General features: G+C 71.7%; 109 protein-coding genes, 1 tRNA gene, 1 other RNA gene and 1 pseudogene (2 of these 112 only partly in view). 44 read left to right on the top strand and 68 right to left on the bottom strand.

The window, feature by feature from the left end; translation table 11 throughout:
- From BJ959_RS11650 to BJ959_RS11615, 8 genes are all read left to right on the top strand, one after another.
- Window positions 1-422, top strand: partial view of a TPM domain-containing protein gene (locus BJ959_RS11650; protein WP_153981987.1) — the 3' portion only. Its footprint begins 1690 nt before the window's first position; 422 of the gene's 2112 nt are visible here — the last part of the coding sequence; its start codon lies beyond the left edge, outside the window; the stop codon is at window positions 420-422.
- Window positions 423-486: 64 nt separating this feature from the next.
- A complete protein-coding gene (locus BJ959_RS11645) occupies window positions 487-1221 on the top strand; it encodes a PspA/IM30 family protein (protein WP_153981986.1) in 735 nt (244 codons plus the stop codon).
- A 41-nt stretch (window positions 1222-1262) separates the two neighbouring features.
- Complete coding sequence (locus BJ959_RS11640; RefSeq protein WP_153981985.1) at window positions 1263-2324, top strand: acyltransferase family protein; 1062 nt, start codon at window positions 1263-1265, stop codon at window positions 2322-2324.
- The gene (locus BJ959_RS11635; protein ID WP_183321991.1) at window positions 2321-3139 is read left to right on the top strand and encodes an arginase family protein; all 819 of its coding nucleotides are present in this window, start codon (window positions 2321-2323) and stop codon (window positions 3137-3139) included. The genes BJ959_RS11640 and BJ959_RS11635 overlap by 4 nt, the downstream gene beginning before the upstream one ends.
- 62 nt (window positions 3140-3201) lie before the next feature.
- Window positions 3202-4026 carry a crotonase/enoyl-CoA hydratase family protein gene (locus BJ959_RS11630; RefSeq protein ID WP_153981983.1) on the top strand — a complete coding sequence of 275 codons (825 nt, stop codon included), beginning with the start codon at window positions 3202-3204 and terminating at the stop codon, window positions 4024-4026.
- A 3-nt stretch (window positions 4027-4029) separates the two neighbouring features.
- Entirely contained in the window at window positions 4030-5487 is a 1458-nt protein-coding gene (locus BJ959_RS11625; RefSeq protein ID WP_341799883.1) for a dihydrolipoyl dehydrogenase family protein, read from the top strand.
- Window positions 5484-5918 carry a hypothetical protein gene (locus BJ959_RS11620; protein WP_341799882.1) on the top strand — a complete coding sequence of 145 codons (435 nt, stop codon included), beginning with the start codon at window positions 5484-5486 and terminating at the stop codon, window positions 5916-5918. The genes BJ959_RS11625 and BJ959_RS11620 overlap by 4 nt, the downstream gene beginning before the upstream one ends.
- A gap of 43 nt (window positions 5919-5961) precedes the next feature.
- The gene (locus tag BJ959_RS11615) at window positions 5962-6573 is read left to right on the top strand and encodes a hypothetical protein (protein WP_153981982.1); all 612 of its coding nucleotides are present in this window, start codon (window positions 5962-5964) and stop codon (window positions 6571-6573) included.
- 15 nt (window positions 6574-6588) lie between these two features.
- On the opposite strand, the gene BJ959_RS11610 is transcribed toward BJ959_RS11615, so the two are convergent.
- Window positions 6589-8052, bottom strand: coding sequence for an amidase family protein (locus tag BJ959_RS11610; protein ID WP_153981981.1), 1464 nt, complete (start codon window positions 8050-8052; stop codon window positions 6589-6591).
- A gap of 175 nt (window positions 8053-8227) precedes the next feature.
- Between BJ959_RS11610 and BJ959_RS11605 the strand changes: the two genes are divergently transcribed.
- Entirely contained in the window at window positions 8228-8842 is a 615-nt protein-coding gene (locus BJ959_RS11605; protein WP_153981980.1) for a hypothetical protein, read from the top strand.
- On the opposite strand, the gene BJ959_RS11600 is transcribed toward BJ959_RS11605, so the two are convergent.
- Together BJ959_RS11600 and BJ959_RS11595 are read right to left on the bottom strand one after the other, a co-directional pair.
- Window positions 8833-9441 (bottom strand): GNAT family N-acetyltransferase, encoded by a 609-nt coding sequence (locus BJ959_RS11600; protein WP_153981979.1) that lies wholly within the window; start codon window positions 9439-9441, stop codon window positions 8833-8835. The genes BJ959_RS11605 and BJ959_RS11600 overlap by 10 nt on opposite strands.
- Window positions 9442-9468: 27 nt before the next feature.
- Entirely contained in the window at window positions 9469-10173 is a 705-nt protein-coding gene (locus tag BJ959_RS11595) for a uracil-DNA glycosylase (protein WP_153981978.1), read from the bottom strand.
- Between the two features lie 78 nt (window positions 10174-10251).
- Between BJ959_RS11595 and BJ959_RS11590 the strand changes: the two genes are divergently transcribed.
- A complete protein-coding gene (locus BJ959_RS11590) occupies window positions 10252-11769 on the top strand; it encodes an MFS transporter (RefSeq protein ID WP_153981977.1) in 1518 nt (505 codons plus the stop codon).
- 25 nt (window positions 11770-11794) lie between these two features.
- Here BJ959_RS11590 and BJ959_RS11585 read toward each other — a convergent pair whose 3' ends face one another.
- Window positions 11795-12583: an SDR family oxidoreductase gene (locus BJ959_RS11585; RefSeq protein WP_183321989.1), complete on the bottom strand. Its 789-nt coding sequence runs from the start codon at window positions 12581-12583 to the stop codon at window positions 11795-11797.
- Between the two features lie 44 nt (window positions 12584-12627).
- On the opposite strand from BJ959_RS11585, the gene BJ959_RS11580 reads away from it, so the two are divergent.
- The 7 genes from BJ959_RS11580 to BJ959_RS11550 all read left to right on the top strand — a co-directional run bounded on the left by BJ959_RS11580 (window position 12628) and on the right by BJ959_RS11550 (window position 20709).
- Window positions 12628-13749: an acyltransferase family protein gene (locus tag BJ959_RS11580; protein ID WP_153981976.1), complete on the top strand. Its 1122-nt coding sequence runs from the start codon at window positions 12628-12630 to the stop codon at window positions 13747-13749.
- A 125-nt stretch (window positions 13750-13874) separates the two neighbouring features.
- Complete coding sequence (locus BJ959_RS11575; RefSeq protein WP_153981975.1) at window positions 13875-15194, top strand: bifunctional o-acetylhomoserine/o-acetylserine sulfhydrylase; 1320 nt, start codon at window positions 13875-13877, stop codon at window positions 15192-15194.
- A gap of 104 nt (window positions 15195-15298) precedes the next feature.
- A complete protein-coding gene (metX, locus tag BJ959_RS11570; RefSeq protein ID WP_153981974.1) occupies window positions 15299-16498 on the top strand; it encodes a homoserine O-acetyltransferase MetX in 1200 nt (399 codons plus the stop codon).
- A 6-nt stretch (window positions 16499-16504) separates the two neighbouring features.
- A complete protein-coding gene (locus tag BJ959_RS11565; RefSeq protein ID WP_153981973.1) occupies window positions 16505-17482 on the top strand; it encodes a hypothetical protein in 978 nt (325 codons plus the stop codon).
- A gap of 53 nt (window positions 17483-17535) precedes the next feature.
- Complete coding sequence (locus BJ959_RS11560) at window positions 17536-18699, top strand: sensor histidine kinase (protein WP_153981972.1); 1164 nt, start codon at window positions 17536-17538, stop codon at window positions 18697-18699.
- A gap of 34 nt (window positions 18700-18733) precedes the next feature.
- Window positions 18734-19990, top strand: a complete 1257-nt coding sequence (locus BJ959_RS11555) for a hypothetical protein (RefSeq protein WP_153981971.1) — start codon at window positions 18734-18736, stop codon at window positions 19988-19990.
- A 50-nt stretch (window positions 19991-20040) separates the two neighbouring features.
- Window positions 20041-20709, top strand: a complete 669-nt coding sequence (locus BJ959_RS11550; RefSeq protein WP_153981970.1) for a response regulator — start codon at window positions 20041-20043, stop codon at window positions 20707-20709.
- Between the two features lie 39 nt (window positions 20710-20748).
- On the opposite strand, the gene BJ959_RS11545 is transcribed toward BJ959_RS11550, so the two are convergent.
- The 4 genes from BJ959_RS11545 to BJ959_RS11530 form a co-directional block, all read right to left on the bottom strand.
- Window positions 20749-21966 (bottom strand): MFS transporter, encoded by a 1218-nt coding sequence (locus BJ959_RS11545; RefSeq protein WP_207949111.1) that lies wholly within the window; start codon window positions 21964-21966, stop codon window positions 20749-20751.
- A 119-nt stretch (window positions 21967-22085) separates the two neighbouring features.
- The gene (locus tag BJ959_RS11540; protein ID WP_153981969.1) at window positions 22086-22406 is read right to left on the bottom strand and encodes a thiamine-binding protein; all 321 of its coding nucleotides are present in this window, start codon (window positions 22404-22406) and stop codon (window positions 22086-22088) included.
- On the bottom strand, window positions 22403-23701 hold the full coding sequence (locus tag BJ959_RS11535) for a glycosyltransferase 87 family protein (RefSeq protein ID WP_153981968.1): 1299 nt from the start codon (window positions 23699-23701) through the stop codon (window positions 22403-22405). The genes BJ959_RS11540 and BJ959_RS11535 overlap by 4 nt, the downstream gene beginning before the upstream one ends.
- Window positions 23702-23721: 20 nt before the next feature.
- Window positions 23722-24600: an ADP-dependent NAD(P)H-hydrate dehydratase gene (locus BJ959_RS11530; RefSeq protein ID WP_341799881.1), complete on the bottom strand. Its 879-nt coding sequence runs from the start codon at window positions 24598-24600 to the stop codon at window positions 23722-23724.
- A 133-nt stretch (window positions 24601-24733) separates the two neighbouring features.
- On the opposite strand from BJ959_RS11530, the gene BJ959_RS11525 reads away from it, so the two are divergent.
- Complete coding sequence (locus BJ959_RS11525; protein ID WP_341799880.1) at window positions 24734-25888, top strand: NADH:flavin oxidoreductase/NADH oxidase; 1155 nt, start codon at window positions 24734-24736, stop codon at window positions 25886-25888.
- 6 nt (window positions 25889-25894) lie between these two features.
- Here the strand turns inward: BJ959_RS11525 and BJ959_RS11520 are convergent, their stop codons facing one another.
- Window positions 25895-26602, bottom strand: a complete 708-nt coding sequence (locus BJ959_RS11520) for a hypothetical protein (RefSeq protein WP_153981966.1) — start codon at window positions 26600-26602, stop codon at window positions 25895-25897.
- 91 nt (window positions 26603-26693) lie between these two features.
- Here BJ959_RS11520 and BJ959_RS11515 point away from each other — a divergent pair, with 91 nt between their 5' ends.
- A complete protein-coding gene (locus BJ959_RS11515) occupies window positions 26694-26945 on the top strand; it encodes a type II toxin-antitoxin system prevent-host-death family antitoxin (RefSeq protein ID WP_153981965.1) in 252 nt (83 codons plus the stop codon).
- A 12-nt stretch (window positions 26946-26957) separates the two neighbouring features.
- On the top strand, window positions 26958-27218 hold the full coding sequence (locus BJ959_RS11510) for a Txe/YoeB family addiction module toxin (protein WP_153981964.1): 261 nt from the start codon (window positions 26958-26960) through the stop codon (window positions 27216-27218).
- A gap of 17 nt (window positions 27219-27235) precedes the next feature.
- On the opposite strand, the gene BJ959_RS11505 is transcribed toward BJ959_RS11510, so the two are convergent.
- On the bottom strand, window positions 27236-28285 hold the full coding sequence (locus BJ959_RS11505; RefSeq protein ID WP_153981963.1) for a hemolysin family protein: 1050 nt from the start codon (window positions 28283-28285) through the stop codon (window positions 27236-27238).
- Window positions 28282-29628, bottom strand: a complete 1347-nt coding sequence (locus BJ959_RS11500) for a hemolysin family protein (RefSeq protein ID WP_153981962.1) — start codon at window positions 29626-29628, stop codon at window positions 28282-28284. Before BJ959_RS11500 ends, BJ959_RS11505 begins: the two co-directional genes overlap by 4 nt.
- Window positions 29629-29892: 264 nt before the next feature.
- Between BJ959_RS11500 and BJ959_RS11495 the strand changes: the two genes are divergently transcribed.
- A complete protein-coding gene (locus BJ959_RS11495; RefSeq protein WP_183321987.1) occupies window positions 29893-33657 on the top strand; it encodes a multifunctional oxoglutarate decarboxylase/oxoglutarate dehydrogenase thiamine pyrophosphate-binding subunit/dihydrolipoyllysine-residue succinyltransferase subunit in 3765 nt (1254 codons plus the stop codon).
- A 73-nt stretch (window positions 33658-33730) separates the two neighbouring features.
- Here the strand turns inward: BJ959_RS11495 and BJ959_RS11490 are convergent, their stop codons facing one another.
- Together BJ959_RS11490 and BJ959_RS11485 are read right to left on the bottom strand one after the other, a co-directional pair.
- The gene (locus BJ959_RS11490; protein WP_153981960.1) at window positions 33731-33970 is read right to left on the bottom strand and encodes a zf-HC2 domain-containing protein; all 240 of its coding nucleotides are present in this window, start codon (window positions 33968-33970) and stop codon (window positions 33731-33733) included.
- Window positions 33967-34644 carry a sigma-70 family RNA polymerase sigma factor gene (locus BJ959_RS11485; RefSeq protein WP_153981959.1) on the bottom strand — a complete coding sequence of 226 codons (678 nt, stop codon included), beginning with the start codon at window positions 34642-34644 and terminating at the stop codon, window positions 33967-33969. Before BJ959_RS11485 ends, BJ959_RS11490 begins: the two co-directional genes overlap by 4 nt.
- Window positions 34645-34725: 81 nt before the next feature.
- Here BJ959_RS11485 and aroA point away from each other — a divergent pair, with 81 nt between their 5' ends.
- The 5 genes from aroA (at window position 34726) to BJ959_RS11460 (ending at window position 39169) form a co-directional block, all read left to right on the top strand.
- A complete protein-coding gene (gene aroA, locus BJ959_RS11480) occupies window positions 34726-36129 on the top strand; it encodes a 3-phosphoshikimate 1-carboxyvinyltransferase (protein ID WP_153981958.1) in 1404 nt (467 codons plus the stop codon).
- The gene (gene rsgA / locus BJ959_RS11475; protein ID WP_153981957.1) at window positions 36126-37199 is read left to right on the top strand and encodes a ribosome small subunit-dependent GTPase A; all 1074 of its coding nucleotides are present in this window, start codon (window positions 36126-36128) and stop codon (window positions 37197-37199) included. Before aroA ends, rsgA begins: the two co-directional genes overlap by 4 nt.
- Window positions 37200-37261: 62 nt before the next feature.
- Window positions 37262-38068 (top strand): inositol monophosphatase family protein, encoded by an 807-nt coding sequence (locus BJ959_RS11470; RefSeq protein WP_153982018.1) that lies wholly within the window; start codon window positions 37262-37264, stop codon window positions 38066-38068.
- A 73-nt stretch (window positions 38069-38141) separates the two neighbouring features.
- The gene (locus BJ959_RS11465) at window positions 38142-38657 is read left to right on the top strand and encodes a septum formation family protein (RefSeq protein ID WP_153981956.1); all 516 of its coding nucleotides are present in this window, start codon (window positions 38142-38144) and stop codon (window positions 38655-38657) included.
- Window positions 38658-38752: 95 nt separating this feature from the next.
- Complete coding sequence (locus tag BJ959_RS11460) at window positions 38753-39169, top strand: septum formation family protein (RefSeq protein ID WP_165878980.1); 417 nt, start codon at window positions 38753-38755, stop codon at window positions 39167-39169.
- Here BJ959_RS11460 and BJ959_RS11455 read toward each other — a convergent pair.
- Genes BJ959_RS11455 through BJ959_RS11435 form a run of 5 tightly spaced genes read right to left on the bottom strand, consistent with a single transcriptional unit; the run spans window position 39159 to window position 42214 of the window.
- Window positions 39159-40178: an NAD(P)-dependent alcohol dehydrogenase gene (locus tag BJ959_RS11455; RefSeq protein ID WP_153981954.1), complete on the bottom strand. Its 1020-nt coding sequence runs from the start codon at window positions 40176-40178 to the stop codon at window positions 39159-39161. The genes BJ959_RS11460 and BJ959_RS11455 overlap by 11 nt on opposite strands.
- On the bottom strand, window positions 40175-40444 hold the full coding sequence (locus BJ959_RS11450) for a helix-turn-helix transcriptional regulator (RefSeq protein ID WP_153981953.1): 270 nt from the start codon (window positions 40442-40444) through the stop codon (window positions 40175-40177). Before BJ959_RS11450 ends, BJ959_RS11455 begins: the two co-directional genes overlap by 4 nt.
- Window positions 40438-40887 (bottom strand): hypothetical protein, encoded by a 450-nt coding sequence (locus BJ959_RS11445; RefSeq protein ID WP_183321985.1) that lies wholly within the window; start codon window positions 40885-40887, stop codon window positions 40438-40440. Before BJ959_RS11445 ends, BJ959_RS11450 begins: the two co-directional genes overlap by 7 nt.
- A 47-nt stretch (window positions 40888-40934) precedes the next feature.
- Window positions 40935-41843 (bottom strand): EamA family transporter, encoded by a 909-nt coding sequence (locus BJ959_RS11440; protein WP_153981951.1) that lies wholly within the window; start codon window positions 41841-41843, stop codon window positions 40935-40937.
- Window positions 41840-42214 carry a YccF domain-containing protein gene (locus BJ959_RS11435; RefSeq protein WP_153981950.1) on the bottom strand — a complete coding sequence of 125 codons (375 nt, stop codon included), beginning with the start codon at window positions 42212-42214 and terminating at the stop codon, window positions 41840-41842. Before BJ959_RS11435 ends, BJ959_RS11440 begins: the two co-directional genes overlap by 4 nt.
- A gap of 136 nt (window positions 42215-42350) precedes the next feature.
- On the opposite strand from BJ959_RS11435, the gene BJ959_RS11430 reads away from it, so the two are divergent.
- Complete coding sequence (locus BJ959_RS11430; protein WP_153981949.1) at window positions 42351-45221, top strand: RCC1 domain-containing protein; 2871 nt, start codon at window positions 42351-42353, stop codon at window positions 45219-45221.
- Window positions 45222-45263: 42 nt separating this feature from the next.
- Here the strand turns inward: BJ959_RS11430 and ssrA are convergent.
- Window positions 45264-45635: a transfer-messenger RNA gene (ssrA, locus tag BJ959_RS11425) on the bottom strand.
- Between the two features lie 160 nt (window positions 45636-45795).
- Here ssrA and BJ959_RS11420 point away from each other — a divergent pair.
- Both BJ959_RS11420 and BJ959_RS11415 read left to right on the top strand, forming a co-directional pair.
- Entirely contained in the window at window positions 45796-46452 is a 657-nt protein-coding gene (locus tag BJ959_RS11420) for an SIMPL domain-containing protein (protein ID WP_153981948.1), read from the top strand.
- Window positions 46453-46559: 107 nt separating this feature from the next.
- Entirely contained in the window at window positions 46560-48107 is a 1548-nt protein-coding gene (locus BJ959_RS11415; protein WP_153981947.1) for a hypothetical protein, read from the top strand.
- 47 nt (window positions 48108-48154) lie between these two features.
- On the opposite strand, the gene smpB is transcribed toward BJ959_RS11415, so the two are convergent.
- From smpB to prfB, 5 genes are all read right to left on the bottom strand, one after another.
- On the bottom strand, window positions 48155-48631 hold the full coding sequence (gene smpB / locus BJ959_RS11410; RefSeq protein ID WP_153981946.1) for an SsrA-binding protein SmpB: 477 nt from the start codon (window positions 48629-48631) through the stop codon (window positions 48155-48157).
- Window positions 48632-48715: 84 nt separating this feature from the next.
- A complete protein-coding gene (gene ftsX / locus BJ959_RS11405; protein ID WP_153981945.1) occupies window positions 48716-49630 on the bottom strand; it encodes a permease-like cell division protein FtsX in 915 nt (304 codons plus the stop codon).
- Window positions 49627-50358, bottom strand: coding sequence for a cell division ATP-binding protein FtsE (ftsE, locus tag BJ959_RS11400; protein WP_153981944.1), 732 nt, complete (start codon window positions 50356-50358; stop codon window positions 49627-49629). The genes ftsX and ftsE overlap by 4 nt, the downstream gene beginning before the upstream one ends.
- A gap of 110 nt (window positions 50359-50468) precedes the next feature.
- Window positions 50469-50828 carry a VOC family protein gene (locus BJ959_RS11395; protein ID WP_153981943.1) on the bottom strand — a complete coding sequence of 120 codons (360 nt, stop codon included), beginning with the start codon at window positions 50826-50828 and terminating at the stop codon, window positions 50469-50471.
- A 70-nt stretch (window positions 50829-50898) separates the two neighbouring features.
- The gene (gene prfB, locus BJ959_RS11390) at window positions 50899-52008 is read right to left on the bottom strand and encodes a peptide chain release factor 2 (protein ID WP_153981942.1); all 1110 of its coding nucleotides are present in this window, start codon (window positions 52006-52008) and stop codon (window positions 50899-50901) included.
- A 79-nt stretch (window positions 52009-52087) separates the two neighbouring features.
- Here prfB and BJ959_RS11385 point away from each other — a divergent pair, with 79 nt between their 5' ends.
- Window positions 52088-53017 carry a hypothetical protein gene (locus BJ959_RS11385; protein WP_153981941.1) on the top strand — a complete coding sequence of 310 codons (930 nt, stop codon included), beginning with the start codon at window positions 52088-52090 and terminating at the stop codon, window positions 53015-53017.
- The gene (locus BJ959_RS11380; RefSeq protein WP_153981940.1) at window positions 53014-54114 is read left to right on the top strand and encodes a glycosyltransferase; all 1101 of its coding nucleotides are present in this window, start codon (window positions 53014-53016) and stop codon (window positions 54112-54114) included. Before BJ959_RS11385 ends, BJ959_RS11380 begins: the two co-directional genes overlap by 4 nt.
- Before the next feature lie 570 nt (window positions 54115-54684).
- Here the strand turns inward: BJ959_RS11380 and BJ959_RS11375 are convergent.
- The 13 genes from BJ959_RS11375 to BJ959_RS11315 all read right to left on the bottom strand — a co-directional run bounded on the left by BJ959_RS11375 (window position 54685) and on the right by BJ959_RS11315 (window position 65359).
- Window positions 54685-55404 carry an SDR family NAD(P)-dependent oxidoreductase gene (locus BJ959_RS11375; protein WP_153981939.1) on the bottom strand — a complete coding sequence of 240 codons (720 nt, stop codon included), beginning with the start codon at window positions 55402-55404 and terminating at the stop codon, window positions 54685-54687.
- Window positions 55405-55470: 66 nt separating this feature from the next.
- Window positions 55471-56250 (bottom strand): type 1 glutamine amidotransferase, encoded by a 780-nt coding sequence (locus tag BJ959_RS11370; protein WP_153981938.1) that lies wholly within the window; start codon window positions 56248-56250, stop codon window positions 55471-55473.
- Entirely contained in the window at window positions 56247-57566 is a 1320-nt protein-coding gene (locus BJ959_RS11365; RefSeq protein ID WP_153981937.1) for a hypothetical protein, read from the bottom strand. Before BJ959_RS11365 ends, BJ959_RS11370 begins: the two co-directional genes overlap by 4 nt.
- 13 nt (window positions 57567-57579) lie before the next feature.
- Entirely contained in the window at window positions 57580-58191 is a 612-nt protein-coding gene (locus BJ959_RS11360; protein ID WP_207949078.1) for an exonuclease domain-containing protein, read from the bottom strand.
- A gap of 49 nt (window positions 58192-58240) precedes the next feature.
- Window positions 58241-58720, bottom strand: coding sequence for a pilus assembly protein TadG-related protein (locus tag BJ959_RS11355; RefSeq protein WP_243738827.1), 480 nt, complete (start codon window positions 58718-58720; stop codon window positions 58241-58243).
- Window positions 58717-59193: a hypothetical protein gene (locus BJ959_RS11350; RefSeq protein ID WP_153981936.1), complete on the bottom strand. Its 477-nt coding sequence runs from the start codon at window positions 59191-59193 to the stop codon at window positions 58717-58719. The genes BJ959_RS11355 and BJ959_RS11350 overlap by 4 nt, the downstream gene beginning before the upstream one ends.
- Window positions 59177-59572: a TadE family protein gene (locus tag BJ959_RS11345; RefSeq protein WP_153981935.1), complete on the bottom strand. Its 396-nt coding sequence runs from the start codon at window positions 59570-59572 to the stop codon at window positions 59177-59179. The genes BJ959_RS11350 and BJ959_RS11345 overlap by 17 nt, the downstream gene beginning before the upstream one ends.
- 2 nt (window positions 59573-59574) lie before the next feature.
- On the bottom strand, window positions 59575-59748 hold the full coding sequence (locus BJ959_RS11340; RefSeq protein ID WP_165878979.1) for a hypothetical protein: 174 nt from the start codon (window positions 59746-59748) through the stop codon (window positions 59575-59577).
- 77 nt (window positions 59749-59825) lie between these two features.
- The gene (locus BJ959_RS11335; protein ID WP_153981934.1) at window positions 59826-60947 is read right to left on the bottom strand and encodes a hypothetical protein; all 1122 of its coding nucleotides are present in this window, start codon (window positions 60945-60947) and stop codon (window positions 59826-59828) included.
- Window positions 60948-61046: 99 nt separating this feature from the next.
- On the bottom strand, window positions 61047-62009 hold the full coding sequence (locus tag BJ959_RS11330) for a type II secretion system F family protein (RefSeq protein WP_341799878.1): 963 nt from the start codon (window positions 62007-62009) through the stop codon (window positions 61047-61049).
- The gene (locus tag BJ959_RS11325) at window positions 61997-62860 is read right to left on the bottom strand and encodes a type II secretion system F family protein (protein WP_153981933.1); all 864 of its coding nucleotides are present in this window, start codon (window positions 62858-62860) and stop codon (window positions 61997-61999) included. The genes BJ959_RS11330 and BJ959_RS11325 overlap by 13 nt, the downstream gene beginning before the upstream one ends.
- Entirely contained in the window at window positions 62857-64107 is a 1251-nt protein-coding gene (locus tag BJ959_RS11320) for a TadA family conjugal transfer-associated ATPase (protein WP_431356661.1), read from the bottom strand. The genes BJ959_RS11325 and BJ959_RS11320 overlap by 4 nt, the downstream gene beginning before the upstream one ends.
- A 256-nt stretch (window positions 64108-64363) precedes the next feature.
- Window positions 64364-65359, bottom strand: a complete 996-nt coding sequence (locus BJ959_RS11315) for a hypothetical protein (RefSeq protein ID WP_153981931.1) — start codon at window positions 65357-65359, stop codon at window positions 64364-64366.
- A gap of 266 nt (window positions 65360-65625) precedes the next feature.
- Here BJ959_RS11315 and BJ959_RS11310 point away from each other — a divergent pair, with 266 nt between their 5' ends.
- Window positions 65626-66405 carry a ZIP family metal transporter gene (locus BJ959_RS11310; protein WP_153981930.1) on the top strand — a complete coding sequence of 260 codons (780 nt, stop codon included), beginning with the start codon at window positions 65626-65628 and terminating at the stop codon, window positions 66403-66405.
- Window positions 66406-66426: 21 nt separating this feature from the next.
- Here the strand turns inward: BJ959_RS11310 and BJ959_RS11305 are convergent, their stop codons facing one another.
- On the bottom strand, window positions 66427-67359 hold the full coding sequence (locus BJ959_RS11305; protein ID WP_153981929.1) for an LLM class flavin-dependent oxidoreductase: 933 nt from the start codon (window positions 67357-67359) through the stop codon (window positions 66427-66429).
- A gap of 129 nt (window positions 67360-67488) precedes the next feature.
- Between BJ959_RS11305 and BJ959_RS11300 the strand changes: the two genes are divergently transcribed.
- Window positions 67489-67818 carry a putative quinol monooxygenase gene (locus tag BJ959_RS11300; RefSeq protein WP_052225668.1) on the top strand — a complete coding sequence of 110 codons (330 nt, stop codon included), beginning with the start codon at window positions 67489-67491 and terminating at the stop codon, window positions 67816-67818.
- Between the two features lie 38 nt (window positions 67819-67856).
- Here the strand turns inward: BJ959_RS11300 and BJ959_RS11295 are convergent, their stop codons facing one another.
- The 4 genes from BJ959_RS11295 to BJ959_RS11280 are packed head-to-tail and all read right to left on the bottom strand — an operon-like array spanning window position 67857 to window position 71650.
- Entirely contained in the window at window positions 67857-68801 is a 945-nt protein-coding gene (locus tag BJ959_RS11295) for a PfkB family carbohydrate kinase (RefSeq protein ID WP_153981928.1), read from the bottom strand.
- Window positions 68798-69571, bottom strand: a complete 774-nt coding sequence (locus BJ959_RS11290; protein WP_153981927.1) for an ATP-binding cassette domain-containing protein — start codon at window positions 69569-69571, stop codon at window positions 68798-68800. Before BJ959_RS11290 ends, BJ959_RS11295 begins: the two co-directional genes overlap by 4 nt.
- Window positions 69571-70617, bottom strand: a complete 1047-nt coding sequence (locus BJ959_RS11285; RefSeq protein WP_153981926.1) for an ABC transporter permease — start codon at window positions 70615-70617, stop codon at window positions 69571-69573. The genes BJ959_RS11290 and BJ959_RS11285 overlap by 1 nt, the downstream gene beginning before the upstream one ends.
- Before the next feature lie 31 nt (window positions 70618-70648).
- Window positions 70649-71650, bottom strand: a complete 1002-nt coding sequence (locus BJ959_RS11280; RefSeq protein WP_153981925.1) for a substrate-binding domain-containing protein — start codon at window positions 71648-71650, stop codon at window positions 70649-70651.
- Between the two features lie 178 nt (window positions 71651-71828).
- Here BJ959_RS11280 and BJ959_RS11275 point away from each other — a divergent pair, with 178 nt between their 5' ends.
- Complete coding sequence (locus BJ959_RS11275; protein ID WP_153981924.1) at window positions 71829-72902, top strand: substrate-binding domain-containing protein; 1074 nt, start codon at window positions 71829-71831, stop codon at window positions 72900-72902.
- Window positions 72903-72971: 69 nt separating this feature from the next.
- Here the strand turns inward: BJ959_RS11275 and BJ959_RS11270 are convergent, their stop codons facing one another.
- Window positions 72972-74432: an NAD-dependent succinate-semialdehyde dehydrogenase gene (locus tag BJ959_RS11270; RefSeq protein WP_153981923.1), complete on the bottom strand. Its 1461-nt coding sequence runs from the start codon at window positions 74430-74432 to the stop codon at window positions 72972-72974.
- A gap of 94 nt (window positions 74433-74526) precedes the next feature.
- Window positions 74527-75873, bottom strand: a complete 1347-nt coding sequence (gene gabT, locus BJ959_RS11265) for a 4-aminobutyrate--2-oxoglutarate transaminase (protein ID WP_424960743.1) — start codon at window positions 75871-75873, stop codon at window positions 74527-74529.
- A gap of 131 nt (window positions 75874-76004) precedes the next feature.
- On the opposite strand from gabT, the gene BJ959_RS11260 reads away from it, so the two are divergent.
- The 3 genes from BJ959_RS11260 (at window position 76005) to BJ959_RS11250 (ending at window position 78186) form a co-directional block, all read left to right on the top strand.
- A complete protein-coding gene (locus BJ959_RS11260; RefSeq protein WP_341799877.1) occupies window positions 76005-77198 on the top strand; it encodes a PucR family transcriptional regulator ligand-binding domain-containing protein in 1194 nt (397 codons plus the stop codon).
- Between the two features lie 42 nt (window positions 77199-77240).
- Window positions 77241-77322 (top strand) — tRNA-Leu (locus BJ959_RS11255).
- Between the two features lie 69 nt (window positions 77323-77391).
- Window positions 77392-78186 carry a DedA family protein gene (locus BJ959_RS11250; RefSeq protein WP_153981922.1) on the top strand — a complete coding sequence of 265 codons (795 nt, stop codon included), beginning with the start codon at window positions 77392-77394 and terminating at the stop codon, window positions 78184-78186.
- Between the two features lie 20 nt (window positions 78187-78206).
- Here BJ959_RS11250 and BJ959_RS11245 read toward each other — a convergent pair whose 3' ends face one another.
- The 6 genes from BJ959_RS11245 to BJ959_RS11220 all read right to left on the bottom strand — a co-directional run bounded on the left by BJ959_RS11245 (window position 78207) and on the right by BJ959_RS11220 (window position 84094).
- Window positions 78207-79409, bottom strand: coding sequence for an Nramp family divalent metal transporter (locus BJ959_RS11245; RefSeq protein ID WP_424960742.1), 1203 nt, complete (start codon window positions 79407-79409; stop codon window positions 78207-78209).
- 141 nt (window positions 79410-79550) lie between these two features.
- Window positions 79551-80234, bottom strand: a complete 684-nt coding sequence (locus BJ959_RS11240; RefSeq protein ID WP_153981921.1) for a metal-dependent transcriptional regulator — start codon at window positions 80232-80234, stop codon at window positions 79551-79553.
- Between the two features lie 38 nt (window positions 80235-80272).
- Window positions 80273-80896 (bottom strand): RdgB/HAM1 family non-canonical purine NTP pyrophosphatase, encoded by a 624-nt coding sequence (rdgB, locus tag BJ959_RS11235; protein ID WP_153981920.1) that lies wholly within the window; start codon window positions 80894-80896, stop codon window positions 80273-80275.
- Window positions 80897-81658, bottom strand: coding sequence for a ribonuclease PH (gene rph, locus BJ959_RS11230; RefSeq protein ID WP_153981919.1), 762 nt, complete (start codon window positions 81656-81658; stop codon window positions 80897-80899).
- Entirely contained in the window at window positions 81655-82509 is an 855-nt protein-coding gene (murI, locus tag BJ959_RS11225; protein ID WP_153981918.1) for a glutamate racemase, read from the bottom strand. Before murI ends, rph begins: the two co-directional genes overlap by 4 nt.
- 103 nt (window positions 82510-82612) lie before the next feature.
- Window positions 82613-84094 carry a cryptochrome/photolyase family protein gene (locus BJ959_RS11220; RefSeq protein ID WP_153981917.1) on the bottom strand — a complete coding sequence of 494 codons (1482 nt, stop codon included), beginning with the start codon at window positions 84092-84094 and terminating at the stop codon, window positions 82613-82615.
- A 42-nt stretch (window positions 84095-84136) separates the two neighbouring features.
- On the opposite strand from BJ959_RS11220, the gene BJ959_RS11215 reads away from it, so the two are divergent.
- On the top strand, window positions 84137-85480 hold the full coding sequence (locus tag BJ959_RS11215; RefSeq protein ID WP_341799876.1) for a nicotinate phosphoribosyltransferase: 1344 nt from the start codon (window positions 84137-84139) through the stop codon (window positions 85478-85480).
- Here BJ959_RS11215 and BJ959_RS11210 read toward each other — a convergent pair.
- Window positions 85477-89226 carry an AAA family ATPase gene (locus BJ959_RS11210; RefSeq protein ID WP_153981916.1) on the bottom strand — a complete coding sequence of 1250 codons (3750 nt, stop codon included), beginning with the start codon at window positions 89224-89226 and terminating at the stop codon, window positions 85477-85479. The genes BJ959_RS11215 and BJ959_RS11210 overlap by 4 nt on opposite strands.
- Before the next feature lie 130 nt (window positions 89227-89356).
- Here BJ959_RS11210 and BJ959_RS11205 point away from each other — a divergent pair, with 130 nt between their 5' ends.
- Window positions 89357-90430, top strand: a complete 1074-nt coding sequence (locus BJ959_RS11205; protein WP_153981915.1) for a GNAT family N-acetyltransferase — start codon at window positions 89357-89359, stop codon at window positions 90428-90430.
- A gap of 12 nt (window positions 90431-90442) precedes the next feature.
- Here the strand turns inward: BJ959_RS11205 and mutM are convergent, their stop codons facing one another.
- From mutM to BJ959_RS11160, 9 genes and pseudogenes are all read right to left on the bottom strand, one after another.
- Window positions 90443-91372, bottom strand: coding sequence for a bifunctional DNA-formamidopyrimidine glycosylase/DNA-(apurinic or apyrimidinic site) lyase (gene mutM / locus BJ959_RS11200; RefSeq protein ID WP_153981914.1), 930 nt, complete (start codon window positions 91370-91372; stop codon window positions 90443-90445).
- Window positions 91373-91391: 19 nt separating this feature from the next.
- On the bottom strand, window positions 91392-92072 hold the full coding sequence (gene rnc, locus BJ959_RS11195; RefSeq protein ID WP_153981913.1) for a ribonuclease III: 681 nt from the start codon (window positions 92070-92072) through the stop codon (window positions 91392-91394).
- 16 nt (window positions 92073-92088) lie between these two features.
- The gene (gene rpmF, locus BJ959_RS11190; protein ID WP_047566040.1) at window positions 92089-92292 is read right to left on the bottom strand and encodes a 50S ribosomal protein L32; all 204 of its coding nucleotides are present in this window, start codon (window positions 92290-92292) and stop codon (window positions 92089-92091) included.
- 61 nt (window positions 92293-92353) lie between these two features.
- A complete protein-coding gene (locus BJ959_RS11185; RefSeq protein ID WP_341799875.1) occupies window positions 92354-92881 on the bottom strand; it encodes a YceD family protein in 528 nt (175 codons plus the stop codon).
- A 152-nt stretch (window positions 92882-93033) separates the two neighbouring features.
- The gene (locus BJ959_RS11180; protein ID WP_153981912.1) at window positions 93034-94401 is read right to left on the bottom strand and encodes an aspartate aminotransferase family protein; all 1368 of its coding nucleotides are present in this window, start codon (window positions 94399-94401) and stop codon (window positions 93034-93036) included.
- Between the two features lie 50 nt (window positions 94402-94451).
- Window positions 94452-95705 carry an FAD-binding domain-containing protein gene (locus tag BJ959_RS11175; protein ID WP_153981911.1) on the bottom strand — a complete coding sequence of 418 codons (1254 nt, stop codon included), beginning with the start codon at window positions 95703-95705 and terminating at the stop codon, window positions 94452-94454.
- A gap of 63 nt (window positions 95706-95768) precedes the next feature.
- Window positions 95769-96784 (bottom strand): annotated as a pseudogene (locus BJ959_RS11170) (TIGR03842 family LLM class F420-dependent oxidoreductase).
- A 40-nt stretch (window positions 96785-96824) separates the two neighbouring features.
- Window positions 96825-98288 (bottom strand): dihydropyrimidinase, encoded by a 1464-nt coding sequence (gene hydA / locus BJ959_RS11165; RefSeq protein ID WP_153981910.1) that lies wholly within the window; start codon window positions 98286-98288, stop codon window positions 96825-96827.
- Window positions 98289-98297: 9 nt separating this feature from the next.
- On the bottom strand, window positions 98298-99146 hold the full coding sequence (locus BJ959_RS11160) for a nitrilase-related carbon-nitrogen hydrolase (RefSeq protein WP_153981909.1): 849 nt from the start codon (window positions 99144-99146) through the stop codon (window positions 98298-98300).
- Window positions 99147-99310: 164 nt separating this feature from the next.
- On the opposite strand from BJ959_RS11160, the gene cofD reads away from it, so the two are divergent.
- Together cofD and BJ959_RS11150 are read left to right on the top strand one after the other, a co-directional pair.
- Complete coding sequence (cofD, locus tag BJ959_RS11155; protein ID WP_153981908.1) at window positions 99311-100336, top strand: 2-phospho-L-lactate transferase; 1026 nt, start codon at window positions 99311-99313, stop codon at window positions 100334-100336.
- Window positions 100333-101004 (top strand): HAD-IA family hydrolase, encoded by a 672-nt coding sequence (locus tag BJ959_RS11150; protein WP_341799871.1) that lies wholly within the window; start codon window positions 100333-100335, stop codon window positions 101002-101004. Before cofD ends, BJ959_RS11150 begins: the two co-directional genes overlap by 4 nt.
- Here BJ959_RS11150 and BJ959_RS11145 read toward each other — a convergent pair.
- The gene (locus BJ959_RS11145; protein ID WP_153981907.1) at window positions 100995-101507 is read right to left on the bottom strand and encodes a hypothetical protein; all 513 of its coding nucleotides are present in this window, start codon (window positions 101505-101507) and stop codon (window positions 100995-100997) included. The two genes, BJ959_RS11150 and BJ959_RS11145, sit on opposite strands and share 10 nt — an antisense overlap.
- Window positions 101508-101908: 401 nt before the next feature.
- On the opposite strand from BJ959_RS11145, the gene BJ959_RS11140 reads away from it, so the two are divergent.
- From BJ959_RS11140 to BJ959_RS11130, 3 genes are read left to right on the top strand one after another with little or no spacing between them, the layout of a single operon-like run.
- Window positions 101909-102052, top strand: a complete 144-nt coding sequence (locus BJ959_RS11140; protein ID WP_153981906.1) for a hypothetical protein — start codon at window positions 101909-101911, stop codon at window positions 102050-102052.
- Window positions 102053-102064: 12 nt separating this feature from the next.
- Window positions 102065-104707 (top strand): bifunctional FO biosynthesis protein CofGH, encoded by a 2643-nt coding sequence (locus BJ959_RS11135; RefSeq protein ID WP_153981905.1) that lies wholly within the window; start codon window positions 102065-102067, stop codon window positions 104705-104707.
- An 8-nt stretch (window positions 104708-104715) separates the two neighbouring features.
- On the top strand, window positions 104716-105135 hold the full coding sequence (locus tag BJ959_RS11130) for a VOC family protein (RefSeq protein WP_153981904.1): 420 nt from the start codon (window positions 104716-104718) through the stop codon (window positions 105133-105135).
- Window positions 105136-105139: 4 nt separating this feature from the next.
- On the opposite strand, the gene cofC is transcribed toward BJ959_RS11130, so the two are convergent.
- From cofC to BJ959_RS11095, 7 genes are all read right to left on the bottom strand, one after another.
- A complete protein-coding gene (cofC, locus tag BJ959_RS11125) occupies window positions 105140-105760 on the bottom strand; it encodes a 2-phospho-L-lactate guanylyltransferase (RefSeq protein ID WP_153981903.1) in 621 nt (206 codons plus the stop codon).
- Between the two features lie 9 nt (window positions 105761-105769).
- Entirely contained in the window at window positions 105770-108076 is a 2307-nt protein-coding gene (locus tag BJ959_RS11120) for a transglutaminaseTgpA domain-containing protein (protein WP_153981902.1), read from the bottom strand.
- Complete coding sequence (locus BJ959_RS11115) at window positions 108069-109340, bottom strand: DUF58 domain-containing protein (protein WP_153981901.1); 1272 nt, start codon at window positions 109338-109340, stop codon at window positions 108069-108071. Before BJ959_RS11115 ends, BJ959_RS11120 begins: the two co-directional genes overlap by 8 nt.
- A 9-nt stretch (window positions 109341-109349) precedes the next feature.
- Window positions 109350-110354: an AAA family ATPase gene (locus BJ959_RS11110; RefSeq protein WP_153981900.1), complete on the bottom strand. Its 1005-nt coding sequence runs from the start codon at window positions 110352-110354 to the stop codon at window positions 109350-109352.
- Between the two features lie 2 nt (window positions 110355-110356).
- The gene (cofE, locus tag BJ959_RS11105) at window positions 110357-111148 is read right to left on the bottom strand and encodes a coenzyme F420-0:L-glutamate ligase (RefSeq protein ID WP_153981899.1); all 792 of its coding nucleotides are present in this window, start codon (window positions 111146-111148) and stop codon (window positions 110357-110359) included.
- A gap of 239 nt (window positions 111149-111387) precedes the next feature.
- On the bottom strand, window positions 111388-112371 hold the full coding sequence (locus BJ959_RS11100; protein WP_153981898.1) for an isopenicillin N synthase family dioxygenase: 984 nt from the start codon (window positions 112369-112371) through the stop codon (window positions 111388-111390).
- Window positions 112372-112430: 59 nt separating this feature from the next.
- Window positions 112431-113234: the 3' portion of an NAD(P)-dependent alcohol dehydrogenase gene (locus tag BJ959_RS11095; protein ID WP_153981897.1), read on the bottom strand. Its footprint extends 204 nt past the window's final position; the window shows 804 of its 1008 coding nt (coding positions 205-1008); its start codon lies off the right edge, out of view; the stop codon is at window positions 112431-112433.

Raw genomic sequence — 113234 nt, 5'->3', positions numbered from 1 at the left:
GTGCCGTCGGCGCCGCCGCCCGCGCGCGGCTCGCCGAGGCGCAGGCTCAGGAGGCGATCGCTGTGCAGCGGCGCACTGCCGACCCGATGGCGGCACTCGAGGCGGCCCAGCGCGCGCTCGATTATGCGGGCCAGGCCCTGCAGTCGGCCGAGGGCGACCTGCGCGCCTCCCTCGCCCCGAGCGGCCCCCTCGGCGGGCTCGGCACCAGCGGCGGCTCAAGCGGGGTCGGCGAGGCGATCATCGGGGGCATCATCGGCGGGCTGCTGAGCGGCGGAGGCGGCGGTCGCTCCGGCGGCGGCTTCAGCGGCGGCTTCCGCGGCGGGCGCCCCCGCTTCGGCAGCAGCGGCGGCTCGTCGAGCGGCGCGCGCCGGTCATCCGCCCCCCGCTCTTCCGGCCGCCGCGGCGGCGGCGGACGGTTCTGATACCGCCCACCCGACCCCTGACAGACCACCGAACCACCGAACCACCGACAGGAAGGCAGCACCCATGACCAAGCAGTCCATCTTCGGCCGCATCGCGCAGCTCGCGAAGGCCAACATCCACGCCCTGCTCGACGCGGCGGAGGACCCGGAGAAGATGCTCGACCAGATGGTGCGCGACTACACCGCGAGCATCCAGGAGGCCGAGGCGGCGATCGCGCAGACCATCGGCAACCTGCGCCTGCTCGAGCAGGACCACGCGGAGGACGTCGCGGCGGCGCAGGACTGGGGCCGCAAGGCCATCGCCGCCAGCACGAAGGCCGACGAGCTGCGCGCCGCCGGAAACACGGCCGACGCCGACAAGTTCGACAACCTCGCGAAGGTCGCCCTCGGCAAGCAGCTGCAGGCCGAGAGCGAGGCGAAGGCCGTCGAGCCGACCATCGCCAGCCAGACCGAGATCGTCGACCGCCTCAAGGGCGGGCTCGAGGCGATGAAGGGCAAGCTCACCGAGCTGCGCTCGCAGCGCGACCAGCTGATCGCCCGCGCCAAGATCGCCGACGCCCAGAGCCAGGTCATCGACGCGGTGAAGAGCATCGACATCATGGACCCGACGAGCGAGCTCGGCCGGTTCGAGGAGAAGATCCGCCGCGAGGAGGCCAAGGTGCTCGGGCAGCAGGAGCTCGCGGCCTCGACCCTCGACGCGCAGTTCGAGTCGCTCGAGGACCTCGGCACGCAGACCGAGATCGAGGCCCGCCTCGCCGCCCTCAAGTCGGGCGGCGCGCAGCAGGCCATCGGCCAGTAGCGGCAGCCCTCATCAGCACCGCATCGAGCCCGGGGCGCGCCGTGACGGCCGCCCCGGGCTCCGCCGCGCGACTGCAGGGGCTCGACGCGGCCCGCGGCCTCGCCGTCATCGGCATGATGGCCGCCCACACCTGGCCGCGCGCGGGCGATGGCGCCGAGCTGCTCGTCGACGGGCGGCCCTCCGTGCTGTTCGCCGTGGTCGCGGGCCTCGCCCTGGGCGTCGTCACCGGCGGCGAGCGTCCCGTTGACTCCGGCGGCCGGCGGGCCCGATCACGACTGGCCCTGCGCGCCGTCCTCCTGCTGCTGGCGGGGCTGCTGCTGTGGATGCTCCCCAGCGGCATCGCGATCATCCTCGACGCGTACGGTGTGATGTTCCTGCTGCTCCTGCCGCTGCTGCTCGCCCCGCGCTGGCTGCTCGCCGCGACCGCGGCCGGATTCCTCGTGCTCGCGCCGCTCGTGCGCGACCAGGTCGTGGCGGTCACCGGCGCGGGCCCGACCGGCCCGACGCGTGCGCCCGACGGCGCGGCGGTGCTGCTCGATTGGCTCCTCACCGGCTACTACCCGGCGCTGCTGTGGCTGCCGCTGCTGCTCGTGGGCCTGCTGTGCGCGCGGTCGGGCCTGCACCGGGCCCGCGTACGGGTGCTGATGCTCGGTCTGGGCGCGGCCGCGTGCCTGGCCGGCTACGGCGCCGCCGCCGTGCTGCCCGGGGTCGAGGCTGCAGCGCACAGCGGCACGACGGCCGAGCTGCTCGGAGCGGGCGGCCTCGCGATCGCGGTGGTCGGGGGCGCCCTGCTGCTGCTCGACTCGCCGCGGGTGCCGAGAGCGGTCACGGCCCTCGGCACTCCCGTCGCCGCACTCGGCCGCGTCGCGCTCAGCGTCTACGTCGGGCACGTCCTCGTGATCGCCCTGCTCGAGCCGCTCGGCCCGGCCGGGTTCTTCGAGCCCGCGGTGGGCATCCCGCTGCTCGTCGTGCTGACCGCCGCCGGCATCGCGCTCGGGGTCGCCTGCGACCGGCTGCGTCGGCGCGGGCCGCTCGAAGCCGCCCTCTCGGGCCTCGTCGACCTCGCGCTGCCGCGCGGCGGCAGTGCCAGACTGGGCGCATGAGCAGCACCTTCCTGGTCGTCCCGCAGTGGCAGGGCTCGGGCTCGGCCCGCGCGATGCGCCTGGTCGACGGCGCCGAGGCGATCCGCCGCGACCTGCCGAGCACGGCGACCCGCGTGATCGACGTTCCGCTGGAGGCCGGGGACAGCGAGGGCACGGGCATCCTGCGCTTCAGCGCGATCCGGCTGGTGCGCGAGCGCCTGCAGCGCGAGCTCGCCGGCCTCGACGAGCCCGCGGTCGTGATCGGCGGCGACTGCGGCGTCGAGTACGCCGGGGTGGAGCATGCCGCACGGGCCGGGCGGGTCGTGCTGCTCTGGGCCGACGCGCACGGCGACCTGAACACCCCCGAGACCTCACCGAGCGGCGCCTTCCACGGGATGGTGCTGCGCAGCATGATCGACGAGGGTCTCGTCGATGCCGCCGATGTGCTGCTGCTGGGCGTTCGCGAGCTCGACGACGCGGAGGCCGACTTCATCGCGAGCGCCGGGCTGCGCCGCGTCACGGCCGCCGAGGTGGGCGCCGCGGTCGCGGAGCGTGCCGAGGCCGCCCGCGCCGCGGGGCGGGAGCCGGTGCTCTACGCCCACGTCGACCTCGACGTGCTGGACCCGGGAGTGTTCGAGGGCGTCGGGTTTCCGACCCCGTTCGGGCTCGCACTCGACGAGCTCACGGCTGCCCTCGGCGCCGCGCGCGCCGCGCTGCCGCTGGCCGGGGCGGGGCTCACCGAGTTCGCCCCCGTCGCGAGCATCGACGGCGATGACGAGGCGCTCGGCGACGACCTCTCGGTCATCCTGCGCATCCTGGCCGCTCTCACGCGCTGACCGGTCGTGGGCCGTCGACAAATCCCGACGACCGCTCGACGCCCCGCACTACGCTGGCGCGCATGACCGAGACGATCCCCTCCCCCGGCCCGTCGACCGGTGGCGACGCCCCGCGGGTCACCGTCGACCGCGCCGGCCACCTGCTGCTGATCGGCCTCAACCGCGCCGACAAGCGCAATGCCGCCGACGTCGCCATGCTCGAGCAGCTCGCCCTCGCGTACGGCGAGCTCGACCGCGATGACAGCCTCCGGGTCGGGGTCGTCTACGCGCACGGGGACCACTTCACCGGCGGCCTCGACCTCGCCGACATCGTGCCGCGCATCGGCCCGCAGGGGCTCGCGATGGTGCCCGAGGGCGGCATCCACCCCTGGGGCATGGACGGCTCGCGCGTGCGCAAGCCGGTCGTGCTCGCCGTGCAGGGCACCTGCCTGACCCTCGGCATCGAGCTGGCGCTGGCGAGCGACATCGTGGTCGCCGCGGACGACACCGTGTTCGCCCAGCTCGAGGTCGCGCGCGCGATCCTGCCGTTCGGCGGCGCGACGACCCGCTTCGCCGCGCGTGCCGGCTGGGGCGATGCCATGCGCTGGATGCTCACGGGCGACCGATTCGATGCCGCTGAGGCGCACCGCATGGGCCTCGTGCAGGAGGTCGTGCCGGCGGGCCGGCAGCTCGAGCGGGCGCGCGAGCTCGCGGAGAGGATCGCCGCGCAAGCCCCGCTCGCGGTGCAGGCGACCCTCGCCAACGCCCGCCTGGCCGTTCGCGAGGGCGAGGCGGTGGCGGAGGCGCGCCTGCCCGGCGAGCTCGTGCGTCTCATGCAGACCGAGGACGCCCGCATCGGCATGCAGGCCTTCTTGACCCGCACCGACCCGGAGTTCGTGGGGCGGTAGGCCGTGCGCCCGCTGACGGCCACCGCCGCGACCGACCTGCCCGCGCAGGATTCCTACGACCTGGTCGTCATCGGCGCGGGTGCCGTTGGCGAGAACGTCGCCGACCGCGCCGTGCAGGGCGGTCTCAGCGTGCTCATCGTCGAGAGCGAACTGGTCGGCGGCGAGTGCTCGTACTGGGCGTGCATGCCCTCCAAGGCCCTCCTGCGCGCGGGCAGCGTGCGGCGGGCAGCCCATGCCGTGCCCGGCGCCCGCGAGGCGGTGACCGGGGCGGTGGATGCTCGCGCGGTGCTCGACCGCCGCGACGCGGTCGCCGCCCACTGGGACGACGCCGGCCAGGTGCGGTGGCTGCAGAAGGCGGGCATCGCGCTCGCCCGGGGCCGCGCGCGGCTCGACGGCGAGCGCCGCGTGGCCATCACGGCCTCCGACGGTTCGACCCGCACCGTGACGGCTCACCACGCGGTCGCGATCTGCACGGGCAGCACGGCCAGCCTGCCGCCGATCGATGGTCTCGCCGCCGCCCGCCCCTGGACCTCCCGCGAGATCACCAGCACGGAGGCGATTCCCGCCCGGCTCGCGATCATCGGCGGCGGCGTGGTCGGCTGCGAGATGGCCACCGCCTTCACGAGCCTCGGCAGTCGCGTGACCCTGCTGGCCCGCAGCGGACTGCTCGCCGACGTCGAGCCGTTCGCAGGCGAGGCGGTCGCGGAGCGCCTGCGGGCAGAGGGAGCCGAGGTGCTTCTGAGCACGAGCCCGACGCGCGTCGATCGGCGCGACAACGGCACCGTCGGCCTCACCCTGCCGGACGGGCGCCTGCTCGAGGTCGACGAGGTGGTCGTCGCCACCGGGCGCGCCCCGGCGACGGATGACCTCGGGCTCGAGACGGTCGGGCTCGAGCCCGGCTCCTGGCTCGAGGTGGACGACACCCTGCGGGTGCTCGGCCACGACTGGCTCTACGCCGTCGGCGACGTGAACCGCCGGGCGCTGCTCACCCATCAGGGCAAGTACCAGGCCCGGGCCGCGGGCGACGTGATCGCGGCGCGCGCGAGCGGCGCATCCGTCGACGACGGTGAATGGGGCCGCCACGTCGCCACCGCTGACCACGTCGTCGTGCCGCAGGTGACCTTCACGAGCCCCGAGGTCGCGAGCGTCGGCCTCACCGCGGCCGAGGCCGTGCGGCGCGGTCTGCGCACCCGCGTCGTCGACTACGAGCTCGGCTGGCTCGCCGGCGCCACCGTGCACGGCGAGGGCTACCGCGGCACGGCGCGCCTGGTCGTCGACGAGGACGAGACCGTGATCGTCGGGTTCACCCTCGTCGGCGACGACGTCGGCGAGCTGCTGCACGCCGCCACGATCGCGATCGTCGGGCGGGTGCCCCTCGCGCGGCTGTGGCACGCGGTGCCCTCGTACCCGACGCTCTCCGAGGTGTGGCTGCGCCTGCTCGAGGGCTACGGGCGGCCGTGAGCGCCGCATCCGCCGACGGACCCCGGAAAGGGCGCGCCGCCCACGCGGTCGACCGCCTGGCGGCCAATCGGGCGGTGCGGGCGGTCGGCCTGCACCCGGTGGTCGCGCGGCCCGGCTACTGGCTGGCGACCGCGGCCGGGGTCACGTGGGGCGCGCTGCTGGGCGGCTTCCGGGTGTCGCGGCGGGGCGGGGTGATCGTCTGCGCGGGGCTCCCCCGCTGGGCCTTCGGGCGCGGGGGCACGACGATCGGGGCGGCCTACCTGACCCGCGACAACACCCGCCCCGAGGTGCTGGAGCACGAGGCCGTGCACCGGGCGCAGTGGCGCCGCTACGGGCTCGCGTTCATCCCGCTGTACTTCGCCGCGGGCCTCGACGGCCGCACGAACCGGTTCGAGATCGAGGCCGGACTCGAGAAGGGCGGCTACCGATAATTGCCTATACCCGCGCGGCAGGGCCCCGCACTACCCTGACGGCATGCTGAGCCGATCGCTGCGCACCTCCGCCCTTATGGCCCCGGCCATCGCCGTGTCTCTCGCCCTCGCCGCCACGGGGTGCACGCCGACCCCCGCGCCGAGCCCGAGCCCGACGACGACGGCCTCACCCTCCGAGACCCCCAGCGCATCGCCGACCGCGGAGACGGCGGCCCTGCCCGACTGCGACACGATCTACTCGGCCGCCCTGGTCGCGACGCTCACTGGCGAGGGCCGCACCTCCTCCGGCGACATCAGCAGCCCCGGGATGGGCGGCTGGGGCACGCAGGACGCCACGCTGGAGGGCATCCTCTCCACGATCCCCGAACGGGTGAGCTGCACCTGGATCCTGCCGCAGAGCGAGAGCGGCTCCACGACCTCGATCGCCCGGCTCGACGCGGCCACCCGGTCGACGGTCATCGCCACGCTGACGGCCGCCGGTTACACCGCGTCGACGGTGCCCGGCGGCGACCTCTACTCGATCGAGGTCACCTTCGAGGTGGGTTCGTACAACGAGTCGCACCTCATCACCGACGACCTCTGGTTCGCGAGCGTGTTCTCGGGTGGGCAGTCGCAGACGCTCACGCTCGACGCGGCTGCGCAGCTGCTGCCCTAGGCGCCGGCCCGGCGATCACCACACGGCGGGGCGGGGCATGCGCCCGCGGCCGGAGCGCTCCCACTGCGCGCCGAGGGCCAGCAGGGTGGCCTCGCCCCCCGGCCGGCCGATGAGCTGCACCGCCATCGGCACGCCCGGGTCCGCCGCGTCGGGCGGCGTCAGCCCGACCGGCAGCACGAGGGCGGGGAGGCCCGCCACGTTCACGAAGCTCGTCCACGGCGTGTACTGCACCTGCTGGGCGAAGTTGCGCTCGGCATCGTGCGGGTCGTACCAGTCGAGGGGGCGCGGGGTCAGCGCCAGGGCGGGCGTGAGCACCGCATCCACCGCGCGCAGCCGGGCGATGACGCGCCGCTCGAAACCCGCGAGCCAGTCGAGCGCGCCCGCCAGCTCGGTCGCGGGCATCGCCCGCCCCTGCTCGACGAGCCAGCGGGTCAGCGGCTCGAGCAGGGCGAGCTCGCCCTCGGTGCGCGCCGGGATCCCGGCGGCGCTCGCCTTCCAGATCGTGCGGAAGTGGGCGCCGTACTCCGGCTCGGGGGCGAGGTCGATGTCGTCGAGCCCGTGGCCGAGCGCCGCGAAGCCCTCGATGGCCCGGTCGAGCGCCCAGCGCGCCTCGGGCGCGATCGTGATCGGCACGTCCTCCTGCCATGGCGAGGCGGTCATGACGCCGAGCTGGTACCGCCCCTCGCCCCGCACGGCCGCGCCGAGCAGCGGCCCGCTGTGCGGGTGCGGGCCGCCCGACGCCAGCGGCGGGTCGACGGGCGCCCGCGTCGCATGGGGCCAGGGTGCCGCCGCCACGAGCGCGTCGAGCATGAGCGCAGCGTCGGCGACGGTGCGCGCGATCGGACCGGCGACGACGAGGCCCGCCAGGCGGTCGAGCCCGCTCGCCGCCGGCACCCGGCCGCGCGAGGGCTTCAGGCCGACCACGCCGCAGGCGGCGGCGGGGATGCGGATGCTGCCGCCCCCGTCGCTGCCGGGCGCGAACGGCACCAGGCCCGCGGCCACGGCCGCCGCCGCGCCGCCGCTCGAGCCACCCGCCCCCCGGTCGAGGGCGTGGGGACTGCGCGCCGGCGGGGCGATGAGCGAGGCGGTGTAGGAGGGAAGACCGAACTCGGGGGCGGCGCTCGTGCCGAGGCTGATCGCGCCGGCCGCGTCGAGGTGCTGCACGAGCTCATCGTCGGCGTCGGGCACGTGGTCAGCGAGCAGGCGCGAGCCGAAGGTCGTGCGCTGGCCCGCGCGGCGCACGAGCTCCTTGTCGAGCAGGGGCAGGCCCCAGAGCGGAGCCGTGCGGGCATCCGCCGCATCGAGGGCGCGGGCCCGGGCGAGCGCGCGCTCCTCCGCCACGCCGGTGACCGCGCCGACGGCCGGGTTGCCGCGCTGGATGCGGTCGAGATAGTGCCGCACGAGCTCCTCGGCACCGAGCTCGCGCCGCCGCAGCAGCTCGCCCTGCTCGAGGGCCGTCAGATCATGCAGGTCGGGCACGCGTCGAGCCTACGGGCGCGCGCGCGGTGGGGAGCGTGTATCGATTCGGCAACGAACGGCACCGAGGGCCCGGAGAGGCCCGTCCGCCACCGATTCGGCGGGCACCCGACTGCTACCGTGACGAGCGGCGCGTACCACCGCGCGCCCTCGACGAAGCCTGTTCCCAAGGAGCACCATGGTCGTCCAGCGACTCCTCGCCGGCACTGCGGCGTTCGTCCTCATCGGCGCTCTCGCCGCCTGCGCTCCCGAGCCCGAGCCGGTCGTGGCCGAGCCGACGATCGAGCCGACGCCCACCGAGACGTCGAGCGCCGAGCCCGAGCCCGTCGCCCGCACCTTCACCCTGCCGGCCGACTGCACGGAGATCCTCCCGGCGAGCCGGGTCGAGGCCTTCACCGCCGACGGTCTCGAGCTGCTCGGCGGCCCGGGCAGCAGGTTCGGCAACGAGTACTTCTTCGAGGCCACTCCCGAGCAGCTCGCCGGAGGCATCACGTGCGTCTTCGCCGATGAGGACGACGACCTGTCGAGCATCGCGATCAGCGTCGCCCCGGTCACGGCCGCCACCCGCGCGGGCATCGTCAACGACCTCACCGACCAGGGTCTCAACGAGACGATCCTCGACACCGCCGTCACCTACAGCCAGCAGGGCGACGAGCAGGGGCTCGCGCCGGCGATCCTCAACGTCGTCACGCAGGAGAGCTGGATCTCGGTGATCAGCGTCGTGGGCGGCCCGGCCAGCTTCGAGCAGGCCGAGGTGCTCGCCGCCGAGGTCGACGGGGCCGTCTACCGCTGAGCCGCTCGGCTGCGGCCGCGGCGCCCCAGCGAGCGCTGCATCATCACGACCCCGAGCCAGCGGCCGAACTTGAAGCCGACGCGGCCCATCGACCCGGTCTGCACGAAGCCGAAGCGTTCGTGGAGGGCGATCGAGCCCTCGGCGCCGCGGTCGGCGATGACCGCGATGACCTCCTTCACCCCGGCCGCCTCGGCACGGTCGAGCAGCTCGCGCATCAGCGCGGTGCCGAGGCCCTTGCCGGTCGACGCGGGGCCCAGGTAGATCGAGTTCTCGACCGTGAAGCGGTACGCCGCCTTCTCCTTCCACGGCAGCACGTAGGCGAAGCCCAGCACGGTGCCGCCGGGGGCCTCGGCGATCAGGAAGGGGTAGCCGAGCTCGCGCACGCGGGCGAGCTTCCCGCGGACATCCGCCAGCGACCACGGCGACTCGTCGAACGTCACCGTCGAATTGGCGACGTAGTGGTTGTAGATCTCGCGCACATGCGGCAGGTCGGCCTCGACGGCCTCGCGCACCGTGAAGCTGAAGGGCGGCTCGGGCTCCGGGCGGGGCCGGAGGTGCGGGGGCGGCGTGCGACGCCGCTCGTACTCCTCCGCGAGCATGGCGCGCCTCCTCCCCTGTCTGCCGCGTCAGTCTAAGCCGGGCGCGCCGATCCGCCAGTCGATCGGCGCGGCGCCCTGCGCGCGCAGCATCGCGTCGACCCGCGAGAACGGACGCGAGCCGAAGAACCCCCGGCCCGCCGAGAGGGGGCTCGGATGCGCGCTCACGACCGTCGGAACCCCCTCCAGCACTGACCCCGCCGCCGCTGCGTCGCGCCCCCAGAGCACAGCGACGAGCGGGCCGCCCCGCTCGGCGAGCACCCGCAGCGCCCGGGCGGTGACGTCCTCCCAGCCTCGGCCGCGGTGCGACCCCGGACTCCCCGGCGCGACGGTGAGAACGCGGTTGAGCAGCAGCACGCCCTGATCGGCCCAGGCGCTGAGGTCGCCGTGGGCGGCGGGCGGTATGCCGAGGTCGTCGTGCAGCTCGCGGTAGATGTTCGCGAGGCTCCGCGGCAGCGGCCGCACGGCGGCGTCGACGGCGAAGGCGAGGCCGATGGGGTGGTGCGGCGTCGGGTACGGGTCCTGCCCCACGATCACGACCCGCACGTCGCGCAGCGGCCGGGCGAAGGCGCGCAGCACGTGCCGCTCGTCGGGCAGGAAGGGCCGCCCGGCGTCCGCGCCGACCCGCAGCTCGGCGAGCAGCGCGTGCACCCGCGGCGCCTCGGGGCCGAGGGCCCCGGCCCAGTCGTCGGCCATCATCCCCCGCAGGGAGGGCGGCGGGATCGGCACGCTCATGCGAGCACGCTACCGGCCCGCACCGTCGGCCCCGGCCGCCCGTCCCCGGTCGCGGCGGCCGCGCGCTAGCATCACGGGATGACCGAGCCCGCGAGCGTCTCGTCCAGCATCCCGTCGACCGCGACCGGCGCACCGTCGCGACTGCGGGGGAAGGCGGGGGCGATCACGTTCGGCCTCGTCGGGTACCTGTTCTTCGTCGAGTTCGTGAGCGGCGTGCTGCAGGGCTACTACGTGCCGCTGATCTCCGATCTGGTCGCGTACCTGGGCATCCGCGATGCCGACTTCAACTGGTTCGAGGCGGCCCAGCTACTGCTGAGCGCGCTCGTCGTTCCGGTGCTGGCGAAGCTCGGCGACATGGTCGGCCACAAGCGCATCCTGCTGATCTCGACCGTGCTGACCGCCGGCGCGAGCTGGTGGCTCGTGTTCGCCGACACCTTCTGGGTGTTCCTGATCGCGTGGGCGCTGCAGGGCTTCTACGTCGTGTGGCTGCCGCTCGAGGTGGCGCTGATCTTCGACCGCGGCCGCCGAACCGACACGGGTGCATCGCAGACGCGGCGCGCGGCCGGCTACCTCGTGGTCGCGCTCGAGGCGGGCGCCATCGCGGGCGCGCTCGGGGGTGCACGCATCTTCGCGGCCTTCAACGAGAACGTGGCCCTCACCCTGTCGATCCCGGCCATCGCCGTGACGGTGGCGTTCTTCGTCATCTGGTTCGGCGTACCCGAATCGACCCCGCAACCGGGCCGCCGGCTCGATACGACGGGCTTCGTGCTGCTGACGATCGCACTGCTGACCGTCACCTCGGGGTTGACCTTCCTGCGCATCAACGGTCCGGCGACCTGGTGGGTCTACGCGCTCATGGCGGCCGGCCTGGTGCTGCTGTACCCGTTCGGCCGCTGGGTGCTGAAGCACCCGGACCCGGCGATCGACCTGCGCGTGCTGCGGCAGCCGAGCATGTGGCCGGTGCAGCTCACCGCGGGCCTGGTCGGCATCAGCATCCTGGGTGCCCAGGCCCCGCTGAGCACGTTCGCCGGCACCGACCCGGCGAACGGTTTCGGGCTGGGCCTCGACGCCTCGGAGCGCTCGTACATCATCGGGGCGTACCTGGTCGCGATGATCATCGGGGCGCTGCTGTTCCCGCTGGTGTCGCGCCGCACCACTCCGCGCGTGGCGATGATCGCCGCGACCATCGCGGTCGCGATCGGGTACCTGGCGTTCCTCGTCAACAACGCGACCGTCGTCGGGGTCACGCTCAACATGGTGGTCGCCGGCATCGGCTCGGGCGCGCTCGTCGCCGCCCTGCCGGCCGCCGCGGCCGCCGCGGCCCCGCTCGGCCAGACCGGCATCGCGACCGGGCTCACGAACACGACGAAGACGATCGGCGGCGCCTTCGCCAGCGCGGTGTTCGCCGTCGTGCTGGCCATGACGGCCGGGCAGGCGGTCACCGAGACCGCGTCGACCCTCGGCAGCTACCTCGTGGTGTTCGCGATCTGCGGCGGTACGGCCGTCGTGGCTGCGGTCGCGCTGCTCGTCGTGCCGAGGCTCGCCTTCAGCGACGCGCCCGCCGAGATCGACGACGCTCCCGTGTCGCGGCCCTGAACGGCCGGCGGCGGATGGCCGGGGCCTAGTCCTCGCGCACGCGCAGCGGCCCGCGCACGAGCTTGTGCTGCGCCGCCTGCGCGACCGGCCGCACGGTCACCTCGTCGAGGTTGACGTGCCCGGGCGCCTCGAGGGCGTGCACGACGACGGCCGCGATGTCGTCCGCCGTGAGCGGCTGCTCGACGCCCTCGTACAGCGCCGCGACCTTGGCCGCATCGCCGCCGAATCGGTTGAGGGCGAACTCGTCGGTCTTGACCATGCCGGGGGCGACCTGCATGACCCGCAGCGGCTCGCCGGCCAGCTCGAGGCGCAGGGCATGCATCATCCCGCGCAGGGCGAACTTGGCCGCGTTGTACCCGCCGCCCGTCTCGTAGGCGATCTGGCCCGCCGTCGAGGTGATGGCGAGGATGTCGCCGACTCCGCGCTCGCGCGCCCCGGCCCGCAGCGCGGGCAGCAAGGCCGCGATGACCCGCTGCGCGCTCAGCACGTTGATGTCGAACATGCGCATCCAGTCGGCGGGGTCGGCCGCCTCGACCGTGGCGGTGCCAATCGCTCCGCCGGCGACGGCGACCACGGCGTGCACGGGCCCTGCGGCCTCGACGCGGACGCGGAGAGCATCCACCGCCGCCTGATCGGTGAGGTCGGCGACCACCGTCTCGCAGCCGCACTCGGCGGCGAGCGCCTCCAGCCGGTCGGCCCGGCGGGCGACCCCGATCACCCGCCAGCCGTGCTGGCGGAGCAGCCGCACCGTGGCCGCTCCGATCCCCGAGCTCGCGCCCGTCACCACCGCGGTCAGAGTCCTGTCGCTCGTCATGGCTCCACGGTACCGCCGAGCACGGGCCGGTACCCTTGCCGGTCATGGGGGGAGCATCGCTGTCGGCGCGCCCGCGCGTGCCGCTCTGGGACACGACCCGGTTCATCGCCATCACGCTCGTCGTGATCGGCCACGCGATCCAGCGGTTGATCGCCGACTCCGACGCGGCGCTGGTGGTGTACCTGTTCATCTACGCATTCCACATGCCGCTGTTCGCGCTGATCAGCGGCTACTTCTCGAAGCCGGGTCCCCCGACCGAGCGCCGGATGCAGCGGGTCATCACCGACATCGTGATCCCGTACCTGATCTTCGAGACCGTCTGGACGGCGGTGCAGGCGATCGTCGAGGGCAATTGGACGCTCAACCCGACGCGACCCTCGTGGACGCTCTGGTTCCTGCTCGCGCTCGGCATCTTCCGCCTCGTGCTTCCCTACCTGGCGCTCGTGCGATGGCCCCTGCTGTGGGCGGTGCTGATCTCGGTCGGAGTGGGGTACTTCGACAATGTCGGAGCCACCTTCTCGCTCGCCCGGGCCCTGGGCATCCTGCCGTTCTTCGTGCTCGGCTGGAAGCTGCACGAGTGGGGGCTCATCGACCGCTGGCGCGTCGCGACCCCGCCGACCGTGCTCGTGCGCACGGCAGCGGTGGTCGCGCTGGCGGCCTGGCTCGCCGTACTGATCGCCTTCATCGACCTCTGGCGGGCGATCGAGCTGCGGTACTGGTTCTTCTACGACGAGTCCTATACCGGGCTCGGGGTCGATGACTGGTGGGCGAGCCTGGTACGGCTGGCGCTGATCGGGCTGGCGGTGCTGCTGTCGGCGGCGGTGCTCGTGCTCGTGCCGCGCCGTCCCGTCGCGATCACTCCGCTCGGCCAGGCGACCATGTACGTCTACCTGTTGCACAGCTTCGTGCTCTACCCGATCCGCGAGAGCGGCGTCATCGGCGGCGAGGACCGCTCGGACTGGCCGTGGCTCGTGGGCATGATCCTGTTCGCGATCGCGGTCACCACGCTGCTGTCGACCCGTCCGGTGCGCCGCGTGTTCCGGCCGATCGTCGAGCCGCGGCCTCGCTGGCTGTTCCGACCCGATCTGGATGCGCGCACAGGCCCGCTCCTGATCCAGCCCTCGCGCACCGACCCGACGGGTTCGCGGCGCGACCGGCTCGACTGAGCGCGACGGAGCTCGTCAGGCCCCGACGGGCCTCCGCAGGTTACGGCGTGTGTCGGCCCGCATTGCCGGGTCCGGAGGCCGGGCGTACCGTTCGAGGCGTTCCACCGACCCACGAGGAGATCCCCATGACCGCCAGCTGGAAGTTCGAGACCCTGCAGATCCACGCGGGCGCTCAGCCCGATCCGGTCACCAACGCGCGCGCCACCCCGGTGTACCGCACGACCGCCTACACCTTCAACGACGCGCAGCACGCGAAGAACCTGTTCGCCCTCGCCGAGTTCGGCAACATCTACACCCGCATCCAGAACCCGACCCAGGACGTCGTCGAGCAGCGCATCGCCGCGCTCGAGGGCGGCACCGCGGCCCTGCTGCTGTCGTCGGGCCAGGCGGCCACCACCTACGCGGTGCTCAACATCGCGCAGGCGGGCGACCACATCGTGTCGTCGTCGACGATCTACGGCGGCACCTACAACCTGTTCACCTACACGCTCGCGAAGCTCGGCATCGAGGTCACCTTCGTCGAGAACCAGGACGACCCGGAGGCGTGGGCCGCCGCGGTGCGCCCCAACACCAAGCTGTTCTTCGGCGAGACCGTCGGCAACCCGAAGGTGAACCTGCTCGACATCCGCGCGGTCGCCGACGTCGCGCACGCGCACGGCCTGCCGCTCATCGTGGACAACACCATCGCCACCCCGTACCTGATCCGCCCGCTCGAGCACGGGGCCGACATCGTCGTGCACTCGGCCACGAAGTTCCTCGGCGGTCACGGCACGGTGCTCGGCGGTGTCATCGTCGACGGCGGGAAGTTCGCCTGGTCGCAGCACGTCGACCGCTTCCCCGGCCTCACCGAGCCCGACCCCTCGTACCACGGCGCCAGCTACACCGGCGTGCTGGGCGACGGCATCGCCTACATCATCAAGGCCCGCGTGCAGCTGCTGCGCGACATCGGCGCCGCCGTCTCGCCCGACAACGCGTGGCAGCTGATCCAGGGCATCGAGACCCTCAGCCTGCGCATCGAGCGGCACGTGCAGAATGCCGTCGCCGTGGCGCAGTGGCTCGAGGCCCACCCCGACGTCGCGAGCGTCAGCTACTCGGGCCTGCCGTCGAGCCCCTGGTATGCGACCGCGCAGACCTACGCGCCGAAGGGCGTGGGTGCGGTGCTCTCGTTCGAGCTGAAGGGCGGGGTGGATGCGGGACGCGCGCTCGTCGACTCCGTCGAGCTGTTCAGCCACGTCGCCAACATCGGCGACGTGCGCAGCCTGATCATCCACCCGGCCTCGACCACCCACTCGCAGCTGACGCCGGAGCAGCAGCTGACGAGCGGCGTGACCCCGGGCCTGGTGCGCCTCTCGGTGGGCCTCGAGAACATCGACGACATCATCGCCGACCTCGAGAACGGCTTCGCCGCCGCCCGCGCGGTCGTCGCGGCAAACGCAGCGCTGTAGGCCGCAGAACCGCAGCGCACCACCCCGCCCGCGCCCCCGCCGAACTGTGACCCTCAGGCCACAAGGCGGGGGCGCTGGTCGTTCTGCGAGAGAATGAGCGCAGCATGGACTGGCAGACGAGCGAAGACACGGTGCCCTCGGCGTTCATCACCGAGGCCAACCGGCGCTCGCTGCTGGGCACCCCGCCGACGACGGGCGCGTGGCGGGAGGGTGACGACCCCGGCCACCGGCAGTTCGCCGCGGTCGGAACCCTGGCCCTCGAGTCGGGAGCGACCCTGCCGCATGCGCGGCTCGCCTACGAGACGTGGGGCACCCTGAGCCCGGCGCGCGACAACGCGGTGCTGATCGTCCACGCCCTGACCGGCGACAGCCACGTCATCGGGCGGCCCGGCCCCGGGCATCCGACGGCTGGCTGGTGGGGCGGCATCGTCGGCCCCGGCCTCGCCGTCGACACCGACCGCTGGTTCGTGATCGCACCGAACATGCTCGGCGGGTGCCAGGGCTCGACCGGCCCGGCCTCGTTCTCCCCCGACGGCGCGGAGTGGGGCTCGCGGTTCCCCTACCTGACGATCCGCGACCAGGTCGCCGCCCAGGTGGCGCTCGCGGATGCCCTCGGCATCGAGCGGTTCGCGGCGGTCATCGGCGGGTCGATGGGCGGCATGCACGCGCTCGAGTGGGCGATCGAGCATCCGCAGCGGGTCGAACGGCTGGCCGTGCTCGCGTCGACGGCCGTCTCGAGCGCCGACCAGATCGCGCTGAACTCGGTGCAGCTGGAGGCGATCCGCATGGATCCCCTGTTCCGCGACGGCGACTACTACGACGAACCGGAGGGCCCGTACCGGGGCCTCGCGCTCGCGCGGCGGATGGCGCTTCTCAACTACCGCTCGCCGACCGAGCTCAACGAGCGGTTCGAGCGCTCCTGGCAGGGCGTGCTCGACCCGCTCGGCAAGGGGGGCCGGTTCGCGGTCGAGAGCTATCTCGACTTCCACGGCAACAAGTTCACCCGCCGCTTCGACGCCGGCAGCTACATCACCCTGGTCGAAGCCATGAACGCGCACGACGTCGGCCGCGGGCGCGGATCGGTCGCCGAGGCCCTCGCCCGCGTCACGGCAACGGCGCTCGTGATCGGCGTCGACAGCGACCGGCTCTTCCCGGTCGAGCAGTCGCGGCAGATCGCGGCCCATCTGCCGCGCACGATCCACGGTGCCGAGGCGCACGTCATCTCGTCACCGTTCGGGCACGACGCCTTCCTCATCGAGAACGAACTGGTCGGCCCGCCGCTCGCCGCGCTGCTCGCGGAGTAGTCGACCGTGCGCCGCTCCCCCGCTCTCCGCCCGCGCTTCGCGGTCGTCCGGCACGGAGCGCCCGCCGCGACTGCCCTCGTCGGCGGCATTCTCGCCGGCCTTCTCTCCAGCCTTCTCACCGGATGCTCCCCCGCCGCCCCGGCCAACCCCGGGTCGCTCGCCCTCCCCGGCCCGGTGACGGCCGCCGACGTGACCGTCACCGCCGACGTCTACCGCTCGCGCATCGACCCGTCTCGCGGCGGGATCCAGCTCTCGGTGCGCAACGACGCTGCCGTGCCCCTCACCGTCGTGGAGGCGCGCCTGGACTCGGATGCCCTGGCCACGACCATCGTGCGGGAGCGCACCACCGTGATCCCCGCCGGGGCGACGCGCGACCTCGCGATGCGGCTGACTGCGGTCGCGTGCCCCGCCGGTGAGTCGGTGCCCCGCGGCACACCGCCGCCCGACGCCGTGCTGGTTGTTCGGCTCATCGACGGCAGCACCGCCGCGGTGACCGTGCCCACCACCGACCGGCTCGGCCAATGGGCCGACTGGGTCGCCGTGGAATGCCTCGCGGTCGCCGTCGACCAGCAGGTCGCGCTCGCGGTGCGGCATGATCCCGCACGCGACGCGGGGCCCCTGATCGGACTGCTGCTCGACATCGAGCCACGACCCGCCTTGCCCGGACTCGCCGAGGAGTCTCGGGTCGCGGTGCAGAGCCTCAGCGACACCGTGCTGTTCGGGCTCGTCGATGCGGCGAGCGGAGAGCGGATCACCAGCGCGCCCCTGCCGGCGGGCGCGGCGGGCGGCGCGGGAGCGGTGAGCATCCCGCTGCTGCTGACACCGGCGCGCTGCGACGCGCACGCGCTCGCCGACGATAAGCAGGGCACCCTGTTCCGCGTGGGCGTCGTGGTCGACGGCACGCCGGGCACGGTGACGATCGTCGCCGACGCCGCGACGAAGGCAGCCCTGTACGACGCGTACACGCGCGCGTGCGGCCTCTGAGCTCGCGGCGCGCGCGGATGACAGACTGAGCGCATGGGTCGCAGGAGCGCGCGATGGAGCTGATCGAGAAGGATCGTCGGCGCCTGCTGCAGCGCGCCGCCCGCGCCTTCGGTCTCAGCGGCGTCGCGCTCACCGCGTTCTGCCTGGCTCTGCCGGGCGTCGTCGACGCCGACCTTCTGCCGACAGTGCTCATGCTGCTCGCCGGGCAGGCGGCTGCGCTCGTCATGGTCGGCCGCAGCGGCCACCTCGGCTGGGTGGCCCTGAGCATCGTGCTCGGCTGCGCGGTCATCGCGCTGGCGCAGCTGCCCTGGGGTCAGCCGTCGTCGCTCGCCCTCGCGACCTCGTTGGCGCCGCTCGGCGCGGCTGGTCTCGGCGGTGTCGGCCTCGTGTTGAGCGAGAGCACCGGTCGCTGGGTGCTCTGGGCGGTCGGCACGCTCGCCTCCAGCATGCTCGTGGCCACGGCGGGCCCGACCAGCGGCCTAATCTCCACCGCAGCCATCGCGACCCTGGCAGGCTGGGTGATCACCCTGATCATCGGGCTGTGGGTCACCGTCGGCGTGCAGCGCGCGGTGCGGCGCAACGAGAACATCGGGCGCGCTCATCAGCTCGAGCGGCAGGCCAGCGAGACCGAGGCGCAGCGACGCCAGGGGGCGCGACTGCTGCACGACACCGTGCTCGCGACCCTCACCCTGCTCGCACACTCGGGCGTGGGCGTCTCGGCCGACGCGCTGCGCCAGCAGGCCGGGGAGGACGCCCGGCTGCTGCGGCAGCTGCGGCTCGGCTCGACACCGATGCCGCGGTTCTCGGGCGTATACAGCCTCGAGCCGGTCGGCGAGACGCCGCTCGGCACGACCCTCGAGTCGGTGAAGCAGCGCTTCCTGCGCATGGGACTGTCGGTGCGCTGGCACGGCACCGGGCAGGTGCTCCTGCCGAGCGACGTGCTCGACGCCTTCCTGCTCGCCCTCGCCGAGTGCCTCGAGAACGTGCGCCGGCACGCGGGCGTCGAGGATGCGGACGTGACGATCACGCAGAACGACGAGGTCATCCGCGCCGTGGTCACCGATGCCGGCGTCGGCTTCGACCCGGCCGCGGTCGGCACCGAGCGGCTGGGCTTCACCGAGTCGGTCGTCGCCCGCCTGCACGACGTCGGCGGCAGCGCCCGCGTCTTCTCGACCCCCGGCGCCGGCACGACCGTGGTCTTGGAGGTGCCGCGATGAGGCACCGACCGACCAGCGCCGCAGAGGTGCCGCGATGAGCGGCCGCTACACCCCGCCCGACGAGACCACCCTCGGCGGCCTCGTCCGCCCCGCCGGTGACCGCTCGGCGACCCGCCGCGGCACCCCCACCTCCACCCACGCCTCCGCGCTCGGCTCCGGGTTCCTCGGCCTCGGCGTCGCCATCATCGCCGCCCTGCAATCGATGATCGGCATCGCCCTGTTCCTATTGCGCATCGACCTCTATCCCTCGATCCTCCCGATCGCCGCGGCCTGGCTGCTGCTCATGGTCACCTTCCTGGGCTTGACCATCACCATCTCGGCGAGCGGCGAGCGGCTGCCCGACTGGTTGTACGCCGTGTTCCTTGCCGCGCTCGCAGCGGTCGTCTGGCTCGACATCGTCGCGATCGCGCCCCTCGCGAACGTGGGGCAGTACGCCACGGCCTCCGTCTCGGCCGGCTTCGTACTGCTCGTGATCGTCACCCTGCGCCCGCGCTGGGAGGTCCTGATCGCCACCGCCCTCCTCGGCATCGCGCTCGTCGGGGCGACCCTCGCCACGACCCCGCTGACCCCCGTGACGATCCCCGCGCAGGCCGTGACGGTCGCGCTCGCGATCGGCCCGGGCATCGCGGGCGTGCTGCTGGTGCAGGGCTTCGAGCGGATGCTGAAGCGCGAGCTCGACCGCGTGCTCGTTCAGTCGACCGTGACGGCGCCGCGGCTCGCGGTCGGCATGCTGGCGAGCGAGGAGCTCGCCCGGCTCGACCTCGACGCGGAGCAGCTGCTGGAGGCCGTGGCCTCGGGCGAGGCGCCGCTGCCGCTGCCGGAGAACTACGCGGCGCGCGCATCCACTCTCGCGACCGAGCTGCGGCTGCACCTCATCGAGGGCCGGCGAGAGACCTGGCTCTTCCACGCGATCACCGAGTCGGAGCACCTGGGTCGGCGGGTGACGGTGAGCGATCCCGGCACCCTCGCGGGGCTGCTCGACGACGTGCAGCGCGACGCCCTGCTGGCTGCGCTGTGGCTGCTCACCCCCGACCCGGTGGGCACGGCCACGGCGCGGGCGGTCACCGTCTCGATCGGACCGATCGACCCGCAGCGCACGAGCGGGCCCGGCGGCCTCCTCGTGCCGATGCGCCTCGAGGTGAGCGGCCTTCGGCGTAATCGTGTCGACCCCGGTGTGTGGGAGGCTCTGGACCGGGTCGGGCGATACAGTGACAGCACGGCGGACGGCGCCCTCGTCATCGAGATCGAGTGCCGGGTCGAGAACCCGGCCGACGCTGCCCGCCCGCACTAGCACTGACGACGACAGCTCCGCACGACACCGCGCGGTGAAAGGAGGGGGCGATGGCGCAGCCGCTGATCCGCCTGGCCCTGGTCGATGACCACCGCATGCTCCTGGGCGCCCTCACCGAGTGGATCCGCCAGGCCGCGGACGACATCGACATGGTCGCCGCCGTCGCGTCGTGGCCCGACCTGCTGTCGCACCCGGCCTTCCCCGTCGATGTCGTTCTGCTCGACCTCGACCTCAAGGACAACATCCCGGTCTCGCTCAAGATCCAGACACTCACGTCGATGAACGTGCGGGTCGTGCTCATGAGCACCTACAGCGAGCCCAACGTGGTGCGCGAGGCCCTCAACGCCGGAGCCCTGGGCTACCTGGTGAAGAGCGAGGACGCGGGCATGATCGTCGAGGCGATCCGCGCCGCGCGGATCGGCGAGTCGTTCATCTCGGCCGAGCTCGATCTGGCTCTGAACGCCGCTGACATCGGCGGCTCGCCGCGCCTGAGCGCGCAGGAGCGCCGCGTGATGGCGCTCTACGGTGCGGGCGAGCCGGTGAAGACGGTCGCCTACCAGCTCGGCATCTCGGAGGAGACGGCGAAGAGCTACCTGAAGCGCATCCGCGAGAAGTACCGCATCGCGGGCATCGACGTGGGCACGAAGGTCGCGCTGCGCAAGCAGGCGATCGCCGACGGCATCCTGGTGGATGCTCCCTCCGGGGGCGGCGGAATCTAAGCGTCACCCGGCGCCGCCTCGCCGGTCACCCCGCGACGGTCACCCCGCACTCGCCCCTCGAGCACCCCGAGAGACCTGGCGCTCGAGCGCGACGCTCACCACCGCGAGCACGGTGCCGCCGAGCGCGAGCAGCAGCCCCACCCACGCGGGCGTCAGGTATCCCCAGCCGGCCGCGACCACGAGCCCGCCGAGGAAGGCGCCGAGCGCGTTGCCGACGTTCAGCGCCGAGTGGTTGAGCGCGGCCGCGAGCGTCTGCGAGTCGCCCGCGACATCCATAAGCCTCGTCTGGATCACCGGCGACAGGATCGCCGCCATGAACCCGACGAGGAAGGTTCCGGCGACGAGGCCCACCGGGTACTGACCGGCGAGACCGACGATCACCATCGCGCCGATCAGGCCGCCGAAGCCGATGAACATGGCGCGCGAGGTGCCTGCGTCGGCGAGGCGGCCACCGATGATGTTGCCGATCGTCAGGCCCGTGCCCATGCCGGCCAGCACCCACGGCACCGTCGCGGAGGGCATCCCGGCCGCATCGGTCACCATGGGCGCGATGTAGCTGTAGACGGCGAAGAATCCGCCGAAGCCGATCGCGCCGACGGCGACCGCCACCCAGACCTGCAGACTGCCGAAGGCCGCGAGCTCGCGACGGACGGTCGAGTTCGCGTCGCCGGGTTGCCAGGGCACGAGGATGCGCACCGCGACGAACGTCGCCGCGAACAGTGCCGCGACCAGGAGGTAGGCGGCGCGCCACCCGGCGGCCTGACCGACCGCGGTGATGACCGGCACGCCGATGACAGTCGCGACCGTGAGGCCGCTCAGCACGAGGGCGACGCCCTGCCCGCGTTTTCCGGGCCCCATCATGCTCGCGGCGACCAGCGCGGCGACGCCGAAGTAGGCCCCGTGCGGCAGGCCGGCAAGGAATCGCGCGGCGATGACGAGCTCGAAGGTCGGCAGGGTGGCCGAGGCGATCGTGCCGACGGTGAACCCGGCGGCGAGCCAGAGCAGCAGCCGGCGGCGCGGCATGCGGCCGCCGAGTGCGGCGATGATCGGTGCGCCGACGACGACGCCGAGGGCGTACGCGGTGATGACCCAGCCCGACTGGCCGATCGCCTCCTCTGCGTTGCTCGCATAGAGACCGGGCAGCAGATCGCGCGCGATGTCGGGCAGCAGTCCCATCGCCACGAACTCGGTCGAGCCGATGCCGAAGCCGCCGAGAGCCAGCGCGAGCAGCGCGGCATACACCCGGGTGCGGCTCAGCGGCGGCCGGTCGGCGCCTCCGTGCGCGCGTCGGTAGGCCTCATCGTGCGCGCGCTGCTGCGCGGCGTAGGCGGCCGCCGCGGCCTCATCGATGATCGGAACACTGGCGGTCGAGACGGTCACGCGGTGCCCTCCGCCTCGGTGGCGGCGAGCGCCTGCTCGAGCCGCTGCACCTTGCCGTCGAGCTCGCCCGTGTGGCCGGGGCGGTAGTCGGCCTTGAGCACGAGCGAGACGCGCGTGCCGTGCTCGGCGACCGCGAGGGTGGCGGCCTTCACGACGGCCATCACCTCGTCCCACTCCCCCTCGATCTCGGTGAACATCGACGAGGTGCGGTTGGGCAGGCCCGAGGCGCGCACGATGCGCACGGCGGCCGCGACCGCGTCGTGTACCGAATCCGACGACGAGCTGACCGAGGGGGCGACCGAGAACGCGACGATCACGCGGATGCTCCTTCCTGAGCACGAACGGGCTCGAGCGCGGCGGCGCGGGCCGGCCGCCAGCACAGCACGACGAGCTGACCGACCGCCCAGCCCAGCAGCACGAGGTAGAGCAGGTTGCGGGCCGTGAGCACGACGAGCATGCCCGTCTCGAGCGCCAGCAGGGTGCCGTACAGCACCGGGTAGACGACCTGGGTGAGGGCGGCGATAACGAGCGCGAGGGCGGCCGGAATCCGGAACGAGACGCCGCCCCAGCGCTGCCAGGCGAGGCCGAGCACGATGGGCACGGCGATCCAGGTGGCGAACTGCGGCGAGCCGACCTTGTTGACGCTGATGAGCGCCATGACCAGCGCGAGCGCCAGCACGGGGAAGAGCACGACATCGTCGACGCCTCGGCGCACGGCGATGAGCCCGAGCGCGGCGATCACGGCGACGACGAGGGCGAGCAGCGGGGTCATGAGCGCGGCCGCCTGCGCGCTGCCGGCGCCGTCGACCTGCCAGGTCAGGATGCCCTGGTCGTAGTACACCCGACCTGCCCACTCCCCCGCGGCGGCGGCCCAGAGCCACACGGTCGAGATCGGCGCCTCGACCTGCAGGCCGCGGCCGGTCTGCTCGGTGATCGGCGTCAGCAGAGCGGAGGCGCCGCCGAGCGCGATGCCCGCCGCGACGACCACGATCGAGGTGCCGACCGCCGCGGCCATGACGGCGCCACGCTCACGGAGGGCGATGAGCGCGGCGAGCAGCACCCCGGCGGGCCACACCTTGATCCAGGCGCCGACGGCGAGCAGGGCGCCGCCCCACTTCGGGTGCCGCGCGATGAGCATGACGGCAACGACAGCGACGGGCACCGTGATGGCGTCGATGCGGCCGAGCGTGATGGGGCCGAGCAGCACGAGGAAGAGCATCCACCACCAGGCGATGGCGGCGTGGCGGGCGCGCTCCTGCACGCCGATGATGGCGACGAGGGCGACCGCGTTGAGCATCATCACGATGGTCAGCCACATCGAGCCGTAGAGCGCGGGGCCGAACAGGTAGGCGGCGAGCATCGGCACGAGGGCCAGCAGCGGGTACACCCACGAGGTGTCGATGCCGACCCACTCGTTGCCGAGCAGGCCGCGCTCGACCCAGAACAGGTAGACGTAGGTGACGTCACCCATCGGCAGGCCGGGGCCGTACAGGTTGAGGTAGCCGAGCCAGAGGTGCACGGCGCCGAATACCAGCCAGAGGGTGATCGCGCTGCCGCCGACGACGGTCGCGAGGCGCCGGGCACGAAGCAACGTGTCAGCGGGCGCGGCCATACCTCGAGGGTACTGGCGGCTCAGCGGTCGGCGGCGTCGAGCAGCGCCGCGACGGTCGCGGGCAGCGCCGCGCACAGGTCGAGCACGGTGAGCGGGCCGCCCGCCGACGCGCGCGCGGCGGCGAGTCCGTGCAGCACGGCGGCCGCCGCGCCCAGGCGGGCGAGCTGCGGCAGATCGACGGGTTGGCCGGCGAGTGTGGCGGCGGCGTGCGTCGCGGTGAGGGCTCCGAGGATGCCCGCGAGAGCATCCCCCGCCCCCGCGGTCGCAAGCCACGTGGGAGCCTGCCGCGCGACGAGCATCGGCCCGCCGGGCGCGACGACGCGCGTGGTGTGGCCCTTGAGCAGCACGGCGACGCCGAAGCGCGCGGCCGCCGCCCGCGCCGCGGCGCCCGGGTCGGCGCGCACGGCGGCGACGTCGACCCCCGAGAGGCGCGCGAGCTCGCCCGCGTGTGGGGTGATGATGACCGGTCCGCGCGCGGCGGCGAGCACGGTCGGCGCGATCGCCCCGGCGTCGATGATCAGCGGATGCCCGCTCGCGAGCGCCCCCCGCACCCGCTCGGCGGTCTCCGGCTCGGGGGCCTCCTCGATCTCCCCGTCGGCGGCCGCACTGAGCAGGCCCATGCCCGACCCGATGACCCACGCCTGCACGCGGCCCGGCGCCGTGACGGCCTCGGGGCGGCGCTGCAGCACGAGGTCGGCAGCCCGCGCGGGCCCGAGGTACCGCACCATGCCCACGCCGGTGCGCAGCGCGGCTTCGACTCCGAGCACCGCGGCGCCCGGATACCGGCTCGAGCCGGTCAGCATGCCGAGCACGCCCCGCGCGTACTTGGCGTGGTCGGGCGTCGGCACGCGCACGAGGGCGGCGGCCTCAGCCGGGGTCAGCTCGCGCTCGTCGCTCACGCGGTCACCCTACCGACCGGCCGCGCGGGCCGGGAGGGTCCCGCGGCCCGCGGAGCGCATCCGCCGCCCGGAACACAGCGCCCGGAAGACGCTGCCCGGAATACACCCCGGCCGCATCGGCTTGACTCTCAGCGTGACCTCCGCACTGTTCTCCCCCCTGACCCTCCGCCCCGCGCTGCCCGGTGAGCTGACCCTGCGCAACCGCCTCTGGGTGTCCCCGCTGTGCCAGTACACGGTCGTCGAGCAGGACGGCGTGCCGACCGACTGGCACCTCGTGCATCTCGGCTCGTTCGCCCGCGGCGGTGCGGGCCTCGTCGTCGCCGAGGCGACCGCGGTCGTCCCAGAGGGGCGCATCAGCCCGCACGACACCGGCATCTGGAACGACGCGCAGGTCGCCGCCTGGCGCCGCGTCACCGACTTCATCCACACGCAGGGCGCGGCCGCGGGCATCCAGCTGGCGCACGCCGGGCGCAAGGCCTCCGTCTACCCCGAGTGGGGCGCGATGAGCACCGGCGCCTCCGGCTCGGGCACGGTGCCCGTCGAGCTCGGCGGCTGGCAGACCGTGTCGGCCTCGGCGATCGCGTTCGAGGGGTACGCCGAGCCGGTCGCGCTCGATGCGCAGGGCATCCACGACCTCGTGACGGCGTTCGCGACTGCCGCGCGCCGTAGCGTCGAGGCGGGCTTCGACCTGGTCGAGATCCACGCCGCCCACGGCTATCTGCTGCACCAGTTCCTCTCGCCGCTGTCGAACCGCCGCGACGACGAGTGGGGCGGCAGCCTCGAGAACCGCGCCCGCCTGCTGCTCGACATCGTGCGCGCGGTGCGCGCCGCCGTCGACGTGCCGATCCTCGTGCGGTTCTCGGCGAGCGACTGGGTCGACGACGACTGGCTCGCCGCGCACGACCTCGCCGACTCGGGCCTGGCGGGGTGGAACGAGCACGACACCGCCATCGTCGCCGCCTGGGCGCAGGATGCGGGGGCCGACCTGTTCGACATCTCCTCGGGTGGTCTCGTGCGCGCGCGCATCGAGGTGGGCCCCGGCTACCAGGTGCCCTTCGCCGAGACGGTGAGCCGCGAGGGCGACGTGCTCGTCAACGCGGTCGGGCTCATCACCGAGCCCGCCCAGGCCGAGGAGATCGTCGCCTCCGGCCGTGCCGACGCCGTCATGATGGGCCGCGAGTTCATGCGCGACCCGCACGCGGCCCTGCGCTTCGCTCGCGCCCTCGGCGTCGAGGTCGACGGAGTGCCCGTCGGCACGCCGCCGCAGTACCGCCGCGCCTACCGCTGAGCCTCGTCAGCGTGCGGGCTCGCTCGCGTCAATCACGGCGTGCTCGAAGAGCACTTGGCCGTGCCATGGTCCGGTGAAGCCGGTGAAGTAGAGAAGTCGGCGGACCTCCGCCTCACCGTCGACTGCGGGATCGTCCTGCCCGACCGTGAACGACACAGCAAGGGCGTCGTCGTGTCCGCGAGCCAAGAAGTAGTAGAGCTCCTGCGAGAAGGTGCGGCCCACGCGCTCAACAAGCAGAGAGTACGCCGCGATTCCCGGAGGCGCGTCATCATGGTGAGCCTCAAGCGCGAAGGGCGCCCAGCATGGCGTGGCCCGCGGGGCGTGGATCAGCGCCTGAATCTCAGCAGGTGAGATTGCTCGTGTGCCATCAACATCGTCGAAGCGAAAGTCAACGGCTCCGTGGAGCATCCGGTGGGCGGGGTTGGTCGATCGGTAAACCACCGGGGCGCGGGTCTCGCTTCGCGCCTCGAACGGGTAGTCATCGACACTCGTGAGATCACCCACGGCTGAAGGACCGTCACGGTCGCAGTCGAGGACGAACTGCACGAGGGTCCGTGTCGGTCGACGTTTCTGCCGCTCGACCCTGAGAGCGTGCGCTGACACGAGCGGGCCTGGAACGAATCCGAGGCCTTCGAGCCGACCCTTTTCCATGAAACGCTCGAACGCCTCGACGTCGACCCGACCCGTCGCCTCATCGAACCATGGCTGTTCCACCCACCCTCCCCTCTCGAATCATTGACGATGACCCTCTCACACATGGCTCATCACTAGTGGTACAGTATCCGGTACCACCCAGGAGGTGCCCGTGACCGCGATCAGCGCCACCGAAGCGCGCAAGACGCTCTTCGGCATCATCCAGCAGGTCAACGACGACCACAGCGCGGTCGAGGTCGTCTCGAAGCACGGCAACGCGGTCATCCTGTCGAAGGCCGACTACGACGCCATGACCGAGACCGCGTACCTTCTGCGCAACCCCGCGAACGCCGAGCGCCTGCTCGCCGCGATTGAGCGCGCGAGGCGTGGAGAGTTCGAGCAGCGCACGCTCACCGACGACTAGAACGGTTCGACCATGAGCCGCACCGTCGCCTTCGACCCGGACGGGTGGGACGACTACGTGTACTGGCAGACCCAGGACCGCAAGACGCTCAAGCGCCTCAACCAGCTCATCGCCGACGTCCAGCGCGACCCGTTCGCTGGCATCGGCAAGCCGGAACCGCTCAAGCACATCCTCTCCGGGGCGTGGTCACGCCGCATCGACGACGTCCACCGGCTCGTGTATCTCGTCACCGACGACCACATCGTGATCCTGCAGGCGCGCCTGCACTACTGACCGCTGTCGCTCGACTGCTACCGGCCGCGGCGCTGCGTCGCGTCCTGCACCTCGCCGACGAGCTCCTCGATGATGTCCTCGAGGAAGAGCACGCCGGTCGTGCGACCCTCGGCGTCAGCCGCACGGGCGACGTGCGCGCCCGTGCGCCGCATGACGGCGAGCGCGTCCTCCAGCTCCGCGGTCGCGAGGATCGACACGAGGCGGCGGATCCGCTTCGGCGGCACGGGGTCGTCGAGCTCGTCGTCGGGCAGGTCGATAACGTCTTTCAGGTGCAGGTAGCCGGTGGGCTCGCCCGCGTCGTCGACGAGCACGTAGCGGCTGAACCCGCGCTGGGCGACCGCGCGCTCGACGTCGAGAGCACTGGCATCGTCGGGCAGCGAGGTGAGGGCATCCATCGGCAGCGCCACATCGGCGACCACCTTGTTCGTGAACTCGAACGCGGCGCTGAGGGCCCCCGTCGTGTCGGTCAGCAGGCCCTCGCGCGTCGACTGGCGCACGATGGTCTCGACCTCGTCGAGGGTGAAGGCGCTCGCCGCCTCATCCTTCGGCTCGACGCGGAACGCGCGCAGCACGCCGTTCGCGATCGCATTGAGCGCGCGGATGACGGGGCCGAAGATGCGCGACACCAGCACCAGCGGCGGCGCGAGGATCAGCACCGCGCGCGTCGGCAGCGAGAACGACAGGTTCTTCGGCACCATCTCGCCGAACACGACGTGCAGGTAGGTCACCAGCAGCAGGGCGATCGTGAAGGCGATGCCGGCGATCCACTCCGCGCTGAGGCCGGTGAGGCCGAGCGGGATCTCGAGCAGGTGCTTGATGGCCGGCTCGGAGACGTTCAGGATTAGCAGCGAGCAGATCGTGATGCCCAGCTGGCAGGTGGCGAGCATGAGGGTCGCGTGCTCCATGGCCCAAAGAGCCGTCTTCGCGGCCCGCGAGCCGGCCTCGGCGCGCGGCTCGACCTGCGAGCGCTTCGCCGCCACGACCGCGAACTCGGCACCGACGAAGAACGCGTTCGCAGCGAGCAGCACGAACAGCCACGCGATGCCCCACCAGTCGGCCTCGGTCATCGGGCACCCCCCTCGTCGGCGGCCGCGGCCGGCAGGGCGATCTCACCCGTAGCGACAGGGGTGAAGCGAACACGGTCGATACGGCGGCCATCCAATCGTTCGATGCGAAAGGTTCCCGACGCGATCTCGACGGTGTCTCCCACCTCGGGAAGGCGCCCGAGCTCGGCCATCAGGTACCCGCCGACGGTCTCCCACGGGCCATCGTCGGGAACCGTGACACCGGCGCGGTCGAGCAGCTCGTCGGGGCGCAGGATGCCGGGGAAGGTCAGCCAGTTGCGCGAGCGCACGACGTCGACCCGTGCGCGGTCATGCTCGTCGCTCACCTCGCCAACAAGCTCCTCGACCAGGTCCTCGAGCGTCGTGACGCCGGCGGTGCCGCCGTACTCGTCGACGACGATCGCCATCTGGTACCCGCGGCCGCGCAGCTCGGCGAGCAAGGTGTCGAGCACCATCGTCTCGGGAACCCGAAGCGCCTCGCTCTGCAGGGCCGATGCCGGAACCTCGGCGCGACGGTCGCGCGGCACCGCCACCGCCTGCTTGACGTGCACGATGCCGACGATGTCGTCGATCGACTCGTCGATCACGGGAAAGCGCGAGTGGCCCGTGCGGCGCGCCAGCTCGATGACGGCCAGCGCGGAGTCGCCGCGCTCGACCGCCTCGACGCGCGGACGGGGCGTCATCACGTCGGCCGCCGTGAGCTGCGAGAACGCGAGCGTGCGCGACAGCAGCGTGGCCGTGTCGTGGTCGAGGCTGCCCTGGCTGGCCGAACGGCGCACGAGTGACGACAGCTCCTCCGCCGTGCGGGCACCGCTCAACTCCTCCTTGGGGTCGACGCCCATCGAGCGGAGAATGGCGTTCGCCGAGCCGTTGAGCAGCAGGATCGCCGGCCGGAAGACGGTCGTGAACGCCCATTGGAACGGCACGACGACCTTCGCCGTCTGCCGCGGCAGGCTCAGCGCGAAGTTCTTCGGAACGAGCTCGCCGACGATCATCGACAGCAGCGTCGCGAGCACGACGGCGGTGATCGAGCCGACGACCGGTACGGCCGCGGCAGGCAGGCCGGTCGCCGTGAGCGGCCCGGCGAGCAAGCTCGAGATGGCCGGCTCCATGAGGAAGCCCGTGAGCAGCGTCGTGAGCGTGATGCCCAGCTGCGCGCTCGACAGGTGCGTGGACGTGATCTTGAGCGCTGCGATCGTTGGGCCGAGGCGCTTCTCACCGCGCGCCTGACGGGCCTCGAGCTCGGAGCGATCGAGATTGATGAGCGAGAACTCGCTCGCCACGAAGAAACCAGTGCCGATGGTCAGGACGATGCCCGCGAGCACTCCGATCCACTCAGAGCCCATGCGCGCCTCCCCTCATCGGCGAGGGTCTATGGCTGGGTTCGTCGGGGGCGGGCGCGTGGCCCGGACTCGGAGGCTCCATAACGTGAGCAGTATATCCACGGCCCCTGCAGAGGGCACCGGGAAAGAAGGCGAGGAATTAAGCCGTCGGATGACCCGCGGAGGCGGGAACAGCGGTCAAGAACGGTTAAGCTTGTCCGGGCGACGCCAGGGACGGCGCCGTCAGATCAAGACCCATCGATGCGAATTGAAAGTGGGCGGTCGGCTGTGTCAAGCCAAGTGACCGGAGTCGGCCCTGACGGCAACGCCGCGGGCGAATTCGGGGCCAACGAGTGGCTCGTGGACGAGCTGTACGAGCAGTACAAGGTCGACAAGAACAGCGTCGACCCGTCGTGGTGGCCCATTCTCGAGAAGTACCACGCCTCCACGACCGGCGGCGCGGCCGCAGTGAACGAGGCCCCGGCAGCGGCATCCGTCGCCCCCGCGCCAGCGGCACCCGCCGAGACAGCACCGGCCCCCGCGGCCGCCAGCGCGCCGGTGGCCGCCAGCGCGCCGGTGGCGAGTTCCCCCGCGACCGGCAGCCACCCGGTGGCCCGCACGACCTCGATCGCCCCGCAGCCGACGCCGATCCCCGCGCAGGCGCCGGCGCCCGCCGGCCCGGCGCACGTCGATGCCGACGGCGATGGCGAGCTCGACGACATCGTCACGCCGCTCAAGGGAATGGCGAAGACGCTCGCCAGCAACATGGATGCGAGCCTGGCGGTGCCCACCGCAACGAGCGTGCGCACCATCCCCGCGAAGCTGATGATCGACAACCGCATCGTCATCAACAACCACCTCAAGCGTGCCCGCGGCGGCAAGGTCAGCTTCACGCACCTCATCGCCTGGGCGATGGTGCGGGCCCTGCGCGAGTTCCCGAGCCAGAACGTCTACTACGACGAGATCGACGGCAAGCCCGTCGTCGTCACCCCCGCCCACATCAACCTGGGCATCGCGATCGACCTGCCCAAACCCGACGGCACGCGGGCCCTCATGGTGCCCGGCATCAAGAAGTGCGAGTCGATGGGCTTCGGCGACTTCCTCGTCGCGTACGAGGACGTCGTCAAGCGCGCGCGCGACAACAAGCTCGTCGCCGGCGACTTCCAGGGCAACACGATCTCGTTGACCAACCCGGGCGGTATTGGCACTGTGCACTCGGTGCCGCGCCTCATGAAGGGGCAGGGCGCGATCATCGGCGCCGGCGCCCTCGAGTATCCGGCCGAGTTCCAGGGCATGTCGCAGGCGACGCTCGCCGACCTCGGCATCGGCAAGACCGTCACGCTGACCAGCACCTACGACCACCGGGTCATCCAGGGTGCCGGGTCGGGCGAGTTCCTGAAGAAGGTGCACGAGCTGCTCATCGGCGAGCGCAACTTCTACGAGGACATCTTCGCCGACCTGCGGATCCCCTACGACCCGATCCACTGGGCCCAGGACATCCACGTCGATCTCGCCGACGAGATCAACAAGACCGCCCGCGTGCACGAGCTGATCAACGCCTACCGCGTGCGCGGCCACCTGATGGCCGACGTCGACCCCCTCGAGTACCGCCAGCGCAGCCACCCCGACCTCGACATCTCGAGCCACGGGCTGACCTTCTGGGATCTCGACCGCGAGTTCGTCACCGGCGGCTTCGGCGGCCGGCGCACGATGCTGCTGCGCGAGATCCTCGGCGTGCTGCGCGACACCTACTGCCGCACGGTCGGCATCGAGTACATGCACATCCAGGAGCCGGAGCAGCGCCGCTGGTTCCAGGAGCGCCTGGAGAAGCCCTACCAGAAGCCCACGCACGACGAGCAGATGCGAATCCTGGGCAAGCTCAATCAGGCTGAGGCGTTCGAGACCTTCCTGCAGACCAAGTACGTCGGTCAGAAGCGCTTCAGCCTCGAGGGCGGCGAGAGCGTCATCCCGTTGCTCGACGAGGTGCTGCAGGGCGCCGCCGAGCAGGGGCTCGACGAGGTCGCCATCGGCATGGCCCACCGCGGTCGCCTCAACGTGCTCGCCAACATCGCGGGCAAGACCTACGGCCAGATCTTCCGCGAGTTCGAGGGCACGCAGGACCCGAAGTCGGTGCAGGGCTCGGGCGACGTGAAGTACCACCTCGGCACCGAGGGCGTCTTCACGGCGATGACCGGCCAGCAGGTGGCGGTGTCGCTCGCGGCCAACCCCTCGCACCTCGAGGCCGTCAACGGCGTGCTCGAGGGCATCGTGCGGGCGAAGCAGGACCGCAAGGGCGACGGCTCGTTCAGCACCATGGCCGTTCTCGTGCACGGCGATGCGGCGATGGCGGGTCAGGGTGTCGTGCTCGAGACCCTGCAGCTCAGCCAGCTGCGGGCCTACCGCACAGGCGGCACCATTCACGTCGTCATCAACAACCAGGTCGGCTTCACGACGCCTCCCGGTGAGGGCCGCTCGTCGACCTACTCGACCGACGTCGCCAAGACCATCCAGGCGCCGATCTTCCACGTCAACGGGGACGACCCCGAGGCCGTCGTGCGCGTGGCGGAGATCGCGTTCGCCTACCGCCAGCACTTCAACCGCGACGTCGTCATCGACCTCGTCTGCTATCGCCGGCGCGGCCACAACGAGGGCGACGACCCCTCGATGACCCAGCCGCTGATGTACAACCTCATCGAGGCCAAGCGCAGCGTGCGCACGCTCTACACCGAGGCGCTGGTCGGGCGCGGCGACATCACCGAGGAGGAGTTCGAGGCCGCGCACCGCGACTTCCAGGACCGCCTCGAGGTCGCCTTCGCCGAGACCCACGCCGCGCAGACCGGCACCCTGCCGGTGGTCGGCGGCACGGCGACCCAGCACCCCGACGACGGGGTCGCCGAGCCCGAGTCGACCGCGGTCGACGTGGCGGTCATCCGGCATATCGGCGACGCGCACGACAACATGCCCGCCGGCTTCACCGTGCACGGCAAGCTGCAGGCGATGCTCAAGAAGCGCGTCGAGATGAGCCGCGACGGTCAGATCGACTGGGGCTTCGGCGAGCTCCTCGCCCTCGGCTCGCTGCTCATGGAGGGCACCCCCGTGCGCATGGCCGGGCAGGACTCGCGCCGCGGCACCTTCGTGCAACGCCACGCCGTGCTGCACGACCGCGTCAACGGCCAGGAGTGGCTGCCGCTGGCGAACCTCAGCGAGAGCCAGGCCAAGTTCTGGATCTACGACTCGCTGCTGAGCGAGTACGCGGCGATGGGCTTCGAGTACGGCTACTCGGTCGAGCGCCCCGACGCGCTCGTGCTGTGGGAGGCCCAGTTCGGCGACTTCGCCAACGGCGCGCAGACGATCATCGACGAGTTCATCTCGTCGGCCGAGCAGAAGTGGAACCAGCGCTCGAGCGTCGTGCTGCTGCTGCCGCACGGCTACGAGGGCCAGGGTCCCGACCACTCCTCGGCGCGCATCGAGCGGTTCCTGCAGCTCGCGGCGGAGGAGAACATGACGATCGCGCGGCCGTCGACGCCCGCGTCGTACTTCCACCTGCTGCGTCGCCAGGCCTACGCACGCCCGCGCCGCCCGCTCGTCGTCTTCACCCCGAAGGCCATGCTGCGCCTGCGCGGCGCGACCAGCGAGATCGCCGACTTCACGAACGGCCGGTTCGAGCCGGTCATCGACGACGTCACGGTGACGGATGCCGGCGCCGTGCGCCGGGTTCTGCTGCACGCGGGCAAGATCCACTACGACCTCAAGAGCGAGATCGAGAAGCGCGGCACGACCGGCACGGCCCTCGTGCGGCTCGAGCAGTACTACCCGCTGCCCGAGGCGCAGCTGCGCGCGGCCCTCGACCGGTACCCGAACGCCGAGGTGGTGTGGGTGCAGGACGAGCCCGAGAACCAGGGTGCGTGGCCGTTCCTCGCGCTTGAGACGCAGAAGCGCGGCATGAAGCCGATGCGCGTGGTCTCGCGGCCCGCCTCGGCGTCGCCGGCGACGGGGTCGACGAAGCGCAGCGCCCAGGAGCACGCCGACATCATGGATGCCGCGCTCGCCTAGCGCGTGACACGGGATGCGGCGCTCGCCTTCGGGCGGGCGCCGCACTCGTTAACGTGCCGAGGCGCGCGACGGTCTAGCGGGCGTCCAGCCGCTCGATCGAGCCGAGGATCATGTCGCGCAGCTCGCTGGGCGCCTTCTCCTGGCACGCCTCCTTGACCTTCGTGGTCAGGGTGACGCCGACGAGGTGCTCGGCCGAGCAGTCGTCGCAGTTCGCCATGTGGTCGCGGATGTCCTGGCACTGCTGAGGGCTCAGCTCGTTGTGCAGGAACTCCTCGAGCTCCGCCTTGGCCTTGTCGCAGCCGCAGTCGGTCATCGAGTGCTCCTTCGGGTCGGGGCGGTGCTCGCGGTCATCCCGCGCTCGCGCGCGTAGTCGGCGAGCAGCTCGCGCAGCAGCCGGCGGCCACGGTGCAGCCGGCTCATGACGGTGCCGACGGGGGTCTTCATGATGTCGGCGATCTCCTGGTAGGCGAATCCCTCGACGTCGGCGAGGTAGACGGCCAGGCGGAAGTCCTCGGGGATCGCCTGCAGGGCGTCCTTGACCGCGCTCGCGGGCATGCGGTCGATCGCCTCGGCCTCGGCCGAGCGCGAGGCGCTGGAGGTGGCTGACTCGGCCCCGCCGAGCTGCCAGTCCTCCAGGTCGTCGATCGTGCCCTGATAGGGGTCGCGCTGCTTCTTCCGGTACACGTTGATGAACGTGTTGGTGAGAATCCGGTAGAGCCACGCCTTGAGGTTCGTGCCCTGCTCGAACTGCCCGAACGCGGCGAAGGCCTTCACGAAGGTCTCCTGCACGAGGTCCGCGGCGTCGGCGGGATTCTTGGTCATCCGCATGGCCGCACCGTAGAGCTGGTCCATGAAGGGCAGCGCCTGCTCCTCGAAGAGGCGGCGGCGCTCGGCGAGCTCAGCGGTCGTGTCAGCCATCGCCCGCGAGTCTAGCGAGGGGTTCTCGGCAGCGGCCGCGCGCGGAGCATCCAGCAGCAGCGTCGTCATGCGTCTCCTCACGGATGCGGGGCCTTCGCCGCCCTCGGGCGACGCTCGGGCACCGGTGCGGTGCCGTTACCCTGATAACCGATGCAGGTCTTCACGTATTCCGGCGCCCGGTTCTCGCCCTACGGCGACGAGCAGCGCCCCGGCGACTCCGCGGCCCTCCCCGACGACGGCGATTGGCTCGCCCCGCGCGCGACGGGCCCGCTCGCCGCCCGCGTCAGCCTGCCGGGCTCGAAGAGCCTGACCAACCGCGAGCTCGTGCTGTCGGCCCTCGCCGACGGCCCCTCGCTGCTGCGCCGACCGCTGCACTCGCGCGACTCGATGCTCATGATCGAGGCACTGCGCTCGCTGGGTGTGCAGATCGAGCAGGTCGCCGGCGACGGTGCGTACGGTCCCGACCTGCGCATCACCCCGCCGGCCGAGCTGTCGGGCAGCACCTCGATCGACTGCGGACTCGCTGGCACGGTGATGCGGTTCCTGCCCCCCGTGGCCGCGCTCGCGCTCGGGCCCGTCGCGTTCGACGGCGACGAGGCCGCGCGCCGACGGCCGATGCGCACGACGATCGACTCGCTGCGCGCGCTGGGCGTCGACGTGAACGACGACGGCCGTGGAACCCTGCCGTTCAGCCTCTGGGGCGCCGGAGCCGTGCGCGGCGGTGAGATCGCGATCGACGCATCGGCCTCGAGCCAGTTCGTGTCGGGGCTGCTGCTGGCCGCGCCGCGCTTCACGGAGGGGCTCGTGCTGCGGCACACCGGCGAGCGTCTGCCGTCGATGCCGCACATCGAGATGACGGTCGCCGCTCTCGCCGATCGCGGGGTCACTGTCGAGAGCCCTGAGCCGGGCGTCTGGGTCGTGCCGTCCGCCCCGATCCGCGCCCGCGAGGTCGCGATCGAGCCGGACCTCTCGAACGCCGCGCCTTTCCTCGTTGCGGCCGTCGTCGCCGGCGGCACCGTCGCCGTCGAGGGCTGGCCTACGAGCACGACGCAGGTGGGGGCCGACCTCGAGACTCTTCTCCCCCGGTTCGGGGCGACCGTGCGGCGCGAGGGCGATGCGCTCATCGTCGACGGCGGGGCGGGGCTGCTGGGCGGAGCCCGCGTGCCCGGCGTCGACCTCGACCTGTCGACCGGCGGCGAGCTCGCTCCCGCCCTGGTCGCCCTCGCCGCGCTCGCCAGCAGCCCGAGCACGATCACGGGCATCGGTCACCTGCGCGGCCACGAGACCGACCGGCTGGCCGCGCTCGCGGCCGAGATCACCGGGCTCGGCGGTGCGTGCACCGAGCTCGACGAGGGGCTCGCCCTCGAGCCGCGTCCGCTGCACGGCGGGCCGTGGCGCGCCCACGAGGACCACCGCATGGCGACTGCCGGCGCGATCATCGGCCTGGCCGTCGACGGGGTGCGGGTCGACGACATCGGCTCGACCGCGAAGACCCTCCCCCAGTTCCCCGAGTTGTGGCACGGGATGCTCGACCAGGGCGCCGACCCCGCATGAGCTGGCTGCCGCCCGACGACGACCCGGACGACCCGTACGGGCAGTTCGACGAGTCGCAGGTGAGATCGCGCCCCAACCCGAAGGCGAACCGGCCCCGCTCGAAGCAGCGGCCCGCCCATGACGACGCCGTGGTCGGCCGCGTCGTCACCGTCGACCGCGGGCGCTACCTCTGCCTCGTCGACGAGGATGCCCCCGCCGAGCGCTCCGTCATCACCACCCGCGCCCGCGAGCTGCGCTCGACCGCGATCGTCACCGGCGATCGGGTCGACCTGGTCGGTGACACCAGCGGGGCCGAGGGCTCGCTGGCCCGCATCGTGCGCGTGCACGAGCGCCGCACCCTGCTGCGCCGCAGCGCCGACGACACCGACGCCGTCGAGCGGATCATCGTCGCGAACGCCGATCAGCTGATGATCGTCGTCGCCGCCGCCAACCCCGAGCCGCGGCCCCGCCTGCTCGACCGGTACCTGGTGGCCGCCTTCGACGCGGGCATCGAGCCGCTGCTGGTGATGACGAAGACCGACCTCGCCGACCCCGCCCCGTTCCTCGCGCAGTTCCGCGGGCTCGACCTCCGAGTGGTCGAGAGCCGCTCCGATGACCCGCCCATCGCCGCGCTCATGGCGCTGCTGGCCGATCGCACCACCGTCGCCGTCGGGCATTCCGGTGTCGGCAAGTCGACCCTCGTCAACGCGCTCGTGCCCGACGCGCACCGGGCGACCGGCGTCGTCAACGCGGTCACCGGGCGCGGCCGCCACACCTCGTCCTCGACAGTGTCGCTCCGCCTGCCAGGCGGCGGCTGGATCATCGACACCCCCGGCGTCCGGTCGTTCGGGCTCGGCCACGTCGACACCGCCAACATCCTGCGCGCCTTCGGCGACCTGGCCGTGGTCGGCGAACGCTGCCCGCGCGGCTGCACGCACCTGCCCGACGCTCCCGACTGCGCGATCGTGGAGGCCGTGGCCGCCGCCGAGCTCGGCGCGCACGGGGCCGAGCGGCTCGACTCGCTGCAGCGGCTGCTGGCCACCCTGCTGCCCGGCGCGGGCCGGGCGGGCGCGGATACGCTGAACGCGTGAGCTCCGCATCCCCCGCCCCCGATGACGCCCCCGGCCCCGCGCGCGATGCGACAGCCGACCCCGTGACCGACCTCGAGGCCGATCTCGCGGCCGACCTCTCCCTCGCGTTGAGCCTCGCGGAGCGGGCGGACGCCGTCTCGCTCGCGCGGTTCCGCTCGGTCGACCTGCACGTCAGCACGAAGCCCGACCGCACACCGGTGACGGATGCCGATCAGGCGGTCGAACGGGTGATCCGCGAGGGTCTCGCGAGCGAGCGCCCCGACGACGGCATCCTCGGTGAGGAGTACGGCACGGCAGTCGGCACCGGTGCCGGCACCCGCCGGCAGTGGATCATCGACCCGATCGACGGCACCGCGAACTTCCTGCGGGGGGTGCCGATCTGGGGCACGCTCATCGCCCTCGCGGTCGACCGGGTGCCCGTCGTCGGCGTGGTCAGCGCGCCCGCACTCGGGCAGCGCTGGTGGGGAGCCCGCGGGCTCGGCGCCCACGCGGCCGCGAACGGCGCCGCTCCGCGCCGCTTGCGGGTGAGCGGCGTCGCCGCGCTCGGGGATGCGGTGCTCAGCTACAACAGCCTCCCCGGCTGGGACGAGGCCGGGCGCCTCGAGCAGATCATCGGCCTCACCCGCTCTGTCTGGCGTGCCCGCGCGATCGGCGACATGTGGTCGTACATGCTCGTCGCCGAGGGTGCTATCGACATCGCGGGCGAGTTCGACCTGCAGCCCTACGACATGGCGGCGCTGCAGCCGATCGTCGAAGAGGCCGGCGGCCGGTTCAGCTCGGTCGACGGCGAGGCCGGGCCCTGGCACGGCAGTGCCCTCGCGACCAACGGGCTGCTGCACGACGAGGTGGTGCACCGCCTGCGCCCCTGAGTAGGCTCGTCGTGAGCATCCCGTACCCGGTGCGGGACCTCACCACCCCGACACTGAACGAAAAGAGCCTCCCGTGACCACCGACACCCGTGCCCCCTGGATGCGCGCCCTCTCCCTCGTCGCCGTCACGACGGCGGGCCTCACTCTCGCCGGCTGCAGCCTCCTGCCGACCTTCGGCGGCGGCACCGCCACCCGCGATGACAGCGGGGAGGTCGTCGAGGGCAACGACAGCACCGACGTCTTCACCCTCCAGGTCGGCGACTGCCTCAACGACGCCACCGCGTCGGAGACCGTCGAGACGATCCCGACCGTGCCGTGCTCCGAGCCGCACGACAGCGAGATCTACGCCTCGTACATCCTCCCCGGCGACACCTTCCCCGGCAGCGACGCGGTGATCGAGCAGGCCGACGCGGCGTGCCTCGAGGCATTCCCCGGCTTCGTCGGCATCGACTACTCCGACTCGATCTACTACTACAGCTACTACTTCCCGACCGAGGGCAGCTGGGCCAACGGCGACCGCGAGGTGCTGTGCACCATCTACGACGAGGCGGGCCAGGTCACCGGCTCGCTCGAGAACATCGGGCGCTGAGCATTCTCGTCACCCTGCGTCGGCGGTCGTCGATCGCGCTCGTCGCGATCGGCGCCGCCGTCCTGCTTGGCGGATGCGCGGTCCTCGGCCCCGCCGTGCCCTCCGACGCCCCCGTGCGCGATGACGAGGGGCAGATCGTCGAGCCGAACGAGCAGACCGACGCGTTCGCCCTCGAGGTGGGCGACTGCCTCGACGACGCCACTGCGGAGGGTGCCGTCACCACCGTGCCGACGGTGCCCTGCGCCGAGCCCCACGACAGCGAGGTGTACGCGGCCTTCACGCTGAACGAGTCGGCCTATCCCGGAGAGCGGGGGCTGCAGGGCAAGGCGCAGGTGCTCTGCCTGCCGGCGTTCGAGGAGTTCGTCGGCGAGCCCTACCTCGACTCGCGGCTCGACTTCGCCTTCTACTACCCCACCGAGGCGAGCTGGGCGGCGGGCGACCGCGAGGTGCTGTGCGTCGCCTTCGACCCCGAGGGGCCGGTCTCCGGCTCGCTGCGGGGCGTCACCGACTGATCGGCTCGCGCGCGAGCTCGATGACGGACTTGCCCCGCGTCTGCTGACGGGCGAGTCGGTCGATCGTGTCCGTCGCGCGGTCGAGCGGCACGACCTCGTCGATGGCGGCGCGGAGCGTGCCGTCGGCCAGCATGGCGAGCAGCTCGGCGAGGTCGTCGCCGTTCTCGCGCTGCATCACCGGGACGAGCCGGTGGCGCACCCACGGGTTCACCAGCAGCGCGCGCAGCTGCCGGTCGCTTCCCCGCAGCAACGGGCCGCCGGCGTTGTCAGCACCGACGATCGCGAGGGTGCCGCGCTCGGTGAGCGCCCGACGCAGCACGTGCAGGGCGCGACCGTCGGCGGCGTCGATCACGACGTCGAAGCGCCCCCACGCGCGCGGGTCGGAAACCGCGCGGTAGTCGATCACGCGCTCGGCTCCGAGCGAGCGCACGAACTCGGCCTTGGCCGCGCTGGCGAGGCCCGTGACGCGGGCGCCGGCCGCGACGGCGAGCTGGGTCATGAACGAGCCCACGCCGCCACCGGCGCCGATCACGAGCACCTCCTGCCCGGGTGCGACGCGCGCCGCGTCGCGCACGGCCTGCAGGGCGGTGCTCGCGGAGACGGGCAGCGTCGCGGCGTCGGTCATCGAGACACTGTCGGGGATGCGGGCGAGCTTCGACGGGTCGGCCACGACGAGCTCGGCGAAAGCACCCCAGGCGGTTCCGGCCACGCGGTCGCCGACCGCCAGGCCCTGCACGGTCGCGCCGACCTGCTCGATGATGCCGGCGTAGGCAAGCCCGATGACGGCCTGGCGCGGACGCCGGAGCCCGAGAGCGAGACGCACGGCGAAGGGGTCCCCCTTCATGAGGTGGATCGTGCCCGAGTCGGGGCTCACGGCCAGGACGCGCACGAGTACCTGCGCGGCCGTCGGCGTGGGGGTCGGAACCCGGTCGAGGCGCAGCACCTCGGTTCCGCCGTACGCGTGCTGGGTCAGGGCGGTCATCGTGGCGGATGCGGTGGTGGTTGTCATTCCGGGTCTCCTGCGGTCGAGGCACCGTCGCGAGCGGCTGCGATGGTGGGGCTGAGGGGGTAGCTGAACACCTCGTCGAGTCGCACGCCGAGGGCGTGCGCGATCTGGAAGGCGATCTCGAGCGAGGGCGAGTACTTGCCCTGCTCGATGGCGATGATGGTCTGCCGGGTGACGCCGACCCGCTCGGCGAGCTCAGCCTGGGTCAGCTCGCCGGCGGCGAACCGCAGGGCGCGGATGCTGTTGGTCACCCTGGTCGGCTTCACCATTCGGCCATCCCCCGGCGATAGAGCGCGACCTTGGTGATGCCCTCGAGCAGCGCCGAGAGGGCGAAGCCCAGGAAGATCGCCTGCGCGATCCAGAACGTGTCGGCCTCGAGCATCGCGAGGATCAGCGCGGCGAGCGCGCCGATCACGAGAACCCCGCGCGCGGTGAACTCGGCGCGGGCCCCGATCTGCTTGTCGCGGACATCCCGGACGTGCCCCTCTCGGCGCGCGGTGATGCCCGCGATGATCGAGATCACGATCATGACGATCACGCCGACTCCGATGCTGCCGAGCATCGCGTCGACGTATGGGGTGTCGGGCATCGGGGTCGACGACGCGCGCGTCAGCAGCACCGCGACGTACCCGATGAGGGTGAGCAGCGAGACGGGCAGCCCGGCCCAGGCGATCTTCTCTTCGTAGACCATGGCGGCCTCCTTCGCGGTCATGTCAAGAATGCTTGACATGGCGAGAGTAAAGCAGCCATTACATCATGTCAAGTTTTCTTGACTTTTTTCCCTTTCGGCGCGAGCGGCGCGGGCGGCACTGCGCGGCGCGGCCGCAGCACCGCCGCCGCCAGACCGGCGAGCATCACGGCCCCGCCCACAAGCTCAGCCACGGCCGGCACCTCACCCTGCACGAGCCACGCGGTCAGGATGCCCACCACGGGCACGAGCAGCGTGAAGGGCACGACCGCGCTCGTGGGGTAGCGCGCGAGCAGCGAGTTCCAGATGCCGTAGCCGATGAGGCTCGCGAAGACCGCCGTGTAGACCGTGCTGCCGACCGCCACCCACGACAGGCTCGTCAGCGCCTCCCAGACCACCGGAGGCGAATCGACGATGAGGGAGAGCGCGAATGCCGGCAGGGGGACGACGAGCCCCGACCACACGACCAGCGACAGCCCTGACGTCGCCTGCGCCCGCCGGGCGAGCACGTTGCCGATCGACCACGCGAGGGCGGCTCCGAGGGTGACGACGAGGGGCAGCAGCGGTGCCGCCTGCGTGTGCGCGGTGATCACGACCGCGAGCCCGGCCATGCCGATCAGCACGCCGACGAGCTGACGCCGGGTCGGGCGCTCGCGCAGCACGACGGCCGCGACCGCCAGCGAAAACATGACCTGCGTCTGCAGCAGCAGCGAGGCCAGGCCCGGCGGCATCCCGAGCGCGAGGGCGAGGTACAGCAGCGCGAACTGGCCGAGGCTCAGGAAGCCGCCGACGAGCAGCAGCTGACGCCAGCCGATGCCGGGCGGCTTCAGGAAGAAGACGGCGGGGACGCACACCACGAGGAAGCGCAGGGCGAGGAAGAGGAGCGGAGGGACATCCGCCTGGCCCGCATCGATGACGACGAAGTTCGCGCCCCAGATGACGACGACGAGCAGCGCCAGCAGGCTGTGGCGCAGGCTCACGGCTGGTCGACGATGTCCTTGCCCAGGGGCAGCAGAGCCACCGGCACCATCTTGAGGTTCGCCCAGGCGAACGGGATGCCGATGATCGTGATGGCCAGGGCGATCGCGGAGGTGATGTGCGCGAGCGCGAGCCACCAGCCGGCGAGGATCACCCAGATGATGTTGCCGAGCACCGACCACACTCCGGCGTTCGGCTTGTCGACGATCGTCTTGCCGAAGGGCCAGAGCGAGTAGACGCCGATGCGCCACGCGGCGATGCCCCACGGGATCGTGACGATGAGGATGAACATCACGAGGGCCGCTGCCGCGTAACCGAGGAACAGCCAGAACCCCGAGAGCACGAGCCAGATGATGTTGAGGAGGGTGCGCATGCGCCCAGTCTGTCAGGCCCCGAGCACCGTCAGAACCTCGCCCTGAGGGAAGTCGACGACCTATCATGAACAGGGAGGCGCGGCACCGTCGCGGCTCGGCTCGGCACCACCCCCGCCCGCGCCCGAGGAGGCGACCGTGACCTGGAGCCCGCAGCGCCATGCCGCCCGCCGGGGTGCCGTTCGCGCGATCGGCGGCGGGCTGATCGGGATGCTCGCGGCGAGCATCCTCGTGACGGCCGCACCCGCACCGGCTCTGGCCGTGGTGCCGCTCACCCCCGACCGCGGGCCCACGACGGGCGGCACGACCGTCACCGTGCCGGTTCCCGGCGCCGACTCGTTCACCGCCCTGGCCGTCGGCGCCTCGCACACCCTCGGCATCGACGCCGAGGGCAACATCTGGGGCTGGGGCGAGAACCTTGATGGTCAGCTCGGCGACGGTTCGCTGACCCCCGTGCGCGAGATCCCGCACCAGAGCACGCGGAACACCTTCTTCATCGGGATCGCGGCCGGCACCTCGTCCTCGATGGGGCTCGCCGCTGACGGCGCCCTCTACACCTGGGGCGACGATGACGACGGACAGCTCGGACTCGGCGCAGAGACCACCGATGCGCGCTCACCGATCCGCGTGCCGGCGGTACCGGAGATCGCGGCGATCGCCGCAGGCGACCGGTTCGGCCTGGCGCTCGATCGCGATGGCGGCCTCTGGGCATGGGGCCGCAACGCCGACGGCCAGCTGGGTCTCGGTTCGGCCGGAGCGCCCGCGCTCTCTCCGCAGGAGGTCTCCGGCGCACCGGCCTTCGTCACCATCGCCGCCGGGGCGCGCCATGTCCTCGCGATCGATGAGCAGGGCGACCTCTGGGCATGGGGCGACGACAGCCACGGGCAGGTCGGCAACGGCGTCGATGCGGGCGACGTGCTCGAGCCCGAGAGGATCACCAGCGGCGGCGGGTTCGTCGCTGTCGCGGCGGGCGACCGGCACTCGCTCGCCGTCGATACTGACGGCGGACTGTGGGCCTGGGGCGACGACACCTACGGCCAGCTCGGAACCCCCGGCTCCGCCGATGCCGCCCTGGCGCCCGTGCCTCTCGGCCTGGTCACCGCCGTGGACTCGATCTCGGCCGGGGCGCTGCACTCGCTTGCCATCACGGTGGAGGGCGAGGTGCTCGCGTGGGGCAACGACGGGAACGCCCAGCTCGGCAACGGCGCCGGGAGCGCCGACGTGACCGCACCGACCGCGATTGACACACAGCGAACCCTCATCGCGGTGCAGAGCGGACCCGTGGGGTACTTCAGTGCCGCCCGCGATGACAACGGGGACGTCTGGACCTGGGGCAGCGACGCCTTCGCGCAGCTCGGCAACGGTGCCGCATCCGCCCCCGTCGATGCGCCGGTGCAGGTGACCGAGGACAGCCAGTGGGTCGATATCGCCGCCGGAGGCCTGCACACGATCGCGATCGATCAGGACGGCGTGCTGTGGGGGTGGGGAGCGAACTCCGAGGGTTCGGCAGGGACGGGCGATGGGGCCATCCCCGTCCGCTACCCGACACGGATCACCGTGCCAGCACGTTTCACCGATGTCGCCGCGGCGGGTCTCCATTCGCTCGCCCTCGACGACACGGGCACGATCTGGGGCTGGGGTCGCAACGATGACGGGCAGGTCGGTGACGGCGGAGCACCCTTCGACGTCATGACGCCGCGCGCCATCTCGAGCGGGGTCGTGTTCACGGCCATCAGCGCCGGGGACTTCCACTCCGCCGCGCTCGACAGTGAGGGGAACATCTGGACCTGGGGGCTCGACGCCTACGGCGAGCTCGGCAACGGGCCCGGCGGCGTGGGGGTCGTCCCTGTTCCGCAGCAGATCACCTCGGGCGTGACGTTCACGGCCGTCGAGCTCGGGCGCGAGGCCGCTATCGCCCTCGACGCCGCCGGCAACATCTGGACCTGGGGAGCCGACACGTCCCAGAGACTTGGAAATGGCCCCGAACACGGCCCTGTTGATGTGCCGACGCAGGTAACGAGTGGCACCCGCTTTACGGCCATCGACATGTCCTCGTTCCACGGCGTCGCCTTGGACAGTACAGGTCGACTGTGGAGTTGGGGGGACGGGCTTCTGGTCGGTGACGGCTCAACGCCGGGAGAGTACGTCGACGTACCCGAACTCTCGCCAACGACCACCGTCTTCACCGCTGTATCGACGCGGCACACGGCCACGCTCGCACTCGACGAGCTCGGACGGTTGTGGGCGTGGGGACGCAACGACGACGGGCAACTCGGCAACGGGGAGGGGGACACGAGTGTCGCCGTGCCGACCGTCAGCGATCCCGACGTCCGGCTCGCCTCCATCGACGCGGGCACCTTCCACTCGGTCGCCATCGGCCTCGACGGAAAGTCCTACGCCTGGGGCTCCGGCGAGCAGAGTCAGACCGGCGTCGGGCCTCGAGACGATCAAGACCCGGTGGTCTCGCCGTACCGAATCGGGGGCACGACCACGATCACCTCGATCGAGTTCGACGGGGTCGCCGGCACCGCGCTGACGAGGCTGAGCGAGACCCGCGCGCGAGTGGTCACTCCGGCAGGCGCACCCGGAGCCACGACGGTGACCGTCGCCTATCTCGTCGATGGCATCGCCCGCCCGGACCTCCAACTCGGCGAGCGCTTCATCTACGTCGCTCCCCCGCCTTCGACGCCAGATCCGGCACCAGACCCTGAGCCGCCCGTGAGCAATCCACCTGGCAGCGGCCCACCCATCAGCAGTACACCCATCAGCGGGCAGCCCGACACCGCGATGCCCACCGACGGGGATGCGGAGACCTCTCCCCCCGACGATGGAGAAGCAGGCGCCGAGAGATCTGACGAAACACCATCGACCGTCGACGTCTCGACAGGGGACGGAGCCGAAGCCGGCTGGGGCGTTCCGCCGTGGCTCGTGCCTCTGCTGGTTGTGCTGGTCCTGCTGTTCCTAGCGGCTGGCATCACGGCCGCGGCCATGCGACGGTCTCGCCGGTAGTGGCCTGCGAGGGCAGTTTCCACAGTGCGTGACAACGACCAGTGGTGGAGATGGGGGGAATTGAACCCCCGTCCATCGCTGTGAGCCGGAGCCTTCTACGGGCGTAGTCTGCTGAATCGTTCTGCTCGGCTCCGACCTTTGTTGCAGACCCCTAGGTCGACGAGCCCAGCCTCAGTGAAAGTCCCGCGTGCACCTGAGACGCAGGCACGCAGCGAGCCTCCTGGATGACGCCAGACACCGGGGCGGAGACGAACCCGGGCTGACGGACTTATCTACTCTGCCTTAGGCGGCGAGAGCGAAGTCGGTGCGCTTAGCATTGGCACCTGTTGTTTGCAGAGATCGTTTACGAGATAACCCTGCATCCTCGACCCGCTTCTCACCGTTTCGCAGGCGATGTCGAAACCGATCATCCCCTCGGTCGCTCGCGTTGCCGTGGTGGCCAGGGCGTCGCTCGAGCGGGTCATTGTCACGCACTGTGGAGTTGCCGTACCCGGCCGAGCCGGGCGTTCATGCGCCATATCGGACGCAGCCCTACAGTATACGTCACCACCGACCCTCCCGCGAAGGAGCCGCCATGACCGACCTCACCCTCACCGTGCACGGCAGCGCCCGGGCCGAGCTCGCCCCGGAGCGCGCGACCGTGCGGTTCACCGTGGCGAGCGACGGCCCTGAGCGGGATGCGGTGCTCGAAGCCGCGCGCGCGGCCCTCGGCCGCACCACCGCGGCGCTCGAGTCGCACGCCGCCGGCTCCGCGATCGAGTGGTCGGTAGACCAGCTCACCGTGACCGCCCAGCGCCCCTGGACCAACGACGGCAGCCAGGCGCCGCTCGTGCACCGCGCGAGCGCGCAGGGGCGTGCACTGACGCCGAGCGACGCGGCGGCCGTACTCGTCGACGCGCTCGTCGGGGAGCCCCTGCTGACGGTCGACGGCATCGAGTGGACGCTCACCGACGCGAGCCTCGCGGCGGCCCGGGCCGACGTGCGGGCCCAGGCGGTCGCCGACGCGGTCGAGGCCGCGGAGACGCTGGCTTCCGCGGTGGGGCGGCCGAGCATCCGTGTGACGGCCCTCGCCGACCCGGGAATGCTCGACGGTGGCAGCAACGGCGGCGGGCCGCAGCCGCGCTTCGAGAAGGCGATGGCGATGGCCGCCGATGCCGGCGGTGGGTTCACCCTTCAGCCCCAGGCCATCGTGGTGGAGGCCGCGGTCGACGCGCGATTCACCGCGGAGTGAGCGTTCTCGAAGCGAACGTGACACCCGCTCCGGGGGTAACGGCGTCGCACCGCCTGCGCTAGCCTGACCGGCGAGGCTCGCTCATCGAGCCGCTGGGGGTAGGGATCATGACGGGCATCATCTCGCGACGGATTCGCACGGGGGCAGTGGCGATCGTCTGCACGGCGCTACTCGTGTCGGCGGGCATCAGTCCGGCGGTCGCGACCGAGCGCGCCATGGGTTCGACCGCCGTCCTCCCGGAGTCGACGACGGTCACCCCCTCCGCGGACGACTGCGGCGACACCCTGTGCCTCGAGTGGGAGCGCCGCGGCGGCACGCTCGGCAAGCCCATCGCGACCTCCTCGCCCACTGTCGGCACGCTCGACGACGGGGGCCCCGCCGTCATCGTCGGCGACCGTGCCGGCAACATCTGGGCTCTGCACCTCTCCGACGGCTCGTGGGTTCCCGGCTGGCCGGTCAAGACCGGCGGCGTCGTCGTCGACTCGACGCCATCGGTCTCCGGCAGCGGAGACACGGCACGCGTCTACGTCGGCGTGGGCGGCAGCGCGAGCCCGAGCAAGGGCGGCATCTGGAAGATCCGCAACACCGGCGCCGTGATGTGGAAGGTCACGCCACGATCGCACCCCACGCAGGCGGGCACGAGCGGCGTGAAGGCGTCCGTCTCGCTCGGCAACCTGCGGGGCCCCTCGACCCTCGACGCTTACGCGCCGACGATGGGACAGCTGCACTACGCGCTCGCCACCGAGTCGGGCAAGAACATCCCCGGATTCTGGTGGGTCGCCGCCGATTCCACGTTCTCCACGGCCGCACTGGCCGACCTGTACGGCACCGGTCGCGACTACGTGATCGTGGGCGCCGATTCGACCGCGGGAACCTCGTACTTCCGCTCCTACGGCAACGGCGGCGCCCTGCGCATCCTGAAGCCGACCGGACGGGCTGGCGAGAAGTACCCCAACCGCGGGCTCGTGTGCGAGCGGCGCACCAACCAGGTGGTGCAGTCCTCCCCCGCCGTCGGGCCCGTGCTCGCGGAGGGCCGCACGGGGATCGCCTTCGGCACCGGCACCTTCTACCCGAACCAGACGGCGACGAAGTTCATCTTCATGATCAACGACCGGTGCGGCGACGTCTGGCGCAAGCAGCTCGACGGCTCGACCGCTTCGAGCCCGGCCTTCGCCGACATCAAGGGCGATGGAACGCTCGACGTCGTCATCGCCGCGCGGGTGTCCTCCTCGAGCACGAGCGTCTGGGCGCTGGAAGGCCCGAACGGCGCGACGATCTGGCGCACCTCCGTCACCGGGGGTGTCATCGGCTCGGTCGTCACGGCCGACCTCGGCAACGGCTACCAGAGCGTCCTGGTGCCGACGACGAGCGGCCTGCGCATCCTCGACGGCAGAACGGGGCAGATCGTGCACAGCATCAACGGCATCGGCCTGCAGAACTCGCCGCTCGTGACCGCCCGCCCGGACGGCACAGTGGGCGTGACCCTGGCCGGCTATGTCGGCGAGCTCGTCTCCGGTCGCGTGCAGCTGCGCAGCGTCATCCGCCACTACTCGATCCCGGGCAGCGACGGAGCGACCGTCGACGATCGCGGCTCGTGGCCGATGTTCCACCGCGACCCGCAGCTCACGGGCACCGCACCGCTCACCACCTTCTAGGCGAGGCGCAGGAGAGGGTCGGCGCGGCGGGCCCGGACTCCGGCGGGCTACTCGCCCATCCGGTTGCGGGTGCGCATGGCGCGGTCGGCCTCGCGCTTGTCCTGCCGCTCGCGCAGCGCGTGCCGCTTGTCGTACTCCTTCTTGCCCTTCGCCACCGCGAGCTCGACTTTGGCCCGGCCGTCGCTGAAGTAGATGCGCAGGGGAACGAGCGTGTAACCGCCCTCTTTCACCTTCTGGCTGATCTTGATGATCTGGGCCTTGTGCAGCAGCATCTTGCGCTTGCGGCGGGGCGGGTGGTTGGTCCAGGTGCCCTGCGTGTACTCGGGGATATGCACGGCGTCGAGCCAGGCCTCGCCACCGTCGATGTAGCCGTAGCCGTCGACGAGGCTCGCGCGCCCCAGGCGCAGCGACTTCACCTCGGTGCCGCTCAGAACGAGTCCGGCCTCGTAGGTGTCTTCGATCGTGTAGTCGTGCCGCGCCTTGCGGTTGGTCGCGACGACCTTCTCGCCCTTTTCCTTCGGCACGGTTCACCTCCTGCGCGATCGGCCTGCGGATGCTGCGCCCATGTCGAGCACAGCCTTCCAGCATACCGGCCAGGGTCGCCAGTTCTAGACGCGCAGGTAGCGGGTGATGGCGACGTTCGCCGAGAGTGCCGCGAGCACGGCCCCCGCGGCCAGCAGGATGGGCACCACGAGCAGGGCATCCTGCAGCCCGACGAACGAGGTCAGCGGCAGCGTCTGCGCGAGGTAGCCCTGCACGAAAAACTGCACGATGCCGACGACGGCGAGCCCGGCGAGCACCGAGCCGATGAGCGCGGCGACGACGCCCTCGATGATGAACGGGGTCTGGATGAACCGGTTCGAGGCGCCGACCAGGCGCATGATGCCGATCTCGCGCCTGCGGGAGAACGCGCTCAGTCGGATGGTCGTCGCGATGAGCAGGGCGGCGGCGACGAGCATGAGGGCCGCGATGCCGATGGCGGTGAAGCTCGCGGCGTTGAGGATCGCGAAGATCTGCTCGAGGTAGCTGCGCTGGTCGACGATGCTCTCGACACCGACGAGTCCGCCGAGGGCGTCGACGAGGATATCGCTCTGCGTCGGGTCGACGAGGTTCACCCAGAATGCCTGTGGCAGCAGCTCGGGCGTGATGAGGTCGGCGACCGCCTGGCCGGCGAACTGGTCCTGGAAGCGCTCGAAGGCCTCCTCCTGGGTCTCGAAGTAGAAAGTGTCGATGAACGGCGCGAGCGTCTCGCTCTCGAGCTGCGCCTGCACGAGCGCCACCTGGTCGGGCGTCGCCGCCTGCTGGTCGCACCCGCCGACGGTCGAGAACTCGGTGCACAGGTACACGGCGACCTGGGCGCGGTCGAACCAGTACGACTTCATCTGCGTGATCTGCATCTGCAGCAGCACCGCCGCACCGACGAAGGTCAGCGAGATGAAGGTGACGAGCACGACCGAGATGACCATGCTGAGGTTGCGGCGCAGACCCTGGCCGACCTCAGTGAGAACGAGTCCGAGCCTCACGATGCGCCTTCCGCCCCGAATCCCTGCGCGATGATCGGGGTCGCCTGCGTCTTGTAGCCGCCGCCGCGCTCATCGCGCACGACCCGACCGCCGATGACCTCGATGACGCGCCGCTGCAGGCGGTCGACGATGCCCGCGTCGTGAGTCGCCATGATCACCGTCGTGCCGTTGGCGTTGATGCGCTCGAGCAGAGCCATGATGCCAGCGCTCGTCTCGGGGTCGAGGTTGCCGGTGGGCTCGTCGGCGAGCAGGATCGCGGGCTTGTTGACCACGGCGCGCGCGATGGCGACGCGCTGCTGCTCACCGCCGGAGAGCTCGTGCGGGTAGCGCTGCGCCTTGCCGTCGAGGCCGACCGTCTGCAGGGCGTCGGGCACGGCCTCGTGGATGAAGCCGGCGCTCTTGCCGATGACCTGCAGCGAGAATGCGACGTTGTCGAAGACGGTCTTGTTTGGCAGCAGCCGGAAGTCCTGGAACACGACCCCGAGGTTGCGCCGAAAGTACGGCACCTTGCGGCTGGAGATGTGCCCGAGGTCCTGCCCCAGCGCGTGGATGGTTCCGCTGGTCGGCTTCTCCTCCTTGAGCACCAGGCGCAGGAAGGTCGACTTGCCGGAACCGGAGGCTCCGACGAGGAAGACGAACTCGCCGCTCAGGATCTCGAGGCTGACACCGTTGAGCGCGGGCCGCGCCGTGCCGCGGTAGACCTTGGTGACCTCGTCGAATCGAATCACCGGGCCAGCATAGGCGCGGCCGCGGGCGCGGGCGGGCTGCGACACCCAGCGCGGCCAGGTTCTCAGGTGCCGACCGGGGCGCCGGCGACGGATGCTGGCCCCCGCCGCGGCTAGGGCTGCGTCACCCCGACCACCGTGCCCTCGAGGTCGCGGAAGGCCGCGTAGCGCCCCCAGCCCTCGACGGCCTCGACCTCCGCGGCGATCTGCCCACCAGCCTCGACGGCCCGCGCCAGAACACTCTCGAGGTCGTCGACGGTCAGGTAGAGGCGGATCCCCTCGCTGCTCGGCACATAGTCCTCGCCCTCGGTCAGGGCCAGCCCGGTCGCCTGCTCATCAGCGGTCGGGAAGAAGACCATGCGCTGGCCGTCCACCTCCGACAGTTCGAGGTCGACGGCGAAGACGTGCGCGTAGAAGGCGCGGGCGCGCTCGAGGTCGCGGGCGGGGATCTCGACGATGCTGATGCTCACCATGGCGAGACTCTACGGCGCGGGCGCTCGCTCGTCGATGGTGTCGTGCGGGGGCGGTCTCGCCAGTCGCTGGCTATTCCGTGGGCTTCTGCTTGCGCCACTTGATGCCGGCGGCGATGAAGCCGTCGAGGTCGCCGTCGAACACGGCCGAGGGGTTGTTGACCTCGTGCTCGGTGCGCAGGTCTTTCACCATCTGGTACGGCGCGAGCACGTACGAGCGCATCTGGTCGCCCCAGCTGGCGGTGATCGTGCCCGCGAGCTCCTTCTTCTTCGCCGCCTCCTCTTCGCGCTGCATGATGAGCAGGCGCGACTGCAGCACGCGCATGGCGGCGGCGCGGTTCTGGATCTGGCTCTTCTCGTTCTGCATCGAGACGACGATGCCGGTCGGCAGGTGCGTGATGCGCACCGCCGAGTCGGTGGTATTGACCGACTGGCCTCCGGGGCCCGACGAGCGGAAGACGTCGACCCGGATGTCGCCCTCGGGGATCTCGATCTCGGCGCTCTCCTCCAGCAGCGGGATCACCTCGACGGCGGCGAAGCTCGTCTGCCGCTTGCCCGCGGCACCGAAGGGCGACATGCGCACCAGGCGGTGGGTGCCCGCCTCGACGCTGAGGGTGCCGAACGCGTGGGGAGCATCCACCTCGAAGGTCGCCGACTTGATGCCGGCCTCCTCGGCGTAGGAGATGTCCATGACCGTCGTCGGGTACTTGTGCTGCTCGGCCCAGCGCAGGTACATGCGCAGCAGCATCTCGGCGAAGTCGGCCGCGTCGACACCTCCAGCACCGGCGCGGATCGTGACGACGGCGGGGCGCGCGTCGTACTCGCCATCGAGCAGCGTCTGCACCTCCATCTCGGCGAGAGTGGCCTCGATGCCGTCGAGCTCGCTCGCGGCTTCGGCCGCGGCATCCGCATCGTCGGCTTCGCGCGCCATCTCGATGAGCACGTCGAGGTCGTCGAGACGCTGCTGCAGCTCGCTGATGCGCTTGAGCTCGGCCTGGCGGTGGCTGAGCGCGCTCGTCACTTTCTGCGCGTTCGCCGTGTCGTCCCACAGGTCGGGCGCGGCCGCCTGCTCGTTGAGCGTCGCAATCTCCGCCTCCAGACGCTCGACGTCGATGACGGCGCGGATGTCGGCGAAGGTGCTGCGGGCGGCGGCGATGCGCTCAGAGAAGTCGAGGTCGATCATGGCGGGCTCCAGCCTACCGGCGGGCCGTCGCTCGAGAGGCAGGTGAACCCGCATCGAGCCCCGCACTACAGTTGCGCGCATGGTCACCGTGCCGCCCCTGCTCACGCAATGGGCGCCGATGGTGTCACTGAACCCACTGCTTCCCCCGGTGCGACCTGGATGGTCACGGTTCAACCCCTCGATCGTGCGGCTCGGTGGATCGACGATCATCGGTGTACGCAGCAGCAACTATCGCCTGACGGGTGCCGGTCGGTACGAGATGGATGACTCGGCCATCCGGTCAGAGACCGTTCTGCTCGACTGGGCCGATGGCCAAGCTGTAGCGCCACGACCGCTGACGATCGTCTCCGACCGCCAGCCCTCCTCGTTTCCGGTGCACGGCTGGGAAGACGTGCGCCTGTTCGCTCACGGCGGCGGCGTGCACGGTCTCGCGACTGTTCGTGACGTGGATGACTCGGGCGTCTGTCGCATCGCCTTGCTCGTGCCTGACGGTACTGATCGCCTCCGCGAAGTGCTCGTCGGCAGCCCTGACCCGACGAGGCACGAGAAGAACTGGGCGCCGTGGGCTCGCCGTGGCGAGATTCGCGCCGTCTACTCATGGGATCCTTTGCGCGTGGTGACGATCAACCCAGAGACCGGCACGATCGTGCTCGTCGAGCACGGCTCGTCGGGCCTCGGGCCCGGCACACGTGGTGGCTCGGGCGCCGTGGAACTCGACGGCGGTGGTTCACTGTTCATCGTGCACGAGAGTCATCACTTGCCCTCTGGCCGTGCGTATCTGCATCGGTTCGTGTCGCTGAACGATAGCGGCGCCATTGTCAGCGCCTCCCCACGGTTGAGGCTCCTGGGGTGGGGCGTGGAGTTCGTTGCCGGAGCGGCGCGCGCGGGAGACGATCTGTTGATGACCTTCGGCGTCGGTGATCGCGAGGCCTGGCTTGCGCGGCTGCCCCTGTCGACCGTGCTCGAGCGCCTTCGGCCGGTGCCCTCACCCTCAGCGGTCAGCGCGTGACCGCCAGCGGCGTGCGCCTGGCGATGATCGTGCGCAACGAAGAAGCCATCATCGAGCGTCTGATCACGTCAGTCCTCCCGCATATCGACTCCTGGCGCATCATCGACACCGGCTCGACCGACGGCACTGTCGCACGCATCGAGGCAGCGCTCGCCGGACTGCCGGGCGAGCTTCGCGTGAGCGAATGGGTCGACTTCGGCCACAACCGATCGGAGCTCGTCGCATGGGCAACCGTGGGAGCCGAATGGCTGCTGCTGCTCGACGCCGACATGACGATCGACGCCGACGACGACCTCGGTGAACAGCTCGCCGCGGTCACGGCCGACGCCGCTCTTGTTCCCGTCGGCGGAGGGGTGTCGTACCGCATGCCCTACCTCGTGCGCGGCGGTCGCCCGTGGCACTATGCCGGGCGCACGCACGAGTACCTGACGAGCTCCGAGCCGTACACCACCACCTGGTTCGACGGCCTGCGCATCACCCATATCGCCGACGGCTCGTCGCACCGGGTCAAGCTCGAGCGCGATGTCGAGCTGCTGGGTCTCGACCTGCTCGACAACCCCGACTCAGCTCGCACCGTGTTCTACCTCGCCCAGACCTACCGCGACGCCGGGGAGCACCAGCTCGCCCTCGAGCACTACCAGCGACGCGCCGCCATGGGTGGCTGGGAGGAAGAAGTCTTCTGGTCGCTCTACCAAGCTGCCCTCATCGAGGAGAAGACCGCATCACCGACGGCAGGCGACGCCTTCATCCGGGCGTGGGATGCCCGCCCGGAGCGGGCCGAACCCCTCTACCGCCTCGCCCGCCGCCATCGGCTGCTCCGCCAGCACCACGCCGCGTGGCTCTATGCGAGCGCGGCCGCCGCGCTCGAGCATCCCGCTGACTCGCTCTTCGTCGAGGCCGAGATCTACCGCTGGGGTGCAGCCTTCGAGCGCGCCGATGCGGCGTGGCGGCTCGGACACCTCGACCTCGCGCGCACCGAGGCCGATCGCATACTTGCCCTCGATGGCATTCCGGACGAGTACCGAACGCATCTGGCCAAGATCCGACATGCTGTCGCTCCGGGCGACTCCCTTCCCACGCGCGCCGCCCGCGACTAGGCTTGCCGCACCTGAGCCAGTGAAAGGGCTGACATGCCGACCCGACGCGACGTCCTTCTGGTGCTCGGCACCGCCGCAGCTACCGCCGCCCTCACGACCGGTGTGAACATTCTGCTTCCTGGCCCTGCCGGCCCTGCCGGAGCGCCCGGCGCCGATGGGCGCGACGGCGCTGACGGACAGGACGGCGTTGACGGTCGCGACGGCGCTGACGGTGCGACAGGACCGACGGGCGCCAATGGCCTGGATGGAGCGGACGGTGCTGCCGGCCCGACAGGAGCGGCGGGGAGTCAAGGGGCAACCGGTCCGGCGGGGTCCAGCACCGGCATCGCCGGGCCGACCGGGCCGACCGGGGCCGCTGGCCCCACGGGCCCAGTCGGCCCCACGGGCCCGGTCGGTCCGACCGGCACTCCCGAACCGGGGGTCACTGGTCCGACGGGCGAGATCGGAGCGACCGGTCCCACCGGCCCCACCGGCGAGATCGGTCCGACTGGCCCGACCGGCCCCACCGGCGAGATCGGACCGATCACGTAGGTCGCGGAACCCTGGCCGCCGCCGCGCAGCGGCGGCGAGCTAGATGCTCGCGGTCGGCAGGCCCTGGAACGCGCTCGACGGCAGGTCTTTCTCGCCAGCACGCACGCCGTCGAGGATGCGGCTGACGACGGCGGCGGGCGCGTAGCCGACCGGGAACGCGGGGCGCTCACCGGCCAGCGGGTGCCGTGACAGGTCGGTCTCGGTGTGGCCGGGGCGAGCATCCATGACGCGGATGCCCGAGCGGCGCAGCTCGCGGGCGGCCACCTGGTGCGCCGCGGCCTGGGCGGCCTTGACCGCGCTGTAGGCGCCGATGCCGGCGGTGGGGGTCTCGGCCACCACGCCGCTGATCGAGACGACGAACGGCGAGCCGCCGTCGGCGGCGCTCGCGGCGAGCGCCGGGGTCGCGGCACGCAGCACGCGCAGCGGGGCGAGCACGTTGATCGCCCAGAGTCCCTCGAGGGTGGCGTCGGCGGTCTCCGCGAGCGGGCCGAAGGCAACGGCACCCGAGGCGACGATGACGCCGTCGAGCCGACCGTGCGCGGTGATCGCGGCGGCGACGACCTTCTCGGCCTCGCCCGCATCGGTGAGATCGGCGGGGATCAGCGCGGCACCCGGAATGTCGAGGTCGTCGAGGGCGAGCATCGAGCGGCCGGTGAGGGTGAGCCGGGCGCCCGCGTCGGCGAGCTGCCGGGCGAACTCGCGGCCGAGGCCGCCGGTCGCGCCGAGAACGATGATGGATGCACCCGCGAGGTCGGTCATGCAGGAGACGGTACGCGCGCACTCTGGGAACACGCAGAGCGCACTCAGGCTCGGGGCGCCGCGGCGCTAGCCCCGACCTTCTCGCACCGCCGCACGCGCCGAATAGGCCAGCACCTCGTTCGCGAAGGCCGCGCCGACGGCGTGCGCCTGCTCGCGATAGCGGCGGTAGTTCTCGTGGCTGCGCTCCGCCTGCTCGTCGGGGTCGACACCCGCGCGCTCATAGGCACGGCGACCGCCGGCGATCCACGCGAGCTGCGTCGCGAGGCCGACTTCGAGGTGGAACTGCAGGCCCCAGGCGGCCGGGCCGAGCCGGTAGGCCTCGATGATGCCGTCGGTCTCGCCAAGCAGCACCGCCCCCTCCGGCAGCTCGTGGCTGTCGTCGTGGTAGTGGAAGACCTCGACCGTGCCGTCATCGGCCGTGCGTGCGAGCGGCGCGATCACCGGGTCGGCCGCGGCCTCCGGCGTCAGGGTCACGGTGGTCCAGCCGTACTCCGACTTCGGGGAGGGCTTGAACGCGGCTCCCCCGGCCGCAGCGAGCAGCTGCGAGCCGAAGCAGAGGCCCAATGTCGGCAGCCTCAGCTCGAGCGCGCGCTGCATGAGCCGCTTCTCGTGGGTCATCCAAGGATGCTGGGCCTCTTCGTGCACGCCGGCGTAGGCGCCGAGCGAGACGATGCCGCTGAACTGCTCGAGGGCATCCACCGCAGGGGCGCCCTCGGGGTCGCGCTGCACGTCCCACATGACGATCCGGATTCCCGCCTCGGCGAACGGCTCGGCGAGCTCGTTGAGGTTGTCGTCGACGTCGTGCAGCACGACGAGAACGCGGGGCGGCTGCGTGCGCGCGGTCATGCGGTGGCCTCCTGCATGGCGCGGATGTAGTCGCGGATCGTCGGCACGCCCTCGAGCTTGTCGCGGAAGAACGTGTTGACGAGGTTGATGACGCGGGTCTGCGCGGCCTCGACATCGGCGGTGCGGCGCTCCCCCGCCGACTGGTCCTCCAGCGTGCGGCGCAGGGCGAGCAGGGCGCTGACGATCTCCGCCTCCTCGTCGCCGTCGAGCATCTGGATCACCTGCAGCATGAGGGCGTCGGCCTGGTCGCGCACCGCGTCGATCGGGATGCTCGAACCGGGCTGCGTCGCGTTGTCGAGCGTGGAGATCAGCGACCACACCTGATAGAGGATCGTCGCCGGCTCGTCGAACAGTTCGCGCACGTAGGCGGCGTCGATGTGCCGCCCCGACAGCCGGAAGATGTTGTACATGCGCTTGGCGGCCTTGCCGTAGTTCACCTGCGTGGTGAGGTACTTGCGCACCTCCTCCTCGAGCCGCTCGACGTACTCGTCGAGGGCGTCATCGCTGACGAACTGCGCGACCTTCGCGAAGGTCGGCATGGCGTCGGCATCGAGGTAGACCTCCTGGAAGTAGGCGTCGAGGTAGCCGTCGAGGGCGACGATCTCGCCGTCGGGGGCCTCCCACGTCACGTCGATGACGTTGCTCGCGTTCGACAGCGCCTTGCGCGCCGGATCGGCGACAACCCAGTCGAGCTTGCACCAGCCCGGGTCGAGCGCCGCCTGCTGCCAGCTGAGGGTCTGGGTCGAGCCGTCCGCCAGAGTCAGCTCGATGCGCTCCGCTTCGATCTCCTCCGGCGTCCAGGTGATCGGCGAGCCCTTCTTGCGCGGCCAGCCGCCGTGCTCGCAGTCGACCGGGTAGCTGCCGAGCTTGCCCTCGAGGAACTGGAAGGCGTCGCCCGTGCTCGTGCGCCGCGCGGCTGCGCGCATGCAGTCGGCCATGATGCGGCACGCCTCCTCCCGTGTCGCTGCCTTGATGTTGAGCCGCTGGAAGTAGTCGCAGTCGCCCGGGAACGACTGGATCTTCGACTGCGCGGCCGAGCCGCTGAGCGCGAGGGCGCTCTCGACGACGCCCTCCGGGCCGGTGACCTCGACGACCTGCCCGATGCGCCGGAACCGCTCGAGGTCGCGCGGGGCGAAGTCGAGCATCGACACCCGGTGCCCGAAGGTGCCGCTCTCGTGGGTGACGATGTGGTCGTCGCTCGCCGCATCGGCGGCGATCGCCGCGAGCCACTGCAGCGCGGCCTCCTCGTCGAGCTGCACGCCGAGGCGGGCAGCCGACTCGCGGATGCGGGCGATGTCATCGTCGGGTGTGATCACGGTCGGTGTCCGTTCAGCGAGGGGACTGCGCCTCGTGGCGCACCGCGCGGAACAGGGCGGCCTGGTCGCGCGCGTCGTCCAAGGCATTATGCGTCAGGGTGATGGCCAGCCCATAGCGCTCGGCGACGAAGGGCATGCTCGTCGCGGGCCAGCTCGACCCCGTCACCCCGAGGTAGTAGGCCTTGATGTCGAGCGCCGAGTAACCGAAGGGGTTCTGGCCGAGGTAGCGGTGGAAGTAGTCGGCCACGAACATCCAGTCGAACGCGGCGTTGAAGCCGACCAGCACGGGCCGGTGGCCGTCGGGCGTGACGGCAGCCACCCAGTCGGCGAAGGCGCGCATCGCCGCGGCGGGCGGTGTGCCCGTGGCACGCAGACCCTCGAGCGTGAACCCGCCGACGGCCATCGCGCTGGCCACCTCGCCGTCGCGGTCGGGCTGCAGCTCGACGTAGAAATGCGGAGCGGTGCCGGTCGGCAGCGGCGCGGAGCTATCGGGGTTGGGCTCGTCGACCAGGCACCCCCCGATCGACAGCATGGCGTAGCCGCTGGGGCTCGGGCCGGCCGTCTCGACGTCGACGCTGATGTAGGTGACGGGTGGGTCGGCGCGCGGGCCGGCGGGGGTGCTCACCGCTCCATTCTGGTGGCCGGTGCCGCGATTGCCTCCTCGACGCCGCGGTTCAGTCGAAGACGCTGCGGCTGGTCGCGGTGACGCGCAGCGGGATGCCCTCCGGCACGAGCACGGAGAGCACGGGCGGCGCCCACGCGGCGGCCAGGGTCACCCGCGCGCTCAGGCCGTCGGGTGTCGACGCGGCCACCAGCCGCAGCTGCTCAAGTCGCGAGCCCGGCGCCCGCTCGAGGTAGTCGGCCGCCGCGGCCCGCACCTCGGGGTCGGTGAGCCGGGGCCGCAGCGTGCCCTCGGCGGTGGGGCGCACCGACGCGAGGTCGAACGACTCGGCCGCGGCCAGCGCGGCACCATCCGCGAGGGTGTAGAGACGCGTGCGCTCGAGGTACAGCGAGGTGGCGGCGCTGACGAGCAGCACCACCGCGAGCGCGAGCGCGCCGAACCCGGCGACGAGCGGCAGGATCGAGCCGCGGTCGTCGCGCGGGTCAAGGCGGAGCATCCGGGCCCCCAGGGTGACGGACGAGACGCCGCTCATCGGGCTCCCCAGAAGCGCGAGACCTGCTGGGTCGCGCTCGCCTCGACCGGCACGGCGAGCGGCACGCGCAGGTCGAGCACGGGCGGCACCAGCGGAAGCGGCACGCGCACGGCGACCTCGACGGTCACCCAGCCGCGGCGGGTGTGGCACTGCGCTGGGCGGGGATCGCAGGTGATGCGCAGGGCGGCCTCGCTCGCCGCGAGCCCGTGGTCGGCGAGGGCGAGGTCGAGCGCGCGCTGGGCCGCGGCGGCTCCGGCGGCGGTGCTCGGCGCCTGCACGAACACTCGCGCCGCCTGCCGCGCGGCCCCCTCCGTGGCGAGCGCCGCCGACTGGATCGTGCCGAGCGTGAGGATCAGGTACACCAGCGGCACGAGCATCAGCAGGCCGGCGACGAGGAACTCGAGGGAGGCGGAGCCGCGGTCTCCGCATCCGTCGCCGTCATCGCAGGGGGCTGCGCTATCGCAGAGGCTCAAGGGCCGCACGGCCGGTCACCTCCAGGGCGTCGGGCAGGCCGGCCATGCCGATGAGCGGCAGCGGGGCGCGCACCGTGACGATGACGACGGGATGCCCGCCGTACGCCCCCGTGCCCGCCGAGATGCTCTGCGCGTAGCCCTCCCCGAGCGCCGTCGAGACGAGCTCGCGCGTGCGCTCGATGCCGGCCTCGAGGGTGGAGTCGGCGAGGGCTCCGAAGCGGGCGCCCTCGGCGGCCGCATCGATGAGGGTCGTGCGAATGTGCAGGGCGAACGCGACCTGGAGCACGCTCAGCGTCACAAGAGCTAGCAGGGTGCCGACGAGCACGAACTCGACCGGAGCCGAGCCGCGGTCGTCGGTGAGGCGCTTCCGCCACCGCATGACTAGAAGCCGGTGACGCGGTCGATCGCCTGCTGGAAGACCCCCTGCAGCGCGGGCCCGGCGAGCGCCCAGATGAGGATCACGAGACCGGCGGTCATGAGGGTGATGAGCACCCAGCCGGGGACGTCGCCGCGGTCGTCGTCGGCTCCAGTGAGAAAGTCGAGGATTCTGCGCATACGGGCGATTGTGGTCGCACACCGTCAGACCGCGACGGCGCTCTCCACAGACGAACCGCCACGGCACGACGACACAGTCAGCGCCGCGCCACCCAGCGGTGGAGTCGGTGGCGGATCTCCTCCATCCGGGCGCGACTAATCAGCGACCGGAGGGCACGCTCGAGCTCCCGATCAAAAGCACCGCTCTCGCGCATGGCCGCGATGTTCTCCCTCGCAAAAAGCACGACGCCATGATCGGTCCGCACGTCGCGCACGCCGGCGATGTCGATCGTGTTCGGAAGCGTGGCGCAGCGCTCGAGAGCGCCCGCGGCACGGAGGTTGATCATCGTCCGGACGCATTTCTCGCACTGGCCGCAGTTGTAACGACCCCCCTGGTTCTCCCAGCAGACGCGGAGATGCGCCATCGCCACAGGGCTCGTGGCGATCGCGGCGACCTTCTGCGGTCGAGTGAACTCCTCACCGTGATGGACCAGCGTCAGGCGCGACGACGACCACCACGGGTCGAGATCAGGATGCGAACCCCAGGGGAAGAGATCGCTGACGTGGTATGAGGCGGGGACGATGACGCGACCGAGGTCATTGCCCAGCAGATGAGCGACCGCCGCGAGCGCGGCCCCGTGATAGCAGTCTCCCCACGCGACATGGGGTTCTGAGAGGGCCCGGACGTTGGTGCGCACGACGATGAGCTCTCGATCGAGCTCCGCCGCTGCGGACCGCGCCTCGCTGATGGCCTTCGCGGCGAGCGCCTCGTCGGCGATCTCGATGTCGAAGCCATGCACGAAGATGAGGTGGGAGACCTCGTTGAGGTGCTGGAGAGCGGAGAAGTACGAGTCGACACCGCCGCTGAAGAAGCACCCGACCCCGCCCGCGGAACGGTCGTCGATTGTCGCCGCTCGCGCAGCTACCGCAACAGGCGTCAGATCGGAAAACCAGCCGTGCAGCGTCTGCGCCGCACGGGCGGCGTTCTCGATCGCCACGGCATCGTGCTCATCGAGAAGCTCTAGCGGAGCCCCGACCCGCATCGCAACAGGCAGCACCGCGGGCAGCACCGGAGCCGCCGAGCGTGCCACCGGTCGATCCGCCTCGAACCATACGGTCGTCACCTCACCACGAACGGCGACATCGAACTCGAGGCGATTCGGGTGCGGAAACCGGACGGGAGACACCTCCACGCCGTCGCGCTGCGAGGGGGAAGGCATGTGTGAAGCCTACCCACACTGTGACGAGCACTCGCGGTGGGGTGGCACGATCGACGGCTCCGCTCTGGCACCTCGGGCTCGAGGCGGGCGTCGCCGACCTCAAAATCCGAGCTGCAGCACCATGAGCCCCGGCCAGACGGCGAAGAGCACCGTCACCGGCAGGATGAGGAACACGAGCGGCACGAGCATGGCGACCTCGCGGGTTCCGGCGGCCTCGAGCAGGCGCCGCTTCGACTCGTCGCGGGCGTCGAGCGCGTGGGCGCGCAGCACCTCGGCGAGCGGGGTTCCGCGGTCGAGGGCAGCGAGCACCTGGTCGATGAGCCGACCGACCGCGGGCAGGGCGAGGTCGTCGCGCAGCTCGGCGAGTGCGGCGGCGAGCGGCTGACCCGCGGCGGCGCGCTGCACGACGCGATCGAGCTCGCCCGCCAGCTCTCCCGACCCGGTGCGGGCGACGCGTCGCAGCGCCTCCAGGATGCTCTCGCCGGCCGCGACGCTGAGGGCGAGAAACTCGACCACAGTCGGAAACTCCTCGGCGATGCGCGCCGAGCGCCGGCGGGCCGCGCGGGTGAGGAGCGCATCCGTCGCCGCGATGCCGCCGATGCCGCCCGCCGCGACCGCCGCGATCGCCGTCACGACCACGGGCGCGCCGGCTGTCATCGATCCATTCGCCGCGGCGGCCAGCGCGAGAGCGAGGCCGAGAGCGGCGCCCAGCAGGGCTCCGAGCAGCTGGCGTGTGCGGTGGCCGGCGAGCGTGACCGCCGAGCCCGACTGCCGCAGGCGCGTGCGGATGACCTGATCGCCGCCGAGGGTCGCGGCGAGCATCCGCTGCCCCTGCTCGGCGAGCGGGGAGAGCACCGCGTCCATGACGGGGAGCGGGTCGGAGCGCCGCGCCGTCGTCATCGCCCGGGCCTCGGCGGAGACGTCGACGAGGTAGGGCGCGAGGCGGGCCGCGAGGCGCGGGCGGCCCAGACGCGGGGCGAGCGAGACGAGCAGCCACAGGCCGGTGCCGAGGCCGAGGCCGGCGAGCAGGGCGGCGCCGAGCAGCGGCGTCACCGGAACCACCGCCCCTCCTCGGGCAGCCTCCCGAGCGCGATCATCAGCCGGTAGGCGACGAGTGTCGCCGCGAGACCGCCCGCCACGAGCACCGCGCCCCCGGGAGTGTTGTAGGCGGCGGCCGCCTCGGGGCGGGTGCCGAGCATGAGCAGCACGATCCACGGCGCGACCACGCCCAGACGAGCGGCGGTGCGCACCCACGACTGGCGGGCGTCAACCTCCGAGCGCACCGCAGCGTCGGCCCGCAGGTACTGCGACAGCGAGCGCAGCACCGTCGGCAGCTCGGTGCCGCCGACCTCCCGCGCCATGCGCACGGTCTCGACGATGCGGTCGGCGACCGGGTCGGCCAGGGTCGCCTTCAGCGTGTCGAGGCACGCGCCGAACTGCGCCGTGCGCAGGTAGTCGCGCCGGAACGCCAGGAACGCCGGACGCACCGGCTCGGGCGCGGCATCGGCGAGCGCCGCCACCGCCTGCGGCAGGCTCAGCCCCGCCCTCACGCCCGACAGCAGGTGGTCGACCACGTCGGGCCAGACGGCGCGCAGCGCGCGACGGCGGGCGGCCGCGCGGGCCCGCAGCACGAGCACCGGAACCGACGCCGCGACCACCCCCGCGATCGGGGCGAGCGCCGCCACCGGCACGAACACCAGCGTCAGGGCTGCGCCCGCGAGGCCCGCCATCAGGATGCTCGCCACGAGCACCCCCGGCGCGACGCCGCTCACCCCCGCGCGGGCGAGCAGCTCGGCCAGCGGCTCGAACAGCGCGCGCCGCGGCGCCGCGGCGCGGGGTCGGCGCGGCCACAGCCACGGGGAGGCGAGCAGCAGTACCCCGGCGGCGAGCAGCAGCGCGGCGACGAGCGTCATGCGCGAGGGCCGGGTTCGGGCGCGGGCGCGCGAAGCAGCATCGCCGGGTCGAGGCCCGCGCCGTCGAACCTCTCGAGCCGCGCCGGAAGGACGCCGGTTGGTGTGAGGGTGCCGGAGAGCATCCCGAACAGGGTGTCGGCCTCGATGACGCCGTCGACGACGCGGCCGGTCGGCGCGACGATCTCGGCGACGCGGCGCTGGCCGCCTTTCACGAGCTCGCAGTGCACGACCAGGTCGATCGCACTCGCGACGGTCGGCACGACGAAGCCCGAGTCGATGTTGCGGCCAGCGAGCAAGGGCAGGGTCGAGAGCTTGACGAGGGCGTCCCGGGCGTTGTTGGCGTGGATCGAGCACATGCCCGGCAGTCCGGAGTTGAGCGCGATGAGCAGGTCGAGCGACTCGGCCTCGCGCACCTCGCCGACGACGAGGCGGTCGGGGCGCATGCGCAGGGCCTCCTTGATGAGGCGGCGCAGCGAGATCTCGCCGGCTCCTTCGAGGTTGGGCGTGCGGCACTGCATCGCGACGACGTCGGACGCGGCCAGGTCGAGCTCGAAGGTCTCTTCCACCGTCACGATGCGGTCGTTCGGGCGCGCGCTCGCGAGCATCGCGCCGAGCAGGGTGGTCTTGCCCGAGTGGGTCGCCCCGCTGACCAGGATGTTGCCGCCGGCGAGCACGGTCATGCGCAGGAACTCGGCGGCGAGCGGCGTCAGCGACCCCAGTTCGACCAGTCGCCCGAGGCTGCGGATGCGCTGCGAGAACTTGCGCACGTTGACCGCCCAGTGCTGGCGCGTGACATCCGGGATGACGACGTGCAGCCGCGAGCCGTCGGGCAGACTCGCGTCGACGAAGGGGCTCGCCAGGTCGACACGGCGGCCGGTGCTCTGCAGCATGCGCTCGACGAGAGTGCGCACCTGGTCGTCGGTGAGGTTCGCATCCACCCGCTCGGTGACGCCGGCGCGCGCGATGAAGACAGCGTCGGGGGCGTTGATCCAGATCTCCTCGACCGTGGGGTCGTCGAAGTAGGGCTGCAGCGGACCGTAGCCGGTGAGGTCGGCGAGCACGCGGCCGAGCGCGGCCTGCTCGTCATCGAGCCGGGGCAGCGAGCCGGCGAGCGCGCGCTCGGCGTAGGCGCGCAGCTCGTCGCGCACGAGGCGCTCGGCCGCGGTCGGGTCGACGGTCAGGTCGAGCCGTTCGGTGCGCACCCGCTCGCGCACGCGCTCGGTGATGACGCTGACGGCACTCGACATGCGCGTCATTCTGGTGACGGGCGGGGCGGAGGTTGGCTGGTTTTCCACAGTTGTCGGGGTTCGGGGAGGGCTGGCCGGAGCACGCGAGGGCAGGGGTGCTGCGAACGGCGTCGATCGGTCACTCGTTGGCGCCAGTCGGGAGTGTGTCGGTAACGAGTGACCGATCGACGCTGTTCATCGCAGCCTCGGGCCCGCGCCGGTGTCAGCAGGAGCCCCGGCGCGGCCCCGCGTGTCGCGCCAGCGCGGGATGCGGAGCTCACGCCAGCGCGGGCCCAACCTGACGCAGCCGCCAGCCGCGGGGTGGGCGCCATCCCCCGTCGCGCAACCGCCGCTCGAGTCGACCCATCAGCTCGCTCGGTTGCTCGAACACATCAGCGCGGGTCGCCCTGACCGCCCGCCATCCCTCGTCGGTGTAGCGATCGAACCGCCTCACATCGGTCGCGAAGCGTCGGCGCGATGTCCGGTGCTCGTCGCCCTCGTACTCGACCAGCACCCCGAACGGCGGCCACGCCAGGTCTGCCTCTGCGCGCCAGCGTTCCGCCGAAAGCTCGGTCGACAGCACCGGATGCGCGACCACGGGCTCGGGCAACCCTGCGCTCGCGATCATCAGACGCAGAAGCGTCTCAGCCCGCGACCGCACACCGGCCCGACGCAGCGGGGCGGCCCGCGCGAGTCGCGCATACCCCGGGCGCCGGGCACCGAAGGCGAGGGCTGCGAGCATCGGGTCGGGGCGGCCTTCCGACTCGGCCCGCAACAGCATCGCGTCGGCGAGCGCCACCAGATCGGGTCGACTGAGCTGCGTCGCGCAGGTCAGCAGAGTGAGCGGCTCGTCGACCAGCGGCAGTGGAAGGTACTCGCCTGAGCTCGGCGCAACGACCAACAGGTGCTCAACACGTGCGGCGGGAAGCTCGATGCTGTGGCCGCGAACACCGGCGATGCGCACAGCGCGCCGCGGACGCGGCACCGCGACGTGCACCAGACCGTCGCGCCGCACGACGCGCGGCAGCGGATACCCGCGCAGAAGAGCCGCCGAACTGTGGCTGAAGGCCGCGGCAGAGTCGAGCCAGACCGTGAGCGCGTGAGCTCGCTGGACGGGGTCATCGAGATCGATGGCGTGCGCGGCGACTCCGCGGTAGGGATGCGCAACGTCGCGTCGGCGGGTGCGCGCGTAGGGCATCCCGCCGCCGGCGACGGATGCGCGCACGACCCACGCATCGTCGGCACCGTTGAGCAGCTGAGGTTCGCGAGTCATGGCGGCGAGCGTGCCGGAGACAGCAACTCGGCGACTGGCGTGCGCACGACAGCGTCGATCGGTCACTCGTTGACCCGAGTTGGGGAGGAGTGCGCAACGAGTGACCGATCGACGCTGTGTGGGGCGCCGCAAGCGAGAAATTCGGGGGTGCGGCGACTCTTCACGACCCGAGCGCGGTCGTAGGCTGGGCCCGCCGCGCCCGGCGTTCACGCCGCGCACCCCGAACCGCGCCCACACCGAACCTTCCCCACCCCGAGGAGCCCCCCATGCTCGAGACGCTCGCCGCCGGCGCTGTCGGGCTCGGGGCTGCCAGCTTTCTGCTCATCGGGGCCGCAATCGGGTGGCTCATGCAGGTGCCGACCGGGGTGGTCGCCGGAGTGATGGCGTTCGGCGCGGGCGCGCTGATCTCGACGCTCGCGTACGAGCTCGTGGGCGAGGCGCACGCGGTGGGCGGGCTCGCCCCGACCATCGGCGGCTTTCTCGCCGGCGCCGTGATCTACGTGCTGGCCGACCTCGCGCTCGCCCGGCAGGGGGCGCGGGCGCGCAAGCGCTCGATCGCGCTGCAGAGCGCCCCGGGGGTGCACGCGGCTCCGGTCGTGCCGGCCGCGAGCGCCGGGGTCGGGCTGGCCGTCGCGATCGGGGCGCTGCTCGACGGGGTGCCCGAGAGCCTGGTGCTGGGGCTGTCGATCGCGGATGGCGGGGCGGTGAGCATCCCGATGCTCGTCGCCGTCGCGGTGTCGAACGTGCCGGAAGGGCTGTCGAGCGCCGCGGGCATGAAGCACGAGGGCCGCAGCGCTCGCTACGTGTTCGGGGTGTGGGGCGGCATCATGCTCGTCTCAGGGGTCGCGGCGATGCTCGGCTTCGCGCTGCTCTCGGGCGCGAGCCCCGAGGTCGTCGCCGTGGTCACCACGATCGCGGCGGGCGGCATCATGGCGATGGTCGCCAACACGATGATTCCGGAGGCCTTCGCCGCCGACCGCTCGCTGACCGGACTGTGGGCGGCATTGGGCTTCGCGCTCGCCTTCGCGCTGTACCAGCTGGGCTGAGCCCACACCACCCGGAGTGACCTACGCGCTGAGGGCAGCGCCCGCCGCGTGCAGCCGCGCGATGAGCTCGGGCACCTCGTCGACCGTGCGGCAGAACATCGCCGGCTTGAAGCAGATGCTCGTGTAGCCCTGCTCGACCTGTCGGGGCAGGGCGGCGAGGGCCTCGTCGAGGTCGGCCACCGCATCCGGCCCATCGAAGCGGCCCCGGATGCCCCCCACGAGCTCGAGCTCGCTCATCGCACGCCCGGCCTCGGCCATCGCGCGCTCGAGCCTGGCGAGATCGTCGGCGGTGAGCGTGCCGAACGGGTTGAGACCGGACCCGTACCGCACGAGCCGCCGCACGAGCGGCGGGTGCATGCCCTGCCCGCCGAACCACAGCGGCGGGCCGCCCGGCCGGAAGGGCCCCGGCTCGAGCCACACATCGTCGAAGCGGTAGAACTCGCCCTCGTGCCGCACGGGCCCGCCCCGCCACGCGCGCGCGACGATGTCGAGCTGCTCGTCGAGAATCGCCCCGCGCCGGTGGAAGGGCACGCCGAGGGCCGCGTACTCGTCCTTGTGCCAGCTGACCGTCGGCAGCACGACGAGACGGCCCTGCGCGAGCAGGTCGAGCGTGCCGAGGTCTTTCGCGAGCAGCAGCGGGTGCCGCAGCGGGAAGATGATGGCGCCCGCCACCAGGCGCAGCGTCGTCGTGGCCTGCGCGATGGCCGACATGAGCACGAGCGAGCTCGGCCAGGCGGTCGCCGGGTCTTGGTTGCCGGGGGCGGCGTAGTCGCGCAGGTTCGCCATGACGCCGTTCGCGCCCGCCGAGGGGCCGAGGGCGATGTGGTCGCTGAGCATCACCGCGTCGACGCCGTGCCGCTCGGCGGTCACGGACAGCTCGACGAGCCCGCCCAGGTCGCGCGCGTCGACGATCGCGTCGTTCTCGGTCAGCACCATGACCCAGCGGATGCTCACACCGGCCTCCTCGCCCGCTCGCCAGTCATTCGCTTCCGAATGACTCAGGGAAACGCTAGCGGATGGCGTCCGGGACAGTTCTCCGACGATGTGCGAGAAGGTTCTCGCAAAACTCGCTAGAGTGGGCGAGTGAAGAAGGTCCTTCTCGCGCAATTCACCGTTGCGCCCTCTGGCGCCGAGGTGGTTCGCCAACTCGTGGTCGAGTACGCGCACGCTGTTCGCGCCGAAAAGGGCAACCGACTGTTCGCGCCGACGACCCGTCAAGACGATCCGAACAGCTACCTGATCTTCGAAGAGTACGAGAACGATGAAGCCTTCGCGGTGCACCTCAGCACAGCACACTGTGCGGCGTTCAACGCCGCGATCGCACCGTGGATTCACGGTGGGGCAACGACCCTCATCGAACTCGTCGACATCGAGTCGGTAGGCGGCGCGAACGACTCACGCACGCTCGTCTAGACACCAGCGGGCCGAGGCCCAGCGCCGAGGTGGCGCCGTTAACCGAGCTCGTGCCTCCACGGCGGCTCCGCGCCAGCGCGTGTCACGGTGATCGCGGCACACCGCCCCGCGAACGACAGCAGAGCGTCGACGTCGATCGACGCGAGAGCTCGCTCGCGATCGACGGCGAAGGCGTCGACCACACCCTGATCAACCAACGCTGCGATGATTCCCGCCATGAACGAATCGCCTGCGCCAATCGTGTCGACAATGTCAACGCGCGGCGGTGCGAACTCCACGACTCCGGAGCTCGAGACCGCGATGGTGGATGCTCCCCCATCGGTCACCACGACGAGCTCGGGCCCCCGGCTCAACAGATGCTGTGCGGCCTCAACGAGGGTCATGGAGTCGTAGGCCCACGCCAGATCTTCGGCGCTCGCCTTCACGACCTGCGCGAGCGAGCAGAAGCTCTCGACCCGTTCGCGGGCGAGCTTAACCGAGCCCATGATCTGAGGGCGCAGGTTGGGGTCATAGGTGACGAACACCCCAGCGGCGTGAGCACGAATGAGCGCGTCAACCTGGGTCGCCCCCGGCTCGAGCACCGTCGCAATCGAGCCGGCGTGAATCAAACGCGTCGCGGGCGCGACGACGAACGAGTCCGGCAGTTGCCAGTGCATGTCGAACACATACGACGCTGAGCCGTCGGCGTCGAGCGTCACCGCGGCCGTCGACGTTGCACGGTCGACGCCCGTGGCGGTGTGCACGTTCTGTACGCCGCTGGCATCAAGGTGCGCACGGAGCCACTCGCCGTGGGAATCGGGCCCCAGGTACGTGACGACGTCGACGGCAAGACCCAAGCGCGCCGCGCCGACGGCGACATTGAGTGGGCTGCCGCCCGCGTGCTCAACGACGGCGTCGCCAGAACGCACGATGTCAACGATCGACTCGCCGACCACACAAATGCGTGTGGCCGGCGAGGAGTCAGGGTTGCCTGCCGCCGTCACGCGTCGGTCGTAGGCTCGGCATCAGCCGAGCCGGTGATCGCCGCAATGAGCGAGTCGGGAGTGAACTCTGACGTGGGGGCATCGCGCACGATGCGACCGAGACGCAGCACCACAATGCGGTCGGTCACTTCGAGCACGTGCGGGAGCGTGTGCGAGATGAAGATGACGCCCAGTCCCTTTGCCTTGGCGGCCCGGATGACGTTGAGCACCTCGCCCGCTTGGCGTGCCCCGAGGTGGTTGGTCGGTTCGTCGAGAATGATGACTTTGCGGGCCCACGACACGGCGCGGCCAATCGCGACGGCCTGTCGCTGACCACCCGAGAGTGCCGAGACCGGCCGGCTCGAGGCCGGCACCGCAATGCCCACGCGCTCGAGGTCGTCGTGCGCCTCTTTCTCCATGCGACGACGGGCGAGAAAACCGAGCTTGCCCAGGATGCCCGGGCTCATGACCTCGCGACCCAAGAACAAGTTCTGCGAGACCGTGAGGTGCGGCGCGAGGCTCGAGTCTTGGTACAAGGTCTCGATGCCCGCCTCAAGCGCGTCACGCGGCGAACCCCAGACGTGCTCGACGCCGTCAAGCTCGAGACGGCCAGAGGTGGGCTGGTGGGCCCCCGAAAGAACCTTCACTAAGGTCGACTTTCCGGCCCCATTGTCACCCACCAACCCGACCACTTCGCCGGCGTGAACACGCAGGCTCGCCCCCGTCAGCGCCTTAACCGAGCCGTAGCTCTTAGAGACATCGTGTGCTTCGTAGATCACGGTTTTCGTCATCAGCTTCGCCCATCACTCTTTCGCAGAACTTGAGCCGCCACCGCCGCAGCGATCAGCACGGCAACGACAACCTTCTTCCAGTCAGGCTCGACGCCGATCATGATGAGCCCCGACTGCACGGTGAACAAAATGAGGGCTCCGATGACGACGCCTGACAGGCGACCGATGCCACCCATGAGTGACACGCCGCCGATCACGACGGCGGCGATCGCGTCGAGCTCACGGCCGGTGCCCGATGAGGGCGATCCAGCGCCCAGGCGAATGTAGACATAGATGCCCGCGAGGCCAGCAAGAGCTCCCGACACGGCATAGACCCACGTGAAGTGGCGAGCAACGTTGATGCCCGCGGCACGGGCGGCGAAGGCATTGGAGCCAATCGCGTAGGTGTAGAGACCAACCCGCGCCTTGTGCAAGTACAGGCCGAGCACCGTGACGACAACGATGACGACCACGAGCGCTGGCGACAGCGGGTTCCACTGCGGTGAGAACGACGAGATGAGGGCGAAGTCGTTGGCGCTACCGATGGGAGCACCCTGCGAGATGACGACCGAGAGGCCGAGCGCGGCTCCCATGGTCGAGAGCGTCGCGATGAAGGGAACGATCTTCAAGACGTTGATGAGAAAGGCGTTGATGAGGCCCACGAGCAACCCCACGCCGATCGAGACGGCGGCACCGACGAGCAGGCCGCCCCAGGCGTCTTGGCCCTTGACCGTCTGGTCGAGGCCAAGAACATTCGCCATCGTCCAGGCGGCCACCACACCACTGAGGCCAATGACGGCACCCACCGAGAGGTCAATGCCGCCACTGATGATGACGAAAGCCTGACCGACAGCAATCAAGACGATCGAGCCCCAGTCCGTGAGGATGTTGCTCGCCGTTGCAACCGAGAAGAACTTCGGTTCGAGGATCGTGAAGACGATGATGAGAATCACGAGCACTCCGAGAAGGAGGCTGCTCTGTGATGTCAGAGCATCGAACGCCCGTGCCTTGCGCGCCGAAGCGGCGGGGTTCGGTGTCACGCTGATCGCTTGACTGCTGTCGGTCATGGTGTGTGACTTTCGTTAGCTACGTCTGGGCCTAGTTGGCGACGTAGGTGTACTTGGCCAGGTCGGCCGCAGAGGTGTTGGCGTCGAGCGTAACGTTCGGGATGACGACCTCGGCAGGGGTCGACGTCGAACCGTTGCGGATGAACTCAACGATGGTGCGGATGGCGAGACGCGCCTCTTCAGCAGGGTCTTGCGCGATCAGAGCCGTGAAGATGCCCGACTCGATCTTGGCCACGTTGTCGGGGTAGGCGTCGTAGCCGACGAGACCGATCGTGCCAACCAGGCCCTTGGCCTCGAGCGCCGCAGCGGCACCCGACGCGTTCGTGCCGTCGATGGCGAAGATGCCGTCGAGGCCCGGGTACTTGGTGAGCCAGTTGTTCACGTTCGTGGCGGCCTTCTCGGGGTTCGACTCCGAGTACGCAACGTCGACGATCGCGATGCCGGGGTACTCGGCCTCGATCTGCGCCGTGAAGCCGTCGAGGCGGCCCACGTTCGTGGTGGCGGTGGGGCTCGTCAGACCGACGACAACCTCGTAGCTGCCACCCTCTTCGTAGCCGATCTTGGCCGCGAGAGCGTCGGCGGCCTTGGCACCACCGTCGGTGTTGTCACCCGTGATGAAGGTCAGCACGTCGCTGAGGTCTTCAACGCGCGTGTCAACGTTCGCGACGACGATGCCGGCCGCAACAGCCTTGTCGACCGAAGCCTGCAGGGCAACCGGGTCGGTCGGAATCAGAACGAGAGCGTCGGGCTGCTGCGCGAGCACGGCGTCGACGATCGGAATCTGGGTCTCGGCCGAGTAGTTGGCGGGGTCGCCCTGCCAGATGAGCTCGACGCCCTGAGCAGCGGCTTCCTCCTCGGCGCCGACCTTCATGGCCTGGAAGAACGGGTCGGACTCGGCGCCCATGACGAACGCGATCGAGATGTCTTCAGCAGTCGGCTCACCGCCGGCTTCCGTGGTGCTGCAACCGGTGATGGCGATCGAGGCGGCAGCAAGGGCGCCGACAACCGCGACAGTGCGGAACGGGGTCTTCATGCGATTCTCCAGTGGTTGAGTCGCGACTCCGGGCCGAACGCTGTGCGGACGTCGTTGTCGCGAAAGGGGTTGGGGTGCGAGAACGTTCTCGCACTTGAGAGGAAATGATTACACTCATGAGCGTCGAACGCAAATCCTTCCGTACGACACGCCTTTCGACCCAAGGAGTCGTGCCTCTGTGCAGAAGCCGAGTGCTCCCACCATCGCGGATGTAGCCGCGGCAGCTGGCGTCTCATTGGCCACGGCTTCCCGGGCACTCGCTGGCTACGGCCGCGTCGCCGCCGCCACGATCGACCGCGTGCGCGACGCAGCCGATGCACTGGGGTACCGCCCGAACGAGTTGGCACGCTCTATGCGCATCGGCTCCACCTCGACAATCGGTCTCGTGGTCATCGCCGACTTCACGAACGCCTTCTTCGATCGGGTCACCAAAGCGATCGTCGACACCGCGCGGACACGTGGCTACCAGGTGATCATCTCCAACACGGATGAAGAGATCTCCGTAGAGTTCGCTGCAGTGCAGACGATGCTCGACAAGCAGGTCGACGGCATCCTTGTGGTGCCATCACTGCACGAGAACTCTGACCACTTGCTGTTTGAACAGGTGAATGGCAAGCCCGTGGTGCTGCTTGACCGCTACACGAACGACGCGCGCCTGAGCTCGGTGACGACCGATGACCGCCTCGGCACGCGACGTGCGGTAGATGAGTCGATCGCCCTGGGGCACCGGCGCCTGGGGTTCTTGATCTCGACGGTCGGGGTCGACGGATTCACCGATCAGGAGCCCAGCGCCATGATCTCAACCGTGCGCGAGCGCGTCGAAGGATTTCGCGCGGGAGCAAAGGCAGCAGGCGGTCGTGTGTTGTCAGAGCAGTGGCGATTCGCGCAGGACTCGGCCCAGGCAGCCGAGGGCGCCATCGCGTCGATGCTCGATGGGCCCCACCCGCCCTCGGTGGTCTTCTGCTCGAACAACGACATGCTCATCGCATCACTGCGCGTTATCGCTCAGCGCGGGATGCGCGTGGGCCACGACATCTCGATCGTGACGGTCGACGACAGCCCGTGGGCGTCGGCGTTCTCACCGGGAATTGCGGTTGTCGCTCGCCCCGTCGAGGAAGTGGGTGAGGCGGCGGTCCGCCTGTTGCTCGAGCGCATCGCCGATCCGGGGCACGATCCCGCAACGGTCACGCTGCCAACTGAGTTCATCCCTCGGGGTTCGCTCGCTCCACCTCCGCCGAGCTCCGAGAACTGAGTACTCCGCGGAAGAGATCCGCTGCCGGGCGGCCACCACAGCGCCCGGCAGCGGAAGAGGGAGAAGGCGCTAGGCCTTCGGCACGAAGGTGTACTTCGTGGTCAGGTACTCATCGATGCCCTCGAACGAGCCCTCGCGGCCGATGCCCGACTGCTTGACGCCGCCGAAGGGCGCCGCGGCGTTGGAGATGACGCCCGCGTTGAGGCCCATCATGCCGGTCTCGAGGCGGTCGATCATGCGCATGCCGCGGTTGAGGTCGCTCGTGTAGACGTAGGAGATGAGCCCGTACTCGGTCGCGTTGGCGAGCTCCACAGCCTCGTCCTCGGTGTCGAACGGCACGATGGCGAGCACCGGGCCGAAGATCTCCTCGGCCAGCAGGCGGGTGCCCGCGGTGACGCCGGTGATGACCGTGGCCGGGTAGAACGACCCGGCACGGTCGGGGATCACGCCGCCGGTGGTGACCGTCGCGCCGCGCGCGACGGCATCCTGCACCAGCTCGTGGGAGGTCTGAACGGCGTTGTCGTCGACGAGCGGGCCGATCTGCACGCCCTCCTCGGTGCCGCGGCCCATCTTCATGGCGGCGACGCGCTCGGTGACGCGACGGCTGAACTCGTCGACGACGTCACGCTGCACGAGGATGCGGTTGGCGGCGGTGCACGCCTGGCCGATGTTGCGGAACTTGGCGAGCATCACGCCGTCGACGGCCTTGTCGAGGTCGGCGTCGGCGAACACCACGAATGGGGCGTTGCCGCCGAGCTCCATCGAGGTGCGCAGGATGCCGTCGGCGGCCTGCTTCATGAGCATGCGGCCGACCTCGGTCGAGCCGGTGAAGCTGAGCTTGCGCAGGCGCGGGTCGCCGATGATCTCGGCCGAGAGCGGGCCCGACTTCGCGGTCGTGACGACGTTGACCACACCGGCCGGAACGCCCGCGTCCTCCAGGGTCTTCACGAAGTACATCGTGGTGAGCGGGGTCAGCGCGGCCGGCTTGATGATCGAGGTGCAGCCCGCGGCGATCGCGGGCGCGATCTTGCGGGTCGCCATAGCGAGCGGGAAGTTCCAGGGCGTGATGAGGAACGACGGGCCCACCGGCTGGTGCGACACCACGATGTGGCCCGTGCCCTCGGGGTTCTCGCCGAAGCGGCCCGTGATGCGCACGGCCTCCTCGCTGAACCAGCGCAGGAACTCGGCGCCGTACGTGACCTCGCCGCGCGACTCGGCGAGCGGCTTGCCCATCTCGATCGTCATCAGCAGGGCGAACTCGTCGGCCCGCTCGATGACGAGCTCGAAGGCCTTGCGCAGCAGCTCGCCGCGCACGCGCGGGGCCGTGGCGGCCCAGCTCGCCTGCGCGTTCGCCGCAGCATCCATCGCCTTCTTGGCATCGGCGACCGACGCGCTCGCGATCTCGGCGATGATCTCGCCGGTCGAGGGGTCGTTCACGGTCATGGTGGCGCCGCCCTCGGCGTCGACCCACGTGCCGTCGATGTACAGGCCGCGGGGAACCTTGGCGAGCAGCTCGGCTTCGCTGATCATTCGTCTCTCGTTTCGCTCAGTGCCCTGCCGGTCCAGACCGGATCAGGCACGGGTGCGGTGGTGGCGTCCGCGGGGATGGATGGGGGGCGGTGGTCTAGTTCGCTTCGAGGGCTTCGCCGATGACGCGGATGCCCTCACGCAGCAGCTCGTCGCTGATCGACAGCGGCGGCAGCAGGCGGATGACGTTGCCGTCGGTGCCGCAGGTCAGCACGATGACGCCCTGGTTGTGGCAGTACTTCGCGACGGCCCCGGTGAGGGCGGCGTCGGGCTTGCCGTCGGCGTCGGTGAGCTCGATGGCCACCATGGCGCCGCGACCGCGGATGTCGCCGATGCGGCCATCGCGCGCCTGCAGCGTGGTCAGCTCGTCGAGAATGACGGCCTCGAGCTCACGGGCGCGGGTGAGCAGGTCGCCCTCCTCGTAGGCGGCGAGCGCGCCGAGCGCGGCCGCCGTGGCGATGGGGTTGCCGCCGTAGGTGCCGCCGAGGCCGCCGACGTGCGGGGCGTCCATGATCTCCTGGCGGCCGACGACCGCGGCGAGCGGCAGGCCACCGGCGATGCCCTTGGCGAGCGTCATCATGTCGGGCACGATGCCCTCGTCCTCGCTGGCGAACATCTGGCCGGTGCGGGCGAAGCCGGTCTGCACCTCGTCGGCGATGAAGACGACGTTGTTCTTGTTGGCCCACTCCTGCAGCGCGGGCAGGAAGCCCTTCGCCGGGACGATGAAGCCGCCCTCACCCTGGATGGGCTCGATGATGATCGCGGCGAGGCGGTCGGCACCGATCTGCTTCTCGAGGGTGTGGATCGCGCGGGCCGCCGCCTGCTCGCCGGTGAGACCGTCGCGGTAGGGGTACGACATGGGCGCGCGGTACACGTCGGGCGCGAAGGGGCCGAAGCCGGCCTTGTAGGGCATGGCCTTCGCGGTGAGCGCCATGGTGAGGTTGGTGCGGCCGTGGTAGCCGTGGTCGAACGCGACGACGGCCGACTTGCCGGTGTAGTAGCGGGCGATCTTGATGGCGTTCTCGACGGCCTCGGCGCCTGAGTTGAACAGGGCGGTGCGCTTGGCGTGGTCGCCGGGGGTGATCGCGTTGAGCTTCTCGGCCAGCTCGACGTAGCCGTCGTAGGGGGTGACCATGAAGCAGGTGTGGGTGAAGCGCTGCACCTGGTCGATGACGGCCTGGGCGACGTGCGGGTCGGCGTTGCCGACGTTGGTCACGGCGATGCCCGAACCGAGGTCGATGAGCGAGTTGCCGTCGACGTCGACGATCACGCCGCCGCCGGCGGCGGCCGCGTAGACCGGCATGGTGGTGCCGACGCTGGAGGAGACCGCGGCCTGCTTGCGCGCGATGAGGGCCTGGCTCTTGGGGCCGGGGATGCTCGTCACGAGCTCGCGGCGCTGCGGCAGGCTGGGGCCGCCGGTGAGGGCGGGGGCGTCCATCGTCATGCTCATGCGGTCAGCGTAGGGCTCGCAGCGTCGGAGAGCCGTATACGGTATGTACAGCAGGGTCGCTCCAAGTCGACACCGCGTACAGTGCGGGCGTAGGGTGTGGGCAGACTCCCGAATCCACGGAACCGGTGAGCCCCGCATCCCGCGACGGAAGGACGCCCGTGCCGGTCACACTCGACACCCTGCTCGCCCGCCGCGAGCTGCAGCTGCGGCTCGTCTGGGCCGACGAAGCCGCGCGCGAACGGCCCTGGGCGTGGGTGCACTCGAGCGACCTCGCCGACCCGACGCCGTTCCTCTCCCCCGGCGACGCGCTGCTGACCACCGGCACCCAGTGGTCGAGCGACGACGACATCGCCCCGTGGGTCGAGCGCCTCGCCGCGGCGGGGGTTCCCGGCGTCGGCTTCGGCACCGAGGTGATCCGCGACGGCACGCCGGATGCCCTCGTGACGGCCTGCGCCGCGCACGGCCTAGCCCTGCTCGAAGTGCCCTACCGCACGCCGTTCATCGCCGTCGCCCGCGCGGTCGCCGACCTCGACGCGGAGGAGCGCTACGCCCGCGTGCGCTGGACGCTCGAGACGCAGCGCGCCATCGCCGTCGCCGCCCTGCGGCCCGCCGGGCTCGGCGCGGTCGTCGCCGAGCTCGCGCGCCGCATCGGCGCCCCCGCCGCGATCGTGCGCGAGGCAGCCGGGGCGCGCACTGGCGACGAGGGCCCCGACCTGCTCGGCGACGAGCCGCCGCGCACCGTGCTCGACGAGGCCCTCGCCCTGCTGCGCGCCGGGCGCCGCGCCGCCCGCACCGTCGACGACTGGAGTCTGCAGACCGTCGGCGCGGCCACCGCCCTCACCGGCGTGCTCGCCATCGGCCCTGGCTCGCTGCACGACGATGCCGAGCGCGCGGTCATCACCAGCGTCGTCGCGCTGGCCGGCCTCGCCGGCGTCACCGACCGGGATGCCCTCACCGCCTCCGCCGCCGAGACGGCCGCCCGGCTCGCGGCCCTGCGGTCGGCCGTGCAGGCGGCACTCGTCGCCAGCGAGCCCTCCCCCGCCGTGGTCGCCGAGCCGCCCGCTCCGGGCGATCCCGCCGCGCTCGTGCAGCCGCTGCTCGAGCACGACGCCGAGACCGGCGACGAGCTCGTGAGCACGCTCGGCACCTGGCTGCGGTGCGATGCGGTGGCCGAGGCGGCGGCGCTGCGGTTGGGCATCCATCGCCACACCGTCAGGGCGCGCCTGCGGCGCGCCGCCGAGCTGCTCGACCGCGACCTCGATGCCTTCCCGGCCCGGGCCGAGGTGTGGGCGGCCCTGCAGGCGGCAGGGCGGGTATGACCCGACGGCCGTCGCACCCGCGGTTCTAGACTGGCCCTGCCAGCGGGAGTGGTGAAATTGGCAGACACGCAGGATTTAGGTTCCTGTGCCTTCGGGCGTGAGGGTTCAAGTCCCTCCTTCCGCACGCGTCATTCGCGCGACGAGCAGGTAGCCTGAGCACGGAATCGCAACCCTGCCAGCGCTGGAGCCGCCCATGATGCCGATGGATCTCGGCCTGTTCGACGTCGAGGCCTGGATCACGGGCGCCGGCCAGTGGGGCCTGCTGCTCGTCTGCGCGATCGTCTTCGTCGAGACCGGGCTGCTCATCGGCTTCCTGCTACCGGGCGACACCCTGCTGCTCATCACGGGCATCCTGACGTTCACCGGCGTCATTCCGCAGCCGATCTGGCTCGTGGTGCTGTGCATCTTCATCGCCGCCGTGCTCGGCGACCAGTTGGGCTACTACATCGGCTACAAGGCGGGACCGCCGATCTTCGAGCGCAAGTCGGCGGGCTTCTTCAGCAAGAAGTCGGTCGCGCGCACCGAGTACTTCTTCGCCCGCTACGGCGGGTTCGCCGTCACCATCGCGCGCTTCATCGGCGTCGTGCGCACCATCGCCCCGGTCGCGGCCGGCGTCGGCAAGATGCCGTACAGGAAGTTCCTGTTCTACAACGTGCTCGGCGCCTTCCTCTGGGGCGTCGGCCTGCCCCTGATCGGCTGGGGTGCCGCGCACATTCCCGGCGTCGCCGACGTCGTCACCGAGTACATCGAGATCGTTTTCCTCGTGGTCATCGGCATGGCCGTGACGGGCATCGCCTGGCACCTCGGCCACGAGCAGTGGGAGAAGCGCAAGGAGGCCAAGGCGGCCGCGGCCGGCGAGCCCGTGCCCGAGGTCGAGATCTGGGTCGACGAGGCAGCCCACGACGGACGCCACGAAGCCGCCTACCCGAAGGCCGGCTACGGCGTCGGCCCGCACGACGGCAAGCACGAGAAGCAGCCGCCCGCCTGACGCCCGCGCGCCGCGCGGCGCTAGCCGCCGAGAGCGAGCAGCACCAGCAGCGTCACGTTCAGCGTGATGAGCAGCGCGGCGCACACGATGGCGACGGCCGTGGTGAGCATCCGGTTGACGGATTCGCCCATGAGCGCGCGGTCGGCGGTCAGCCGCACGAGCGGGATGAGCGCGAACGGGATTCCGAAGCTCAGCACGACCTGGCTGAGCACGAGGGCGAGCGTCGGGTCGACCCCGAACGCGAGCAGCGCGAGGGCGGGCGCGATCGTGATCGCGCGGCGCACGAGCAGCGGGATGCGCACGCGCAGCAGCCCGTGCATGATCTCGGCGCCGGCGTAGGCGCCGACCGAGGTCGAGGCGAGACCGCTGGCGAGCAGCCCGATGGCGAAGAGCACGGCGACCGCCGGGCCGAGCGAGGCGGCGAGCGCCGCGAACGCGCCCTCGAGCGTGTCGGTGCCCTCGACGCCCTGCAGGTTGGCGGCCGCGAGCAGCAGCATCACGACGTTGACCGAGCCGGCGATGACGAGCGCGATCGTCACGTCGATGCGGGTGGCGCGCAGCACCGTGCGCCGGCCCGCTCCGGCGGCGACCTGGCCGAAGCGGTCGCGCGTGAGGGCCGAGTGCGCGTAGATCGCGTGCGGCATGACGGTGGCGCCCAGGATGCTCGCCGCGAGCAGCACGCTCTCGACGCCGTCGAAGCGGGGCACGAGCCCGGCGGCCGCGGCGGCCGGGTCGGGCGGACCGATCACGAGCCCGGCGCAGAAGCCGACGACGATCACGAGGATGAGCCCGGTGATGACCCGCTCGAAGATGCGCACGCCGCCGCGGCGGCTCTGCACGACGAGCAGCAGCATCGAGATGACACCGGTGATGACGCCGCCGACGACGAGCGGCAGGTCGAACAGCAGGTACAGCGCGACCGCACCGCCGATGACCTCGGCCACATCGGTGGCCATCGCGACGAGCTCGGCCTGCCCCCAGTAGGCGAGCCGCGCCGGGCGGCGGCGGAACCGCTGCCCGAGCGCCTCGGGCAGGCTCAGTCCGGTGACGATGCCGAGCTTCGCCGAGAGGTACTGGATGAGCCAGGCCATGACGTTGCCCGTCACCACGACCCAGACGAGCAGGTACCCGAACAGTGCGCCCGCGGTGATGTTGGCGGCGACGTTGCCGGGGTCAAGGTAGGCGACGCCGGCGACCATCGCCGGGCCGAGCAACGGAACGATGACGAGGCCGCTGCGCGCGGCGACCGTGCGCGCATCGGTGCCGCTGGCAGGGCGGTCGGCAGGGCTCTGCGAGGTCGGCGGTTCGGGGCGCGCGTCGGTCACGCGAGGCAGAGTAGCACGCTGTTTTCGGTGTACCGAAAACTAGTCCTCGCGCACCACCCAGACGGCGGCCGCGACCGCCGGGGCGACGACGACCTCGGTGCCCGCGCGGCGCACGAGCGCGACGCCGGCGGGCGGCTGGGCGGCCGAGAGGCTCACCGGCTCGTCGAGGCCGATGCCGAGCTGATCGAGCACGCGGAGAGCATCCGGGTCGCGGTCGCTGATGCGCACCACGCGCCCCGCGAACCCGACGGGAGCGCGATCGAGCCGCACCGCGTCGGGGCGCACGATCGTGCCGTCGGCCGCCGGGATCAGGTCGCCGTGCGGGTCGCGCGTCGGCCGCCCGAGCTGCGCGTCGATCGCATCGAGCAGGCGGTCGCTGAGCGCGTGCTCGAGCACCTCGGCCTCGTCGTGCACCTCGTCCCACGTGTAGCCGTGCACCCGCACGAGCCAGGTCTCGATGAGCCGGTGCCGCCGCAGCATCGCGAGTGCGCGCTGCTCACCCTCGGGCGTGAGCCGGATCGCCCCGTACGGCCGGTGGTCGACGAGCCCGGCCGCGGCGAGCTTCTTCACCATCTCGGTGACACTGGAGGGGGCGAGCGCGAGCCGCTCGGCGAGCTGCCCGGGCGTGATCGGCTCGGGCTGCCACTCGGTGAACTGGAAGATCGTCTTCAGGTAGTCGTCGGCGGCAGCGGATGCTGCGCTCGCGCTCGGACTGCCTGGCATGCCTGCCAGCCTAGAGCGCGGGGGTCACTCGGCTCGGGCTACGCGGCGCCGTAGCGCTCGGCGAGCACGCGCGCGAGGGCCGCGAAGGCCCGGCCGCGGTGACTGATCGCGTTCTTCTCGTCGGCGGAGAGCTCGGCGCTCGTGACGCTGTAGCCCTCGGGGATGAAGATCGGATCGTAGCCGAAGCCTCCCCCGCCGGCAGGCTCGTGCCCGATCGTGCCCGGCCAGATGCCGAGCTCGACGTGCTCGAAGGCCGCGCCCGACTGGTCGACGTCGAGCGGGTCGGTGCCGACAGGATCGACCAGCGCGGCGGCGCAGGTGAACTGCGCGGCACGGTTCGGTTCGTCGCCGAGGTTCGTGAGCACGAGCCGGAGGTTGGCGGCGTCATCCCGCTCGCCCGAGTAGTGGGCGCTGTCGACGCCGGGGGCGCCGGCGAGAGCATCCACGCTGACGCCCGAATCGTCGGCGATGGCAGGCAGACCCGTGTGCGCCGCGGCGGCGCGCGCCTTGATGAGGGCGTTGCCCGCGAAGCTGTCGGCATCCTCCACCGGCGCGGGGCCGTCGTAGGGCAGCAGCTCGAGGCCGGGCAGGGCTGCGCCGAGAATGCGCTGCAGCTCGGCGACCTTGTGCGCGTTGTGCGTCGCGACGACGACCTGCACGATCTACGCCCCCAGAGCTGCGCGCTGCGCAGCGGCGAGGTCGACGCAGCCGCCGACCGCGAGGTCGAGCAGCGCGTCGAGCTCGGCGCGGTCGAACGGCGCCCCCTCGGCGGTGCCCTGCACCTCGACGAAGTGGCCCGAGCCGGTGACGACGACGTTCATGTCGGTCTCGGCCCGCACGTCCTCCACGTAGGCGAGGTCGAGCAGCGGGGTGCCGTCGATGATGCCGACGCTGACCGCGCTCACCGAATCCTTCAGGGCGGTGGCCTTCTTGGCGATGAAGCCCTGCGCGCGGCCCCAATCGATCGCATCGGCGAGAGCGACGTAGGCGCCCGTGATCGCCGCCGTGCGCGTGCCGCCGTCGGCCTGCAGCACGTCGCAGTCGATGACGATCGTGTTCTCGCCGAGCGCCTTCATGTCGACGACGGCCCGCAGGCTGCGGCCGATGAGGCGCGAGATCTCGTGCGTGCGGCCGCCGACCTTGCCCTTGACCGCCTCGCGGTCCATGCGGTCGTTCGTCGAGCGGGGCAGCATGCCGTACTCGGCCGTGACCCAGCCCTTGCCCTTTCCGGTGAGCCAGCGCGGCACGCCGTTGGTGAAGCTCGCCGTGCACAGCACCTTCGTGCCGCCGAAGCTGATGAGGGCGCTGCCCTCGGCCTGGGCGCTCCAGCCGCGCTCGATCGTCACCGGCCGCAGCTGGTCGGCGGCGCGGCCGTCGGCGCGCTTCGTCGAGCCGAGGCCCGTGGATTCGGCGATCGTGGTCATGAGGAGCCTCTCGGTGCGGTGGACGGTACTGCGGGGATCGTGCCGGTCGGAAACGCCTCCACGTGCCCGATCTCGGGGCCGAGAAAACGGTGGGCGAGCTGCCGGAAGCCCGCGGTGTCGGGGCCGGTGGCCTCGAAGGAGTGGGTGGGGGCATCCGTCGCCGCGGTCTCGAGGCCGTGCTCGACGAGTCGGCGGTAGACGTCGTAGGCGGTCTCTTCCGCGCTCGAGACGAGAGCGACGTCGGGGCCGCAGACGTACTGGATGGCTCCGGCGAGCAGCGGGTAGTGCGTGCAGCCGAGCACGAGCGTGTCGATCTGCGCCTGCTTCAGCGGCGCGAGATACTGCTCGGCGGCAGCGAAAAGCTCGGGCCCGCTCGTGATGCCGGCCTCGACGAACTCGACGAAGCGCGGCGCCGCGGCCTGCGTGACGACGATCTCGGGGTCGGCCACGAACGCGTCGACGTAGGCGCCCGAGCGCACGGTGCCCTCGGTGCCGATCACGCCGATGCGCTTGCTGCGGGTGCGGCGCACGGCGGTGCGCACGGCCGGCTGGATCACCTCGACCACGGGGATGCCGTGGCCCTGCTCGAACCGCTCGCGGGCATCCCGGAACATGGCGGCGCTCGCGGTGTTGCAGGCGATGACGAGCAGCTTGACGCCCTGGTCGACGAGTTCGTCCATGATGCGCAGCGCGTGCTCGCGCACCTCGGCGATCGGAAGGGGACCGTAGGGGCCGTTGGCGGTGTCGCCGACGTAGAGCAGCCGCTCGCGGGGCAGCTGGTCGATGATCGCGCGGGCCACGGTGAGGCCGCCGACCCCTGAGTCGAAGACTCCGATCGGCGCGCTACTCACGGGGCAAGTCTAGGCCCGCCCGTGGAGGCAGATCTGGGCCTAATGTGCTGATGCGCTGGGCGGCATGCGCCGTTTTGGCCCAGATCTGGCAGGTGGGGTGGGGCTAGAGCGGGCCGCGGGCCCGCTCCTGCTCGACGACCTGCTCGCGGTCGGCGAGGCGGCGCAGCCCCGCGAGGGGTTGCGCCATGCGGTGATTGCCGCGGATGCTCGGCTCGACCCGATCGAGAAACGCCCAGTAGCCCGCGGTGAACGGGCAGGCATCCTCACCGAGCCGCTTCTTCGGGTCGAAGCGGCACGACCCGCAGTAGTCGGACATGCGCTGGATGTAGGCGCCGCCCGCGGCGTAGGGCTTCGTCGCGACGACTCCCCCGTCGGCCCACTGGCTCATGCCGACGACATTGGCGGGCATCACCCACGGCGTGCCGTCGACGAACGCGCCCTGGAACCAGGCCGTGAGCTCGGCCGGGTCGTAGCCGCGCTGCAGGGCGGCGTTGCCCAGCACCATGAGGCGCGGGATGTGGTGCGCCCACCCCGCGCCGCCGACCGTGTCGAGGGTGTGCGACAGGCAGCGGGCATCCGTCGCCGACCCGTCGAGCCGCCACCAGTGCGCGGGCAGCGGCTGGTGTGCGGCGAGCGCGTTCGACCGCCGCGTGTAGTCGGGCCCGAGGTGCCAGTAGAGGTGCCAGACCCAGTCGCGCCACCCGATGAGCTGGCGCACGATGCCCTCGACGCTGTTCAGCGGTGCGCGCCCGGCCTCGTACTCGGCGACGACGCGGTCGACGACCTCGAGCGGGTGCAGCAGCCCCAGGTTGAGCGGCACGCTCAGCCGCGAGTGCGCCATCGTGTCGTCGCCGAGCATCATCGCGTCTTCGAACGGTCCGAAGTCGCCGAGCCGGGTCGCGACGAAGTCGTCGAGGGCGGCGAGCGCCTCGGCGCGCGTCGCCGCGAACCGGCGCGGGCCGTCGCGGCCGAGGAAGCGCACGCCCTGCGCCTCGAGCGCGTCGAGGTCGGCGCGCACGGCGGCGTCGATGTCGTCCTCGACCGGCTGCCACGCGTCGGGCAGCCCCAGGCTGACGGCGCCCTTCGGGGGCGGCTGGCGGTTGTCGGCGTCGAAGCTGAACTGCCCGCCGACCGGCTGTCCGCCCTGCATGAGGATGCCCGTGCGCTCGCGCACCTCCCGGTAGAAGCGGTCCATGACCAGCTGGGTCGGCTTTCGCCCCGCGGCCCACGCGGCGAACTGCTCCTCGCCCGTCACGAACCCCCGGGCGGGCAGGATGCTCGCTCCGAGCTCGCGCACGAGGCGCCGCGCGGCCCACGACGGCGGGTCGATCACCTCGAGCTCGCCGGGCACGAGCGCCGCATCCGTCAGCGCGTCACGGTAGCGGCGCACCCGGTGCAGCGCGCCGCGGTCGCCGAGCTCCCGTGCCCGCTGCCGCAGGGCCACGAGGTAGAGGTGCGCCTTCTGCCGGTGGGTGGGGCGGCGCCGGAACACCTCGTGGTTCTCGAGCAGCAGGATGCGCCCGCCGTCGTCGAACGTCGGCCCGAGCTGCTCGGCCGTGAGCCAGCGGGTCGGTTCGCTCGTCATGCGCCCGAGACTACGGCGGGTAGCCGCGCGTAGGCTGACCGCGTGACGACCGCCCTGCGCACCGACCGGTACGAGCTGACGATGCTCGAGGCGGCCTTGCGCTCGGGACGCGCGGGCCGCGACTGCGTCTTCGAGGTCTTCGGGCGACGACTGCCGGGCGGGCGACGCTACGGCGTGCTGGCCGGCACGGGCCGCGTGCTCGACGCGATCACGGCGTTCCGGTTCGGGCAGGCCGAGCTCGACTGGCTCGCCGACGAGCGCGTCGTCGACGATGCCACGCTCGCGTATCTCGCCGACTATCGGTTCACGGGCCAGGTCGAGGGATACCGCGAGGGCGAGGTGTACATGCCGGGCTCGCCGCTGCTCACGGTGCGCGGCACCTTCGCTGAGGCCGTGCTGCTCGAGACGGTCGTGCTCAGCGTGCTGAACTACGACTCGGCGGTGGCCACGGCGGCCGCGCGCATGGTGTCGGCGGCGGAGGGGCATCCCATCGCCGAGATGGGCTCGCGGCGCACGGGCGAGCACGCCGCCGTCGCCGCCGCCCGGGCGGCCTACATCGCCGGCTTCAGCGCGACCTCGAACCTCGAGGCGGGCCGCACCTGGGGCATCCCGACGATGGGCACGGCAGCGCACGCCTTCACGCTGCTGCACGACTCGGAGGAGGAGGCATTCCGCGCCCAGGTCGCCGCGCTCGGGGTCGGAACGACGCTGCTCGTCGACACCTACGACGTGCGGCAGGGCGTCGAGACCGCGGTGCGCGTCGCCGGGCCGCAGCTCGGCGGGGTGCGGCTCGACTCGGGCGACCTGCCCACGCTCGTGCGCGAGACGCGCGCGCAGCTCGACGCGCTCGGCGCGACCGGCACGCGCATCACCGTGACGAGCGACCTCGACGAGCACGCCATCGCGGCTCTGCGCGGAACGCCCGTCGACGCGTTCGGGGTGGGCACCTCGGTCGTGACGGGGGCGGGAGCCCCTGCATCCGGCTTCGTCTACAAGCTCGTCGCGCGTCGCGATGGCACCGGCGCCGACGGGGGCGCATGGAAGCCCGTGGCCAAGAACTCCGTCGGCAAGCGCTCGGTCGGCGGCGCGAAGCGGGCCGAGCGGCTGCTGCGCGACGGGGTCGCGGTCGCGGAGCGCGTGGTGGTGGACGACGACGGCGACGGCATCCCCGAGCGGGACGCGGCCGACGCGGCGCGCGCCGAGGGTCTCACCGCGCGCCCGCTGACCGCGACGCTCATGCGCGACGGCGAGCCCGATCCGCAGTGGCTCGGCCCGGAGGGCGTGCGCGCGGCGCGGGCGCACTGCGCGGCCGCGGTCGGCGAGCTGCCCGCTGCGGCCCTGCGACTCAGCCCCGGCGACCCGGCGCTGCCGCTCGTGACCGCCTAGCTGGCACGCTCGTCCGGCGTCTGCACGCGCTGGCCGACGACGGCGCTCACGCCGTCCTGCCGCATGCTCACGCCGTAGAGGGCGTCGGCGATCTCCATGGTGCGCTTCTGGTGCGTGATGATGATCAGCTGCGAGCTCTGCCGCAGATCGCGGAAGATCGTCAGCAGACGGCCGAGGTTGGCGTCGTCGAGGGCCGCCTCGACCTCGTCCATGATGTAGAACGGGCTCGGCCGGGCCTTGAAGATGGCGATGAGCAGCGCCACGGCCGCGAGCGACCGCTCACCGCCCGAGAGCAGGCTGAGCCGCTCGATCTTCTTGCCGGCGGGCTTCACCGTGACCTCGATGCCCGTCGTGAGCATGTTGTCGGGGTCGGTCAGCGTCAGGCTGCCCGAGCCGCCCGGGAAGAGGATCGGGAACACCTGGTCGAAGGCGGCCTGGGTGTCGGCGAACGCGGCCGCGAAGATCGTCTGCATCGTGCTGTCGACCTCGTCGATGATCGTCAACAGGTCGCGACGGGTGTTCGCGAGGTCGGTCAGCTGCTCGGTGAGGAACTTGTGGCGCTGCTCGAGCGCCGCGAACTCCTCGAGCGCGAGCGGGTTGACGCGGCCGAGCTGCGCGAGCTTCCGCTCGGCGCGCGCGAGCCGGGCCTCCTGCTCGGCGCGATCGAACGGCTTGCCGGTGGAATCTGTTCGCAACTCAGGCTGAACGCCGGAACGTGCGCCGTCGAGACCCGTTTCTGCACCCTCAGCCTGAGTTGCGAACGGATGCACGGCCGCCTGCGCCACGATCTCCGCGACCCGTGCCGCCTCCTCGTCGGAGGTCGGGTCGAAGAGCGGTGCATCCGGGTCAGGGTTGACGCGGGATGCCGCCTCCGCGGCCACGGCGTCGGCGAGGGCCTGGGCGGCCGAGGTCAGGGCCTCGTCGTCGGGCACGGGCACCTGCGGGCCGTACTCGGCGACCAGCACCTCCTCGACGAGCCCGAGCTCGTCACCCGCGCGCTCGAGCAGCTGCGAGAGGTGCAGCTTCTTCTCGTAGATCTGCAGCTCGAGGCCGTGCACGCCCTCGGTGATCGCCGACAGGCGCTCGCGCAGCGCGCTCTCGGTGCGGCGCAGCTCGAGCAGCTCGTCGTTCTGGGCGGCGCGCTCGCTCTCGCGCTGGGCGAGTGCCACCCGCGCCTCGGCGACCGAGCGGTCGATGGCCTCCTGCACGGCGGGCAACGCGGCGGCGACAGCCATGGCACGCTCCACCTGGCGCTGTCGCAGCACGGCGCGGCGGGCGGCCTCCTCGGCCGCCGCCTTCTCGGCGATGCGGCGCTTGTCGAGCTGCTCGGCGGCGTCGACGGCCGCGCGCACGCGCTCGCGCGCGGTCTCCAGCTCGATGCGGCGCTCGAGCTCGACGGCGCGGGCCGCCTCCAGCTCGGCGACGAGCGCGTCGCGCTGGCTCGCGTCGAGCATCGGCCGAGGCCGGGCGGCGAACTCCTCGTGCTCGGCCTGAGCGCGCTCGACGCCCTGCTCGGCGTCGCGCACGGCCTCGCGGGCGGCGTCCAGTGCGGTCGCGAGCCGGGCGGCTTCGGCCTCCGCGGCCTCGGCCTGCGCCCGCGCGCGCGAGACCTGCTCGCTGCGGGCGGCGCGCTGGGCATCCTGATCACGAACGGCGGCGAGAGCGTCGACCGCCTGCTGCTTCGCGATGGCGAGGGCCGCGCGGGTGTCGTCGAGCGCGCCGCGGGCGCGCTCGATGCCGGTCGCCACCTCGGTCAGCGCGGCAGAGGCGGCGTCGCGCTCGGCCGTGAGCTCGAGGCGGCTGCGGCCGGCTCCCGAGCCGCCGCGCAGCACCGAGCGGGTCAGCACATCGCCCGCGCGCGTGACGACGCTGACCGTGTCGGCCTCCGGCAGGGCGGCGACGGCGGGCCAGGCCGCGCGGGCGGCAGCGAGGTCCTCGGCGATGAACGTGCGGGCGAGCAGGGCGAGCACGCCGTCGGGCGCGGTCACGACGTCGGTCGCTGCGGTGAGCCCGCCGACCGCCGAGAGCGTGCCGGATGCTCCCCCGCCGATCTGCGCCAGCACCACGTCGACGCGCCCGGCCTCGGCGGCGTGCGCGCGCTCGAGGGCAGCGAGGCCCGCGTCGAGGTCGTCGGCGAGCGCCGCATCCACAAGGGTGCCGAGAGCGGCGGCGATGGCGGCCTCGAAGCCGGCGCGCACCTGCAGGTGATCGCTGACCAGACCGCGGATACCGCGCGAGCCCACGAGTTCGGAGGCGCCGTCGCCGGCGTCGACCGCCTGCGAGAGCGCGCTGACGCGGGCGGCGAGGGCGTCGCGCTCGCGCTCGAGGGCGTGCAGCGCTTCGCGCTCGGTGTCGATGCGCGCGGTCAGCTCGGCCACCCGGGCATCGGCGTCGGCGAGCGCCGCGTCGAGGGCGAGCGTGGCATCGTCGCCCGTGCCGTCGTCGAGTGCTGGAAGGGCAGCGAGGTCGGCCCGCGTCGCCTCCTGGCGGGCGAGCGCGGCCTCGAGCGCGTTCTGCTGCCGCAGCTGCTCGCCGCGCGCGGCGTCGAGGGTCGACCGGGCGACATCGACGCGGCTGGCCAGTGCGGCCAGTTGCAGGTCGTGCTGCGAGACGAGGGCGCTCTGGGCGGCGATCTCCTCGTCGAGAGCGTCGAGTGCGGCGCGCGCGGTCGCGGTGCGGGCGGCGACCTCGCCGACCAGCTGCTCGGCGGCGGCCACGCCCTCGCGGAGCGCGACGGCCTCGGCCCGCGCCTCATCGACCTGCGCCTGCGTGATCGTCGTCGTCATGCCCGGCAGTTCGGCCTGCTGGCTGAGCAGGGTCAGCTTCTGCTGGGTGAGGCTGGTGAGGCTGCGCACGCGCTCCTGCACCTGCTCGAGGTCGAAGGCGACCCGACGGGCGCCGTCGACCGCATCGCCGACCTGCTGCGATTCGATGCGCTGGATGCGCAGGCGGGTCTGGTCGAGCTGGCTCTGCACGACGATGCGCTCGCTCGTGCGCTCGCTCTCGCTACGGGCGTGGTCGGCCAGGGCGGTTCGCAGGGCGACCACGTCGTCGGCGAGGAGCCGTGCGCGGGCATCCCGCACGATCGCGGCGATGGTCTGGGCTTCGCGGGCGATCTCCGCCTGCCGACCGAGCGGGGTCAGCTGCCGCCGGATCTCGCCGGCCAAGTCGCTGAGGCGCGTCAGGTTCGCCTGCATGGCCTCCAGCTTGCGCACCGTCTTCTCCTTGCGACGACGGTGCTTCAGGATGCCCGCGGCCTCCTCGATGAACCCGCGACGATCCTCCGGGCTCGCGTGCAGCACCGCATCGAGCTGACCCTGCCCGACGATCACGTGCATCTCGCGGCCGAGACCGGAGTCGCTCAGCAGCTCCTGCACGTCGAGCAGGCGGCACGCCGTGCCGTTGATCGCGTACTCGCTGCCGCCGTTGCGGAAGAGCGTGCGCGAGATCGTCACCTCGGTGTACTCGATGGGCAGGGCGCCGTCGGCGTTGTCGATCGTCAGCTGCACCTCGGCGCGGCCGAGCGGACCGCGCGTGGCGGTGCCGGCGAAGATGACGTCCTCCATCTTGCCGCCGCGCAGGGTCTTGGCCCCCTGCTCGCCCATGACCCAGGCGAGGGCGTCGACGACGTTCGACTTGCCCGAGCCGTTGGGGCCGACGATGCAGGTGACGCCGGGCTCGAACTGGAAGGTGGTCGGCTGCGCGAACGACTTGAAGCCCTTGATGGTCAGGCTCTTCAAATGCACGCGGTCTCCCCCTCTCCCGGCTCGGCGATAACGGCTCCGTGACGACGGCTGCGGTCTACCGTATCGGGTCGAGGGCGGCTAGTCTGGCGGGCTGGTCACGAGCCAGACCCCATAGCGACGGAGGCGCGGCATGAGTGCGATCGAGATCACCGAGGTGAGCATCCCGGAGACCCTGGACTCCCCCGAGGCGGAGGAGTTTCTGGCGCTGGTCGAGCTGCGCAACGCCGTCAACCGTCACGACTCCGGCAGCGATGACAACGTCTACACGGCCGCCGAGTTGCTGCCCGGCTGGCAGAAGACGGCCTTCGAACCCAAGCGCCTCTTCGCCGCGCGCCTCGACGGCCGACTGGTCGGGCGCGGCATCTACGAGACGCGCACCGAGGAGGCCGCCGACACCGCGTGGATGCACGTCGAGGTGCTTCCGGATGCCCGGGGCCACGGCGTCGGCGAGGCCCTCGCCCGGCACCTCGAGGCGGTCGCGCTCGGCGAGGGCCGCACCCGCACGATCGTCTACGCCCCCTCCTGGAAGCGCGGGGGCATCCGGATCCCCGCCCCGACCGGCTTCGGATCGGTACCCGCCGGCACCCCCGAGGTGCGGCTGCTGCAGACCATGGGCTACCGGCTCGAGCAGGTCGAGCGCGGCAGTCGCCTCGCCCTGCCCGCCGCGGGCATCGCCGCGGTGCGGCGCTCGGCCGAGGAGGCGGCTGGCCCCGACTACCGCGTGCACACCTGGGCGGGGCCGACCCCGCCGGAGTGGCGGGAGGACATCGCGCACCTGCTGACCCGCATGAGCACCGACGCCCCCACCGCCGGGCTGGAGGAGCCCGAGGATCCGTGGACGGTCGAGCGGCTGCTCGAAGACGAGGCGCTCGAGGCGTCGAGCCCGCGCACCCCGGTCGTCACGGCCGTCGAGCACGTGCCCTCGGGCCGCCTGGTCGGATTCACCGAGTTCACCGTGCCGGCCGAGCCCGAGCGCACCGTCGCGCAGGAGGACACGATCGTGCTGCGCGAGCACCGCGGGCACCGCCTCGGCCTGCTGCTGAAGGCGGCCAACCTGCAATGGCTCGAGGAGGTGTCGCCCGGGCATCCGGCGATCATCACCTACAACGCCGAGGAGAACCGGCACATGCTCGACGTCAACGAGCGGCTCGGCTTCGAGCCGTTCGTCTACGAGGGCGCGTGGCGGAAGGACCTCGCCGGCTGACGGCAGCGTGGGTCAGCGGACGCGCTGGCAGCGGCGGCAGAAGTGCGAACCGCGGTTCATGAACTGCTCGCGCACGATCGGCCGGCCGCAGCGCGGGCACGGCTTGCCCTGCTGGCCGTAGGCACGCAGCGAGTGGCTGAAGTACCCGGAGGCGCCGTTGACGTTCACGTACTGGGCGTCGAAGCTCGTGCCGCCCTCGTCGAGCGCGCGGCGCAGCACGACGCGCACCTCCTCGAGCAGCTCGCGCGCCTTCCGGGTCGAGAGGGTCTCCGTCGGCTGGTCGTAGTGCACGCGCGCCGCCCAGAGCGCCTCGTCGGCGTAAATGTTGCCGATGCCGCTGACGAGCGTCTGGTCGAGCAGCGCGCGCTTCACCGTCGTGCGCTTGCCCTGCAGCCGGCGCAGGAAGTCACGCTCGTCGAACGCGGGGTCGAGCGGGTCGCGCGCGATGTGGGCGACCTGGTTCGGGATGCTGCTCAACGGCAGCCCGTATCCGGCCGCCGCGCCGTCGCGCGTCGGCAGCAGCGCGTCCACCGCCATCGAGCCGAAGATGCGCTGGTCGACGAAGTCGACCCGCAGAGGGCCGTGCGTCGGATGCTCCAGGGCGAAGCGGATGCGCGTGAGCGGCGCGGCCTCGGCCGTCGGGTCGCGCAGCAGCACCTGGCCGCTCATGCCGAGGTGGGTGACGAGCGCGGCAGAGGGCTCTGCCGCGGGGTCGCCGCCCGAGGCGGTGTCTCGCTCCTCGAGCGGCAGCCACAGGAACTTGCCGCGCCGCACCGCACCGAGCAGGCGGGCACCGGTCAGCCGATCGACGAAGTCCTCCGCCGGGCCGTCGTGGCGCTTCAGCGAGCGCTCGTCGAGCACCTCGACGGCGACGATGCGCGCACCGGTGACGGCGGGCTGCAGGCCGTGGCGCACGACCTCGACTTCGGGAAGCTCAGGCACGGGAGTTCTGCGGCTCCGGTCAGCGCCGGGCCTGCAGCACCGTCCAGGCCTCGAGCGCGGCGGCCATCTCGGCCTGCTTCTTGCTCGTACCCGACCCGCTCGCAACCGCATCCCCCGCCAGCACGACGGTGGCGGTGAAGACCTTCGAGTGGTCGGGGCCGTCGTCGGCCACCTGGTAGACGGGCAGACCGAGGTTGAGCGCCGCCGCGAGCTCCTGCAGAGAGGTCTTCGGGTCCATCGCGGCACCGAAGCGATCGGGGTCGGCGCGCAGCGGCTCGATCAGCCGCAGCACGAGGGCCGTGGCGACGTCGCCGCCGAGGTCGAGGTAGGTCGCGCCGATGAGGGCCTCGACGGTGTCGGCGAGAATGGACGACTTCTCGCGGCCGCCCGTGAGCTCTTCGCCCTTGCCGAGCTTGAGGTGCTCGCCGAGCCCGATCGCGCGGGCCACTTCGGCGAGGGCGACGGCCGACACGAGCGAGGCGCGCCGCTTGGCAAGGTCGCCCTCGCTCAACTCGGGGTAGCTCGTGTAGAGCATGACCGTCACGGCCTGCCCGAGAATGGCGTCGCCGAGAAACTCGAGGCGCTCGTTCGTCGCGACGCCGCCGTGCTCATAGGCCCACGACCGGTGCGTCAGCGCGAGGTCAAGCAGCTCAGGATCGAGCGCGACCCCGAGGGCCTGCTCGAGAGCTGCTGTGCTCACCGGGAGAGGTGATAACTCAGACGTCGGCGACCTTGCGGCCCTTGTACTCCATGTACAGGGGCGTGCCGGCCGAGTCCTCCACGACCTTCGCGCGGTGGGGCAGGCTGTAGACGACCTTGCCGTTCTCGATGGTCTTGACGAGGGTGGGGGCCGACGCCTTCCACTGCGAGCGGCGCGCGTTGGTGTTCGAGCGCGACATCTTCCGCTTGGGAACAGCCATGGTGGTTCTTCTCTCTGTCAGACCGGCGCGGTTGCGCGCCGGTGAGGTCGGGGTTCGGTGCTCAGTTCTCGTCGGCGTCTCGGGCCAGGCCCTCGAGCGCCGCCCAGCGCGGATCGATCTCCACTCGGGGCTCCCGCGGGCCGACGTCAGCCAGACGCTCGCCCGTCTCGGGGTCGAGACCCGGGCAATCGTCGCGGCACACCGGCTGGAACGGGAGCGACAGCACCACCGCGTCTCGCACCACCGGTTCACAATCCACGTGATCATCGTGAACCAGGTAGTCGTACGCGTCGTCCTGAGAATACGCGAAAAGCTCCTGGAATTCGACTTCGAGGGGCAGCTCGACGCGGTCGAGGCACCGCACGCACTCGCCGACGGCGGTCGTGGCGACCTCGCCCGTGACGAGGATTCCGTCGTGCAGGCCCTCGAGCCGCAGGTCGAGGTCGAGCTCGGTGCCGGCCGGAACGGTGACGACGGCGGCACCCAGCTGCTCGGGCACGGCGAACGTCAGACTCTTCTCGCGCATCTCGCCGGGGCGGTGCACGAGGTCGCGCACGTTCACGCGATAGGGGTTCGAGGCGGCAGGCACAGCCGGTCAGTCTACCGGGCGGGCCCGGTGGTCTGGCCGGGAGGGCGCAGAACCGTCGGTCAGGGCCGGGAAACGCGGCCGGACGTGCAACGACCGCGAGCATCCGTCGCCCGATCGCTCGGGATGCCCGCGGTCGTTCTCACGCTAGGCCGCTACTTCTGCGCAACCGCCGAGAAAGCGCCGTCATACGCCTGCAAGGCGTCTGCGACCTGGTCGGGAGTCACGATGCACGGCGGCACGACGTGGATGCGGTTCTCGGCCGCGAATGGCAGCACCTTGCGGGCCATCAGCTCGGCCTTGAGGCGGTTGACGACGTCGACGCTCACGGGCTCGCGCGTCGCGCGGTCGGTGACGAGGTCGAGCGCCCAGAAGACGCCGAGGCCGCGCACGTCGCCGATCATCTCGTGCTTCTCGGCGAGCGCCCGCAGGCCGGGGCCCAGGTGCTGCTCGCCGATCATCCGCGCGTTCTCGACGATGCCCTCGTCGGTCATCGCGTCGATCGAGGCGACGATCGACGCGGCGGCGAGGGGATGCCCGCTGTAGGTGAGTCCGCCCGGGAAGACCTTGTCGGCAAACGCCTCGGCGATCGTCGGGCTGATGACCACGCCGCCCACGGGCACGTAGCCCGAGTTGACGCCCTTCGCGAAGGCGATGAGGTCGGGGGTGGCCCGGTTGGGGTTGATCGTCGGGTTCTGCCAGGCGAACCAGTCGCCGGTGCGGCCGAAGCCGGCCATGACCTCGTCGGCGATCCACACGATGCCGTACTTGTCGGCGAGCGCGCGCACACCCTCGAGGTAGCCGGGCGGCGGGGCGAAGATGCCCGCGGTGCCGGGCACCGACTCGAGCAGGATCGCCGCGATCGTTCCGGGGCCCTCGGCGACGATCGTGCGCTCGAGGTGACGGAGGGCGCGGGCGCACTCCTGCTCGGGGGTCTCGGAGAAGAACTCGCTGCGGTAGGTGAACGGCCCGAAGAAGTGCACGTGCCCGTAGGCGTACTCGTTGGGCATGCGGCGCCAGTCGCCGGTCGCGGCGATCGCGGCCCCCGTGTTGCCGTGGTAGCTGCGGTAGGTAGAGAGCACCTTGTGCTTGTGGGTGGTGAGGCGCGCCATGCGGATGGCGTTCTCGATCGCGTCGGCGCCGCCGTTGGTGAAGAACACCTGGCTGAACCCGGGGCCCGCCTTCTCGACGATGCGCTTCGCGGCCTCGCCGCGCACGAGGGCGGCGTGCGAGGGCGCGACGGTCGCGAGCTGCGCCGCCTGCTGCTGAATCGCCGCGACGACCTTCGGGTGCGAGTGGCCGATGTTGGTGTTGACGAGCTGGCTCGAGAAGTCGAGGTAGGTCTCGCCGTCGTAGGTGTAGACGTAGCTGCCCTGCGCGCTCGCGGCGACGAAGGGCTTCAGCGCCCCCTGCGCGCTCCACGAGTGGAAGACGTACTGACGATCGAGCTCATACGCCCGCACGCCATCGGCGGGGTCGTGAGCGGGGGCGGCGGGGGTTGACCGGTTCAGAGTGTCGGTCATGGCTATCAGTCCTTGAGTCGAAGGAACGGGAATGCGCCCATTATCCCCGGTCAGTCGAGCATCTGCTCCTCGCGCAGAAGTGCAGGGATGCGCGCTTTGAACGGGAAGAACCCGCGGTGGGCGTGCGGCCAGGCGCGAGCATCCCACCCCCGCAGCCGACGATGCAGCGGGATGCCCTCCGCCCGCAGCGCCGCCGCGAGCACGTCGAGCCGGTCGCGGGTCGGGCCGACCGGCGCATGCGGGGTGAGCAGCGCCTCGGCGCCGAGGCCGCGCAGCCAGGCGATGACGGTGTCGGGGTGCAGGTCGGGGAGGTGCTCGGCGGGGGCCGCGGTGCCGCTTGAGCGGCAGTACGCGGCGGCGCGGGCGAGCCCGTCGGCGAGCGCCGCGGCGGTGAAGTGCGCGGGCACCGCGGCCGTCGCCGCGAGGGGTGAGCGCGGCTCCCCCGCGGTCGGCGCGGCGACGCCGACCACGGTCACCTCCGGCGGCAGTGCCGGAAGGCTCTCGGCGTGCAGGTCGTCCTCGTGCAGCAGCAGCGCCACGCGCGTCGCGCGCGGCAGCGGCTCGGGCACGGGCGCCGGCCCGGCGGGTGGCACGGCAGCATCGTCGTCGACGGCGTGGGCCACGGTCGCGAGACCCCGCGGCCGGAAGCGTCCGTCGGTGTAGCGGGCGATGTTGTCGGCGGTGGCGAGGTAGGTCTTGCCGACGGTCTGCAAGCCCGCGACCCAGCGCCAGCTCAGCGTGTTCGACGCCGGGTCGCCGTCGAGCAGGTGGCGCAGGAAGAAGTCGGCGCCGAGCTGCCAGGGCAGGCGCAGCGTGAAGATCCAGATGCTCGCGAACCACATGCGCGCGTGGTTGTGCAGGTAGCCCGTCTTGACGAGCTCGCGCGCCCAGTGGTCGAAGCCGTCGAGCCCCACGCGCCCCGCGACCGCGTCGTCGTAGGTCGCGCGCTCAGCACCGCTCAGCGCGTCGAGGGTCGGCGCGACGCTCGCGGCGTAGCGCGTCCACACGCTCGGTCGCCGCTCGAGCCAGCCCTTCCAGTAGGTGCGCCAGTAGACCTCCTGCACGAACGTCGAAGCGGCGCTCAGCGGGTGCCGCTCGAGCACGGCGGCGACGATCTCGCGCTCGGTGACGAGCCGGTGCCGCACCCAGGGCGACAGGGTCGACACGTTCGTGCGATCCCCCGGCCCGTGGTCGGCATTGCGCTCGGCGGCATAGGCGCGCCCGGCACGCGGAACGAAGTCGGCCAGCCGGGCGAGCCCGGCCGCCCGCGTAGGTTCGAACGCGGCTGCAGCGTCGGCGGTCATGCCCTCATCGTGCGGCACCGCGGCTGAGAGGCGGCGGGATGCTCGGCGCGAGCATCCCGCGCATCACACCCGAGCGCTCTTGCTGCCCTTCAGCGCCGGGATGACGTGCTCGCCGTAGACGCGCAGCGTCTCCTCCTTGTTGTCGTGCTGGAGGTAGCCGGCGAACTGGTCGACCCCGAGCTCGCGCAGGGCTTCGAGCTTGTCGATGTGGTCTTTCGCATCCCCCAGCACGCAGAAGCGGTCGACGATCTCGTCGGGCACGAAGTCGACGTGGTCGTTGTGCGCCTTGCCGTGCGAGTTGTAGTCGTAGCCCTGCCGGCCCGCGATGTAGTCGGTGAGGGCCTTCGGCACGTCGGAGCTCTCGCCGTGCTTCGCGACGATGTCGGCGACGTGGTTGCCGACCATGCCGCCGAACCAGCGGGTCTGGTTGCGCATGTGATCCCAGTCGGTGCCGATGTACATCGGGGCTGCCACGCAGAACTTCACGCTCATCGGGTCGCGCCCGCGGAGCCGGCCGCGGTGCGCACGGTCTCGATCATCCACTTGGCGATATCGAGGTCGGCCAGCTGCAGGATGAACCCGTCACCGACCTCGCCGGTGAGCTTCAGGGCGAGCGGGCCGTACGCGGCCACCCAGACCTCGAGCTCGCTGCCGTGGCTCCACGGAAACTGCAGCGTCGAGCCGTTGTACTCGACGGCCCGCGAATTGCCGAGCTCGCGGATGACGTGGATCGCCTCCCGCAGCTCGGCGAGCGTCGTCGGCTTGCCGTTCGTCACGCGCACCGCCGAGTCGCCGCGGCCGATGCCGCAGATCGTGCGGTTGCCGTACAGCTCGTTGAGGGTCGCGAAGACGCTCGCCGTCACCGTCCAGTCGCGCGTCGCGGGATTGGTCACGAAGGGCCCGACCGTGATGCGCGTCGTCTCGGCCAGGATCTTCGAGTAGATGACGTACGGCTCCTGCCACAGGATGTGGCTGTCGAACGTCCAGACGTGGCTGAACCCGTACTGCTCCGCCAGCTTGGCGAGGTGCACCGTGCGGCTGGCGGGCGGGTTGGTCTGCAGAACAGCGCCGAAATCCATGGATGCTCGTCTCTCGTCGTTCGCGGGCTGTCGGTTGTCGCTACACCAGGTACTGGCTCAGGCCGCGGCGCAGGTACTGCCCGTGCCCGGCCCGCCCGTGGAACTGGTCGTTCTGGATGACGACCGAGCCGCGCGAGATCACCGTGTCGACCTTGCCGTCGATCTCGAAGCCCTCCCACGCGGCGTGGTCCATGTTCATGTGGTGCTTCTTGCCCGTGGGGTTGCCGTTCTCGTCGACGGGCATGCCGATCGAGGTGTGGCCGTTCGGGTCGTAGACGACGATGTCGGCGTCGGCTCCGGGCGCGATGACGCCCTTCTTGCCGTAGAGGCCGAACATGCGCGCCGGCGTGGTGCTCGTGATCTCGACCCAGCGCTCGAGGGTCAGCTCGCCCGTGACGACGCCCTGATACATCAAGTCCATGCGGTGCTCGATCGAGCCGATGCCGTTCGGGATCTTCGAGAAGTCGCCAAGGCCGAGCTCTTTCTGACCCTTCATGCAGAACGGGCAGTGATCGGTCGACACCATCTGGAGGTCGTTGGTGCGCAGCGACTGCCACATGTGGTCCTGGTGGCCCTCGGCGCGCGAGCGCAGCGGCGTCGAGCACACCCACTTGGCGCCCTCGAACGCGCCGTACTTCTCGCTCACCGCGCCCAGCTGCTCTTCGAGCGACAGGTAGAGGTACTGCGGGCACGTCTCGCCGAACACGTTCTGGCCGCGGTCGCGCGCCGCGGCGAGCTGCTCGACGGCCTGCTTGGCGCTCACGTGCACGACGTAGAGCGGAGCGCCGGTGAGGTGCGCGAGCATGATCGCCCGGTGCGTCGCCTCCTCCTCCATCTGCCAGGCGCGCGCGACTCCGTGGAAGTACGGGTCGGTCTTGCCCTGCTCGAGCAGCTGCGCCACGAGCACGTCGATGGCGGGGCCGTTCTCGGCGTGCATCATCGTCATGAGCCCGTGCTCGGCGGCCACCTGCATCGCGCGGAGAATCTGCGCGTCGTCGGCGTAGAAGACGCCGGGGTACGCCATGAACATCTTGTAGCTCGTGATGCCCTCGTCGATGAGCTTCGGCAGAGCATCCAGCGAATCGGCGTCGACGCCGCCCACGATCTGGTGGAAGCCGTAGTCGATCGCGCAGTTGCCGCCCGCCTTCTCGTGCCAGGCGGCGAGCCCGTCGAACACCTTCTGGCCGGCCGTCTGCACGGCGAAGTCGATGATGCTCGTCGTGCCGCCCCAGGCGGCGGCGATCGTTCCGGTCTCGAAGGTGTCGATCGCGGCGGTGCCGCCGAACGGCAGCTCCATGTGGGTGTGCGCGTCGATGCCGCCGGGGATCACGTACTTGCCGGTCGCGTCGATGACGGTGTCGACGGATGCCGTCAGGTCGTGGCCGAGCAGGGTCGAGCCGGGCGCGAGCACGGCGACGATGGTCTCGCCGTCGACGAGCACGTCGGCCGCGCCGCGGCCGGTGGCGGAGACGACGGTTCCGCCGCGGATGAGCATGGTGGTCATCGGGCCTCCTTAGGGCTTCACCGTCGCGGTGTACGACTCGGGCCGGCGGTCGCGGTAGAACTGCCAGCTGTTGCGCACCTCGCGGATGAGGTCGAGGTCGAGGTCGCGGATGACGATCTCGGTCTGGTCTTGGCTCGCGACCTCGCCGACGTAGTTGCCGCGGGGGTCGACGAAGTAGCTCGAGCCGTAGAACGTCACGGCGAGGTCGCCGAACTCGTCGCTCTCGGTGCCGATGCGGTTGTTGGCGCCGATGAAGTACTGGTTCGCGGCCGCGGCGGCGGGCTGCTCGAGCTCCCAGAGGCGGTTCGAGAGGCCGGGCTTGGTCGCGCTCGGGTTGAACACCAGCTCGGCGCCGTTGAGCCCGAGCTCGCGCCATCCCTCGGGGAAGTGCCGGTCGTAGCAGATGTACACGCCGACCTTGCCGACGGCCGTGTCGAACACGGGGTAGCCGAGGTTGCCGGGGCGGAAGTAGAACTTCTCCCAGAACCGGTCGAGGTTCGGGATGTGGTGCTTGCGGTACTTGCCGAGGATCGTGCCGTCGGCATCCACCACCACCGCGGTGTTGTAGTAGACGCCGGGCATGTCCTCCTCGTAGATCGGCAGGACGATGACCATCTTCAGCTCTTTGGCCAGCTTCACGAAGCGCTGCACCGTCGGGCCGTCGGCGGGCTCGGCGTAGTCGTAGTACTTCGCGTCTTCGATGATGCCGAAGTAGGGGCCGTAGAAGAGCTCCTGGAAGCAGATGATCTGGGCGCCCTGCGCGGCGGCGTCGCGCGCGAACTGCTCGTGCTTCGCGATCATCGACTCCTTGTCGCCCGTCCAGGTGGTCTGGGTGATGGCGGCACGGATGGTGCTCATGGATGCTTCCCCTCTTCTTCGTTGAACTGGGGCCAGTGTGCGGGACGAGCGTTTCCGGCTCGTTTCCGCCCAGTGACGCGTGAGGCACACCATAGGGCGGCTCTGCGCGGAGGTACAGCGACACGCACATATGAGCACAACTGACCGCCGCTAGCGTGGAGCGCATGAGGATCGTCGTGCTCGCGGGCGGAGTCGGAGGGGCGCGGTTCGTGCGCGGGCTGCGCGAAGCGGTGCGCTGGTGGCATCCCGAGGCCGCGATCGACGTGATCGTCAACACGGGCGACGACTGGTGGCTGGGGGGCCTGCGCATCACACCCGACCTCGACTCGCTGCTGTACACGCTCGCCGGGCAGAACGACGAGCAGCGCGGCTGGGGGCGCGTCGGCGAGAGCGAGCGCGTCGCGGCCGAACTGCAGGCCTACGGCGTGACGCCCGAGTGGTTCACGCTCGGCGACCTCGACCTCGGCACGCACATCGCGCGCACGGCCTGGCTGCGGTCGGGCGCCTCGCTGTCGGAGGTCGTCGCGCGCCTGCAGCAGCGCTGGGACCTCGGCGGCGTGCGCCTGCACCCCGCCACCGATGACGAGGTCGACACCCACGTCTGGGTCGCCTCGGATGCGGGCGGTGAGCACGACCTGCACTTCCAGGAGTGGTGGACCCGCTACCGCGCCCAGCTGCCGGCGCTGCGGTTCGAGCAGCGCGGGCTCGCGGCGGCGCGGCCCTCGGCGGGAGCCCTCGCGGCGCTCGAGGCGGCCGATGTCGTGATCATCGCGCCGTCGAACCCGGTGGTATCGATCGGCACGATCGTGAGCATCCCGGGCATGCGCGATGCGCTGCGCGCTGTCGCCGCACCGATCGTCGGGGTTTCGCCGATCATCGCCGGAGCCGCGGTGCGCGGCATGGCCGACGCGTGCCTCGCGGCGATCGGCGTGGCGACGGATGCCGGCGCGGTCGCCCGGCTGTACGGCCCCCGGTCGGGCGTCGGCGCTGCCGTCGGCGCAGGGCCAGCGCAGCCGGGCCTGCTCGACGCCTGGCTCGTCGACGAGGCGGACGCGGCGGTCGTCGACGGCCTGCGCGCCGACGGCATCGCGACGGATGCGGTGCCGCTGTGGATGCGCGACCTCGACTCGGCCGCCGCCCTCGCCGAGGCGGCCCTGCAGGCCGGGCTCGCCCGTCGGAGCGCGTCGTGAGCGACGGACGCGGGGTGGCGGCACCGATCGCCGCCGATGCGCTGCTCTTCGACAACGACGGCACCCTGGTCGACACGACGAGTGCGGTCGACCGGGCCTGGCACGACTTCGCCGTGCATCACGGTGTCGACCCCGAGGCGGTGCTCGCGGTCGCGCACGGGGTGCGGGCCGATGAGACGATCACGCGGTTTCTGCCCGAGAGCGAGCGAGCGGCGGCGGCCGCCTGGCTCGATGCGCGCGAGCTCGAGCTCGTGCACGAGACCGTCGCGCTGCCGGGCGCCCAAGAGTTTCTCGAGCGACTGGTCGAGCTCGGTGCACCCTGGGCGATCGTGACCTCGGCGAGCGCCCTGCTCGCGCACGCGCGCCTCGACGCGGCCGGGCTGCCGACGCCGCCCGTGCTCGTGACGGCGGACGACGTCGCGGTCGGCAAGCCCGACCCGGCCTGCTACCTGCTCGCGGCCAGCCGTCTCGGGGTCGACCCGGCGAGCTGCATCGTCGTCGAGGACGTCGGCGCCGGGCTGCGGGCCGGTCGCGCGGCGGGCGCGCGCGTCGTGGTGCGCGGCGACTACGCGGGCCCCGAGACCGCCGGTCTCGACCGCATCGCCGACTACACGCGGGCGACCATCTCCCTGCACGCCACGAGCCCGCGCGTACGCGGTCACTGGTGAGCTGAAGCGCACCACCTCGCCTGCCGGAGCGCTGTCTCGAGCGAGACGGCGATCCGCGTTCCCGAAGCGCGATCCTCGTCGCCCCAGTGCGCCACGACGGGGCGATCGGTCACGAAGCGATGGCCGCCCCGCCCGAGGGCGATGTGCAGTGTGCCGTCGATCCGGTGGTCAGCGGGGTCGAGCACGCCATGGTGCACGAGGGCGCTGACGCACGCGAGCGGGCCCCCGGCAGCCCACGCAGCGCGCGCGTCAGGGGGAACCGTCGCCGCGGCGTACCAGCCGGTGCGGACGCGGTCGAGGTAGCCATAGTGCAGGGCGAACCAGAAGCTCGTCTCGTCGCCGTCGGTCGCCGCGAGCAGCTCCCGCCGTGACGCGATGCCGCCGAGCTGCCGCAGCACGAGCTCGAACCGCCGAAACCCCGCGAACTCGTAGCCCGGCGGAGCCGGCCTCCCCGGCCCGGGCACCTCGGGGTGGAGAGCGGGGTCGATCGGGCGTCGGAGCATCCGTCGAGCCTGAGGGCAGCGACCCCCCGAAGCGCCCCGATGACGGCTGACGGTACCGACCAGACGAGCGAGCGAAGGGTGCGGAGGGGACGTGGAAGGCCGAGCGGTCGTCCCAAGGGCAAACCCCGACCGCCCCTTCCAGATCTGCGGATGCAGATGAAGAAGGTTCGTTCTGATCCGCAGTTCTGGAAGGGACTCAGACACAATGCCGATACGCGCGTGCAAGACTCGCAGCAACGCCGATCAGAGGGAGGCCACGCGTGTCATTCGGAGCGATCGCTCCCCTGCTGGCTCTCGGGTTCGCCGCCGTGCTGGTGGTCGGGATCGCCGTTCGGCTCGTGACGGCGGCGCGCACACGAACGACGAGGACTGATGGCGAGCGCTGAGCGCGGAGTGGTCCGATGAACGCCGGAAGCGTGCTGCGGTTCATCCTGATCCTCTTCCTGATCGCGGTCGCGATCGGCATGGTCGTGCGGCTCGCGCACGGGGTGCGTCAGCGGTGGCGCGACCGGCGAACGCGCGGCGACGGAGGCGGGCGCGGGTAGGGTGAGGGTTCCATGAACGCGAGCGACGCATCCGGAACCGACGGCGGGTTCGTGCCGACCGCCTCGGCGATCTCGCGGGCCCTGAAGCGGGCCGAGAGCGGCGTGACGCTCGACGCGACCGAGGCCGAGACGCTGCTGCACTGCCGCGGCGACGACCTCGACCGCCTGCTGGCCGTCGCCGGGCGGGTGCGGGATGCGGGGCTCGAGCGCGCCGGACGCCCCGGCGTCATCACGTACTCGCGCAAGGTGTTCATCCCCCTCACGCACCTCTGCCGCGACCGCTGCCACTACTGCGTGTTCGTGCAGACTCCCAACCAGCTCGCCGCGCAGGGCAAGACCCCCTACCTCTCCCCCGACGAGGTGCTCGAGATCGCGCGCCACGGCGCGGCGCTCGGCTGCAAGGAGGCGCTCTTCACCCTCGGCGACCGCCCGGAGGACCGCTGGCCCGCCGCCCGCGAGTGGCTCGATGCCCGCGGGTACGACTCGACTCTCGACTACCTGCGCAGCGTGGCGATTCTCGTGCTCGAGGAGACCGGGCTGCTGCCGCACCTCAACCCCGGCGTGATGAGCTGGCAGGAGCTGCAGCGCCTCAAGCCCGTCGCGCCCAGCATGGGCATGATGCTCGAGACGACGAGCAAGCGCCTGTTCGAGACGCGCGGCCTCGCCCACTTCGGCTCCCCCGACAAAGACCCCGAGCTGCGGCTGCGGGTGCTGGAGGACGCAGGGCGCAGCGCGATCCCGTTCACGACTGGGCTGCTGCTGGGCATCGGCGAGACCTACGCCGAGCGCGTCGACGGCATGTTCGCCATCCGGGCGACCGCACGGCGGCACGGGCACATCCAGGAAGTCATCATCCAGAACTTCCGCGCCAAGCCGCGCACGGCCATGCGCGCCGCCGACGATCTCGCCCTGCAGGAGTACATCGCCGCCGTCGCCGTCAGCCGCCTCGTGCTCGGGCCGAGCGCGCGCGTGCAGGCGCCGCCGAACCTCACCGACGCCGAAGAGCTCGGGCTGCTCATCCGTGCCGGCATCGACGACTGGGGCGGTGTCAGCCCGCTGACGCCCGACCACGTCAACCCCGAGCGCCCCTGGCCGCAGATCGACGAGCTCGCGCGCCTCACCGCCGAGAGCGGCTTCACGCTGCACGAGCGGCTCACCGCCCACCCCCACTACGTGCGCGCCGAAGAGCCCTGGCTCGACCCGCGCATCGTGCCGCACGTGCGCGCGCTCGCTGGCCCCGACGGGCTCGCCGACGAGTCAGCCCTGCTGCGGGGCATCCCGTGGCAGGAGCCCGACCCCGACTGGGCGAGCCGCGCCGGAACGGGACGCACCGACCTGCACGTCGCGATCGACACCGAGGGCCGGCGCACCGAGACCCGCAGCGACGTCGACGAGGTGTACGGCGACTGGGCCGAGTTGCGCGAGCGCACGGTCGACGCCCGCACCCGCACGGTCGCCGTGAGCACGGGCGTCGCTGCCGTGCTGCGCAAAGCAGAGGATGCCCCCGCCGGGCTCAGCGACGCCGACTACCTGACCCTGCTGCAGGCCGACGGCGCCGACCTCGACGCGGTCGCCGACCTCGCCGACCGGGTGCGGCGCGACACGGTCGGCGACGAGATCGGCTACGTCGTCAACCGCAACATCAATTTCACCAACGTCTGCTACACCGGCTGCCGCTTCTGCGCCTTCGCGCAGCGCCGCACCGATGCCGACGCCTACACGCTGTCGATGCAGCAGGTCGGCGACCGGGTCGATGAGGCCTGGGCGCTCGGTGCGACCGAGATCTGCATGCAGGGCGGCATCCACCCCGACCTCCCCGGCACCGCCTATTTCGACCTCGCCCGCGAGGTGAAGAGCCGCCAGCCGGGCATCCACCTGCACGCCTTCAGCCCCATGGAGATCGTCAACGGCTCCGCCCGCACGGGGCTCTCGTTCGCCGAGTTCCTCACCGCGGCGAAGGAGGCCGGGCTCGACACGATCCCCGGCACCGCCGCCGAGATTCTCGACGACGAGGTGCGCTGGGTGCTCACCAAGGGCAAGCTGCCCGCCGCGGAGTGGATCGAGATCGTCTCCACCGCGCATCGGCTGGGCATCCGGTCATCGAGCACCATGATGTACGGGCACGTGGATGCTCCGCCCCACTGGGTCGCCCACCTGCGCACCCTCGCGCGCGTGCAGGACGACACCGGCGGCTTCACCGAGTTCGTGCTGCTGCCCTTCGTGCACGCGAGCTCGCCGATCTACCTCGCGGGCGTGGCCCGCCCCGGCCCGACGCCGCAGGAGAACCGCGCGGTGCACGCCGTCGCGCGCCTGATGCTGCACGGACGCATCGACCACATCCAGACCTCGTGGGTGAAGCTCGGCGACGACGGCACGCGGCTCATGCTGCGCGGCGGCGCCGACGACCTCGGCGGCACCCTCATGGAGGAGACGATCAGCCGCATGGCCGGCGCCGACAACGGCTCGGAGAAGACGGTCGCCGAGCTCGAGGCCCTCGCCGCCTCGATCGGGCGGGTCGCCCGGCAGCGTACGACGACGTACGGCTCGCCCGCACCCGAGCGGGTCGCCGTCGCCCAGGCGCACCGCGAGCAGGGCTACGCCGCGACGGGCCGTCGACTGACCCTGACTGTTGCCGAGGTGCGATCGGGAGGATAGTGGGGGCCATGTCCACCATGGTCTTCATCAACGTCCCCGTCACCGACGTCGCTCGCGCGACCGCCTTCTACGAGGCGCTCGGCTGGCGCCTCAACCCGATGTTCTCCGACGAGAACGCCTCGTGCATCGTCGTGAGCGACACCATCTACGTCATGCTGCTGACCTACGAGTTCTTCGGCAGCTTCATCCCCGGCCATGCGGTGGCGGATGCTCGCGCGGCGATCGGCGCGCAGTACGCGCTCAGCTGCGACAGCCGTGAGGATGTCGACGCCCTCGTCGCCCGCGCCGTCGAGGCCGGCGGCACCCCGTTCGAGCCGCGCGACCTCGGCTTCATGTACAGCCGAGCGTTCCAGGACCCGGACGGCACCTACTGGGACCCGTTCTGGATGGACCCGGCCGCCGCCGAGCAGGGCCCGCCCGCCGCGTAGGCCGCTACAGCAGGGCGGCCGTGCGCGGCCCGAGCAGCACCGCGCCCGCCGCGGCGAGCGCCGCGAGGGCGGCGAGCTGCGCGGGCGTGTCGACGTCGCGGCGCAGGCCCGAGCGCTCGGGAACGTCGAGCTCGACGTAGCCGGCGTCGCGGTGCGCCTCGGCCGAGCCCGCGCCGAAGCGCAGGGCGTGCGGCAGGCCGGCGGCGGCCGTGACGAGCGTCGTTCCCGCGCCCTCGGCGTCGGGCACAAAGGCCCAGTGGTGCTCGCTCGCCGCGACCAGCGCGGCGTCGAGGTCGGCGGGCTGCAGGGCCGGCAGGTCGCCGAGCAACACGGCCGTCGGGCTCGCCGGATCGGCCGCCGCGAGCCCCGCTCCGATCGCCACGAGCAGCCCGAAGCCGGGGTCGTCGACCACGCGCACCCCCGGCAGCGCCTCGGGCAGCGAGCCGACGACGATGAGCTCGCCGACCTCGCGCGCACCTCGGGCCGCCGACACCGTGTCGAGGGCGATCGCGGCGGCGAGGGCGGCGCGCCGGGCATCCGCCTTGGCCCCGCCGTCGCCCGCGAGCCGGCTCTTCGCGCTCGCCGCATCGCGCACGGGGATCACGAGGGAGACGCGCGCAGACACCCGGCCAGCCTAGGTCGCGAGCGGAGCGGCCGGCAGCCGCTCGTCGGCGGGCGTGCGGTCGAGCAGCGAGACCGGTGCCACGACCGCGAGCGCACGGCGCCAGCGGGGCGCGCTCGCGCGGAGGGCCGCGAGCAGCACCGCGATGTCGGCGGCGGCGGCGCGTCCCCGCGGGGCGGCGTAGGCGCGCTGCTCGAGCGCCGCGCGCTCGGCGGCGAGCGCGGCGAGCGCGGCGGGATCCGCGACCCAGCGCGCGGCCCACGCCTCGGCGAGCGCGCGCGGCGTGCTCGTCTCCTCGGCGGCCAGCCCCAGGTCGCGGGCCGTGTCACGCAGCTCTCGCCAGCGGTCGAGCGCATCCGGCGAGCGGCGTCGGTGTGCGCGGCGGATCGCGCGCCACACCCCGGGAACGGCGAGCAGCAGCACGAGCAGCGCGAGCAGGGCCGCGGCGAGCGGGCGGGCATCCGCACTCCCGGCAACGAGGCCGCCGGCCGACGGGCCGTCGAGCGTGCCGTCGGAGCCGCCGTCGATGAGGTCGAGCGGGTCGGCCGCATCGGACGCGTCGGGGTCGGGGGCATCCGAGGCGGCTGGATCGGCCGGGCTCGACGGCGCTGCCGTCGGCTCGATCGGCTCGCCCGTCTCGGGGTCGATCGCGGGCTCCTCCCCCGGCGCCGGCACGTCGTCGCTCGCGTATGCCGGTGTGGCGCCGCGCGAGGGCGTCGGCTCGAAGCGCACCCAGCCGATGCCATCGAAGTGGATCTCTGGCCACGAGTGCAGATTGTCGGTCGTGACAACGTACTCACCCGGAACCTCTGGGTTCCTCGTTCCCGGAGTGAAACCCACGGCGAGCCGAGTGGGGAGACCGAGGGAGCGCGCCATCAGAGTCATTGCCGTGGAAAACTGCACGCAGTACCCGGCACGAACCCTGAGGAATTCAGCGACGATATCGGCCCCTGTGCCGTCGTACCCGAATTCAACGGGCGCTTCCTCGGAGTACTCGAAGTCGCCGCTGGTGAAGAACCGTTGCAATGCTCGTGCCTGGTCATAGGGCGACGGTCCCTCGGCGTTCGCGGCAATGGCGGCGGCGGTGTCAACGACGAACGGTTCCAGCTCAGGAGGAAGGACACGATAACGGTCCAGTCCCTCCTCGGAGACCGTTGCAACGCGCAATTGCTCGGGAGTTGGTTCCGCGACAAGGCTCTCGACGTCGTATGTTCCACCTCGGAACGTTCCGTCGACGGCACCGACAGTGATGCCCTGCGGGTCGACCACCCACGAACCCGAGAGTCCCGTGATCTCAACAGGCGCCGCCGGCAGGGGCACCCAGCGTGACCGCACGTTTTGGAGTTGAATGGTTGTGTCGATGGTTCTCGTCGCAACGTCGTCACCCAGCCACAACGGCGGCCCCACTCGACCCGGAACGATGGCCTCTCCTCCGACAACGGGCTGAACGGTTTGCCCCTCGAAGTCGGCAAGATGCGACAGCGTCAGGTACAGTCCGCCCCCCGCGTCTGTCGTGTAGCGCAACACCTCGACGGGGGTATCTCGTCGTAGGTCATTGCCGAGTTCAAGCACCGGATTGATGCCTGTAACAAGACCTGCAATACCCACCCCCGGCAGCCCTGACCCCACGACAACCGGGGGTAGCAGGGGCGGGACCAGGAGCGCTGCCACCAGGACCGCCGCCGCCACAGACATCGCACGGCCAGCGGCGGCGGCCCCGCCGCTCGCGGCCGGGCGGTGCAGCGCGAGGGCGAGCAGGTAGGCGGCCGCGGTCGCGAGCACCGAGAGCACGGGCAGGGCGCCGGGCGCGAGCACGATCGGCACGGCGAGGATTCCGAGCAGCGGCACCGCGGTGAACGCGGGTCGACGACTGTGCACGAGCACGCCGTCGACCATGATCGCGAGGCCCGCGAGCCCCAAGGCCATGAGGAAGCGGATGCCGTCGTCGGCCGCCGCCGGGATCGACTGCTCGGCGATCGAGAGCTCTCCCGCGGCGATGAGCTCGGCGAAGCGCGCCGCCGTGCCGGGGAGCGGCACGATGCCGAGCAGTGCCGTGTCGGCCGCGAAGAGCAGCGTGAGCGCGAGCAGGGCGGCGACGAGCGCGGCGGCCGCGGCCCAGACGGCGGCCCAGCGCCGCACGAGCCGGCGCGTGATGGCGGCCGCGGCGACCGCGACCGCAGCGACGGCGAGCACGGTCGGCCCCCAGAGCCCCTCGTCGAGGATCGCGCTGAACCCCGTGACCGCCGCCGCGACCGCGAGCAGCGCGACGCCGCTGAGGGCGAACGAGCCGCGCGGCGCGGCCTCAGCGCGCTCAGCCACGACCCGCCCCCGTCGCGATGGCCCAGTCGGGCAGGGCGTCGTGCCGCTCGCCGAGCAGGGCGAGCCAGGCGTCGTCAGGTGTGCGCCCGATGCTCACGCGCGCCGTCGTCCAGCCCGAGCGCTCGAACGCGGTGCGGACGGGGTCGGGGTCGAGCTCACCGGGGTGCGGCGCGGGAGCGCCCGCGAGCAGGATGACGGCGGGGGCGCGCGGGGAGCGCTGCGCGAGCATCCAGCGCACCGTCTGGTCGTCGGGCGCGCTCGCAATGGCGACGACGGGCGGCGCCCCGGGCGCGGAGCGCTCATCGAGGTCGCCCGCACGGTCGCCGAGGGCCAGCCGAGCGAGTTCACCGAGCACGTCGCCGACCGGGCCGTCGGCGGCGGGCGCATCGGCGACTCGGGGGGTGGGCGTCACGAGCTCGACCGTGTAGCCGCGCTCGGCGAGGTGCACCGCCGCCGAGGCCGCCATGCGCACGACCCACTCGAAGGTCGCGCTCGAGGAGGTGCGCGTCGACCGGGCGCTCGCGTCGCGCACGAGTCGCGCGTCGAGGTACCCGAGCGACTGCGCGTCGACCACGAGCCGGGCGTGTGGACCCGCCTGCGGCTCACCCTGCCGCACCATGAGCTCGCCCTGCCGCGCCGTCACGCGCCAGTGCACGCGGCGCAGGGCGTCGCCGTCGCGGTACTCGCGCGTCACGACGTCGTCGTCGGCGCGCTCACGCGAGCGGGCCGTGCGCGGCCCCGCCTCGGTGGAGGGGTCGGGCACGGGGCCGGCGGGCAGCGGCGTGACCTCAGGCAGCACGAGCTGGGCGACAACAGCGCGCGTGTCGGTGACCCGCAGTGCGAGGGCGAAGGGGTCGCGGTCTTCGATGAGCAGCGGCCCGACGGTCTGCAGGCCGCGCCGCGCGGGCCAGTAGCGGTAGCCGATACTGCCCGGACGCGTGGCGGTCACCTCGCGCAGGCGCCCGGGGCCCGCGTAGCCGGGGGCCATGGGTACGTGTTCGATCCACTCGGCGGCCCGAGCCCGACCGCTGACGGTCACGCTCACCTGCACGGGCTCGCCCTCGGTCGCGACCACCGGGTCGAGCTGACGGCCCACCCGCACGCGGGGCCGCGAGCTCGCCACGGCCGCGAGCGCGATGAGGGGCGCCGCCCCTGCGATCGCCGCGATCGGCAGCAACTCGGGCCGCTCGAGCACGTATGCGAGCGCGATGAGGCCCACCGCGACCACGAGGAACGCGATGCCGCGAGCCGTCAGTCGAGGCACGCAGGGCCCCTAGTCGCGCGCCGTCGGCACCGGGACGGGCGTCGCGGCGACGATGCGATCGACGACCTCGTCGACGCTGCGCACCGCCGAGCCGTCGGGATGCTGCGCGCGCGGCACGAGCACCATGCGATGCGAGAGCACGGTCGTCGCGAGGGCGTCGATGTCGTCGGGCAGCACGAAGTCGCGGCCGTCGAGCGCGGCGCGCGCACGGCTCGCGCGCACGAGCTGCAGAGTCGAGCGCGGGCTGGCGCCGAGGCGCAGGGCCGAGTCGTCGCGCGTGGCCTGCACGATCGCGACGGCGTAGCGCTCGACGGCAGGGCTCACGTAGACCTCGCGCACGGTCGCGATCATCCGGCGCAAGCCCGCGACGTCGACGACCGGCTCGACGCGGTCGAGGGGGCTGCCGTGCTCGCGATCGCGCACCATGAGCGCCTCGCTCTCGGCATCGGGGTAGCCGATCGAGATGCGGGCCATGAACCGGTCGCGCTGCGCCTCGGGCAAGGCGTAGGTGCCCTCCATCTCGATGGGGTTCTGCGTCGCGACGACGAGGAAGGGGCTCTCGAGGTGGTGCGTGCGGCCGTCGACCGTGACCTGCTGCTCCTCCATGCACTCGAGCAGCGCCGACTGGGTCTTCGGGCTCGCGCGGTTGATCTCGTCGCCAATCACGATGTGGGCGAAGACCGGACCGGGCGTGAACTCGAAGGTGCCCAGCTGCTGGCGGAAGACGCTGACGCCGGTGATGTCGGCCGGCAGCAGGTCGGGTGTGAACTGGATGCGCGAGACCGTCGCGTCAACACAGCGGGCCAGGGCCCGGGCGAGCATTGTCTTGCCGACGCCGGGCACGTCCTCGATGAGCAGGTGGCCTTCGGCCAGGAGGACCGTGAGCGCCGCATCCACCGCGTCGGGCTTGCCGTCGAGAACGCTGTTCATCGCCCGGCGGATGCCCGCGCCGAGCTCGGCGAACTCCTCGGCGCTCAGCGCGGAGTCAGGAGTGGCCGCGGACGTCGTCGTCATGCTCATTCCTCGACTCTTGCACGGTCTTCCGGAGCGCGAGCCGAGAATCCCGCCTCGTACCCCTCCTGCCGGGCCTCGGCGGTGCCGAGGGAGAAGAGATCATCCTCGGGCCGGCGGATGAGCGCCCGGGCCCCGGGAGCTTGGTCGTCGAGCAGCCGGGCGAGGCCGCGCACGACCGCCACGGGCACCCCGGAGGTCTTGCCCTTGACGAGGTCGGCGGCCGCGGCGATCTCGTCGCCGACCGCGGGCGCGGTGACCTCGAGCAGCTTGCCGGTCGCGTCGTAGGTGCCGCGGAGGTCGTCGAGCAGCCGCACGCCGCTCGCGCCGATGACGATGTCGGTCTGGCCTTCGCGCCACGCGCGGCCCGCCGTGTCGGTGACGACAACACCGATCGGCGCGCCGACAGCGCCCTCGACCGCAGCACGGATCGCGGCGGCGCTCGCGTCGGGGTCGAGCGGTAGCAGCAGCACCGTGCCCTCGACGGTGTTGCTGGCGTCGACCCCCGCAGCGGCCATGACGAGACCGAGGCGGTTCTCGACGATGCGCGTCGTGCCGCCGTCGGCGCGAACGCGCGTCGCGACGACCCGCACGGTCTCATCGGTGATCGCCTGCTCGCGGTCGGTCGCGTGCACGATGCGCCCCTCGGCCTTGCTGACGATCTTGCTGGTCACCGCGAGAATGTCGCCCGGCTGGACCCCAGCATCGCGCGCCGCCCCGGCGATCAGGGCGGGCAGCGGGTCGCCGGGCCCGATCTCGGGCAGACCCGGGATGCCCCGCACCAGCAGCTCGTCCATCCGCCCATTCTCCCCCGCGAGCGTGTCGTCGTTGTCTTTGAAGGCGACGACACATGGCCGCGTGAGAGGGCGCGAGTGGTCGGCACGATCAGAGGGGGCGCGAGCCGTGAACCGGCACGACACTGACGGTGTCGGCAGCCCGCGCTTTCGCAGTGTGCCTCGTGCGGCATGTGCCGCGGGAGGCACATTGCGAAAGAGGGTCTCTCGGGCCCTGCCGCCCGAGCGGGCGGCGGCGCGGGTCAGGAGGCGGCGACGCTCCGGGTCGTCTTGCCCGCCAGGTGCGGCCCCGCCATGACGGGCTCGTAGCGCGGCCGCTCCCCCGCGGGCACGCAGGTCGGCAGTGCCTCGACGAGGGCGGAGTAGTTCGCATTGTGGAAGAACGGCATGCTCTGGCGGCGCTGGCTCGCGGTGGCAGTCGACCCGGCCGCCGCATCCGGATTCACGACGCGGTGCAGCGTGGAGGTCCAGCGGTCGTTCGTCCAGCGGGCCATGAGGTCGCCGATGTTGATGACGAGGGCACCCTCCGCGGGCGGGATCGGCAGCCAGGCGTCGGTCGCCGCGTCGTGCACCTCGAGCCCGGCGCGGCCGGCCTCCTGCCGCAGGATCGTCAGGGTCCCGTAGTCGGTGTGCGCGCCGGCGCGCAGCTGCCCGGGCTCGGGCGCCTGGGTCTGCTCCGGGTAGTTGATGGCGCGCAGCGCGCTCGGGCTGCGGTCGATGAAACGGGCGAAGAAGTCGGCGGGAAGGTCGAGACCGAGAGCGAACATCCCCATCAGACGGTCGGCCAGGCCGCTCATCGCGGCGTAGTACGCGCTCCAGGCAGTCTGCAGCTCGGGCAGCGCCGCGGGCCAGAGGTTCGCCGTGAAGATCGCGGCCTCGGTCGCGTCGACGGGCGCGTGATCGTGGCGGATGCCCGGCCCCATGTTGAACGACTCCTTCAGGTCGCCCGGGGTGACGTCGCCGCGCGAGGCCGCGAGCGACTCGCTGCGCATCGGGAAGTAGCCGTAGAGCCCGCCGGGCGCGCGCTCGACCGCGAGCTTGTCCTCCAGAGGCAGGTCGAAGAACGCGCGCGCGATGCTCCACGCTGCGTCGGCGACGGCGGAATCGATGCCGTGGTCGACGATCTGGAAGAAGCCGACCGTGCGGAGGGTCTCGTCGAACTCGCGGCCGACGACGGCGGGGTCGCGGTCGATGCTGATGGTCGGGACGGTGATGGCGGAGCTCATGGCGCAACGCTAGCGCCGCCGCGTCAGATCGGCGAGCGCGGCGAAGGTGGCCGCCGCCGTCAGAGAAGCGACACCAGCACCTTGCCGCGCGCGTGGTCGGTGAGCTGGTGGGCGACGGCCTCGGCGATGCGGGCGAGCGGATAGACCTCGTCGATCACGACGCGCAGAGCCCCCTCCCCCAGCCAGTCGGCCAGGCGCTGCAGATCGGCGGTGTCGCGCTTCGCGAGGAACGAGGCGTAGGTGCGCCGCGAGAACCGCGAGACGAGCGCGAGCCACGCCGGGCCGACCACCGGCCCCAGCCACTGCCCGCGCGGTGCCCCGCACGCGATCAGCGTTCCGGTCGGGGTGAGGATGCGCGCCAGGTCGCGCCGCCGTCGGCTTCCGGCGAGCTCGAGCACCAGCTCGAAGCGCGCGATGCCCTCCGTGACCTCGGTCGTCGTGTAGTCGATGACGTCGTCGGCGCCGAGACGCGCGACGAGCTCGACGTTGTGGGTGCTCGTGACCGCGGTGACGTGCGCGCCGAGCAGCTTGGCGAGCTGCACGGCGAAGGTGCCGACGCCGCCGGATGCGCCGACGATGAGCACGCGCGGGCGCATCGGCTCGACCTCGCCGGGGCCCCACGTCGCCGGGCCAGTCAGCCCGCCGCGCCGCAACCCCTGCAGGGCCGTGATGGCGGCGACGCCGACACCGCCGGCATCGAGCAGGGGCAGCCCGTCGGGGACGAGCACGAGACCCTCCTCGCGGACGACGACGCGGTCGCTCCAGGCCGCGCGCCCGAAGCCGGGCACGCGGTCGCCGACTCGAAGTCGAGTGACTCCCGGCCCGATGGCTTCGACGACGCCGGCGAGGTCGGACCCCAAGGC

Origin of the sequence: Microcella frigidaquae, assembly GCF_014200395.1 — a bacterium.
GTDB lineage: Bacteria > Actinomycetota > Actinomycetes > Actinomycetales > Microbacteriaceae > Microcella > Microcella frigidaquae.
This window is presented reverse-complemented; position numbering and strand designations above follow the sequence as displayed.

Excerpts from the sequence above, each read along its gene's own strand:
- BJ959_RS11435 (WP_153981950.1), bottom strand. The coding sequence starts at position 42,214 with ATGCGCACCCTCCTCAACATCATCTGGCTCGTGCTCTCGGGGTTCTGG.
- BJ959_RS11505 (WP_153981963.1), bottom strand. The coding sequence starts at position 28,285 with ATGACCGAGGCCGACTGGTGGGGCATCGCGTGGCTGTTCGTGCTGCTC.
- BJ959_RS11110 (WP_153981900.1), bottom strand. The coding sequence starts at position 110,354 with ATGACGACGACGTCCGCGGCCACTCCTGACTCCGCGCTGAGCGCCGAG.
- BJ959_RS11455 (WP_153981954.1), bottom strand. The coding sequence starts at position 40,178 with ATGACAACCACCACCGCATCCGCCACGATGACCGCCCTGACCCAGCAC.
- rpmF (WP_047566040.1), bottom strand. The coding sequence starts at position 92,292 with ATGGCTGTTCCCAAGCGGAAGATGTCGCGCTCGAACACCAACGCGCGC.
- BJ959_RS11140 (WP_153981906.1), top strand. The coding sequence starts at position 101,909 with ATGAACGCCGGAAGCGTGCTGCGGTTCATCCTGATCCTCTTCCTGATC.
- BJ959_RS11135 (WP_153981905.1), top strand. The coding sequence starts at position 102,065 with ATGAACGCGAGCGACGCATCCGGAACCGACGGCGGGTTCGTGCCGACC.
- prfB (WP_153981942.1), bottom strand. The coding sequence starts at position 52,008 with ATGATCGACCTCGACTTCTCTGAGCGCATCGCCGCCGCCCGCAGCACC.
- BJ959_RS11320 (WP_431356661.1), bottom strand. The coding sequence starts at position 64,107 with ATGTCGAGTGCCGTCAGCGTCATCACCGAGCGCGTGCGCGAGCGGGTG.
- BJ959_RS11450 (WP_153981953.1), bottom strand. The coding sequence starts at position 40,444 with ATGGTGAAGCCGACCAGGGTGACCAACAGCATCCGCGCCCTGCGGTTC.
- BJ959_RS11555 (WP_153981971.1), top strand. The coding sequence starts at position 18,734 with ATGAGCGGCCGCTACACCCCGCCCGACGAGACCACCCTCGGCGGCCTC.
- BJ959_RS11605 (WP_153981980.1), top strand. The coding sequence starts at position 8,228 with ATGGTCGTCCAGCGACTCCTCGCCGGCACTGCGGCGTTCGTCCTCATC.
- BJ959_RS11315 (WP_153981931.1), bottom strand. The coding sequence starts at position 65,359 with ATGACTCGCGAACCTCAGCTGCTCAACGGTGCCGACGATGCGTGGGTC.
- BJ959_RS11205 (WP_153981915.1), top strand. The coding sequence starts at position 89,357 with ATGAGTGCGATCGAGATCACCGAGGTGAGCATCCCGGAGACCCTGGAC.
- BJ959_RS11325 (WP_153981933.1), bottom strand. The coding sequence starts at position 62,860 with ATGACGCTCGTCGCCGCGCTGCTGCTCGCCGCCGGGGTACTGCTGCTC.
- rph (WP_153981919.1), bottom strand. The coding sequence starts at position 81,658 with ATGACCACGATCGCCGAATCCACGGGCCTCGGCTCGACGAAGCGCGCC.
- BJ959_RS11160 (WP_153981909.1), bottom strand. The coding sequence starts at position 99,146 with ATGAGCACCATCCGTGCCGCCATCACCCAGACCACCTGGACGGGCGAC.
- BJ959_RS11250 (WP_153981922.1), top strand. The coding sequence starts at position 77,392 with ATGATGCCGATGGATCTCGGCCTGTTCGACGTCGAGGCCTGGATCACG.
- BJ959_RS11590 (WP_153981977.1), top strand. The coding sequence starts at position 10,252 with ATGACCGAGCCCGCGAGCGTCTCGTCCAGCATCCCGTCGACCGCGACC.
- BJ959_RS11580 (WP_153981976.1), top strand. The coding sequence starts at position 12,628 with ATGGGGGGAGCATCGCTGTCGGCGCGCCCGCGCGTGCCGCTCTGGGAC.
- BJ959_RS11635 (WP_183321991.1), top strand. The coding sequence starts at position 2,321 with ATGAGCAGCACCTTCCTGGTCGTCCCGCAGTGGCAGGGCTCGGGCTCG.
- cofD (WP_153981908.1), top strand. The coding sequence starts at position 99,311 with ATGAGGATCGTCGTGCTCGCGGGCGGAGTCGGAGGGGCGCGGTTCGTG.
- rsgA (WP_153981957.1), top strand. The coding sequence starts at position 36,126 with ATGAGCTGGCTGCCGCCCGACGACGACCCGGACGACCCGTACGGGCAG.
- BJ959_RS11500 (WP_153981962.1), bottom strand. The coding sequence starts at position 29,628 with ATGGGCTCTGAGTGGATCGGAGTGCTCGCGGGCATCGTCCTGACCATC.
- BJ959_RS11240 (WP_153981921.1), bottom strand. The coding sequence starts at position 80,234 with ATGCCAGGCAGTCCGAGCGCGAGCGCAGCATCCGCTGCCGCCGACGAC.
- metX (WP_153981974.1), top strand. The coding sequence starts at position 15,299 with ATGGACTGGCAGACGAGCGAAGACACGGTGCCCTCGGCGTTCATCACC.
- aroA (WP_153981958.1), top strand. The coding sequence starts at position 34,726 with ATGCAGGTCTTCACGTATTCCGGCGCCCGGTTCTCGCCCTACGGCGAC.
- BJ959_RS11445 (WP_183321985.1), bottom strand. The coding sequence starts at position 40,887 with ATGACCGCGAAGGAGGCCGCCATGGTCTACGAAGAGAAGATCGCCTGG.
- BJ959_RS11535 (WP_153981968.1), bottom strand. The coding sequence starts at position 23,701 with ATGGCCGCGCCCGCTGACACGTTGCTTCGTGCCCGGCGCCTCGCGACC.
- BJ959_RS11175 (WP_153981911.1), bottom strand. The coding sequence starts at position 95,705 with ATGACCGCCGACGCTGCAGCCGCGTTCGAACCTACGCGGGCGGCCGGG.
- BJ959_RS11285 (WP_153981926.1), bottom strand. The coding sequence starts at position 70,617 with ATGACCGACAGCAGTCAAGCGATCAGCGTGACACCGAACCCCGCCGCT.
- BJ959_RS11375 (WP_153981939.1), bottom strand. The coding sequence starts at position 55,404 with ATGACCGACCTCGCGGGTGCATCCATCATCGTTCTCGGCGCGACCGGC.
- BJ959_RS11510 (WP_153981964.1), top strand. The coding sequence starts at position 26,958 with ATGAGCCGCACCGTCGCCTTCGACCCGGACGGGTGGGACGACTACGTG.
- BJ959_RS11280 (WP_153981925.1), bottom strand. The coding sequence starts at position 71,650 with ATGAAGACCCCGTTCCGCACTGTCGCGGTTGTCGGCGCCCTTGCTGCC.
- BJ959_RS11130 (WP_153981904.1), top strand. The coding sequence starts at position 104,716 with ATGTCCACCATGGTCTTCATCAACGTCCCCGTCACCGACGTCGCTCGC.
- BJ959_RS11550 (WP_153981970.1), top strand. The coding sequence starts at position 20,041 with ATGGCGCAGCCGCTGATCCGCCTGGCCCTGGTCGATGACCACCGCATG.
- BJ959_RS11290 (WP_153981927.1), bottom strand. The coding sequence starts at position 69,571 with ATGACGAAAACCGTGATCTACGAAGCACACGATGTCTCTAAGAGCTAC.
- BJ959_RS11600 (WP_153981979.1), bottom strand. The coding sequence starts at position 9,441 with ATGCTCGCGGAGGAGTACGAGCGGCGTCGCACGCCGCCCCCGCACCTC.
- BJ959_RS11585 (WP_183321989.1), bottom strand. The coding sequence starts at position 12,583 with ATGACGAGCGACAGGACTCTGACCGCGGTGGTGACGGGCGCGAGCTCG.
- BJ959_RS11335 (WP_153981934.1), bottom strand. The coding sequence starts at position 60,947 with ATGCCTTCCCCCTCGCAGCGCGACGGCGTGGAGGTGTCTCCCGTCCGG.
- BJ959_RS11630 (WP_153981983.1), top strand. The coding sequence starts at position 3,202 with ATGACCGAGACGATCCCCTCCCCCGGCCCGTCGACCGGTGGCGACGCC.
- BJ959_RS11220 (WP_153981917.1), bottom strand. The coding sequence starts at position 84,094 with ATGACGAGCGAACCGACCCGCTGGCTCACGGCCGAGCAGCTCGGGCCG.
- BJ959_RS11145 (WP_153981907.1), bottom strand. The coding sequence starts at position 101,507 with ATGCTCCGACGCCCGATCGACCCCGCTCTCCACCCCGAGGTGCCCGGG.
- BJ959_RS11395 (WP_153981943.1), bottom strand. The coding sequence starts at position 50,828 with ATGGTGAGCATCAGCATCGTCGAGATCCCCGCCCGCGACCTCGAGCGC.
- BJ959_RS11595 (WP_153981978.1), bottom strand. The coding sequence starts at position 10,173 with ATGAGCGTGCCGATCCCGCCGCCCTCCCTGCGGGGGATGATGGCCGAC.
- BJ959_RS11180 (WP_153981912.1), bottom strand. The coding sequence starts at position 94,401 with ATGACCGACACTCTGAACCGGTCAACCCCCGCCGCCCCCGCTCACGAC.
- BJ959_RS11615 (WP_153981982.1), top strand. The coding sequence starts at position 5,962 with ATGCTGAGCCGATCGCTGCGCACCTCCGCCCTTATGGCCCCGGCCATC.
- BJ959_RS11345 (WP_153981935.1), bottom strand. The coding sequence starts at position 59,572 with ATGCGGTGGCGGAAGCGCCTCACCGACGACCGCGGCTCGGCTCCGGTC.
- BJ959_RS11310 (WP_153981930.1), top strand. The coding sequence starts at position 65,626 with ATGCTCGAGACGCTCGCCGCCGGCGCTGTCGGGCTCGGGGCTGCCAGC.
- BJ959_RS11575 (WP_153981975.1), top strand. The coding sequence starts at position 13,875 with ATGACCGCCAGCTGGAAGTTCGAGACCCTGCAGATCCACGCGGGCGCT.
- BJ959_RS11490 (WP_153981960.1), bottom strand. The coding sequence starts at position 33,970 with ATGACCGACTGCGGCTGCGACAAGGCCAAGGCGGAGCTCGAGGAGTTC.
- BJ959_RS11100 (WP_153981898.1), bottom strand. The coding sequence starts at position 112,371 with ATGAGCTCCGCCATCACCGTCCCGACCATCAGCATCGACCGCGACCCC.
- gabT (WP_424960743.1), bottom strand. The coding sequence starts at position 75,873 with ATGACGATGGACGCCCCCGCCCTCACCGGCGGCCCCAGCCTGCCGCAG.
- BJ959_RS11420 (WP_153981948.1), top strand. The coding sequence starts at position 45,796 with ATGACCGACCTCACCCTCACCGTGCACGGCAGCGCCCGGGCCGAGCTC.
- cofE (WP_153981899.1), bottom strand. The coding sequence starts at position 111,148 with ATGGACGAGCTGCTGGTGCGGGGCATCCCGGGTCTGCCCGAGATCGGG.
- BJ959_RS11370 (WP_153981938.1), bottom strand. The coding sequence starts at position 56,250 with ATGACCGCGCGCACGCAGCCGCCCCGCGTTCTCGTCGTGCTGCACGAC.
- BJ959_RS11270 (WP_153981923.1), bottom strand. The coding sequence starts at position 74,432 with ATGATCAGCGAAGCCGAGCTGCTCGCCAAGGTTCCCCGCGGCCTGTAC.
- BJ959_RS11385 (WP_153981941.1), top strand. The coding sequence starts at position 52,088 with ATGGTCACCGTGCCGCCCCTGCTCACGCAATGGGCGCCGATGGTGTCA.
- BJ959_RS11485 (WP_153981959.1), bottom strand. The coding sequence starts at position 34,644 with ATGACGACGCTGCTGCTGGATGCTCCGCGCGCGGCCGCTGCCGAGAAC.
- BJ959_RS11355 (WP_243738827.1), bottom strand. The coding sequence starts at position 58,720 with ATGAGCGGCGTCTCGTCCGTCACCCTGGGGGCCCGGATGCTCCGCCTT.
- BJ959_RS11415 (WP_153981947.1), top strand. The coding sequence starts at position 46,560 with ATGACGGGCATCATCTCGCGACGGATTCGCACGGGGGCAGTGGCGATC.
- BJ959_RS11645 (WP_153981986.1), top strand. The coding sequence starts at position 487 with ATGACCAAGCAGTCCATCTTCGGCCGCATCGCGCAGCTCGCGAAGGCC.
- BJ959_RS11340 (WP_165878979.1), bottom strand. The coding sequence starts at position 59,748 with ATGCGCAGAATCCTCGACTTTCTCACTGGAGCCGACGACGACCGCGGC.
- BJ959_RS11560 (WP_153981972.1), top strand. The coding sequence starts at position 17,536 with ATGGAGCTGATCGAGAAGGATCGTCGGCGCCTGCTGCAGCGCGCCGCC.
- hydA (WP_153981910.1), bottom strand. The coding sequence starts at position 98,288 with ATGACCACCATGCTCATCCGCGGCGGAACCGTCGTCTCCGCCACCGGC.